This is a genomic window from Micromonospora sp. NPDC047756 (genome assembly GCF_055587245.1).
Genome location: NZ_JBVJGQ010000006.1, coordinates 599,415 through 682,535, shown reverse-complemented (window position 1 = coordinate 682,535; position 83,121 = coordinate 599,415). Strand labels below are relative to the sequence as shown.

Annotated in this window: 75 protein-coding genes and 1 pseudogene; 48 read left to right on the top strand and 28 right to left on the bottom strand. The window is 72.3% G+C overall.

Annotated features, from left to right (window positions below; genetic code table 11):
* Positions 1–342: 342 nt before the first annotated feature.
* From ACZ6NZ_RS23245 to ACZ6NZ_RS23190, 12 genes are all read left to right on the top strand, one after another.
* A complete protein-coding gene (locus tag ACZ6NZ_RS23245; RefSeq protein ID WP_465860101.1) occupies positions 343–1,326 on the top strand; it encodes a zinc-dependent alcohol dehydrogenase in 984 nt (327 codons plus the stop codon).
* A 2-nt stretch (positions 1,327–1,328) separates the two neighbouring features.
* Positions 1,329–1,727, top strand: coding sequence for a 6-pyruvoyl trahydropterin synthase family protein (locus tag ACZ6NZ_RS23240; RefSeq protein ID WP_357202916.1), 399 nt, complete (start codon positions 1,329–1,331; stop codon positions 1,725–1,727).
* Positions 1,724–2,770: a glycosyltransferase family 4 protein gene (locus ACZ6NZ_RS23235; RefSeq protein ID WP_465860100.1), complete on the top strand. Its 1,047-nt coding sequence runs from the start codon at positions 1,724–1,726 to the stop codon at positions 2,768–2,770. The genes ACZ6NZ_RS23240 and ACZ6NZ_RS23235 overlap by 4 nt, the downstream gene beginning before the upstream one ends.
* Positions 2,767–3,585, top strand: a complete 819-nt coding sequence (locus ACZ6NZ_RS23230) for a class I SAM-dependent methyltransferase (RefSeq protein ID WP_465860099.1) — start codon at positions 2,767–2,769, stop codon at positions 3,583–3,585. Before ACZ6NZ_RS23235 ends, ACZ6NZ_RS23230 begins: the two co-directional genes overlap by 4 nt.
* Before the next feature lie 67 nt (positions 3,586–3,652).
* Positions 3,653–4,591, top strand: a complete 939-nt coding sequence (locus tag ACZ6NZ_RS23225; protein WP_465860098.1) for a lysylphosphatidylglycerol synthase transmembrane domain-containing protein — start codon at positions 3,653–3,655, stop codon at positions 4,589–4,591.
* A 58-nt stretch (positions 4,592–4,649) separates the two neighbouring features.
* Complete coding sequence (locus tag ACZ6NZ_RS23220; protein WP_465860097.1) at positions 4,650–5,333, top strand: GTP cyclohydrolase II; 684 nt, start codon at positions 4,650–4,652, stop codon at positions 5,331–5,333.
* The gene (locus ACZ6NZ_RS23215; protein WP_366606576.1) at positions 5,330–6,070 is read left to right on the top strand and encodes a RibD family protein; all 741 of its coding nucleotides are present in this window, start codon (positions 5,330–5,332) and stop codon (positions 6,068–6,070) included. The genes ACZ6NZ_RS23220 and ACZ6NZ_RS23215 overlap by 4 nt, the downstream gene beginning before the upstream one ends.
* Positions 6,071–6,123: 53 nt before the next feature.
* A complete protein-coding gene (locus ACZ6NZ_RS23210) occupies positions 6,124–6,672 on the top strand; it encodes a DinB family protein (RefSeq protein WP_465860096.1) in 549 nt (182 codons plus the stop codon).
* Positions 6,673–6,739: 67 nt separating this feature from the next.
* The gene (locus tag ACZ6NZ_RS23205) at positions 6,740–7,585 is read left to right on the top strand and encodes a TetR/AcrR family transcriptional regulator (RefSeq protein ID WP_465860095.1); all 846 of its coding nucleotides are present in this window, start codon (positions 6,740–6,742) and stop codon (positions 7,583–7,585) included.
* Between the two features lie 10 nt (positions 7,586–7,595).
* Positions 7,596–8,054, top strand: coding sequence for a GNAT family N-acetyltransferase (locus ACZ6NZ_RS23200; protein WP_465860094.1), 459 nt, complete (start codon positions 7,596–7,598; stop codon positions 8,052–8,054).
* Positions 8,055–8,155: 101 nt separating this feature from the next.
* Positions 8,156–10,879, top strand: coding sequence for an Hsp70 family protein (locus ACZ6NZ_RS23195; RefSeq protein WP_465860093.1), 2,724 nt, complete (start codon positions 8,156–8,158; stop codon positions 10,877–10,879).
* Positions 10,880–10,917: 38 nt separating this feature from the next.
* A complete protein-coding gene (locus tag ACZ6NZ_RS23190; protein ID WP_366606586.1) occupies positions 10,918–11,490 on the top strand; it encodes a nucleosidase in 573 nt (190 codons plus the stop codon).
* Between the two features lie 10 nt (positions 11,491–11,500).
* On the opposite strand, the gene ACZ6NZ_RS23185 is transcribed toward ACZ6NZ_RS23190, so the two are convergent.
* Positions 11,501–12,679, bottom strand: a complete 1,179-nt coding sequence (locus ACZ6NZ_RS23185; protein WP_465860092.1) for a low temperature requirement protein A — start codon at positions 12,677–12,679, stop codon at positions 11,501–11,503.
* 171 nt (positions 12,680–12,850) lie between these two features.
* Here ACZ6NZ_RS23185 and ACZ6NZ_RS23180 point away from each other — a divergent pair, with 171 nt between their 5' ends.
* The 4 genes from ACZ6NZ_RS23180 (at position 12,851) to ACZ6NZ_RS23165 (ending at position 19,598) form a co-directional block, all read left to right on the top strand.
* Positions 12,851–13,714, top strand: coding sequence for a S1 family peptidase (locus tag ACZ6NZ_RS23180; RefSeq protein ID WP_465860091.1), 864 nt, complete (start codon positions 12,851–12,853; stop codon positions 13,712–13,714).
* 84 nt (positions 13,715–13,798) lie between these two features.
* Entirely contained in the window at positions 13,799–14,824 is a 1,026-nt protein-coding gene (locus ACZ6NZ_RS23175) for a sugar kinase (protein ID WP_465860090.1), read from the top strand.
* A 67-nt stretch (positions 14,825–14,891) separates the two neighbouring features.
* Positions 14,892–15,503: a bifunctional 4-hydroxy-2-oxoglutarate aldolase/2-dehydro-3-deoxy-phosphogluconate aldolase gene (locus ACZ6NZ_RS23170; protein ID WP_465860089.1), complete on the top strand. Its 612-nt coding sequence runs from the start codon at positions 14,892–14,894 to the stop codon at positions 15,501–15,503.
* A 378-nt stretch (positions 15,504–15,881) separates the two neighbouring features.
* Positions 15,882–19,598, top strand: coding sequence for a S8 family serine peptidase (locus tag ACZ6NZ_RS23165; protein WP_465860088.1), 3,717 nt, complete (start codon positions 15,882–15,884; stop codon positions 19,596–19,598).
* Positions 19,599–19,654: 56 nt separating this feature from the next.
* On the opposite strand, the gene ACZ6NZ_RS23160 is transcribed toward ACZ6NZ_RS23165, so the two are convergent.
* The 5 genes from ACZ6NZ_RS23160 to ACZ6NZ_RS23140 form a co-directional block, all read right to left on the bottom strand.
* A complete protein-coding gene (locus tag ACZ6NZ_RS23160; RefSeq protein ID WP_465860087.1) occupies positions 19,655–20,212 on the bottom strand; it encodes a GNAT family N-acetyltransferase in 558 nt (185 codons plus the stop codon).
* Positions 20,202–22,325, bottom strand: coding sequence for a penicillin acylase family protein (locus ACZ6NZ_RS23155; protein WP_465860086.1), 2,124 nt, complete (start codon positions 22,323–22,325; stop codon positions 20,202–20,204). The genes ACZ6NZ_RS23160 and ACZ6NZ_RS23155 overlap by 11 nt, the downstream gene beginning before the upstream one ends.
* Positions 22,322–23,146: an ABC transporter ATP-binding protein gene (locus ACZ6NZ_RS23150; protein WP_465860085.1), complete on the bottom strand. Its 825-nt coding sequence runs from the start codon at positions 23,144–23,146 to the stop codon at positions 22,322–22,324. The genes ACZ6NZ_RS23155 and ACZ6NZ_RS23150 overlap by 4 nt, the downstream gene beginning before the upstream one ends.
* Positions 23,147–23,175: 29 nt before the next feature.
* Positions 23,176–24,204: a FecCD family ABC transporter permease gene (locus tag ACZ6NZ_RS23145; protein ID WP_465860084.1), complete on the bottom strand. Its 1,029-nt coding sequence runs from the start codon at positions 24,202–24,204 to the stop codon at positions 23,176–23,178.
* 157 nt (positions 24,205–24,361) lie between these two features.
* Complete coding sequence (locus ACZ6NZ_RS23140) at positions 24,362–25,474, bottom strand: FecCD family ABC transporter permease (RefSeq protein WP_465860083.1); 1,113 nt, start codon at positions 25,472–25,474, stop codon at positions 24,362–24,364.
* Between the two features lie 73 nt (positions 25,475–25,547).
* Between ACZ6NZ_RS23140 and ACZ6NZ_RS23135 the strand changes: the two genes are divergently transcribed.
* From ACZ6NZ_RS23135 to ACZ6NZ_RS23110, 6 genes are all read left to right on the top strand, one after another.
* Positions 25,548–26,579, top strand: a complete 1,032-nt coding sequence (locus ACZ6NZ_RS23135; protein WP_366606605.1) for an ABC transporter substrate-binding protein — start codon at positions 25,548–25,550, stop codon at positions 26,577–26,579.
* Between the two features lie 80 nt (positions 26,580–26,659).
* On the top strand, positions 26,660–28,198 hold the full coding sequence (locus tag ACZ6NZ_RS23130; protein ID WP_465860082.1) for a pyridoxal phosphate-dependent decarboxylase family protein: 1,539 nt from the start codon (positions 26,660–26,662) through the stop codon (positions 28,196–28,198).
* Positions 28,199–28,233: 35 nt separating this feature from the next.
* Positions 28,234–29,511 (top strand): lysine N(6)-hydroxylase/L-ornithine N(5)-oxygenase family protein, encoded by a 1,278-nt coding sequence (locus ACZ6NZ_RS23125; RefSeq protein WP_465860133.1) that lies wholly within the window; start codon positions 28,234–28,236, stop codon positions 29,509–29,511.
* Entirely contained in the window at positions 29,508–30,101 is a 594-nt protein-coding gene (locus ACZ6NZ_RS23120) for a GNAT family N-acetyltransferase (RefSeq protein WP_465860081.1), read from the top strand. Before ACZ6NZ_RS23125 ends, ACZ6NZ_RS23120 begins: the two co-directional genes overlap by 4 nt.
* On the top strand, positions 30,098–31,945 hold the full coding sequence (locus ACZ6NZ_RS23115; RefSeq protein WP_465860080.1) for an IucA/IucC family protein: 1,848 nt from the start codon (positions 30,098–30,100) through the stop codon (positions 31,943–31,945). The genes ACZ6NZ_RS23120 and ACZ6NZ_RS23115 overlap by 4 nt, the downstream gene beginning before the upstream one ends.
* 48 nt (positions 31,946–31,993) lie before the next feature.
* Complete coding sequence (locus ACZ6NZ_RS23110) at positions 31,994–32,494, top strand: anthrone oxygenase family protein (RefSeq protein ID WP_366606612.1); 501 nt, start codon at positions 31,994–31,996, stop codon at positions 32,492–32,494.
* 34 nt (positions 32,495–32,528) lie between these two features.
* On the opposite strand, the gene ACZ6NZ_RS23105 is transcribed toward ACZ6NZ_RS23110, so the two are convergent.
* Positions 32,529–33,002 carry a MarR family winged helix-turn-helix transcriptional regulator gene (locus ACZ6NZ_RS23105; RefSeq protein WP_465860079.1) on the bottom strand — a complete coding sequence of 158 codons (474 nt, stop codon included), beginning with the start codon at positions 33,000–33,002 and terminating at the stop codon, positions 32,529–32,531.
* 137 nt (positions 33,003–33,139) lie between these two features.
* Between ACZ6NZ_RS23105 and ACZ6NZ_RS23100 the strand changes: the two genes are divergently transcribed.
* Complete coding sequence (locus tag ACZ6NZ_RS23100) at positions 33,140–33,700, top strand: NADPH-dependent FMN reductase (protein WP_366606616.1); 561 nt, start codon at positions 33,140–33,142, stop codon at positions 33,698–33,700.
* Positions 33,701–33,817: 117 nt separating this feature from the next.
* Positions 33,818–35,098, top strand: coding sequence for an MFS transporter (locus ACZ6NZ_RS23095; RefSeq protein WP_465860078.1), 1,281 nt, complete (start codon positions 33,818–33,820; stop codon positions 35,096–35,098).
* Between the two features lie 214 nt (positions 35,099–35,312).
* On the opposite strand, the gene ACZ6NZ_RS23090 is transcribed toward ACZ6NZ_RS23095, so the two are convergent.
* The 3 genes from ACZ6NZ_RS23090 to ACZ6NZ_RS23080 all read right to left on the bottom strand — a co-directional run bounded on the left by ACZ6NZ_RS23090 (position 35,313) and on the right by ACZ6NZ_RS23080 (position 38,297).
* Positions 35,313–35,798, bottom strand: a complete 486-nt coding sequence (locus tag ACZ6NZ_RS23090; protein ID WP_465860077.1) for a GNAT family N-acetyltransferase — start codon at positions 35,796–35,798, stop codon at positions 35,313–35,315.
* Positions 35,799–36,207: 409 nt separating this feature from the next.
* On the bottom strand, positions 36,208–37,227 hold the full coding sequence (locus ACZ6NZ_RS23085; RefSeq protein WP_465860076.1) for a phosphotransferase family protein: 1,020 nt from the start codon (positions 37,225–37,227) through the stop codon (positions 36,208–36,210).
* Positions 37,224–38,297 (bottom strand): LacI family DNA-binding transcriptional regulator, encoded by a 1,074-nt coding sequence (locus ACZ6NZ_RS23080; protein WP_465860075.1) that lies wholly within the window; start codon positions 38,295–38,297, stop codon positions 37,224–37,226. Before ACZ6NZ_RS23080 ends, ACZ6NZ_RS23085 begins: the two co-directional genes overlap by 4 nt.
* Positions 38,298–38,390: 93 nt before the next feature.
* On the opposite strand from ACZ6NZ_RS23080, the gene ACZ6NZ_RS23075 reads away from it, so the two are divergent.
* The 9 genes from ACZ6NZ_RS23075 to ACZ6NZ_RS23035 all read left to right on the top strand — a co-directional run bounded on the left by ACZ6NZ_RS23075 (position 38,391) and on the right by ACZ6NZ_RS23035 (position 46,782).
* Complete coding sequence (locus ACZ6NZ_RS23075) at positions 38,391–38,735, top strand: cupin domain-containing protein (protein ID WP_366606626.1); 345 nt, start codon at positions 38,391–38,393, stop codon at positions 38,733–38,735.
* Complete coding sequence (locus tag ACZ6NZ_RS23070) at positions 38,728–39,444, top strand: cupin domain-containing protein (protein WP_465860074.1); 717 nt, start codon at positions 38,728–38,730, stop codon at positions 39,442–39,444. The genes ACZ6NZ_RS23075 and ACZ6NZ_RS23070 overlap by 8 nt, the downstream gene beginning before the upstream one ends.
* Positions 39,445–39,611: 167 nt before the next feature.
* Positions 39,612–40,583 carry an ABC transporter permease gene (locus ACZ6NZ_RS23065; protein ID WP_465860073.1) on the top strand — a complete coding sequence of 324 codons (972 nt, stop codon included), beginning with the start codon at positions 39,612–39,614 and terminating at the stop codon, positions 40,581–40,583.
* A gap of 23 nt (positions 40,584–40,606) precedes the next feature.
* Positions 40,607–41,611 carry an ABC transporter substrate-binding protein gene (locus tag ACZ6NZ_RS23060; RefSeq protein ID WP_465860072.1) on the top strand — a complete coding sequence of 335 codons (1,005 nt, stop codon included), beginning with the start codon at positions 40,607–40,609 and terminating at the stop codon, positions 41,609–41,611.
* Between the two features lie 43 nt (positions 41,612–41,654).
* A complete protein-coding gene (locus ACZ6NZ_RS23055) occupies positions 41,655–42,410 on the top strand; it encodes an ABC transporter ATP-binding protein (protein ID WP_465860132.1) in 756 nt (251 codons plus the stop codon).
* Positions 42,411–42,448: 38 nt separating this feature from the next.
* Positions 42,449–43,600: a Gfo/Idh/MocA family protein gene (locus ACZ6NZ_RS23050; protein ID WP_465860071.1), complete on the top strand. Its 1,152-nt coding sequence runs from the start codon at positions 42,449–42,451 to the stop codon at positions 43,598–43,600.
* Positions 43,597–44,748, top strand: coding sequence for a dihydrodipicolinate synthase family protein (locus ACZ6NZ_RS23045; protein WP_465860070.1), 1,152 nt, complete (start codon positions 43,597–43,599; stop codon positions 44,746–44,748). Before ACZ6NZ_RS23050 ends, ACZ6NZ_RS23045 begins: the two co-directional genes overlap by 4 nt.
* Before the next feature lie 56 nt (positions 44,749–44,804).
* Positions 44,805–45,608, top strand: coding sequence for a sugar phosphate isomerase/epimerase family protein (locus ACZ6NZ_RS23040; protein WP_465860069.1), 804 nt, complete (start codon positions 44,805–44,807; stop codon positions 45,606–45,608).
* On the top strand, positions 45,601–46,782 hold the full coding sequence (locus ACZ6NZ_RS23035) for a purine-cytosine permease family protein (protein WP_465860068.1): 1,182 nt from the start codon (positions 45,601–45,603) through the stop codon (positions 46,780–46,782). Before ACZ6NZ_RS23040 ends, ACZ6NZ_RS23035 begins: the two co-directional genes overlap by 8 nt.
* On the opposite strand, the gene ACZ6NZ_RS23030 is transcribed toward ACZ6NZ_RS23035, so the two are convergent.
* Positions 46,779–47,303 (bottom strand): hypothetical protein, encoded by a 525-nt coding sequence (locus tag ACZ6NZ_RS23030; protein ID WP_465860067.1) that lies wholly within the window; start codon positions 47,301–47,303, stop codon positions 46,779–46,781. The genes ACZ6NZ_RS23035 and ACZ6NZ_RS23030 overlap by 4 nt on opposite strands.
* Complete coding sequence (locus ACZ6NZ_RS23025; protein WP_366606641.1) at positions 47,290–47,727, bottom strand: MarR family winged helix-turn-helix transcriptional regulator; 438 nt, start codon at positions 47,725–47,727, stop codon at positions 47,290–47,292. The genes ACZ6NZ_RS23030 and ACZ6NZ_RS23025 overlap by 14 nt, the downstream gene beginning before the upstream one ends.
* Before the next feature lie 81 nt (positions 47,728–47,808).
* Between ACZ6NZ_RS23025 and ACZ6NZ_RS23020 the strand changes: the two genes are divergently transcribed.
* Positions 47,809–49,131 (top strand): GNAT family N-acetyltransferase, encoded by a 1,323-nt coding sequence (locus ACZ6NZ_RS23020; RefSeq protein ID WP_465860066.1) that lies wholly within the window; start codon positions 47,809–47,811, stop codon positions 49,129–49,131.
* Positions 49,132–49,162: 31 nt separating this feature from the next.
* Here the strand turns inward: ACZ6NZ_RS23020 and ACZ6NZ_RS23015 are convergent, their stop codons facing one another.
* Positions 49,163–49,453, bottom strand: a complete 291-nt coding sequence (locus ACZ6NZ_RS23015; RefSeq protein ID WP_465860065.1) for a thiamine pyrophosphate-dependent enzyme — start codon at positions 49,451–49,453, stop codon at positions 49,163–49,165.
* Positions 49,454–49,674: 221 nt separating this feature from the next.
* On the opposite strand from ACZ6NZ_RS23015, the gene ACZ6NZ_RS23010 reads away from it, so the two are divergent.
* Together ACZ6NZ_RS23010 and ACZ6NZ_RS23005 are read left to right on the top strand one after the other, a co-directional pair.
* Entirely contained in the window at positions 49,675–52,746 is a 3,072-nt protein-coding gene (locus ACZ6NZ_RS23010; RefSeq protein WP_465860064.1) for a S8 family serine peptidase, read from the top strand.
* 330 nt (positions 52,747–53,076) lie between these two features.
* Complete coding sequence (locus ACZ6NZ_RS23005; RefSeq protein ID WP_465860063.1) at positions 53,077–53,703, top strand: hypothetical protein; 627 nt, start codon at positions 53,077–53,079, stop codon at positions 53,701–53,703.
* A gap of 53 nt (positions 53,704–53,756) precedes the next feature.
* Here ACZ6NZ_RS23005 and ACZ6NZ_RS23000 read toward each other — a convergent pair whose 3' ends face one another.
* Complete coding sequence (locus ACZ6NZ_RS23000; protein WP_465860062.1) at positions 53,757–54,401, bottom strand: alpha/beta fold hydrolase; 645 nt, start codon at positions 54,399–54,401, stop codon at positions 53,757–53,759.
* A gap of 196 nt (positions 54,402–54,597) precedes the next feature.
* Between ACZ6NZ_RS23000 and ACZ6NZ_RS22995 the strand changes: the two genes are divergently transcribed.
* Positions 54,598–55,053, top strand: a complete 456-nt coding sequence (locus ACZ6NZ_RS22995; protein ID WP_465860061.1) for a nuclear transport factor 2 family protein — start codon at positions 54,598–54,600, stop codon at positions 55,051–55,053.
* 63 nt (positions 55,054–55,116) lie between these two features.
* Here ACZ6NZ_RS22995 and ACZ6NZ_RS22990 read toward each other — a convergent pair whose 3' ends face one another.
* The gene (locus ACZ6NZ_RS22990; RefSeq protein WP_465860060.1) at positions 55,117–58,581 is read right to left on the bottom strand and encodes a ThuA domain-containing protein; all 3,465 of its coding nucleotides are present in this window, start codon (positions 58,579–58,581) and stop codon (positions 55,117–55,119) included.
* 234 nt (positions 58,582–58,815) lie between these two features.
* Here ACZ6NZ_RS22990 and ACZ6NZ_RS22985 point away from each other — a divergent pair, with 234 nt between their 5' ends.
* Positions 58,816–59,661 (top strand): SAM-dependent methyltransferase, encoded by an 846-nt coding sequence (locus ACZ6NZ_RS22985; RefSeq protein WP_465860059.1) that lies wholly within the window; start codon positions 58,816–58,818, stop codon positions 59,659–59,661.
* 80 nt (positions 59,662–59,741) lie between these two features.
* Here ACZ6NZ_RS22985 and ACZ6NZ_RS22980 read toward each other — a convergent pair whose 3' ends face one another.
* Together ACZ6NZ_RS22980 and ACZ6NZ_RS22975 are read right to left on the bottom strand one after the other, a co-directional pair.
* The gene (locus tag ACZ6NZ_RS22980; protein WP_465860058.1) at positions 59,742–60,278 is read right to left on the bottom strand and encodes a hypothetical protein; all 537 of its coding nucleotides are present in this window, start codon (positions 60,276–60,278) and stop codon (positions 59,742–59,744) included.
* Between the two features lie 38 nt (positions 60,279–60,316).
* Entirely contained in the window at positions 60,317–61,444 is a 1,128-nt protein-coding gene (locus tag ACZ6NZ_RS22975; protein ID WP_465860057.1) for an FAD-dependent oxidoreductase, read from the bottom strand.
* A gap of 22 nt (positions 61,445–61,466) precedes the next feature.
* Between ACZ6NZ_RS22975 and ACZ6NZ_RS22970 the strand changes: the two genes are divergently transcribed.
* Positions 61,467–62,192: a TetR/AcrR family transcriptional regulator gene (locus ACZ6NZ_RS22970; RefSeq protein WP_465860056.1), complete on the top strand. Its 726-nt coding sequence runs from the start codon at positions 61,467–61,469 to the stop codon at positions 62,190–62,192.
* A 112-nt stretch (positions 62,193–62,304) separates the two neighbouring features.
* Positions 62,305–62,619, top strand: a complete 315-nt coding sequence (locus ACZ6NZ_RS22965) for a hypothetical protein (protein ID WP_465860055.1) — start codon at positions 62,305–62,307, stop codon at positions 62,617–62,619.
* Positions 62,620–62,646: 27 nt separating this feature from the next.
* Here ACZ6NZ_RS22965 and ACZ6NZ_RS22960 read toward each other — a convergent pair whose 3' ends face one another.
* A complete protein-coding gene (locus tag ACZ6NZ_RS22960; RefSeq protein WP_465860054.1) occupies positions 62,647–64,206 on the bottom strand; it encodes an NAD(P)/FAD-dependent oxidoreductase in 1,560 nt (519 codons plus the stop codon).
* Between the two features lie 175 nt (positions 64,207–64,381).
* Between ACZ6NZ_RS22960 and ACZ6NZ_RS22955 the strand changes: the two genes are divergently transcribed.
* The 4 genes from ACZ6NZ_RS22955 (at position 64,382) to ACZ6NZ_RS22940 (ending at position 67,334) form a co-directional block, all read left to right on the top strand.
* Entirely contained in the window at positions 64,382–65,608 is a 1,227-nt protein-coding gene (locus ACZ6NZ_RS22955; protein ID WP_465860053.1) for a hypothetical protein, read from the top strand.
* Between the two features lie 33 nt (positions 65,609–65,641).
* Complete coding sequence (locus ACZ6NZ_RS22950; protein ID WP_465860052.1) at positions 65,642–66,082, top strand: hypothetical protein; 441 nt, start codon at positions 65,642–65,644, stop codon at positions 66,080–66,082.
* Positions 66,083–66,318: 236 nt separating this feature from the next.
* Positions 66,319–66,891, top strand: coding sequence for a GNAT family N-acetyltransferase (locus ACZ6NZ_RS22945; protein WP_465860131.1), 573 nt, complete (start codon positions 66,319–66,321; stop codon positions 66,889–66,891).
* Positions 66,892–66,920: 29 nt separating this feature from the next.
* On the top strand, positions 66,921–67,334 hold the full coding sequence (locus tag ACZ6NZ_RS22940) for a type II toxin-antitoxin system prevent-host-death family antitoxin (protein WP_366606668.1): 414 nt from the start codon (positions 66,921–66,923) through the stop codon (positions 67,332–67,334).
* Positions 67,335–67,622: 288 nt separating this feature from the next.
* On the opposite strand, the pseudogene ACZ6NZ_RS22935 reads toward ACZ6NZ_RS22940, so the two are convergent.
* From ACZ6NZ_RS22935 to ACZ6NZ_RS22920, 4 genes and pseudogenes are all read right to left on the bottom strand, one after another.
* Positions 67,623–67,745: pseudogene (locus ACZ6NZ_RS22935) on the bottom strand (TOBE domain-containing protein); the annotation flags it as partial.
* A 520-nt stretch (positions 67,746–68,265) separates the two neighbouring features.
* A complete protein-coding gene (locus ACZ6NZ_RS22930) occupies positions 68,266–68,658 on the bottom strand; it encodes an SCO5389 family protein (RefSeq protein WP_465860051.1) in 393 nt (130 codons plus the stop codon).
* A 243-nt stretch (positions 68,659–68,901) separates the two neighbouring features.
* Positions 68,902–69,393 (bottom strand): SsrA-binding protein SmpB, encoded by a 492-nt coding sequence (gene smpB, locus ACZ6NZ_RS22925; protein WP_355007334.1) that lies wholly within the window; start codon positions 69,391–69,393, stop codon positions 68,902–68,904.
* 22 nt (positions 69,394–69,415) lie between these two features.
* The gene (locus tag ACZ6NZ_RS22920) at positions 69,416–71,653 is read right to left on the bottom strand and encodes a hypothetical protein (protein WP_465860050.1); all 2,238 of its coding nucleotides are present in this window, start codon (positions 71,651–71,653) and stop codon (positions 69,416–69,418) included.
* A 151-nt stretch (positions 71,654–71,804) separates the two neighbouring features.
* On the opposite strand from ACZ6NZ_RS22920, the gene ACZ6NZ_RS22915 reads away from it, so the two are divergent.
* The 3 genes from ACZ6NZ_RS22915 to ACZ6NZ_RS22905 all read left to right on the top strand — a co-directional run bounded on the left by ACZ6NZ_RS22915 (position 71,805) and on the right by ACZ6NZ_RS22905 (position 77,018).
* Positions 71,805–73,463 (top strand): NAD(P)/FAD-dependent oxidoreductase, encoded by a 1,659-nt coding sequence (locus tag ACZ6NZ_RS22915; protein WP_465860049.1) that lies wholly within the window; start codon positions 71,805–71,807, stop codon positions 73,461–73,463.
* Positions 73,464–73,550: 87 nt separating this feature from the next.
* Positions 73,551–74,996 (top strand): ATP-binding protein, encoded by a 1,446-nt coding sequence (locus ACZ6NZ_RS22910; RefSeq protein WP_465860048.1) that lies wholly within the window; start codon positions 73,551–73,553, stop codon positions 74,994–74,996.
* Positions 74,997–75,071: 75 nt separating this feature from the next.
* Positions 75,072–77,018 (top strand): ABC transporter ATP-binding protein, encoded by a 1,947-nt coding sequence (locus ACZ6NZ_RS22905; protein WP_465860130.1) that lies wholly within the window; start codon positions 75,072–75,074, stop codon positions 77,016–77,018.
* 33 nt (positions 77,019–77,051) lie between these two features.
* Here the strand turns inward: ACZ6NZ_RS22905 and ACZ6NZ_RS22900 are convergent, their stop codons facing one another.
* From ACZ6NZ_RS22900 to ACZ6NZ_RS22875, 6 genes are all read right to left on the bottom strand, one after another.
* The gene (locus tag ACZ6NZ_RS22900) at positions 77,052–77,579 is read right to left on the bottom strand and encodes an NUDIX domain-containing protein (RefSeq protein WP_465860047.1); all 528 of its coding nucleotides are present in this window, start codon (positions 77,577–77,579) and stop codon (positions 77,052–77,054) included.
* Positions 77,580–77,694: 115 nt separating this feature from the next.
* Entirely contained in the window at positions 77,695–78,336 is a 642-nt protein-coding gene (locus ACZ6NZ_RS22895; RefSeq protein WP_465860046.1) for an SRPBCC family protein, read from the bottom strand.
* A complete protein-coding gene (locus ACZ6NZ_RS22890) occupies positions 78,336–78,701 on the bottom strand; it encodes an ArsR/SmtB family transcription factor (protein ID WP_357205230.1) in 366 nt (121 codons plus the stop codon). Before ACZ6NZ_RS22890 ends, ACZ6NZ_RS22895 begins: the two co-directional genes overlap by 1 nt.
* 28 nt (positions 78,702–78,729) lie before the next feature.
* A complete protein-coding gene (locus tag ACZ6NZ_RS22885) occupies positions 78,730–80,820 on the bottom strand; it encodes a xanthine dehydrogenase family protein molybdopterin-binding subunit (protein WP_465860045.1) in 2,091 nt (696 codons plus the stop codon).
* Positions 80,817–81,800, bottom strand: coding sequence for an FAD binding domain-containing protein (locus ACZ6NZ_RS22880; protein ID WP_465860044.1), 984 nt, complete (start codon positions 81,798–81,800; stop codon positions 80,817–80,819). The genes ACZ6NZ_RS22885 and ACZ6NZ_RS22880 overlap by 4 nt, the downstream gene beginning before the upstream one ends.
* Complete coding sequence (locus ACZ6NZ_RS22875; protein WP_366607099.1) at positions 81,797–82,294, bottom strand: 2Fe-2S iron-sulfur cluster-binding protein; 498 nt, start codon at positions 82,292–82,294, stop codon at positions 81,797–81,799. The genes ACZ6NZ_RS22880 and ACZ6NZ_RS22875 overlap by 4 nt, the downstream gene beginning before the upstream one ends.
* Positions 82,295–82,420: 126 nt before the next feature.
* Here ACZ6NZ_RS22875 and ACZ6NZ_RS22870 point away from each other — a divergent pair, with 126 nt between their 5' ends.
* Positions 82,421–82,984: a nucleotidyltransferase family protein gene (locus ACZ6NZ_RS22870; RefSeq protein WP_366606688.1), complete on the top strand. Its 564-nt coding sequence runs from the start codon at positions 82,421–82,423 to the stop codon at positions 82,982–82,984.
* The last annotated feature ends 137 nt before the right edge of the window (positions 82,985–83,121 follow it).

Below are 83,121 nucleotides of genomic sequence, written 5' to 3'. Positions count from 1 at the left end.
ACCCGCTGCCTCAAGCGCTACATCGCCCGACAGCTCTACCGCACCATCACCACCCACCACCGCACCTCTTGACAACCCCCACTCACAGATCGGCGTGACCCTCCTGCTCGATACAGTTTCGGTCCGACCCCCGCGATCAGGTCCGCGTCAGGCGCGGAGTCTGCGCTGCCGGACGACCAGCAGCAGCGCAGCGCCGAGGAGCACCTTGTCTGAACGTCGGTCCTGCCGGACGAGCTTCGAACTGTGCGTACCGAACTTCCGTGTTTATGATCGACAACCCCCGACCGGGGACCCGACACGGCCGATCGGTTCGGCCCCGGAGCAGAGCTGAGGTGCGCGACGGTGAACCGCGAGGCGTACGCCTGCTGGGTGCGCGAACCCGGCGTGGCCGAGATCCGGCCGGTGTCGCTGACCGCCCCGGGCCCTGACGAGGTGCTGGTCCGGACCCGCTACTCCGGGGTCAGCCGGGGCACCGAGACGCTGGTCTTCGCCGGTCGGGTGCCCGCCGACCAGTACGCCGCCATGCGCGCGCCGTTTCAGGAGGGCGAGTTCCCCGGCCCGGTGAAGTACGGCTACCTCAGCGTCGGCGTCGTCGAGCAGGGCCCGCCGGAGCTGCTCGGGCGAACGGTGTTCTGCCTGCACCCGCACCAGAGCGCGTACGTCGTGCCGGTGAGTGCCGTGGTCCCGGTGCCGGAGGGGGTGCCGGCCGCCCGAGCGGTGCTCGCCGGCACTGTGGAGACCGCCGTCAACGCGCTGTGGGACGCCGCGCCGCTGGTCGGCGACCGGGTGACCGTCATCGGCGCGGGCATGGTCGGCTGCTGCGTCGCGACGCTGCTGGCCCGGTTCCCCGGCGTGCACGTCGAGTTGGTCGACACCGACGCGCGCAGGGCCGGCGTGGCCGGAGCCCTCGGTGTCGACTTCGCCAGCCCGGCCGACGCCCGCGGTGAACGGGACCTGGTCGTGCACGCCAGCGCCACCGCCGCCGGCCTGCAACAGTCACTGGACCTGCTCGCCCCGGAGGGCACGGTCATCGAGCTGAGCTGGTACGGCGACCGCCCGGTGCAGGTGTCACTGGGCGGTGCGTTCCACTCCCGTCGACTCAGCGTGCGCAGCAGCCAGGTCGGCATGGTGGCACCCGCCCGACGGGGGCGGCGCAGTTACGCCGACCGGCTGGCGCTCGCCCTGGACCTGCTCGACGACCCGGCCTTCGACGCGTTGATCACCGGCGCGTCGCGCTTCGCGGAGCTGCCCGACGTGCTCGCCGGACTGACCTCGGGCGACCTGCCCGCGCTCTGCCACCTCATCACCTACGAAGACGGAGAGTGACAGTGTTCAGCGTGACCGTTCGGGACCACATGATGATCGCCCACAGTTTCCGAGGCGAGGTGTTCGGGCCCGCGCAACGGCTGCACGGCGCGACGTTCGTCGTGGACGCGACGTTCCGCCGACCCGACCTGGACGCCGACGGGATCGTGGTGGACATCGGCCTGGCCACCGAGCAGCTGCGGGCCGTGCTGAGCGAGCTGACCTACCGCAACCTCGACGACGAGGCGGCCTTCGCGGGGGTGAACACCACCACGGAGGTGCTGGCCCGCACGGTCGCGGACCGGCTGGTCGAGCGGGTGCACGCCGGTGAGCTGGGGGCCGGGGCGCGTGACCTGAGCGGCATCACTGTCACCCTGCACGAGTCGCACATCGCCTGGGCGAGCTACGAGCGGTCGTTGTGACCGATGCGGGCCGGGCGGTGCACGTCGTCCTGCCCGGTGACATCGACGACCCGGCCACGCCCAGCGGCGGCAACTCCTACGACCGGCGGATCTGCGCGGGGCTGGGCGAGCGCGGCTGGTCGGTGCGCGAGCATCCGGTGCCCGGCGCATGGCCGCACCCCGACCCGACCGACCAGGCGACGCTGGGCGCGGTGCTCGCCGCCGCGCCCGACGACGCCGTGGTGCTGATCGACGGCCTGATCGCCTCGGCCGTGCCGGACCTGCTCGCCCCGCACGCCCGTCGGCTGCGCCTGGTGCTGCTGGTGCACCTGCCGCTGGACGACGAGCCGGAGGCCCGCGCCCTGGCCGCCGCCCGGGCCGTCGTCACCACCAGCGAGTGGACCCGCCGCGCCCTGTTGGCCCGCCACCCGGCCCTCGCCGGCCGGGTCCGGGCCGCGCCACCGGGGGTGCGGCCCGCGCCGCCCGCGGCCGGCTCGGCGGCCGGCGACCGGTTGCTCTGCGTCGCGGCGGTCACCCACCACAAGGGGTACGACGTGCTGGTCGACGCGTTGGCCACGCTGGTCGGCAGGTCCTGGACGATGGTCTGCGCGGGCACTCTGGCCCGGGAACCGGATCTCGTGCGCCGGCTGCGCGACCGGTTGACCGGGGCGGGCCTCACCGAGCGGGTGCGACTGGTCGGCCCGGTGACCGGCGCGGCGTTGGACGACGCGTACGCCGCCGCCGACCTGCTGGTGCTGCCGTCGAGGGGCGAGACGTACGGCATGGTCGTCACCGAGGCGTTGGCCCGCGGCCTGCCGGTGTTGACCACCGAGGTGGGCGGGCTGCCGGAGGCGCTCGGTCAGGCGCCCGACGGTGAGCGGCCGGGACTGCTGGTCCCACCCGGTGACCCGGCGGCGCTGGCCGCCGCCCTGATCCGCTGGCTCGACGACGACGGGCTGCGCGCCCGGCTGCGTCGTGCCGCTCTCGCCCGGCGCGACACCCTGACCGACTGGCCGGTGACCACCGCGTTGCTGGCCGGAGTGCTGAAGGAGGTGGCGGAATGACCGCCGAGGAGACCCTGCCGTTCGCCGACTGGCTGCGGTTGCGTGAGCCGGCCGACGCGGCGGCGCGCGCCGAGGACCTGGTGGATGCCGTCCGGGGCCGGCTGGCCGGGGACACCCCGACGGTGATCCACGACCTGGGCAGCGGCACCGGGTCGATGAGCCGTTGGCTGGCCGCCCGGCTGCCCGGACCCCAGCACTGGGTGCTGCACGACCGCGACGCCGACCTGCTGGCCCGCGCCGCCGAGGGCATGCGGGGGGTGACCGCCGCCGACGGCGCCCCGGTCACCGTCCACACCCGCTGTGGCGACCTCACCCGGCTGACCGCCGCCGACCTCGCCGACGGTTGCCTGGTCACCGCGTCCGCGCTGCTGGACATGCTCACCGCCCACGAGGTCGACCGGGTGGTGGCGGCGTGCGTCGGCCGGCCGGCCCTGTTCGCCATCTCGGTCACCGGGCGGGTCCGGTTCACCCCGGCCGACCCGCTCGACGAGGCGGTCGAGGCCGCGTTCAACGACCACCAGCGGCGTACCGTCGAGGGCCGGCGGCTGCTCGGCCCGGATGCCGTCGCCGCCACCGCCACCGCGTTCGCCCGGCACGGCGTCGACGTGCGGGAACGGCCCAGCCCGTGGCGTCTCGGCCCGGAGCACGCCGACCTGGTTGCCGAATGGTTCCGAGGGTGGCTCGGGGCCGCCTGCGAGCAGCGCCCCGACCTGGCCGAACCCACCCAGGCGTACGCCCGCCGTCGGCTGGCCGACGCGGCGGCCGGCCGGCTCACGGTGATTGTCGAACACACTGACCTCCTCGCCGGTGGATGAACCGTTCACGCCCTGGGTACGTGGACTAGGGCAAGTGGACGATCTTCAAAGGGGAGGGCCAGCGCCGATGTTCTGGGCCTGGGCACGAGTGGTCGGCGGGGTGGGTCTGCTCGCCGTCCTGCTGTGGCAGGTGGGCAGCGGCCCGTTCCTCGCCGGAGTGCGACTGATCGACGCGCCGGCGTTGGCGGCGGCGCTGGTCATCGGTGTGCTCACCACGGTCTGCGCGGCGTGGCGGTGGAGCCTGGTCGCCGGTGGCCTCGGCGTACGCCTGCCGCTGGCGACCGCCGTGGCGCACTGCTACCGGGCCGTCTTCCTCAACGCCACACTGCCCGGCGGGGTGCTCGGCGACGTGCACCGCGCGGTACGCCACGGCCGCGACGCCGGTGACGTCAGCCGGGGCATCCGCGCGGTGGTCTGGGAACGCGCCGCCGGGCAGGTGGTCCTGGTCGGGGTCGCGCTGGTGGTGCTCGCCGCCTTCCCGTCCCCGGTCCGCGCGTACCTGCCGGTCGCCGCCGCGTTGCTCGTCGCCGGTGGGCTGGCCGTGGTGCTGGTGGCCCGGGTCCTCCCGAACGGTGGCGGGTCGCGCTGGGCGACGGCACTGCGCACCGCCGTGGCGGACGTACGGTCGGGGCTGCTGGCGCGGCGTACCTGGTTCGGAGTGCTGGTCGCCTCGGCCGTGATGGTCGCCGGTCACCTCGCGACCTTCCTGGTGGCGGCGCGCACCGCCGGATCGGACGCCCCGCTGTCCCGCCTGCTGCCGTTGACGTTGCTGGCACTGCTCGCGATGGGCCTACCGTTGAACGTGGCCGGCTTCGGGCCACGCGAGGGGGTGGCGGCATGGGTGTTCGGCGCGGCCGGCCTCAGCGCGGCCGAGGGCGTCGCCACCGCCACCGTCTACGGCGCACTGGTCCTGGTGGCCAGCCTGCCCGGGGCTGCCGTGCTGCTGGCCCGTCGACGTCGAGTTCCCCTCGCCGCCCGGGAAGCCGCCTCCGGCGGCGGATGTTGAGTCGGTTGTGAGACGGTACGCGTCGCCGGACGACGGTGGCGCCGGACAGAGGAGTCCCATGCCCGAAGCATTGCCCGTTGCCTCGATCCGCACGCAGGTCACGGTGCCGTTGGCGTTTCCGGACGGCTACACCACGACGGCCCGGGTGTTCACCTTCAAGGGCCTGGTGGACGGTCGGGAGCACCTGGCCCTCGGCCTCGGCGACTGGGCGGGTGCCCTGGACCGGCTCAGCGCCGGGGGAGCGGCCCCGCTGGTCCGCCCGCACAGCGAGTGCCTGACCGGCGACGTGTTCGGCAGCCAACGCTGCGACTGCGGTCCGCAACTGCGCGAGGCGGTGCAGCGCATCGCCGAGACCGGCGGTTTCCTGCTCTACCTGCGACAGGAGGGCCGGGGCATCGGCCTGTACGCCAAACTCGACGCGTACGCGTTGCAGGACGCCGGGTTGGACACCTACCAGGCCAACGTCGCGCTGGGCCGGGGCGAGGACGAGCGGGACTACACCGTCGCCGCGCAGATGCTGGCCACGTTGGGTGTGCCGCGGGTCCGACTGCTCAGCAGCAACCCGGACAAGGCCGAGCAGTTGACCCGGTTGGGCGTGGACGTCGCCGAACGGGTGCTCACCAGCGTCTTCCTCTCGCCGGCCAACGCCGGCTACCTGGCGGCCAAGGCCGCCAAGGCGGCGGAGGTCGAGGCGGCGGATGTGCTCGCGGGTCGTACTCCTGAGCGGCCCGTCTCCCGATGAGTTGGCGGCCGGGGCCCACGCGGCCGTACGTGCTGCTGAGTTGTGCCGCCTCCATCGACGGGTACATCGACGATGCTTCCGAGCAGCGGTTGCTGCTGTCCAACGAGGAGGATCTGGACCGCGTCGACGCGGTTCGGGCCAGCTGCGACGCCATCCTGGTCGGCGCCGGCACCGTCCGGCGGGACGACCCCCGGCTGCTGGTGCGCTCGCCGAGCCGTCGCGCCGAGCGGGTGGCGGCCGGTCGGCCCGCCTCACCGACCAAGGTCACCCTGACGGCGCAGGGTGACCTCGACCCGACCGCCCGCTTCTTCACGGCCGGGGATTCGGCCCGGCTGGTCTACTGCGCCACGGGCGCGCTGGAGAAGACCGAGGAGCGGGTCGGGCGGCTGGCCACCGTGGTCGACGCCGGTGAGCCTGTCGACCCGGGGTGGCTGCTGACCGACCTGGCCGCGCGGGGCGTACAGCGGTTGATGGTGGAGGGCGGCGGAACGGTGCACGCCCAGTTCCTCGCCGCCGGCCTCGCCGACGAGCTGCACCTGGTGGTCGCCCCGTTCTTCGTCGGTGACGGTCGGGCGCCCCGGTTCGTGGGGGAGGGCCGCTTCCCCTGGCACCCGGGCCGCCGCGCCCGCCTGGCCGAGGCCCGCCAGATCGGCGACGTGGTCCTGCTCCGCTACGCCCTCTCCGACCGCTGCCCCACCGCCGCCGACGGCGAGCCCGCCACCCGCCCTATGGGGTGAGAGGGCGGAGTTATCCGCTGGACGGTCAACCGGCGGCACGCGAGAATCCCGGAATGTCCGTGCCGCCCCTGTCCCTCCTGCGCTGGCAGTTCGACCTGACGTGGTCGCTGTTCGAGTACCATCTCGAGCGACTCGACTCGGCGGACTTCCTCTGGGAGCCGGCCGCCCACTGCTGGTCGATGCGGCAGAGCACCGACGGCACCTGGACCCCGGACTGGGCCGACACCGAACCCGACCCGGTCCCGGTGCCGACCATCGCCTGGCTCACCTGGCACCTGGGCTGGTGGTGGACTGTGACGATGGACCATCTGCGGGGGGTGCCAGCCCGGCAGCGTACGGCCGTCCTCTGGCCGGGCGCGGGCGAGCCGAGCGTCGCCTGGCTGCGTGGCCTGCGTACCGAATGGCTGGGTCTGCTCGACCAGATCGGCGACAGTGACCTCGACCGCGTCGCGACCTTTCCCTGGCCGGACGCGGCCGACCACACCGTCACGCACACCATCGGTTGGGTCAACTCCGAGCTGATGAAGAACGCCGCGGAGATCGGGCAGCTCCGGCTGCTCCGCGCCGCACTTGCCGATCCGGACGCTCCGATCCGACCGTGAGCCACCCGGGGGGCTCCATCGTGCGCCGCGCCGGCCGCCCGCTCGACGACACATCCGCCCGACGACGGTGACCGACGCGTTCCGCGAGATGGGAGGCGGGGTGCTCGAAGCCCGGTGTGTCGAGTGCGACGCGGAGCTGCCCGTCAGCGCCGGTCGGGGGCGCCCGCGCCGCTACTGCTCCCGGAGCTGTCAGGCCCGCGCCTACCGGAGACGTCGCGAGCACGGCCCCACCAGCGGCCCGCGTCGAATTCCGGCCCTGCCCGCCCCGACCGGCGGCGACCCGCGCCACCGGTTGGTCGCCCTCGCGGTCGAGCTGGCGGACGCCGGCGGCCTGGACGCCGTCTCGCTGCGGGTCCTCGCCCAACGCGCCGGTCTGCCCGCCCACGGCGTGTACCGGCATGTCCGGAACCGGGCCGACCTCCTCGCCGCGATGGCCGAGCAGATCACCGCCACCCGCGCGCCCGGCACCGCGCCACTACCGCGCGACCCGCGCCAACGGCTCGAACGGTTGGCCGGGGACGAGTGGGCGATGTACCGCCGCCATCCCTGGCTGCTGGCGATCCTCGCCACCGACCGGCCGCCGACCGGACCGGCGGTACTCGCCATGGTCGACCGGGTGGTGGCGGCGTTCACCACCGCCGGATACGCACCGGCCGAGGCGTTCCGCGCCTACCTGGCGCTCAGCGGTTACGTTCAGGGGATGGCCCTGCTGATCAGCCGTGACCCCGGGGACGCCACCTACCACGCCTGGTGGTCGGCGACCCGCACCCGGCTGGAGCGGACCGGCCGTACCCGGGACCGACAGTGGCTGACCGCGGCCGGACAGACCAGACCCGACACCGACCTGGACACCTGGTTCCAGTTCGGTCTGCGCGGTCTGCTCGACGGTCTGCTGGGCAGCCCCGCTCGGTAGGCTGACCGGCGTGCCGAGACTGGAGACGATCACTCAGGACAATGTGGAGGCCGCCTGCCAGGTGAGCGTGCGGCCCGACCAGGAGAAGTTCTCGTCTCCGGTCGCCTGGTCCCTCGCCGAGGCGTACGTGCAGCCCGAGGTCGCGTGGCCGCGTCTGATCGTCGAGGATGACGAGATCGTTGGCTTCCTGATGGGCTTCTTCGACATATTGTGGGATCCGGCCCAGTCGGACGAGAGGCGCTCGGGGCTGTGGCGGCTGAACATCGCCGCCGAGCACCAGGGCCGCGGGTACGGCCGCTTCGCGGTCCAGGCCGTCCGCGACGAGGCCCGCCGACGTGGGCACGACCGCGTCCACACGACGTGGAAGCCGGGGCCGGACGGCCCGGAGCAGTTCTACCTGAAACTCGGGTTCCAGCTCACCGGGGAGACCAGCGAGGACGAGGTGGTGGGCGTCCACTCCACCCACTGACCGACCCCGTCGGCCACCCCGGACCGAGTGATCAGCGGTGCGGCGTGGCCTGCGTACGATGCGGGGTCGAGTTCCCCTCGTCGCGGCGGAGGTATCGGGCAATGGCAGGCCAGCACGAGGGTTTCGCCCTCGGCATCGACCTCGGCACCTCCAACACTGTCGCGGTGCTGCGCTGGCCGGACGGGCGGACCCGTCCGCTGCTGATGGACGGTCAACCGCTCAGTCCGTCCGCCGTGTACGCCGACCCGGACGGCACCCTGCACACCGGCTGGGACGCCCGCCGGTTGGCGCAGGCCGACCCGGCCCGGTTCGAGGCGAACCCGAAGCGTCGGGTGGACGAGCCGACAGTGCAGCTCGGCGACCGCGCGTACCCGCCGGCCGACCTGCTGGCGGCGGTGTTGGCGGCGGTCGGCCGGGCGGCGGTGGGCGCGGTGGGTTTCCTGCCACCGGCAGTGGTCACCTGCCCGGCAGCCTGGGACGCGACGCGGCGGCAGGTCCTCGCCGACGCGCTGCTGCGGGCGGGCTGGCCGCAGGCGGCGGAGCACACCCTCGCCGGGCCGACGCCGCCGGGCACCCGGCTGCTGCGGGAGCCGGTGGCCGCCGCCCGGTACTACACGCAGGTGCTGCACCGCCCGGTGCCGGTCGGCGGGGCGATCGCGGTGTTCGACTTCGGTGGCGGGACGCTCGACGTCGCCGTGCTGCGCAACGAGGGCGCGGACCCCTGGGGTGACTCGGGCTTCAGCGTGGTCGCCGACGGTGGCCTGCCCGACCTGGGCGGTCTGGACCTCGACGCCGCGCTGGTGCGGCGGGTCGGCGAGTTGGTCGGTGAGCGGCACGCCGGGCAGTGGGACCGACTGACCCGACCGGCGGATCCGGCGCAGCGCCGCGACCAGGTCCGGCTCTGGGACGAGGTACGTGGTGCGAAGGAGACCCTGTCCCGGTCTTCTGTCGCCCCGGTAGCGGTGCCCGGAGTGGCCGAGACGATCCAGCTGACCCGGGCGGACGTCGAGCGGGTGGCCACGCCGCTGCTGCGCCGGGCGGTGCAGCGGGCCCGGGAGGTCATCGCCGCCGCCGGGCTGCGCCCCGACCAGCTCGACGGGCTGTTCCTCGTGGGCGGGTCGTCACGGATCCCGCTGGTGGCCCGCATGCTCCACGCCGAGCTGGGGATCGCGCCGACGGTCCTGGACCAGCCCGAGCTGCCGGTGGCCGAGGGCGCCCTGACCGACCTGCCGCTGCGCAAGCCGCTCCCGGCGTACGCGGGACCGCCGCTCGCGCCACCTCCGGTGAGCCCGCCCGCGTCACGTCCCGTGAGCCCGCCGATGCCGAGCCCCGTCAGCGCGCCCGCGCCCGCCGGAGCCCCCGCGCCGGTCGTACCGTCGCAACCCTGGCCGGGATCCACCCCGCCGGCGGGCCCGCCGCCCGGGCCGGGCCTGGCCGGTGCCACCCCGACCCCGCCGGCCGGCGCGACCCGCTGGCCCCGGGCGCGCTGGGTGGTGCTCGGCGCGGCGCTGGCCCTGGCCGGGGTGGCCACCGCGGCGACGCTCTACCTGACCCGGGACCGCTACCCGGATCTGGAGTTCGCCTCGCTGCGCGAGCTGTCCCGCCTGTCGGCCGGCCCCGAACGGCCGCTCGACATGTGGACGGCGGTGCTCGAAGACCGGGCCTACCTGGCGTTCGCGCTGCCGGACGACCGGCTGGAGGTGGTCGCCGTCGACGCGGGCAACGGCCGCGAGTTGTGGCGCCAGCAGACCGACGTGCGGGCCGACGACTGGGAGGCGATCGTCGCCGTCCCCGGGGCGGTCGCGGTCCTCGCCGACGCGCCGGGCGACAGCACCCCCCGACCGCTGGCCGTCCTCGACGGCCGCACCGGCGAGCAGCGCTGGCAACGCCTTCTGCGTGGTGACGACGACGTCTACTTCGCCGACGACACGGCGGTGCTGGTGGACCGGACCGCCGAGGAACTGGTCGGTCTGCGCCTGACCGACGGTTCGGCGAAGTGGACCGAGCCCAACCCCCGCGGCCAGTACGCCGGTGGCCGTACCGTGGTCCGCCCGGTCGGCACCGACGCGGCAGCGGGCGGACCGGCCTTCCTCGACGGCACGCCCCGCGACCCGTGGACGGGCAAGGGGCGGCGACTCGTCCAGGTGGGCGCGGACCGGTCGGTGCGGCTGCTCGACATGGCTTCGGGCGCGGTGCTGCGGCAGTGGGGCAGCGTCGCCGACCTCGACGACCTGGTGGTCGCCCACGAGGACCGCCTGTACGTCGCCGCCAACGAGGGTGGTTACCAACTGCTCGCGTACGACCTGAACTCCGACGCCGAGCCGGTGGTGCTGCACCGTTCCGGCAACGACGAGTACCGCCCGAAGGAACTGGTGGCCTGCGGTGAGCGGCGGGCCTGCCTGTTGCAGGTGCCGAACAACGACGTCGCCCGTACCGAGGTGGTGGCGGTCACCGAGGGTGAGCGCATGATCAGCTGGTCGGCGCCGGGCGTGACCGCTCTGGTTCCGTCGGGTGAGCAGGTGCTCGCCCAACGGGAGCTGCCGGAGCCGACCGTCACCGTCTTCGACGCCGCCGGCAAGCCGGTGCTGCGGGACCGGGGCGGGGTGGCGGTCCGCCTGGACGCGGGCAATCTGCTGGTCTTCGCGAAGGCGCCCAGCGTGGTCGCGGACAACCGGGTGCTGGCCGGGGTGTGGGCCGAGTCCGGGGAGGTCGACGAGTTGGGTGAGCTGAAGGATGTGCGCAGCTCCTCCTGCTCGTGGAACACCCGCGTGATCGCCTGCGGCGCGGAGAAGGACTTCGTGCTGTACCGCTTCACCGACGACTGACAGTCGACGGCCCACCGGTCGGCTCGTACGATGCTCCGGTGAATCTTCGAGGTACGGTCCGCGCCGATCGTCCGCTGGTGGTCCTCGCCGTCGGGGAGGAGGCCCGCTACCTACCGCCCGAGCTGCCGGTCCTGCTCACCGGCATGGGCAAGGTGAACGCCGCCAGCGCGGTGGCCGCGGTGCTGGCCGCCGGGCCGCGCCCCGCCCTGCTGCTCAACCTGGGTACGGCGGGCGCGTTGCGCCCCGGGTTGGCCGGCATCCACGAGGTGGCCACAGTGCTTCAGCACGACCTGGACACCGACCTGCTGCGCACGCTCACCGGCGAGACCTACGGGGCGCCGCTGTCGCTGGCCGCCGAGGGCGTGGTGCTCGCGACCGGTGACACCTTCGTGGCCGACGACGCGGAGCGGGACCGGTTGGCGCGGCGCGCCGACCTGGTCGACATGGAGGGGTACGCGGTGGCCTGGGCCGCGGCGCAGGCCGGCGTGCCGTGCCGGCTGGTCAAGCAGGTCAGCGACGAGGCCGGCGACGGCGCCGCCCGGAGCTGGCAGGAGTCGGTGGACGCGTGCGCCCGGGACCTCGCCGAGTGGGCCGCCCGACACGTCGCCTGAGTGGGCCGGGTCAGTCGCCGGGTTGCCGGAACCGCAGGCCCGGCGTGGTCTCCCGGGCCGCTCCGGGGAGCAGGACGTGAGCCGCCAGCCCCAGCGCCACGGCCAGGGTGACCAGCACCGGCGGCCAGTGACCGGCCCAGGGCAGCACCAGCAGCGGCAGAGCCAGGCAGCCCATCCGCCACCACGGCAGGTTCGTCGACACCAGCAGGGTGAACAGCGCGCGGCCGATCACGAAGAGGATCGGACCGCCGATGATCAGCAGGAGCCACCGCGCCGGTGTCGTCCCGGTCGGCTGCGAGACGACCAGGTCGAACGCGGCCGCCGTGCCGACCACGCCGGCCAGCATCACCAGATGGGTGTACGGGGCCACCCGCGCCGGCCGGCCCGCCCTCGCCCCGGCTTCCAGCAACTCGCCGGCCCGGAAGACGTAGACCTGCCACATCAGCAGCATGACGGCGAACGCGCAGAACAACGAGGTGACCCGGACGCCGTCGAGGTCGGTACGGCTGACCCGCATGGTGGGCACCAGGATGATGTCGCCGAGCGCCAGGATGACGAACTGCTGGTAGCGCTCGCCCAGGTGCCCGGTGGTCCGCTCGTACTGGTCGATCGGCACCCGGCCCAGTCGGGGTGTCGGGTAGCGGGCCGCCGCGGAGAGCAGGTCGATCGCGATGGCGATGACCCAGAGCGGCCAGTTCACCTCGCCGGTCACCGCGCCGGCGATCCAGAAGACACCGGACACCAGGAACCAGAACAGGAACCGGGCGGCCCGGATCGTGGCCACCCGGTGGCGCTGCCGTTGCAGCGACGTGATCAGGATGATGCCGCGCAGCACGTGCGTACCGACGTACGCGACCGCGAAGATCAACGCGTGTCCGTCGGTGACCATCGGCAGGGATGCCGCCATCCCCACCGAGCCGACCATGGCGATCATCAGGATGAACTGGATGGGGCGCTGCTGCGGGTCGTAGAACTCGGTCGTGGTGGCGGTGACCGACCAGGTCCACCAGATGGCGGTCAAGATCAGCAGCACCTTCGCGCCGCCGGACCAGGAGAGGTGCTCGGTCAACAGCGTCGACGTCAGTGCGAGGGCCGCCACGAAGACCACGTCGAAGAGCAACTCCAGCAGGGTGGCCCGGGTCGACCCGTCCGGCCGGCGTACCAGTGCCGCGGTGCCTCCGGTGCTCATGCCGGGCCTCCCGCCCTGTCTTAAGAGGATTATCGGCGGTGCCGACACGGCCCGTCCCCGGATCGGCGATTCCCGCCGGCCGGGGAAGCGGGCGGCCGGAGGTTGCCAGGGCGTCGGAGGCCGGGCGATGCTTGACGGCATCCAATAATCTCGATCTCTTCGGAGGTTCGGATGCGCCGCTCCCCGCTGGTCGCCCTCGTCCTGACCGCCCTGCTGCTCGTCGCGCCCGGCGCGGCACAGGCCGCCGTCCCCGACCGGGCCGCCGCGCCCGCCGCCGACCCGACGGCCACGCTGACCGGGGTACGCACCGCGGGCACCGCCTGGGGTCTCGACCCCGCCACCGGCCGGATGACCCTCACCGTCGACGACACAGTGGCCCCCAGCGAGGTGGCCGCGCTGCGGGTGGTGACCGACCGGGCCGGCGTGCTGCTGCGCCGCGAACCCGGAACGCTGCGCCCCCTGATCGCCGGCGGGCAGGGCATCTACGGCGGCGGTGGCGCGCGCTGCTCGCTCGGCGCGAACGCGCGCAGCGGCAGCACCTACTACGTGATCACCGCCGGGCACTGCACCGCCGCCGCCGCCACCTGGTACGCCGACAGCGCCCAGACCACGGTGCTCGGCACCCGCACCGCGACCAGCTACCCCACCAACGACTACGGGCTGATCCGCTACACCGGCCGGATCGCCCACCCGAGCGCGGTCTACACCTACCCCGGCCTGCTGACCATCAACGGCCCCGCCAGCGCGTACATCGGTCAGGCGGTGTGCCGCAGCGGCAGCACCACCGGCGTGCGCTGCGGCACCGTCACCGGTCTCAACCAGACCGTCAACTACGCCACCGGTGTGATCTACGGCCTGATCCGCACCAACATCTGCGCCGAGCCGGGGGACAGCGGCGGACCGCTCTACGTGGCCTCCACCGGCAGGATCATCGGCATCCTCTCCGGCGGCACCGGCAACTGCACGGCCGGCGGCACCACCTACTACCAGCCGATCGCGGAAGTGTTGGCCGCGTACGGGCTGACCGTGCCCTGACCGGCGGGACACCGCTTGCCCGCCCCGCGCGGGCCACCTAGGCTCGGCGACGCCCAGCACCCCCGCCGCGAGGACGTGTGCCCGATGCCGACCACCCCCCGACCTGACCAGCCGAGCGACCCGGCCGGCCTTCCGTCGATCGAGGTGGCAGCGGTGGGGGAGACGATGGTGGTGCTCTGCCCCGCGCCGGGGGAGCCGCTGGAGCACGCCGAGCGGGTCGCCGTCTCCGTCGGTGGGGCCGAGTCCAACGTGGCCGGTTACCTGGCCCGCCTGGGGCACGTGACGACCTGGGTGAGCCGGGTCGGCGACGACCCCTTCGGTCGGGCCGTCGTCCGGCACGTCGCCGCCGCCGGCGTCCGCGTCGACCAGGTCTGCGTGGACCCGGCCGCCCCCACCGGCCTGTACGTCAAGGACCCCGGCCCGGAGGGGACCGCCGTGCACTACTACCGGGCCGGGTCGGCGGCCGCCCGGATGGACCCCGCCACGCTGGCCGACCCGGCGCTGGCCGGTGCCCGGGTGCTGCACCTGTCCGGAATCACCCCGGCGCTCTCGGCGTCCTGCCGGGCGCTTGTCGAGCACGCGGTGACCGACCGGCCGCTGGCACCGGCGTTGGTCAGCTTCGACGTCAACCACCGGGCCCGGCTGTGGTCCGCCGAGCAGGCCGCACCGGTGCTGCGCGACCTCGCCAACCGCTGCGACCTCGTCTTCGTCGGGCAGGACGAGGCGGAGACCCTCTGGGGCACCACCGACCCGACGGCCGTCCGAGAGTTGTTGCCCGATCCGCGGACGGTGGTGGTCAAGGACGGCGCGGTGGGCGCCACCGCACTGGTCCGCGACGCCGAGCCGGTCTTCGTGCCCGCGCCCCGGGTGAGCGTGGTGGAGCCGGTCGGCGCCGGCGACGCGTTCGCCGCCGGTTACCTGGCCGGGCTGCTCCGCGACCTCGACCCGGTGCGGCGGCTGCGCCTCGGCCACCTCGTCGCGGCCCAGGCGTTGACGAGCAGCGGCGACAACGCCCCCGTCCCGCCGTGGGCCTGGTTCGAGAAACTCGTCGACGCCCCCGCCGACGCCTGGTCGCCGCTCGACCTGACCGACCCGGGGGCGACGACCTGAGCCGGGCCGCCGGGTTGCGACCCGACCAGCAGCAACAGTCCCACCGCGACATCGGATGGAGTGCACCATGACCACACCGGACTTCGACCACATCTTCGGCGGCGCCCGGGTGATGGCGATCCTGCGCGGCCTGCCGGTCGCCGAGACCGTTCGGCTCGCCGAGCGTGCCTGGGACCTCGGCATCGACGTGGTGGAGGTTCCGGTGGCCACCGCCGACGCGGTGCCGGCGCTGCAGGCCGCCGTCGAGGCGGGCGCCGAGCGCGACCGGATCGTCGGCGCCGGCACCGTGCTCGACGTCGAACAGGTCGCCGCGGCGGCCGACGCGGGCGCCCAGTTCACCGTCGCGCCCGGCCTGGACCTCGCGGTCGCCGACGCCGCCGCCAAGCGTGGCCTGCCGCACCTTCCCGGGGTGGCCACCCCGACCGAGGCCCAGCAGGCACTGCGGCACGGCCTCACCTGGCTCAAGGCGTTCCCCGCGATCTCCCTCGGGCCGGCCTGGTTCAAAGCCGTCGCCGGTCCGCTGCCGCAGTTGCGCTTCGTCGCCACCGGCGGCCTCGATGCCGGCAACGCCGGCGCGTTCCTGCAAGCAGGCGTACGCGTCGTAGCCGTCGGCTCCGCCCTCTCCGACCCCACCCAGCTAGACGCCCTAGCCACCCTGACCCGCCCCTCCTCCTCCTAACCCCTCCCGCCCCCGCCCTCCCTCGCCCCCGCGCCTCCCTCCCCGCGCCTCCCTCCCGTCCCTCCCTCCCAGCGTCGATCTTGCAGTTGCTGTCGTCGATCCGTCCCGATTCGCGACTTTGGTCCCGACAGAAAGTGCAAGATCGACGGGGCAAGGGGGGTGCGGCAGGGCGGGGTCGGGGCGCGTGTGCGGCAGGGCGGGGTCGGGGCGCGTGCGGGGACAGGGTGCGGGGGGCGGGGGAGCGGGGGGCTCGGGGGTGGCGGGCTGGGGTGGCGGGGTTGCGCCATGGCGTAGGTGCGTCGGGGGGCGGGGCGTGGTTGGGGTGGGATTTGCGTCGATGCTGTGGTGCGTACCACTTCTCGACACAAAGAGGTCATCGTGGCTCTGTCTCATCGGCGCCGCCGATCCGGGCTGATCGCCCTCGGCGCCGCCCTCAGCCTGGCGGCCGGGTTCACCCCACCCGGCGCGGGAGCGTCCGCCGCCCCGCCCCACAAACCCGAGCGCGCGGCGGGCCTTCCTCCGGCTGCGGCCGGGCGCGCGGCCACCGTCACTCTGATCACCGGTGACACGGTCACCGTCACCACCGCGGCGGACGGCAGCACGGTGTCGACGGTGCGGCGGCCGGACGGCAGCACCCCGAGTTTCCACCGCACCGTGCGCGACGGCGACACCTACGTCTACCCGGACGCCGCGCTGTCCTATGTGACGAGCGGCGTGCTGGATCGGCAGCTGTTCAACGTCACCGACCTCATCGCCGACGGTTACGACGACGCGCACACCGACGCGCTTCCGTTGATCGTCACGATGACCGACGCGGCGGCCCGCAACCGCACCCGCCCCACGGTCGAGGGCGCCACGCTGGTCCGCCGGCTGGACAGCGTGCAGGGCGCGGCGTTGACCCGCCAGCGCGCCACCGCCGACCGGTTCTGGTCCGCGCTGACCGCCGGTTCGACGGCCCGTCGTGCGGGTGCCGCCCCGACCCTGGCGAACGGCATCGCCAAGGTCTGGTTGGACGGTCGGGTGCACGCGGACCTGGCCGAGTCCACTGCGCAGGTCGGCGCGCCGAAGCTGTGGGCCGAGGGCAACACCGCTGCCGGTGTCGACGTCGCGGTGCTCGACTCGGGTGCGGACGCCGAACACCCGGATCTCGTCGGTCAGATCGCCGAGTCCAGTAGTTTCGTGCCGAGCGAGCCCGACATCCTCGACTACAAGGGCCACGGCACGCACGTCGCCTCGACCATCGCCGGCACCGGCGCCGCTTCCGGTGGCACCGAGCGGGGCGTCGCACCGGGTGCCCGGCTGCACATCGGAAAGGTGCTCAACAGCGAGGGCAGCGGACAGGACTCGTGGATCATCGCCGGCATGGAGTGGGCGGCCCGTGAGCAGAAGGCCCGCGTTGTCAGCATGAGCCTGGGCGGTGAGGCCACCGACGGCAGCGACCCGATGAGCCAGGCGGTCGACCGACTCAGTGCCGAGACCGGCGCTCTCTTCGTGATCGCGGGCGGCAACAGCGGCCCGGCCAGCATCGGCAGCCCGGGTGCCGCCAACTCCGCGCTCACGGTGGGCGCTGTGGACAACACCGATCACCTCGCCGACTTCTCCAGCCAGGGGCCACGCGCCGGCGACGGCGGGCTCAAGCCCGAGATCACCGCCCCGGGCGTGGACATCCTGGCGGCCCGCTCGCACCTCGTGCGGGGCGGCTCCGGCGACTACACGCTGATGAGCGGCACGTCGATGGCCACCCCGCACGTGGCCGGAACGGCCGCGCTGGTCGCCGCCGCGCACCCGGACTGGACCGGTCAGCGGATCAAGGAAGCGCTGGTCAGCACGGTCAAGGCCACTCCTGAGTACACCCCGTACCAGGCGGGTGCCGGCCGGGTCGACGCGGTCGCCGCCGCGCACGCCACCGTCTTCGCCACCCCGAGCGCCTACTCCGGCTTCCAGGCGTGGCCGCAGCAGCCGGGCACGAGTGTCGACCGTACGGTCACCTACACCAACCTCGGCAGCGCGTCGGTCGACCTGCGGCTGGCCCTCGACGCGGCCACCACGCCGGCCGGACTGTTCGCGCTCACCGCCGACCGGGTGACCGTGCCCGCGGGCGGCACCACCACCGTGACGGTGACCGCGGCGTACGACAAGCTGCCGGTGGAGAAGCAGGTCAGCGGCATGATCGTCGCCACCGACGACACCGGTGCGGTGCGCGGGCGCACCCTGATCGGCGCCGGCAAGGAGGGGCAGCGGCAGAACCTGACGCTGGTCGCCAAGGACCGCGACGGCAAGCCGCTCGTCGGCAAGGTCATCCTCACCGCCGACACCCTCTTCACCGCCGTCGACCTGCCCGAGAGCGGCACCGCCACGCTGCGACTGCCGGTGGGAAGCTGGAACGGTTGGATCTCCGCGGACGTGCGCGGCGTGCACGGACCGCACTCCAAGGGCATGGCGATGCTCAGCTTCACCGACGTGAACCTGGACCGGGACCGCACCGTCACCCTGGACGCGCGCGCTGCCCGACAGGTGCAGGCCCGGGTGCCGCAGGAGGCCACCGCCAGCGCCCTGCGAATGGACATCCACCGGTCCACGAAGAATGGTCTCACCGAGAGTCAGGTGCTGCCCGACGACTCGTACGACAGCATGTGGGCGTTGCCGACCAGCCGTCCGGTGACCGACGGCGAGTTCGAGTTCGGTGCCCGGTGGCGGCTGGAGCAGCCGGCCCTGACCGTCTCGGCGGGCGGTCGCTCGTACGACGATCTGCTGGTGAAGCGGGCGACTCCGGCGCTGCCGGCCGGCCGCCGTCAGCTCGACGCGGTGTACGTCGCCGACGCGTCGGCGGCGGGGCTGGCCAAGCGGCCGGTCCGGGACCGGGCCGTGGTGGTGCGCCGCAGTGACAGTGTGGACATCGCCACCCAGGCGCAGGCCGCTGCGGCGGCCGGGGCGAAGCTGCTGCTCGTCGTGAACGACGGCATCGGTCGGCTCCAGCCGTGGGACGAGTTCGCGTGGGGCCCGGAGAGCCCCGCCCCGGTGACCGTGGCCACGCTCGGTGCCGACGAGGGCAACCAGCTCATCGCCTCCCTGGAGCGCGGTGCGTTGCGCCTCACCGTCGAGTCGCACCCGGAAACCACCTACCTGTACGACGTGGCGCACCACTGGACCGGTACCGTGCCGACCGACCTCACCTACCGGCCCTCGAAGCGGGACCTGGCCCGGGTCGACGTGGAGTTCCGCAACTACCGGCCGGGCAAGGCGTTGGAGTTCCGCACCGACATCTGGCGCGGCTGGGCGTCGAGCAACCAGGAGCCGGCACCGGCGCAGGGCCGCCGCACCGACTGGGTGAGCGCCGACCAGCGGTGGGTCGACGACGCGTTCATCGCCGGCGAGACCGGTCAGCACCTGATGGCGGCGACGACGTACCCGGCCGGCAAGCCGAGCGCCGTCACCTGGTTCGGGCCGATCCAGCGCCCCCGGATGGGCGGGAGCTACACGCCGGTCCGCTACCTGGACACGGTCTACCTGCCCGCGCCCGGTTGGGGGGATGGTGGCGGCCACATCGGTGAGGCGTACGCCAACTACGACATGGTCAACCGGACCACCCTGTACCAGGGCGACAAGGAGCTGAACTGGGGGAACGCCGAGTACCTCCAGGTCTCCGGGCTGGCCGCGCAGCGACTGCCGTACCGGCTCGTGGTGGAGAACGACAGGGCCGCGTGGACCAATCCGTACTCCCGGCAGACCCGCACCGAGTGGGGCTTCCACTCGGCGGCCACGGGGGAGGAGTCGGCCGCGGTGCTGCCGATGATCCAGCTGGACTACCAGGTGGCCATCGACCGGGACGGGAAGGCGTCGCGGCGGGCACCGCTGACCGTTGTCGCCTCGCACCTGCCCGACGTCCCCGGCACCATCGGCGCGGTCACCGTCGAGGTGTCCTACGACGACGGGGCGACCTGGCAGAAGCAGCGGCTGACCCGGCACGGCGACGGCTGGCGCACCTCGCTGGCCGCACCGGCGAAGGCCGGCTTCGTGAGCTTGCGTACCACCGCGCGGGACACCGCCGGCAACACCGTGAGCCAGAACATCACCCGGGCGTTCGGCCTGCGCTGACGCCACAGCCGCCGGTCGGGGTGCCCCGCGCACCCCGACCGGCGGCCGTGCCCGCTTCAGCGCGTGGTCGCCCCACGGTCCAGGAAAAGCAGGCGGGCGCGCTTCTCCGGCAGGTCGATGAGCGGTCCGGGTTGGAACCCGGTGCGCAGGAACCTGTCGATGGCACGATCGTTGCGAGCGTCCGGCTCCATCACCACCCGCCGTCGGGTCGGGTCGGCGAGGACGAAGTCGAGGATCGCGCCGAACAGCGCGCCGGTGAAACCCCGCTCGACCGTGACCGGCGGCCCGATGAGCAGGTGGACACCGACGTCACCGGGGCGTACGTCGTAGCACTCGCCGACCGGGTCGGCCTCGGGCTGGTAGGTCTGCGCCAGCGCGGACGGCACGCCGTCGCGGTGCACCAGGTACGCGTGGTGGGTGCTCAGCGAGTCCAGGTACGCGTAGATCTCGTGCACCCGCTCGCGGCTCGCCTCCCGCATGCCCCAGAAGCGGGCCCGCTCCTGAGTCACCCACCCGTGCAGCAGGTCGACGTCATGGTCCGGTCGCACGGCGCGGATGGTGACCACCCCGAACCCGGTGACCTCACTGCGGTAGTGCTGCTCATCAGTGCTCATCTGGCTCCTCGACGAGCTGGTCCCAGTCCGTGCCGACCGGCAGCAGGTCGCCGGCCAGCCAGGCGTCGCTCTGGTCGTCGTGGTGCGGATCGCCGGGCACCCCGCAGGCGCCCAGGGGGACCACCCAGCGGCTGTCCGAGCGGCGGGCCAGGTCCCAGACGAAGCGCGCCGCCGGCCCTCGGAAGCACCAGTGGGTGACCCCGGGCACGCTGGAGGTGGCCAGCACGCAGTCGTGGTCCCCGTCGAGCCGGGGGCCGGGCCCGGTGTCCGGGCCGGGCAGGGCCCGCCACGCCGCCAGCCGGTGCAGGTCACCCCAGGGCGGCGTCGAGGCCGCCGCGCCGGCGACCTCCTCGGCCGCCGCGCGTACCAGCGCGGCGATGTCCACACCGGGCAGCGGGCTCGCGCCGAGCAGGTGCTCCAGCGCGTGACCGACCCGCGGCGTCAACGCCAGCCAGGGCGCGAACACCTCGGGGTACGCGGGCAGTTCGGCCAACGCGGCCAGCGCCGGGTGGGCGGCGATCCGGCGTACGACAGCCGCCCGCAGCATGGCGTAGGCCGCCGCGTCGGTGCTGTCGGCGGCCATCCGGCGATCCCAGCGCAGCAGTCGTTCCCGCAGCGCGGCGGCGGCCGGACCGAGCCCCGTCGACTCCGCGAGGACCGCCAGCAACGGCCCGGCCGCGCCGAGGTACGTGTCGGTGTGCACCGCTGCCATCTCGTCGGCCGTCCAGACCGGACGGGCGTCGAGCAGCTCGGCGATGCGACGCGCCCGGTGCGGTGGGGCGAACTCCACCCCGAGCGGCGCCGCCAACCCACGCTCGTTGGCCATCACCGCCCGACCGTGCACCTCGGCACGGGGCATCGGCGCGTGCCAGCCCCGCCAGGCGTACGCGGCGTCCCAGCCGGGGACCACCCGCCGGCCGTTCTCCGGGTGCCGGACCGGCACCGCCCCGGCGACCCGGTGCAGCAGCCCTCCGGCGGTGTCGGCGGCCTGCACCACGTTGACCGGTTCCACCCAGTGCCGCAGCGCGTGGTCCACGTCGGCCACGGTGCGGGCGCGCAGCAGCTCCGGCAGCGTCGCGAAGCCGAGGTCACCCCGCACCCGCGGCGGATAGCGCAGGCTGACGGCACTCCCGTCGTCCGGCCCACCGGCGATCACCGGACCACGGTCGGTCTCCACCACCTCGACCTCGACCGGGTCGGCCCCGGCCACCTCGATCATCTCGACGTGGCGGTGCGCCGTGCGCCAGCCGTCCGGGCCGAACGCCTGGACCCGGGGGCCGTCGCGGCGCAGCCGTTCCGCGTACACGTCCTGGTAGTCGGCCATGGCGTTGGTGATCGCCCAGGCCACACCGCCGGTGTGCCCGAAGTGCGCGATGCCCGGCACGCCCGGCACCGCCAACCCGACCACGTCGTACTCCGGGCAGGCCAGCCGGATCTGCTGGTAGACGCCGGGATCCTCGATGAACCGGTGCGGATCGCCGGCCAGCAGCGCGGCCCCGGTGCCGGTGCGCTCGGCGGCCAGCAGCCACCCGTTGCTGCCGGCCACGGCCGGCCCGTCGGTGGCGAAGCTGTCGACCGCGTCCGGTCCGAGCCGCCGCGCCACGTGCTCGCGCCAGAGCTTGCCGGGGAACCCGGCGAACAGGATGTGGTGGCCCAGCCAGACCGCGAGCGGCGTCCACGGCTCCCACCGACCCGGGCTCAGCCCGGTGGCGGCGAACTCCGGTGACCGGGCCGCCCCGGTGTCGAGAGCGGCGTTGACCCCGTCGACGTAGGCGCCCACCCACTCGGCGGTCGCCGGGTCCAGCGAGGCGTGGCAGCGGCGTGCGGTGTCGTCGAGCCGGACCTGCCGGACGAACCGGTCCCAGCCGAGTGCGTCGGGCCCGAGGAACGCCGCGCTCGTGCCCTGTGCGCGGTGCCGCTCCACCTCGATCTGCCAGGCCCGGTCGTACGCCGTCACCCGGCCCTGCGCCACCGCCAGCGCGAGCGGGTCGGCGGCCCGCAGGTGCGGCACTCCCCACGGGTCCCGGAAGCGTTCCGCGTTCGCGCCACCGCTTCGCGGCGGCGCGAACGCTCTGTTGCTGTGCTTGCTGGTTCGCTCGCTCTGCTCGCTCATGCCGGCTCCGGGGCCAGGGTGGTGGCGCGGCGTCGGGCGGCGGGGACGACCAGCGGGGTGCCGGTCTCCGGGTCGTCGATCACCCGGCAGGGGAGCCCGAACACCTCCTCGACCAGCGCGGCGGTGACCACCGACGCCGGCTCCCCGGCGGCCACCACGCGTCCGTCGCGCATGGCGATCAGGTGGGTGGCGTAGCGGGCCGCGTGGTTCAGGTCGTGCAGCACCGCGACAAGGGTGCGGCCCTGTTCCTCGTGCAAGCGGGCGCAGAGGTCCAGGATCTCGATCTGGTGGGCGATGTCGAGATACGTGGTCGGCTCGTCGAGCAGCAGCAGAGGTGTCTGCTGGGCCAGCGCCATGGCTATCCAGACCCTCTGCCGCTGCCCGCCGGACAACTCGTCCACGGCCCGGTCGGCGAGGTCGTCGACCCCGGTCGCGGCCATCGACTCCTCGACCACCCGCTCGTCCTCGCGGGACCACTGCCGCAGCAGCCCCTGATGGGGGTAGCGACCCCGGGCGACCAGTTCGGCGACGCTGATGCCGTCCGGCGCGATCGACGACTGCGGCAGCAGGCCGAGCGTACGGGCCACCGTGCGGGACGGCAGGTCGTGAATGTCCCGTCCGTCCAGCAGCACCGCGCCGGCGCTGGGGCGCAGCATCCGGGACAGGGCGCGCAGCAGCGTCGACTTGCCGCACGCGTTCGGGCCGATGATGACGGTGAAGGACCGGTCGGGCACCGCCACGGTCAGGTTCTCGGCAACGGTGCGCTGGTCGTAGGCGAGGGTCAGCGCGCTGCCGCCGAGTCGGGAATCGCCGGGTCGCATGGGTGCTCCTTCGAGGGCGTCACTGGTGTTCACAGCCGGCCCGCCCGACGTTCCATCGCCAGCAGCCAGACCAGGTAGCCGCCGCCGATCACGCCGGTCACCACGCCGACCGGGAGTTGGTGCCCGGCGAACGCGCGTTGCGCCACCAGGTCGGCCCCGACCAGCAGCGCCGCGCCGACGGCCATCGACGGCAGCAGGTTCGGACCCGGGGCCCGGGTCAGTCGTCTCGCCACGTGCGGGGCGACGAGCGCCACGAAGGACACCGGCCCGGCGGCGGCCGCCGCGAACGAGACCAGCAGCACGGCGGCGGCGAGCAACACCAGGCGCAGCCGGCGTACCGGCACGCCCAGGGCGCTGGCGGCGTCGTCGCCCAACTCCATCATCCGCAGCGCCGGGGCGCAGCCGACGAGCACCAGCGGCGCCACCACGACCAGGACGGCCAGCAGCGGCCCGGCGTTGGCCCAGCCTCGCCCGTCCAGGCTGCCGGTGAGCCAGAGGACCGCGCGGGCGGCCTCCATCAGCGGCGCCCGGGTCAGCAGGTAGCCGTTGACGCCGGTCAGGATCGCGGACACCCCGATGCCCACCAGGATGAGTCGGAAGCCGTGCACCCCGCGCCGCCAGGCGAGCGCGTAGATCACCAGGCCGGTGCCGAGACCACCGACGACCGCCGCGCCGGCCAACGCCAGGCTGCCGCCACCGAGGACGACCACCACCAGCGCCCCGGTCGACGCGCCCTGGGTGAAACCCAGAATGTCCGGGCTGCCCAACGGGTTGCGGACCAGCGACTGGAACACCGTGCCGGCGAGCGCCAACGCCGCCCCGACCAACAGGGCGGTGACCAGCCGGGGCAGGCGCAGCTCGAGCACGATGAACTGCTCCGCCACAGTGCCGCCGCCGGTCAGCGTGCTCAGCACGTCCGCCGGCCCCATCGGGTAGTCACCACTGCCCAGGGCCACCAGACCGAACCCGGCCGCGAGCACCGCCGCGCCGGCCCCGACACCCAACGCGCGGGGCCGAAACCGCAGCGACAACCCCCATGAAGTACGTACGACAGTCACGCCATCGCTCCGCTTCGCTGCGCGCTGGCGCGACGCGCGACAATCCTGCGCCTGCTGGTTCGCTCGCTCCGCTCGCGTCGCACCAACGCTTCGCTTCGCTGCGCGCTGGCGCGACGCGCGACAATCCTGCGCCTGCTGGTTCGCTCGCTCCGCTCGCTCATGGTTTCGCCACCGGTCGGCGGGTGACCAGCCACAGGAAGAGCGGGCCGCCCAGTACGGCGGTCACCATGCCGACCTGGAGTTCTCCGGGGCGGCCCAGCACTCGGCCGAGCACGTCGGCGCCGAGCAGCAACGCCGGTGCGAGCACCGCGCAGTACGGCAGCAGCCAGCGCAGGTCCGGGCCGGTCAGGGCGCGGACCAGGTGTGGCACCAGCAGCCCGACGAAGACGATCGGTCCGCACGCGGCGGTCGCCGCGCCGCAGAGCAGGGTGACGGCGACGATCACGGCGGCGCGGATCAGCGCGGGTCGGGCGCCGAGGGCTCGCGCCGCGTCGTCGCCGAGCGCCAGCGCGTTCAGCGGACGGGCGGCACCGAGCGCGACCAGCAGCCCGACGACGATGAACGGCAGCACCCGGGTCACTGTCGCGGAGTCCGCGCTGGCCAGTGAGCCGACCGTCCAGAAACGCAGCCGCTCCAGCGACGCGGTGTCCAGCAGCATCACCGCGCTCACGTAGGAGTAGAGGGTGGCGTTGAGCGCCGCCCCGGCCAGCGCGAGCCGGGCCGGGGTCGCGCCGCGTCCGCCGCCGACGGTGTAGACGAGCGCGGTCACCGCCGCCGCGCCGAGCAGCGCGAACCAGACGTACCCGCCGACGGCGGTGACGCCCAGGAACGCGGCGGCGGTGGCGACGGCCGCGGACGCGCCGGCGTTGATGCCGAGCAGCCCGGGGTCGGCGAGTGGGTTGCGGGTGAGGGCCTGCATGACAGCGCCCGCCACACCGAGTGCGGTGCCGGCGAGCAGCCCGAGCAGGGTGCGGGGCAGGCGCATCCGGTGCACCACCGCGTACTCGGTGGCGTCGCGGTGCAGCAACCCGGACCAGACGTCGGCGAGCGGCATGGCCTTCGCGCCGACCGCGATGCTGAGCAGCACGATCACCGCGAGCAGTGCCACGGCGGTGACCAGGCCGGCGGCGCGGGCTGCCCGACGGCCACGCCGGCTCGGGGGTGCGGCCGTCGCCCTGGCCGGCACGGTCGGTGCCGGTCGGGTGACGGTGGGTGTGGCGTCCAGTGTGGGCTCCGGGGTGGTGATGACACGGCGTACCGCTGTTGACAATGACCGAGGTTAGGCTAACCTAACCCCGCTGCCCTGGTCGACCCCGGCCAACCCTTGATCGAAAGACAACACCATGCCCGATGCCCTGTCCGCCCGCCGCATCTCCCGTCGTGGCCTGCTGGCCGCTGGTGGCGCCGCCACCCTGGCCACCCTGCTCGCCGCCTGTGGCAAGGACGACGCCGCGAAACCCGCCGCCGGCAACGGAAGTGGCCCCTGGTCGTTCACCGACGACCGCGGCACGAAGGTGGAAGCCGCGGCCCGTCCGACCCGCGTGGTGGCCTTCACCGGAGTGGCGGCGGCCCTGATCGATTTCGGTCTCGACAAGCAGCTCGTGGGCGTCTTCGGTGAGACCAGGCGCGCCGACGGCACGGCCGAGGCGCAGGCCGGCGACCTCGACGTCGAGAGCGTCGAGATCCTCGGCAACGTGTGGGGCGAGTTCAGCCTGGAGAAGTACGCCGCGCTGCGCCCCGAACTGCTGGTCACCCACATGTACGACCCGGACGCGCTCTGGTACGTGCCGGACGAGAGCAAGGCCAAGATCCTCCCGCTGGCGCCCAGCGTGGCGATCACCACCGCCCGGGTGCCGATGACCAAGCCCATCGAGCGGTACGCGGCGCTGGCGGAGTCGCTCGGCGCGGACCTGTCCGCGAAGAAGGTCACCGACGGGAAGGCCCGCTTCGAGGCCGCCGCCGAGGCGGTCCGACAGGCGGTGAAGGCCAACCCCGGGATCACGGTGATGGCCTGCTCCGGCAGCCCCGACCTCTTCTACGTCTCCAACCCGAAGGTCAGCACCGACCTGATGTACTTCGCCGAGTTGGGCGTCGACATCGTGGTCCCCACGAAGCTCGAAGCCGGCGACTACTTCGAGGCGCTGAGCTGGGAGAGCGCTGGGAAGTTCCCGGCCGACCTGATCCTGTTGGACAACCGCGGCACCGCGCTTCAGGCCAAGGACCTCACGGCCAAGCCGACCTGGCAGCAACTGCCGGCGGTAAAGGCCAACCAGGTGAGCCCGTGGGACGCGGTGCCCCGCTTCTCGTACGCCGGCTCCGCACCGCTGCTGGAGAACCTCGCCACCGCCATTCGGAACGCGAAGAAGGTCAGCTGACGAACACCACATCCCCGGGCGCACCGCCGCGCCCGGGGTGGGTTCCGGCTGCCCTCGTCCAGAACGTGGAAGGACTACCAGTGACCGTGCCGACGTACCCCGTCGAGACCATCACGCCGCCACCGGCGTCAACCGCCGCGCGGGCCCAGCTGCTGCACGGCGGCTCGGTCGAACAGTACCGCCGGACGATCGCCGACGGCGTCGACCGGGTCGCCCGTCGGGTTGCCACAGTGGACCGCCCCGGCACCGGAATCACCCCGGCCGAGCTGGCCCCTCTGGTCGACCGGGTGGACCTGGACCGGCCGCTGGGCGACGCCGCCGCCGCCCTCGACGAGCTGGAGAACGTCTACCTGCGCGACGCCGTCTGGTTCCACCACCCCCGCTACCTGGCCCACCTCAACTGCCCGGTGGCCATCCCGGCACTGCTCGGTGAGGCGGTGCTCACCGCCGTGAACTCCTCGCTGGACACCTGGGACCAGAGCGCCGGGGCGACCCTCATCGAGCGCCGGCTGATCGACTGGACGGCCGAGCGGATCGGCCTCGGTCCCCTCGCCGACGGCATCTTCACCAGCGGCGGCAGCCAGTCCAACCTTCAGGCGCTGCTGCTGGCCCGGGAGGAGGCGTGCGCCGACGCCATCGGCCCGGCGGCGCGCGCCGACCTGCTGCCCCGACTGCGCGTACTCACCTCCGCCGCCGGTCACTTCAGCGTGCAGAAGTCGGCAAAGCTGCTCGGCCTCGCCCCGGACGCGGTGATCGCGGTACCCACCGACGCCCGGCGACGGATCCGGCCGGCCGCCGTCCGGGACGAGATCGCCCGGTGCCGGCAGGCCGGGCTGGTGGTGATGGCCGTCGTCGGCACCGCCGGCACCACCGACTTCGGCTCGATCGACCCGCTCACCGACCTGGCCGGGATCTGCGCGGCGGCCGGCGTGTGGCTGCACGTGGATGCCGCGTACGGCTGCGGTCTGCTCGTCTCGCCGACGCGCCGGCACCTGCTCGACGGCATCGAGCGGGCCGACTCGGTGACCGTGGACTTCCACAAGTCGTTCTTCCAGCCGGTCAGCTCCAGCGCGCTGCTGGTCCGCGACCGGCGGACGCTGCGGCACGTCACCTACCACGCCGACTACCTCAACCCGGCGCGGATGGTGGAGCAGCGCATCCCCAACCAGGTCGACAAGAGCTTGCAGACCACCCGCCGTTTCGACGCGCTGAAGCTCTGGCTCACCCTGCGGGTGATGGGCCCGGACGCGCTCGGCGGGCTCTTCGACGAGGTCGTCGACCGGGCCGCCGACGCCTGGCGACTGGTCAGCGAGGACCCGCGCTTCGAGGTGGTGACCCGCTCGGAGTTGAGCACCGTGGTGTTCCGCTACCTGCCCACCGGCCCCGGCCGCGAGTTGGCCGACGCCGCCAACCTGCACGCCCGGGAGGCCCTCGCGGCGTCCGGTCTCGCCGTGGTCGCCGGGACCCGGGTGGACGGCCGGCACTTCCTGAAGTTCACCCTGCTCAACCCGGAAACCACGGTCGACGACGTCGGGTACGTGCTCGACCTGATCGCCACCCACGCCGGTCAGTACGTGCACGACCACGTCGACGCCGGCCTGACCTGCCACGTCGGCTGACGCCGGTGACCTCGAACCCGCGCCTGGAGACCCCGATGTCCACCCACGACTTCATCGCCATCGGGCTGGGCCCGTACAACCTGGGCCTGGCCTGCCTCACCGCGCCGATCGACGAGCTCGACGGGGTGTTTCTGGAGGCCCGGCCGAGCCTCGCCTGGCACCCCGGGATGCTGCTGGAGTCGGCCCGGTTGCAGACCCCGTTCATCGCCGACCTGGTCAGCCTCGCGGACCCGACGTCGCCGTACTCCTTCCTCAACTACCTCAAGGAGATCGGCCGCCTCTACCCGTTCTACATCCGGGAGAGCTTCTACCCGCTGCGCAGCGAGTACGACGCGTACTGCCGGTGGGCGGCGGCGAAACTGCCGAACCTGCGCTTCGGTCAGAGCGTGACAACCGTGGAGTACGACCCCGCCGACGAGCGGTACGTGGTGCGGGCCAGCACGGGCACGGGCGAGACCGTGCAGTACCGGGCCCGGCACCTGGTGCTCGGCACCGGCACCCCGCCGCACCTACCTCCGGCCGTGGCCGACCTGCCGGGCGATGCCGTGCACAACTCCCGCTACCTGGAGCACCGCTCGCTGCTGCGCACGAAGCGCAGCATCACGGTGGTGGGCAGCGGGCAGAGCGCCGCCGAGATCTACCACGACCTGCTCGGTGACATCGACCGGTACGGCTACCAGCTCAACTGGGTGACCCGGTCGCCGCGGTTCTTCCCGCTCGAGTACACGAAGCTGACGTTGGAGATGACCTCACCGGACTACGTGGACTACTTCCACGCGCTGCCCGAGGCGACCCGCTACCGGCTGGAGTCCGAGCAGAAGGGCCTGTTCAAGGGGATCAACGCCGACCTGATCAACGACATCTTCGACCTGCTCTACGCGCAGAGCGTCAACGGGCCGGTGAACACCCGCCTGCTGACCAACACCGAGCTGATCGGCGCCGACCACCAGGACGGGCAGTACACGCTCAGGTTGCGTCAGGTCGAGCAGGAACGCGACTATGCCCTGCGGACCGAGGGTCTGGTGCTGGCCACCGGCTACCACTACCGGGTGCCCGAATTCCTCGCTCCGGTACGGGACCGGATCCGCTGGGACGCGCACGGCCGCTTCGACGTGGCCCGCAACTACAGCATCGACCACACCGGGCGGGGCATCTTCCTGCAGAACGCGGGCACCCACACGCACAGCATCACCTCACCGGACCTGGGCATGGGCGCCTACCGCAATTCCTGGATCATCAGCGAGCTGCTCGGCCGGGAGCACTACCCGATCGAGAAGAGCATCACCTTCCAGGAGTTCGGGGTGTCGTCGTGACCGCCGTCTTCCGCCGGGTCGACGCCCGGCTCGGTGAGTTCGCGCTGCGGCCGCTCGATCCGGACGCCGACGCGGCGCTGCTGCACACCTGGGTGACCCACCCGAAGGCGGCGTTCTGGATGATGCAGGACGCCGACCTGGCCCAGGTCACCGAGGAGTACCAGCGGATCGCCGCGCACCCGCATCACGACGCGTACCTCGGGCTGTGGCGGGGGAGTCCCGCCTTCCTCGCCGAGCGCTACGACCCGGCCCACGTCGAGCTGGTCGGCCTCTACGACCACCGGCCCGGTGACGTGGGCATGCACTTCCTCTGCGCGCCGGTCGACGCGCCCGTGCACGGCTTCACCCGGGCGGTGATCGGCACCGTGATGGCGTGGCTCTTCGACGACCCGACGACCCGACGGGTGGTGGTCGAGCCGGACGTGCGCAACACCGCCGTGCACGCGCTGAACGCCGCCGTCGGCTTCACTGTCGTCGGCCCGATCGCCAAACCCGAGAAGGACGCGCTGCTCAGCGTCTGCACCCGAGCCCAGTTTGAGGCCGCCACCGACCGGGCCGCCGCCGACCGAACCGAAGGAGCCCCGGCGTGACCACCACCGCCGTCCCCACCCACCCGCCCGTCGCCACCGCGTACCCCGCCTCCGGCGACCCGGTCGGGCACCTCACCCCGCAGCGCTGGGCCCGGGCCAACCGGCTTTTGGTTCGCAAGGCGCTCGCCGAGTTCACCCACGAGCGGCTGCTCACCCCGCGGGCCGTAGCCGGCCCCGACGACCGGCGGTGGTACGAGATCGCCAGCGACGACGGCACCGTCACCTACCGGTTCGCGGCGCGGGTGCTCGCCCTGGCGCACTGGCAGATCGACGCGGACAGCATCACCCGACACCGCGACGGCACCTCGCTGACCCCGGACGCGGTGGATTTCATCGTCGAACTGCGCGACACTCTCGGGCTCTCCGCGCGGGTGCTCCCGGTCTACCTGGAGGAGATCACCTCGACATTGGCGGGTACCGCGTACAAGCTGGCCCAGGCCGCGCCGAGCGCCGCCGAGCTGGCCGAGGCGGACTTCCAGACCATCGAGACCTCGATGACCGAGGGCCACCCCTGCTTCGTGGCGAACAACGGCCGGCTCGGCTTCGGCGTCGACGAGTACCACCGGTACGCACCGGAGGCCGCCGCGCCGGTGCGGCTGGAGTGGCTGGCCGCGCACCGGGACCACGCCACGTTCAGCAGCGCCGCCGACCTCGACTACGACACGCTCATCGAGAGCGAGTTGGACGCCGAGACCCGGGCCCGGTTCGCGGCCTCGATGGCCGATCTCGGGCTGGACCTCGCCGACTACCACCTGATCCCGGCGCACCCGTGGCAGTGGTGGAACAAGTTGGCGGTCACCTTCGCCGGTGAGCTGGCCGAGCGACGGCTGGTGCACCTCGGCCCCGGGCCGGACGTGTACCTCGCCCAGCAGTCCATCCGCACCTTCTTCAACGTCAGCGAGCCGGGTCGGCACTACGTCAAGACCGCGCTGTCGGTGCTGAACATGGGCTTCATGCGTGGGTTGTCAGCCGCGTACATGGAGGCCACCCCGGCGATCAACGACTGGCTGGCCGAGCTGATCGCCGCCGACGAGGTGCTGACCGGCACCGGCCTGACCGTCATCCGCGAGCGGGCCGCCGTGGGTTACCGGCACCGGCGGTACGAGGCGGCGACCGAGCGCACCTCCCCGTACCGCAAGATGCTGGCCGCCCTGTGGCGGGAGAGCCCGGTGCCCGAGCTGGCACCGGGGCAGCGACTGTCCACGATGGCCGCGCTGCTGCACGTCGACGACGAGGGCGGCTCACTGGCGGCGGCGCTGATCGCCCGGTCCGGCCTGGCGCCCGAGGTGTGGCTACGCCGCTACCTGGACGCCTACCTGACCCCGCTGCTGCACAGCTTCTACGCCCACGACCTGGCCTTCATGCCGCACGGCGAGAACGTCATCCTGGTCCTCGACGAGCAGGACACCGTCCAGCGGGTGATCTTCAAGGACATCGCCGAGGAGATCGCGGTGATGAGCGACAGGGTGGAGCTGCCGGCGGCGGTGGAGCGGATCCGCGTCGAGGTGCCCGACGACACCAAGCTGCTGAGCATCTTCACCGACGTGGTGGACTGCTTCCTGCGGCACCTCAACGCGGTCCTGGTCGAGGCCGGTGTTCTCGCCGAGGACGACTTCTGGCGCACGGTCGCCGCCTGCGCCACCGACTACTTCGACCGGGTGCCGCACCTGGCCGAGCGGGTCCGCCACTACGACCTGTTCGCCCCGGAGTTCACGCTGTCCTGCCTCAACCGGCTGCAACTGCGCAACAACCAGCAGATGATCGACCTGGCCGACCCGTCGGCGGCGCTCCAGTTCGTCGGCACCCTGATCAACCCGCTGGCCGCCCACGCTCCGGCCCGGTGACCGCGAACGCGTTTGATCAACGCGCACGGCAACGGGTGCAATAGTCGGATGGGAGTTCTGAGTACCGCGAGCCTGTTCGCCGCCACCCTCACCACCGGTCTGACCGCCGGGCTGTTCGCCGCCTTCGCGTACGCGGTCATGCCGGGTCTGGCCCGCACCGACGACCGGACGTTGGTGCTCGCCATGCGGCGGATCAACGAGTCGATCCTCAACGGGTGGTTCGCCGTGTGCTTCGGCGGCGCGCTGCTGTTCACGCTGGTGGCGGCGGCGCTGCACCTGGGGGCCGAGCGTCGGGCGGTGCTGCCGTGGATCGTCGCCGGGTTGCTGCTGTACCTGGTGGTGCTCGGCGTCACCGCCGCTGTCAACGTGCCACTCAACAACGTGCTGGCCCGCGCCGGCGACGTCGACGACGCCACCGACCTCGCGGCGCTGCGGGCGCGCTTCGAGGTCACCTGGGTACGCGGCAACGTGGTTCGTGCCGTCGCGTCGACCGGCGCTTTCGGCGTGCTGGCGTGGGCGCTGGTGGCCGAGGGCCGGCTGCTCGGCTGAGGCCGGATGGGCGACCGGCCGGGTCGCGGTTGCCTCAGTCGGTCGGCTCTGCCGTGCCGGCCTGCTGGAACGCGCGGGCCAACCGGGCGAGGTCGAAGCCCTCGAAGTGCTGGAGGAACCGGCGCCGCACGGCGGCCAGGTGACTGGGCCAGGATTCCTCCAGGCGGGCGTAGCCCGCGTCGGTGAGGACGGCGTTCCAGCCGCGCGCGTCCTCCTCGCACCGTTCCCGACGGACCAGGCCCTGCGTCTCCAGCCGCATGATCGTGCGGGTCATCCCGCTGAGCGAGAGGTAGCAGAGCGCGGCGAGTTCGTTCATGCGCATCCGCCGTTCCGGTGTCTCGGAGAGGTTCATCAGCGCGGTGTACTCGGTGAGCGGCAGCTGACGGTCACCGACCATGTCCGCGTCGATCGCGCGGGGCAGCACGTGCATCACCTGGCCCAGGGCGCGGACCAGGGATTCCTCATCCGGGGTGAGGGGTTGCGGAGTCGCTGCGGTGGGGTTGGACATCCTCCTAGCATACTTGCTTGACTCAGCAAGTGCTTACCCTCCGTGTGACCACGGCCATACGACAAGTATTTGCTTGACCAATCAAGCAGAGATAGCGTTTCCCGTCGTCAGGCAAGGACCTCTGAAAGGCGCCACACATGACCAGGATCGGGATCATCCTCGGAAGCACCCGCCCGGGGCGTAACGGCGAGGCCGTCGCCCGCTGGGTGCTCGAGATCGCCAAGCAGCGCTCCGACGCGGAGTACGAGCTGATCGACCTGCTGGACTACCAGCTGCCGCACCTCGACGAGGCGTACCCGCCCTCGATGGGCCAGTACTCCCAGCCGCACACCAAGCGGTGGGCCGAGACGATCGCGTCGTTCGACGGGTTCATCATCGTCACCCCCGAGTACAACCACTCGACCTCGGGTGCCCTGAAGAACGCGATCGACTTCCTCTACGCCGAGTGGAACAACAAGGCCGTCGGCTTCGTCAGCTACGGCTCGGTCGGCGGAACGCGCGCCGTGGAGCACCTGCGTCTGATCTCCGGTGAGCTCCAGATGGCCGATGTGCGCTCGCAGGTCGCCCTCTCGCTCTTCACCGACTTCGAGAACTTCAGCGTCTTCAAGCCCAACCAGTTCCACCAGGACTCGCTGACCACCACGCTCGACCAGGTGGTGGCCTGGAGCACGGCGCTCGCGCCGCTGCGCAAGGGCTGAGCACGTAGCGCCTTCCGGAAACGGCCGTGGGGGATCCCACGGCCGTTTCCGGACGTGGCGTGGTGTGACGCCGGCCACGGCCGACGCCGGGCGGGCGCGTTCACTACCCTTGGCGCGATGAGTCGATCCGCCGTCGCTGGTCGGGCTCCGCTGTGGCGGGACCGGACCTTCAGCACGTACTGGGTCGCTCAGTCGCTCTCGGCGGCCGGCGACTCGTTCGCCTACCTGGCGGTGCCGCTGCTGGTGCTCCAGGCGACCGGGTCGGTGGCACGGATGGGCCTGCTCACCGCCGTCGCGGGCGCGGCGTCCGTCGTCGCCGGGATCTTCGGCGGGGTGCTGGTCGACCGGTACGACCGCCGCACCCTCATGATCGTGGCGGATCTGACCCGACTGGTGCTCTACGCGCTGGTGCCGCTGGCGTGGCTTGCCGGTCCGCAGGTCTGGCTGCTCTTCGTCGTGCTGCCGATCTGCGAGGCGGTCGGCATGCTGTTCCAGGTCACCGCGGTGACCGCGGTCCGCAACCTCGTCGACTCCGACCGGATCACCGAGGCCAACGGCCGGCTGCAGGCGACGTACGCGGTGGCGGCCGTCCTCGGGCCGCTGCTGGCCGGTGTGGTGGCTGCCCGCTTCGGCCCGGCCACCGCCATCGCCGTCAACGCGGCGAGCTTCGCGCTCTCGGCAGCCGGCCTGTGGCTGATCCGACTGCGTCCCGTCCAGGTGGACGAGGGGGTGGCCCGGCAACGCCCGCTGGCCGAGTTCCTGGCCGGGGCACGGTTCCTGTGGCGTCAGCCCGTGCTGCGCGCGCTGACCGTCCTGTTGTCGGTCTTCATCTTCCTCACCTACGGTTTCGTGGACGTGTTGATCTACCACGTCACGCACGACCTCGGCGGCTCCGAGAAGACCGTCGGCACGGTGCTCGGCCTGGCGGCGCTGGGCACGGTCGCCGGCGCGCTGCTGGTGGCGCCGCTGCGCCGACGTCGCGGCTTCGGCGCCACCTGGATCGGCGCGCACGCGGTCTGCGGTTTCGCGGTGGCGGGGGTCGGCATCGCCACCACAGTGCCCGCGGTCACCACGTTGACCGCGGTGTACCTGTGCTGCCTCAGCGTCGGCGGGATCTGTTCGATGTCCCTGCGGCAGGAGATCACCCCCGATCACCTGCTGGGTCGGGTGACGTCGGCGTTCTGGAGCACGCACTACGCCCTCGGTCCGGCCGGTGCTGTCGTGCTGACCTGGGCCGCCGGCCGCTTCGGTGCGCCGGCGGTCACGCTCGTCGCCGGCGCGGGGTGCCTGCTGGTCGCGGTCGGCGGCCTCTTCACCCCGATCCGCCATGCCGGCGCGGAGCCGGCCGCCGGGCAGCCCGGACTGCGCCCGGCCCCGGCCGGAGGCACCGGTGGTTGAGACGCTATGGAGCTGATGTCGTAAACGATTCAAGCGGTGAGGGCGCTTCGGGCGGTGAGGGCGCTTCGGGCGGTGAGGGCGCTTCGGGCGGTGAGGGCGCTTCGGGCGGTGGGGGAGATCCGGGCGGCCCGGCCAGTGGCCGATTCGTTTGTGACATCAACTCCAAAGGCGCCGACCACCACTGTGGCCTCCTGAGGGAGCGGGGCGGGCGCGGTCAGAACTCCTGGTACATCACGTGCAGGCCGACCCGGCCCAGGGTGGGGTGACGAAACGCGCCCGGCACGGTGCCGACCACCTCGAAGCCCTCCCGCCGATACAACCGCACCGCCGAACCGTTGCTCTCCGCCACCGCGTTGAACTGCATGCCTTCGTACCCCTGCTGGCGGGCCCAGGCCAGGGCGTCGCGGCACAGCGCGGTCCCCACACCCCGGCCCCGCGCGGCGGCGGCGACCATGAAGCTGGCGGTGGACACGTGGGCGCCCGGCCCGGGCCGGTTGGCGCCCATCTTCGCGGTGCCGAGCACCCGCTCGCCGTCGACCGCCACGACGGTCCGCGCCGGCGCTGCCTCGACCCACATGGAGTACGACTGCTCGGCGGTCATCGCCGGGTCGTAGGTAAAGGTCTCCTGTGCCCGGATCACCTCCTCGATGATCGGCAACACCTGCGACCAGTCCCCGTCGACGAACTCCCGAATCAGCACCCGGGGAGGTTAGGCCCCGACAGCAGCCCCGGACAATCCGTTATCCGCTGGTGCATCCGATCGGCGTACCCGACGCGAAGCATGGGTCGTGACGAGACGTCACGGATCCGGTCGCTTCGACGAAAGGCCCGCTGATGAAGATCGCACGAATCGCCGCCCGGATGGCGGTGGGCGCCGTGGCCACCGCGCTGGCCACCACCGCGGTCGCCGTACCGGCCGCCCAGGCCACCAGCAAGCCCAAACCGCTCGGCACGACGTCACTCGCCCAGGTGCTCACCGACGGCACCGTGGCGCTGACCGCGTTCATCCCCACCGACGCGGCCTTCCAGCAGTTGGTCCGCGAGATCACGCAGGCGGACGCCACCCGCGACGGCCGATCGAGGGCCGGTCGCCCACCCGCGCCCCCACGTCAGCCCGAGGCGAGCGCGGCCAGCTCCTCGTCGAGCAGGGCCGCCAGCCGGGCGGACCGCCCGGGATGGCTCTGTGCGGTCATCCCACGGCTGGGCATCTCCACTGTCATCAGCAGGTACAGGTGCAACCGGTAGAGACCCAGCCGGCGGCGTGCCGAGGCGTCCAGCACCACCGGTTCGGGCGCGCCGGCCTGGTAACCGTGCATCAGGGGGTGCTCCGGCTCGTCCTCCACGCGTCGGAAGAGCAGCGGCGAGACCAGGTCCAGCAGTGGGTCGCCGTAGAGGAACCGCTCACCGTCTACCAGGCCGCGCAGCCGCAACCGGCCGTCCGCGTCGGGAGCCGCCAGCACGTTGCCGTCCCAGCAGTCGAAGTGCAGAAGCGCCGGTCGGCGTACCTCGTCGAGCACGTCGGCGTGCCGCCCCACCAGCGCGTGCAGTCGCTCGGGGGTCACCGGCAGTCGGACGTTCCAGTCGGCCGCGTCGGCCAGGAGCGCGTCGAGCATCGCCGTGAACGCCGCCCGCCAGGTCGGCCCGCCGGCCCGGTCGTCGTCGTACCCGAACCGCTCACCGGTCACCGCGTGCAACGCGGCGAGGGCCACCCCGAGGTCGTGGCGCACCGGGCCGTCGTCGAGGGCGACACCCGCCTCGGCCAGGCCGGACAGCGACCGGCCGGGAAGCATCGTGGTGACCAACCACTCGCCGTACGCCGGGTCGGCGTCGCGCCGGAGCACCCGGGGGACGGGCACCTGCGGCGCCCGCTGCGCGACGAGTCGGAAGTATCGCTCCTCGGCAGCGCAGAGCCCTCGCTCGTAGCGCAGCAGCGGCGTTCCGGCTGGCGGGGCCAGCTTCACCACCACCCGGCTGCCGTCGTCGAGCAGTGCCCACCAGACCGTCGCAAATCCGCCACCGGCCAGCGGGCCAGCGTCGCGGACCCGGGTGTGTGGGCCGAACGACGCGGCGATCAGGTGTGCCACGTCGGCGCGCGTGAGGCGCCGCTGGGTCGGGCTGACACCCGTCACGACGTGCTGTCACCCCGACGGGCGCGTGGCGCGGAACCCGCTGTGGCGCGGGTGGACCGGGGGACGGGACCGGCGGTGTCGCGGCGGACCAACTCGGCGGGGAGCACCTCGACCCGGGGCGTCGGGGCTTCGACGCCGAGCACCAGGGACATTGCCCGCACACCCATGTCGACAAGGGGCAGACGCACCGTGGTCAGCGCCGGGGTCACGTCCCGGGCGATCGGCATGTCGTCGAAGCCCAGCACCGAGATCTGCTGTGGCACCGCCATCCCACGCGCGCGCAGGGTGGCGAGCGCACCGATGGCCATCGAGTCGTTGAGCGCGACGATGGCGGTCAGCTCCGGATCGGCGTCGAGCAGTCGGGCGGTGGCCTCCGCACCACCGTCGCGGTCGAACTCCGCGTACCGGATGCGCCGTTCGGGCAGCTCGCGGCCCTGCTCGGTGAGGGCCTGCCGGAGGCCGGCGAGCCGGTCGGTGGTGGTGGTCAGGATGCGCGGGCCGGCGACCACGCCGATCGCCCGGTGCCCCAGCCCGCACAGCTCCCGCCCGGCGAGGTAGCCGCCGGTCCGGTTGTCCGGCATCACCGCGTCACCGGAGTGCTCGTGCCGGCCGATCACCGCCACCCGCCCGCCGGTGGCCTCGTACGCGGCGAGCTTCTCGTTGAGCTGCCGGGTGAACGCCTCGTCGTGGTAGCCCGAGCCGGCCAGGATCAGCGCCGCCACCTGGTGGCCGCGCAGCAGCTCCACGTACTCCAACTCGCGGTCCGGGTCCCGGTAGCTGTTGCAGATCATCAGCAGCCGGCCCTGGTCGGTGGCGACTCGTTGCAGCCCTCGGGTGATCTCGGCGAAGTACGGGTCGGAGACGTCGTGCACGATCACGCCGACAGCGCTGCGGTGCGAGCGGGCCAGCAGTTGGGCGTGCGCGTTCGGCACGTACTGCAACTCGGCGACGGCGGCGAGCACCCGTTCGCGCAGCTCGTCGGTGACCGGCTTGCTGCTGCCGTTGATGACGCGGGAGGCGGTGGCGGGTGAGACGCCCGCTCGGCGGGCCACATCGGACAGGGTCGCCATGGCCCGCCCCCTCGATCTGTTGACGACGTTTCGTCGTGCCGGCTAGCGTCACCGTACCGCAGAGAAAGCCCTTTCCCGCAGGGAGGCCCGGCCGTGTCCGATCGCTTCGCGGTACTTCAACTTGACGAACTTCCCGCCCGTCGCTGCTCGTGCGGGACCACCCGCCGGGGCTTCATAGCCGAGAGCGAGGGCCAGGCCAGCGTGCATCTGCTCCAGGTGCAGGACGCGGTGACCCATCACCACCGGGTCGCCACCGAGTACTACGTCGTGCTGGCCGGAGAGGGCGAGATCGAGCTGGACGGCGTCCGTCACCCCGCTCGGCCGATGTCCGCTTTCCTGATCAAGCCGGGCTGCCGGCACCGGGCCATCGGCGACCTCACCGTGCTGCTGGTGTCCCTGCCGGCCGCGGACGACACGGACGAGTACTTCGATGCGTGATCGGCCGGCGCCGCTACCCGGCGGGGTCGGGGTGTCCCGGCTGCGCGTCTACGACACGGTGGCCCCGGACGGCCTGGTCGGCGGCACCCCGCACGTGCACCTGTGCTGCACCGAGGGGTACGTGGTGACCGACGGCGAGGGCGTGGTGCAGACCCTGACCATGGCCGGCTATCGGGAGACGCCGCTGCGGCCGGGGGTGGTGGTCTGGTTCGAGCCGGGCACCGTGCACCGCCTGGTCAACGCCGGCGGGCTGAGCATCGTGGTCCTGATGCAGAACAGTGGCCTGCCCGAGGCGGGCGACGCGGTGCTGACCTTCCCACCCGAGGTGCTGGCCGATCCGGCCGCGTACGCTGCGGCGGCGGCGTTGCCCGACGGGGGAGCGCCGGGCGCGGACGTGCGCGTCGCGTACCGCCGTCGGGATCTGGCGGTGACCGGCTTCCAGGCGCTGCGGTCCGGTGGTCCGACGGCGTTGGCCGCGTTCCACGCCGCCGCGACAGCCCTGCGCCAGCCGTTGCTGACGCGGTGGCGGCAGCGGTGGGCGGCCGGCGCGGGCCGCGCCGCCGCCGACACCGCCGCTCAGCTCGACGCCCTGGAGCGAGGGGATGCGGGACACCTCGGCGACGCCGGGGTGTACGCGGTGGACGCACCGGTCGAGCGGGGCCGGTTGGGCATGTGCGGCCTCCTGGACACCTACCCGGCGGCCGGCTGACCGTCCCACCGGGACGGCTGTCGGAGGCGGCGAGGCATCGGTGGAAACTGATCGAGGAAAGGCCTTGCCCGGTGTGAGGGGGCCGCCTACGCTCCAGGAAAGCGTTTGCCTGATCCGCCGACCGGCCCGATCCATGGGCGTCGTGCCGGGCCCCGAGGAGGTTCCGCGTGACCGAGAACTCTCTGGACACGGCGGGTCGGCAGGCCGCCGCCGACCTGGCCGGCGGTGCGCGAGCCGCCACCGCCGGGCCCGGCGGCACCGATGCGCCGCAGGACCGTGACGGCGCGCCGCCGTCCACTGTGGGGAAACCGCCACCCGGCGGCGGTCGACCGCCCCGTCCCACGCCCGCTCGCCGGGCGGTGACCTTCGCCGACTCGCTGTGGCGTCCGGCGCTGGTGCTCGCGGCCTTCTTCGCCGCCTGGTGGTTCGTGGCGGCCCGCGAGTACGTCCCCAACTATCTGGTGCCCACCCCCGGCCAGGTCTGGGAGACGATGACCACCCAGTGGTCCGAGCTGGCCCGGCACACCCTGGTCACCCTCTACGAGACAGTGCTCGGCTTCGTGCTCGCCGCCGCGTTGGGTCTGGTCACCGCTGTCGCCATCGCCTACTCCCGCACCCTGGACAAGGCGCTCTACCCGATCGTCCTGTTCGCACAGGTCATCCCGAAGATCGCCATCGCGCCGTTGCTGGTGGTCTGGTTCGGCCTCGGCCTCACCCCGAAGATCATTCTGGCGGTGCTCATCGCGTTCTTCCCGGTGGTCATCTCCGGCGTGGCCGGGCTGCGCTCCACCGACCCGGAGCTGCTCGACCTCGCCGCCACGATGGGCGCCGGACCGTGGCGCACCTTCCGCAAGATTCGCTTCCCGAACGCGCTGCCGCACCTGATGGCCGGCCTGAAGGTGGCCGTCACCCTCGCCGTGGTCGGTGCCGTGGTCGGTGAGTTCGTCGGCGCCAGCGAAGGGCTCGGCTACGTCCTGCTGCTGGCCAACGGCAACCTCGACGCCCCACTGCTGTTCGCCGACCTGATCCTGATGTCCGCCATCGGCATCGTCCTGTTCGTCCTGGTCGAGATCGCCGAGGCACTGCTCATTCCGTGGCACGCCAGCCGCCGGGCCGGCGTGTCCCTCACCACCTCCTGACCGACCCCATCACGGAGGCACCGATGAAACGCACCGCCACCACCATCCTGGCCACCGCCGCCCTGCTGCTCGCCGCCACCGGCTGCGGTGGGGACGACCCCGCCGGCAAGACCGGCGCGGACGGCAAGAAGCAGGTCACCCTCACCCTCAACTGGGTGCCCTACGGCGAGCACGCGCCCTTCTACTACGGCCTGCAGAAGGGCTACTACTCCGCCGAGGGCATCGAGCTGAAGATCCTGCCCGGCAACGGCTCGGGCAACACGGTCAAGCAGGTCGCCCAGAAGCAGACCGACTTCGGCTGGGCCGACAGCCCGGTGCTGCTCAAGTCGGTGGCAAGCGGGATGCCGGTGCGCAGCCTCGGCGCGTACCTGGAGAAGGGACCCTCCTCGGTGGAGTTCTTCACCGAGGAGAACATCAAGACCCCGGCCGACCTCAAGGGCAAGACCGTCGGCGGCACGCCCGGCGACGCCCTCTACGCGACCTTCCCGGCCTGGCTGGAGAAGAACGGCCTCCAGAAGGACGACGTCAAGGTGGTCAACGTCGACGCCGCCGGCAAGATCGCCGCCCTGGCCGAGGGCAAGGTCGACGCCATCATGGGCTTCTTCCACGACCAGGCCCCGACCATCGAGAGCAAGACCGGCAAGAAGGTCGACGTGCTGCTCTTCGCCGACTACGGGATGAACCTGCTCGGCACCGGCCTGATCGCCAACACCCAGACCCTGCAGAAGGACCCGGAGCTGGTCCGCAAGTTCGTCAAGGCCACCCAGAAGTCCTGGGCCGACGCCGCCCGGGACCCGGCCGGCGCGGTGAGCGCGATGACGGCCCTGGCCGAGAACGAACCGGCGCCCGAGGTGCTCACCAAGCAGCTCACCCTCAACCTGCCGCTGATCGGCGCGGACGGCCCGCCCGGGGTCAACACCGAGGCCCAGTGGAGCGAGACCATCGACCTGATGTCCCGCTACGCCGAGCTGAAGGACCCGGGAGCGCCCAACGCGTACTGGGACTCCTCGTACGCGGCGCAGGGGTGACCCGGTGACCGCCGCGCCGGCAGCCACCGGCACCGCCATCGGAATGTCCGGCCTGACCGTCCGGTTCACCACCCGACGGACACAGACCACCGCGTTGGACGACGTGTCGCTGAACATCGAGCCGGGCGAGTTCGTCACGATCGTCGGCCCGTCCGGCTGCGGCAAGTCCACCCTCCTGAAGATCGTCGCGGGGTTGGTCAAGCCGACCAGCGGTGAGGTGTCGCTGCTGGAGCGCCCGGTGCGCGGTCCGCAGAAGGAGATCGGCTTCGTCTTCCAGAAGGCCGCGTTGCTGGAATGGCGCGGCGCCCGAGCCAACATCCTGCTCCAGGCCGAGATGCGCGGCATGGACCGGGCGCAGGCGGCCCGCCGGGCCGACGAACTGATCGAGATGACCGGCCTCACCGGCTTCGAGAAGGCTTTACCACACGAGCTGTCCGGCGGCATGCAGCAGCGGGTGGCGCTCTGCCGCGCGCTGCTGCACTCCCCGCCGGTGCTGCTCATGGACGAACCGTTCGGCGCCCTGGACGCGCTGACCCGGGAGCAGATGAACGCCGAACTGCACCGGATCTGGCGCGAGACCGGGACCACGGTGGTGCTGGTCACCCACTCCATCGCCGAGGCGGTCTTCCTCGGCACCCGGGTCGTGGTGATGAGTCCGCGGCCCGGCCGGATCATCCGCACCTTTTCGGTCGAGCTGCCGGCGCACCGCGACTACGCGCAGGTGATGTCGGACCCCCGCTTCGACCGGCTCGCCACCGACCTGCGTGGGTTGCTCGGCAGCGCAGCCGCCAACCACTGAGCGCGGATCGGCACGACCAGCACGACGGAAGGAACACCATGACCCGCAGGTCGATCGGCATCATCGTCAACGGCGTGACCGGACGGATGGGCTACCGGCAGCACCTCGTCCGGTCGCTGCTGGCCATCCGCGAATCCGGTGGTGTGGCGTTGGCCGACGGCACCACCATCTGGCCGGAACCGGTCCTGGTCGGGCGCAACGAGACGAAGCTGCGGGAGATCGCCGAGCGGCACGGGCTGACCGAGTGGACCACCGACCTGACCTCGGCGCTGGCCCGCGACGACGTCGAGATCTACTTCGACGCGCAGGTCACCCAGCAGCGGGAGAAGGCGATCCGGCAGGCCATCGAGGCCGGCAAGCACATCTACACGGAGAAGCCCCTCGCCGAGGACACCGCGGCGGCCCTCGACCTGGCCCGGGCGGCGGACGCGGCCGGCGTCCGCACCGGTGTCGTGCAGGACAAACTCTTCCTGCCCGGTCTGCGCAAGCTCAAGCGCCTCATCGACGGCGGCTTCTTCGGCCGGATCCTCTCGGTGCGCGGCGAGTTCGGGTACTGGGTCTTCGAGGGCGACTGGCAGCCCGCCCAGCGGCCGTCGTGGAACTACCGGACCGAGGACGGCGGCGGCATCGTGGTCGACATGTTCCCGCACTGGCACTACGTGCTGGAGGAGCTGTTCGGCCGGGTCACCGCCGTCTCCTGCGTGACCGCCACCCACGTGCCCGAACGGGTCGACGAGGCCGGTCACCCGTACGCGGCCACCGCCGACGACGCCGCGTACGGCATCTTCGAACTCGACGGCGGTGTGATCGCGCAGATCAACTCCTCCTGGGCCGTGCGGGTCTACCGCGACGAGCTGGTGGAGTTCCAGGTCGACGGCGTCGAGGGCAGCGCCATCGCCGGCCTGCGTAACTGCCGGGTGCAGCACCGGGCCCTCACCCCGAAGCCGGTGTGGAACCCGGACCTGCCGGCCACCGAGGACTTCCGCGCCCAGTGGGCCGAGGTGCCCGACAACGAGGAGTTCGACAACGGCTTCAAGGTGCAGTGGGAGGCGTACCTGCGGCACGTGGTGGCCGGTGAGCCGTTCCGGTGGGACTTCCTGGCCGGCGCGCGCGGCGTGCAGCTCGCCGAGCTGGGGCTGCGCTCGGCCCGCGAGGGCGCGCGTGTCGAGGTGCCGGAGCTGCGCTCATGAGCGCCGAGGTGGTGTTGCCCGGTGGACGGCGACACCGGCTGGCCGGGGGTGGCGGCTTCGCCGCGCCGGACGCGCCGGCGACCAGCCGGATCGCGTACGCCGCCGCGCACGTGGTCGCCGACCCGGGCGCGGAGAACGTGCCGGGTGCCCCGGCGGCGGTGGACTGGGACACCACCCTCGCCTTCCGACGGCATCTCTGGTCGTACGGGCTCGGGGTCGCCGAGGCGATGGACACCGCCCAGCGGGGGATGGGGCTGGACTATCCGGCCACCCGGGAGCTGATCCGCCGCAGCGCCGCCGAGGCCCGCGCGGTCGGCGGTCGGATCGTCGCCGGGGTCAACACCGACCAGCTGCCCGCCGGCCCGGCCACCCTGGCGGCGGTCACCGCCGCGTACGCCGAGCAGCTCGACGACGTTCGCGCCGCCGGCGCCCGACCGGTGCTGATGTGCAGCCGGCACCTGGCCGCCGCCGCACGCGGCCCGGAGGACTACCTGCGGGTGTACGACGAACTGCTCAGCGCCGCCGACGAACCGGTGGTGCTGCACTGGCTGGGTCCGATGTTCGACCCGGCGTTGACCGGCTACTGGGGTGCGGTCGACCTGGACCTGGCCGCCGACACGGTGATCGAGCTGATCAAAGCGCGCCAGTCCATGGTGGACGGCATCAAGGTGTCGCTCCTGGACGCCGACCGGGAGGTCGCGTTGCGCCGCCGCCTGCCGGCCGGGGTACGCCTCTACACCGGTGACGACTTCCACTATCCGGAGCTGATCCGGGGTGACGAGGTGGGTCACTCCGACGCGCTGCTCGGGGTGTTCGCGGCCATCGCGCCGGCCGCCGCCGCCGCGCTGGCCGCCCTGGACCGGGGGGACCTGCCGGCGTACGACGAGATCTTCGGGCCCACAGTGCCCCTGGCCCGGCACCTGTTCGCGGCGCCGACCTGGCACTACAAGACGGGGATCGTGTTCCTGGCCTGGCTGGCCGGGCACCAGGACCATTTCACGATGGTCGGTGGCGCGCAGTCCGGCCGCTCTCCGGCGCACCTGGCCACCCTGCTCACCCTGGCCGACGCGGCCGGGCTGCTGCCCGACGCCGACCTGGCCGCCGCCCGCGCCCGAGCGCTGTTCACCGTGGCGGGGGTGGAGCAGTGAGCGCGAGGAGCGAGCCGGTTGTGCGAGCCCCGCAGTCGCGAGCGGAGAGCAGCCCAGTGAGCCTCGCCCGGTTCTCGTTCAACCAGGCGACCGCCCAGCGCTGGCCGTTGCCCGACGTGGTGGCCGGGTGCGTGGCGGCCGGCGTGTCGGGCATCGGCCTGTGGCGGGAGCCGGTGGCCGAGTACGGGTTGGCCCGATCGGCGAAACTGGTCCGCGACGCCGGCCTCGCCGTCACGTCGCTGTGTCGGGGCGGGTTCTTCTCCGCCGACGACTGGCGCGCGGAGAACCTGCGGGCCATCGAGGAGGCCGCCGCCCTGGGCGCCCCGGAGCTGGTGCTGGTCTCCGGTGGGCTGCCGGTCGGCAGCCGGGACGTCGACGGCGCCCGGCGTCGGGTCGCCGACGCGATCGGCGAGCTGGCACCGCACGCCGAGGCCGCCGGGGTGCGACTGGCCATCGAGCCGCTGCACCCGATGTTCGCCGCCGACCGGTGCGTGATCGCCACCCTCGGCCAGGCGTTGGACATCGCCGAGCGGTTCGACCCGACGGTGGTCGGCGTGGTCGTCGACGCGTACCACGTCTGGTGGGACGACACGGTGTACGCGCAGATCGCGCGGGCGGGCGAGTGGATCGCCGCGTTCCAGGTGTGCGACTGGGTGACCCCGCTGCCGGAGGGGGTGCTGCTCGGCCGGGCGTTGCCCGGCGACGGCTGCATCGAGCTGCGTCGGCTGCGCGAGGCGGTGGACGCGGCCGGCTACGTCGGCCCGATCGAGGTGGAGGTCTTCTCCGCCGAGGTGTGGGCACGTCCGGGCGCGGAGGTGCTCGACGCCGCGATCGCCGGCTACCTGCGCCACGTTGCCTGACAGCCCGAAACGGCGGTGGCCGGCGGCTGTCGGCGCGTGGCTGGGCATCGGCACCGCACCCGCCACGCTGGTCCTCGGCGCGGCGATGGCCGCCCGACACGGCGGGGCGGTGCCGGTGGCGGGGCTGCTGGTCGGCGGGGCGCTGATGGCGGCCCTGCTCTGGGGGCAGGGCCGGATCGGGCTGCGTCGGCCGCTCGGCGACGGCGGGACGTTGACAGCGGTGCTGCCCGCGTACCTGGGGGACACCTCGCGGCTGCTGCTGGCGGTGGTGCTGGCCGTGTCGATGGTCGGGTGGAACGGGTTCAACGTCGGGCTCGGCGGGGCCTCGCTGGCCGCGCTGACCCATCTGCCCGGCTGGGCCGGGCCGGTGCTGCTGGAGGTGGCGGTCCTCGCCGTCTCCTGGGCGCCGGCCCAGTTCGGTAACCGGGTCGCGGTGGTCACCACGCTCAGCGCGGTGGTGCTGGTCGGCTGGTGCCTGACGGTGCTTCCCCCACCCGGTGCGCCGGTCCGCCTCGCCAACGGCGGGCTCGCCGACGCCGCCGCGCTGATCGGGTACGCGGCCGTGTTCGCGCTGCGCGCACCGGACTTCAGCGTGGGCCTCTCCCGAAGGCGGGACCTGGCCTGGTGCGTGGGGCTGCTGGTCGGGCCGGCGCTGCTCGGGGTGCTCGCCGGGGCCGGCCTGTGGCTGCGGACCGGCTCGGCCGACGTGGTCGCGCTGCTCGCCGCCGGCTCGGGGCTGGCCGCGTACGCGAATCTGTTCGTCGCGGTGGCGGTCTTCGCGGCGGCGCTGACCACCATGTACTCCGGTTCCCTGGCGTTGCGTGGCCTGGCTCCCCGAGTGCCGGCGCGGGCGGCGATGCTGCTCGTCGCGGTGCTCGGCGGGATGCTGGCGGTGGCGCGGTTCGACCGTCTGGTGCTGCCCTGGCTGACCCTGCTGGCCGCCGCGTTGCCGGTGCTGGTGGTGCCGATGGCAGTGGAAGCGGCGGCCCGCCGTCGCGGTCATGCCCCGCGTACCGTGCCCGCCTGGTGCTGGATACCACCGGCGCTGCTCGCGGTGGTCTGCACGCTCGCCGGGGTGGGTGTCGCGCCGCTGCTCGGGCTGGCCCTGGCCGCGGCGTGCACGGTGCTCTGGCGCCGCCGAGGTGGCGCGGGCCAGTCGGTTGGTGGCGCTTAGCGGGTGGCGTGCGAGCCGTGGTCGCTGACCTGGGCGTCGAACCAGTGGTGCAGGGCATCGCGAAGCGCCGCGTCGTCCGTGGAGTAGGTGGCGCGTGCGCCGTCGGGAACGGCTTCGTACGTGATGGCGATCCGTCCGCCGTGCGCCCGAAGGGTTGCCAGGCCCGGCATGTCGGTGCCGTGGATGCGGGCGGGGTCGCCGAAGTCACCGCGCCGGAACCGATCGACCTCGGCGCTCAGGTGCTGTTGGACCAGGGTGACCTGGGTGATGTCCCGGGGGTCGTCCGCGACCACGGTCTGCACGCCGCCGGTGTCGGTCGTCGTGAAGCGGTGCGTGGTGCGTTCCAGGTCGAACGGCATGACCGAAGCGCCGCGTTCGGCGACGTCGGCCTGTCGTTCGGAGGTGGTCGTTGTCGGTGTCGACGGCGCGGCGTCGTCGGCGCAACCACCGATCAGCGCGGCGGCGGCGACGGCTGCCAGGAGGAGAGCCCGATGGGGGCGAGGGCGGTCAGAACGTTTCACCGGTGGCCTCCGCGAGGGTCTGGAGCGCACGCACCACTGCCGCGCGCTGGTCGTCGGGCACGCGATCGAGCAGGGCGGTGAGCCGGGCCCGACGGGCATCGGCCTGTCGGGCGGCGGCCGTGGTGCCCGCGGGAGTCAGCAGGAGCAGGACGCCACGGCCGTCACCCTCGGCCGTCTCTCGGTGCACCCACCCCCGGTTGACCAGGTTGGTGACCAGGCGGCTGACGCTGCTCTTCTCCAGACGCAGCCGGCGAGCCAACTCCACCTGCCGGAGCTGCCCTTCCCGGGCGATCTCCACCATGGCGTGAGCTTCCGACACCGGTAGGGGCTGCCCGCAGGGTGTCCGGTCGGGCTGATGGAGACCGAAGTTGCGGACGAAACGCATCAGCGCCTCCTGCGCCGCGTCGAGCTCACCAGCCTGCATGGTTCGACGGTACAACCAGATGGTTCGGCCGTGCAACCATTGTGGAGAGAGTCCGCATCGGAACCCCTGGGGAGACACGGCATGACACCGGAGAGCGACCGATACGTGGTTCGGTCCGGCCGAGCCAGCGACGCCGTCGAACTGGCCCGCCTGCACGCCTCGGTTCAGCTCCAGGCGGTGACCGACGGCCGGCCGCACCCAGGCATCGCTGCCTGGGTGGAAGACCTGCTGGACGGTCACCCATCCGTCGTGCCCGACGACTTCCTGGTCGCCGAGGATTCGGCCACCGGCCGCCCGGTGGCAAGTCTGGTGGGGCTGCGGCAGCACTGGAGCCTTGCCGGGGTTCGGCTGCCCGTGGCCCAGGTCGAGCTGGTCGGAACGGCACCCGAGCACCGGGGCAACCAGCTCACCGAACGGATGTTCACCGCACTGCACCAGCGGTACGCGGCCGATGGGGTGCCCGTGCAGGTGATCGAGGGGATCCCGTACTTCTACCGGCGGCTCGGCTACGACTACGCCCTGGCGAACGACGGCGCTCCGACGGTGCCCGCCACAGTGCTGCCGGCCATTGCGCCGGACCGATCCAACGGCCTCGCGGTCCGCCCGGCCACCGTCGCCGACGCGGACGCGCTCGCCCGCATCGACCGACGGCTCGCTGGCGGGGACGTCCTGCTCTGCCCGAGAGACGCCGCGGTGTGGCGGTATGAGATCGCCGGTCGCCGTCCGGCGGATCTCGCCCGGCGGGAGGTCACGGTGCTGGTCCAGGGCATCGATGTGAGCGGCTACCTGGTGCACGGTTCCCGGCTCTCCGCAGCCGGCGAGCTGAACGTGTTCGCGGCCGCGACCAGTCGATCGGCCGACTGGCCGCAGGCTGCCGCCGCCATGCACACACACCTCGCTCAGGTAGGGCGGCGGTACGAGGCGTCGGCACCGGGGCCGTTCACGGCGGTCCGCCCCATCCTCGGCCCCGAGCACCCACTGGTCCGGCTCAGCCCGGCTGGCGTGCCGAGGCGGCCCAGAGGCTGGTACGTCCGCAGCAGTGACCCGGCCGACCTGCTTGCCCGGCTGCGGCCGCTCTTACAGGCCCGCTGGCAGGCAGCCGACCTGCGGTGGCGTGAGCCGACGATGACCATCGACATGTACGGCCGCGCCGCCCGGCTCGAATTCACCGACGGCAGGCTGAGTGGGGTGAGCGTCCTGCGCGGCGCCATCAGCCCGTCCACCGAACCCGGAACCCACGCCGCCATCCCGCCGGGCGCCCTCCTTCAGTTGGCCCTCGGACACCGCACCCTGCCGGAGGTGCTCGATGCCTGGCCGGACTGCCTCCTGCCGGATCGCCGTACCGAGGACTTCCTGACCGCGGCCTTTCCCCGGGTGCCGGTCCAGGTCTGGCCTCGCAACTGACCAGTGCTCGGCAGTGGTTGGACGGCGGGATCTAGGCGGCGGGCGGGAGGGTGGCGTCGATGAGGTGTGGGCCCGGCTGGTTCAGTGCCGCGGAGAACTGCTCCGCGAGTTCCTCGGCGGTGGTGGCGCGGGTGGCGGGCATCCCGAACGCGGTCGCCAGTCCCACGAAGTGTCGGGGCGCGCCGGCGGTGGCGGCGGCGAGGGTCGTGCCGGAACTCACCGACTCGTCGATGATGATGACCCGCTCGGGCAGCAGCGCCGCGATGACGTCGGCCAGGACGTCAAGGTGCCCGCGCCGGCGGGCCTGTCCCGACTGAGGCACCGACGGCGTCGCTGCTCGGACCGGGGCGTACGCCCTGCTCCCGCGGCATCCAGAAAACATGATCTAGGCGCGGCCGGCAGAACGTGATCTTATACGCACCGGCGATCCGTAACACCGCGCAAACCATCGATTAACCATCGGCGGCTTAGGTGGGGGAGCGCTCCCATGAGCGGGTCGCGATCGATGAGCAGCTCCACAAGGGAGCAACCGAAAGGAGCCTCGTGGCTACAGGCACGAGCGGAAACAGGCTGCGAAGACTGGCGATACCGACGCTGGTCGTCGCCCTGATCACCGGTACCACCGGTGTCGCGGGAACGGCGTTGGCGGCACCCTCGGGGTCGCCGGGTAACGGCAGTGGCGGCGGCTACTTCACCGCCGGGTCCGACACGTCGGTCACCCTGACCGACGGGGCCGACCGCCGACCCGGCGGCAACCGTGCGACCACGCCGAAGGCAGCCGTCGACAAGACCGGCCCCGGCATGTACGTCGTCGAGTTGGCCGAGGACCCGTTGACCACGTACACCGGTGGGGTGTCCGGTCTGGCCCGGACCCGCCCGGCGGCGGGCAACCGGCTGGACGTGACGTCCACGCCGTCGCAGGCGTACCGCCGGCACCTCGACACGCAGCGGGGCGCCGTCGCCGCCGCGGCCGGGGTCACGGTCAACGCCGTCTACACCACCGCCTTCAACGGGTTCTCGGCGAAGCTGACCACCCAGCAGGTGAGCACGTTGCGGGCGGACAAGCGCGTCCGCGCCGTCACCGCCTCGCGGGCCCTCGGCACCCCCTCCGCGCCGCCCACCGCCAGCACGCCGACCGCCGACAACCCGACGCCCGCCACCTCGGGTGACGCGGACCAGTCGGCGGCGACGGACCGTTCCGGCCGGCCGGTCAAGCCCGGCCCCGGCACCGGCGCGGGCATGGTGATCGGCGTCCTGGACACCGGCATCTGGCCAGAAAGCGCGTCGTTCGCCAAGAAGATGCCCGCTCCCGCGAACTGGCACGGCACCTGCCAGACCGGTGTGGCCTTCGTGGCCGCGCACTGCAACGGCAAGATCGTCGGTGCCCGGTACTTCGCCGACTCGTGGTTGGCCGGCGGCGGCTCGGTGCCCGAGGGTGAGTTCCTGTCCCCCCGCGACGCGTCCGGGCACGGCACCCACACCGCCTCCACCGCGGCCGGCCTGCCCATCGCGAACGTCACGATCGACGGTCGCCGCTACGGCCCGGTCACCGGGGTGGCCCCGGATGCCCAGATCGCCGTCTACAAGGTGCTCTGGGGCGGCATGGGCTACGACGCCGACATCATCGCCGGAATCGACGCCGCCGTCGCCGACGGTGTGCAGGTGCTGAACTTCTCGATCGGCTCCGACCTCGGCGACTGGGAGGCCAACACCCCGATCGGTGTGGCGTTCCTCAACGCCTCGCTGGCCGGGGTCTTCGTCGCGGCGTCGGCCGGCAACACCGGCATCGTGAGTGGAGCCATCAGCAACGCGGCACCCTGGGTGACCACCGTCGGCGCGGCGGTGACCAAGCTCGACGAGGCCACCGCCAAGCTGGGCGACGGCACCAAGCTGGTCGGCGGCTCGCTGGACGCCCTGCCCGGCGGAGGCGCACTGCCGCTGGTCTTCGGTGACCAGGCCGGCTCGCCGGATCTGGGCGCGGTCTACTGCGAGCCCGGAAGTTTGGACCCCGCCAAGATCAAGGGCAAGGTCGTCGCCTGCGCGCTGTCCGACATGTTCGGCTCCGCCGCCGAGATCAAGGCCAAGGGCGGTGCGGCCATGATGGTCTTCGACCCGCCGGGCAACTACCGGATCAACTCCATCTTCAACTTCCCGGTGGTCTACCTGCCGACCGAGAAGCAGGCCGGCACGCTGTTCAACTACCTGATGCGCCACCCCACCGACGCGACAGTGTCACTGCGCACCGGCGGCGACGGTTCCAGCGTCCCCGGCATCCCGAGCGTGGCCGACTTCTCCTCCACCGGCCCGGACAAGACGACCCTCGGCGTCTTCAAGCCGGACCTGGTCGCGCCCGGATCGAACATCATCGCCGCGGTCTCACCGGCCGGCAACTTCGGGCGACAGTACGACGCGTACTCCGGCACCTCGATGGCCTCGCCGTACGTGGCCGGGGCCGCGGCGATCCTGCGCGCCACGCACCCGGACTGGTCACCCGGCGCGGTCGCCTCCGCGCTGCGCACCACCGCCACCGACACCGTCGGCACCAGCAGCCCCCTGGAACAGGGCAGTGGCTTCATCAACCTGCCCCGGGCCACCGACCCGGGACTGGTCATCGAGCCCACGGCGGCCGAGCTGATCGAGTTCAGCGAGACGACCGAGCCCGATGGAAAGGCCCTCAACCTGCCGGCCATCTCGTTGCGCGAGTACGACGGGACCCGCCCGATGAGCCTCACCCGGACCCTGACCAACGTGGGCAAGGCGCGGGAGACCTACCGTTCGTCGGTGTCCGGCCTGCCCGGCATGAAGGTCACCGTGTCGCCGGCATCGGTGACCCTGGCCCCCGGCAAGTCCGCGACGGTCACCATCACGCTGCGTCGAGGCAGCGCACCGTGGGACCGGTACGTGACCGGGTCGATCACCTGGCAGGGTAAGGCCCACAGCGCCCGGATCCCGGTCGCTGCCCGTCCGTGGGGCATCTCGGCCCGGCCGTACGCCGACGACGGCGAGGAGTTCGCCCGGATGACCAACGGCGCCTTCGGCATGGTCCAGCCGGGCTTCACCGGCCCGCTCGTCGGTCGCAGCACCGGTTACACGCCGATGCGGCGCACGTCGTACTCGATGCCGGCCGGCGTCTACGGGGGCGTGTTCGACCCGAGCGCCACCGGAGTGAAGAAGGTCGACTTCACGGTGCCGGCGAACACCGCCGGCATCGTCGTCGAGGTCAACACCGCCGACCCGAACACGAACCTGGATCTCTACCTGTACAAGGGCGACACCCTCGTCTACAGCAGTGACAGGTACTGGACCAGCGCGGAGCAGGCGTACGAGTTCCTGCCCGAGCCGGGGCGCTACAGCGCGTACGTGTTCGCACAGTACCCCGGTGCTCCCGTCGTCGACTTCGACCTCGGTCACGCCATCATCGGGCGAAACGCCGCGTATTCGGGTGCCACCCTCACGCTGCCCACCACGTCGGAGCGCGGCCAGGGCTTCAACTTCACGCTGAAGCCGAACAAGCCGCTGGCCGAGGGTGACTTCTGGGCGTACACCGAGTACAGCACCAACGGCACCGTGATCCCCGGCAACCTCGTCTACACCCAGCAGAGTTCCTGGCAGTAACCGTTCAACCAGAGGTGGGGCGGTGCCGTCGTGCACCGCCCCACCGTCGCTTCCGAAACGGCCGGACCGGTGCTCGGCCCCGCCGCTCACTCGGCGCCGCAACGTAGATCTTGGACAGTTTCCGTTACGCGATAACGGAAACTGTCCAAGATCTAGGTTGCCGGCTCCCGGGTCAGCGTCACCGTCACCGTGGGGGCCGTCTCACCCGCTGGCGGCTGGGCTCGTACGCCCGTTGAGTCGATCGTCAGGGGCGCAGCGCACAATTCACCTGTGCCGAATTCTCTGAGCCTGCGCATCGTGGTCCCCGACCCCACGGAGGTCGGCTCGTCCGTGCAGGTCCGCCCGATCGTCGACGGTCGGGACATCCTCGACGAGGTGTTTTCCGAGGGGCCAGGAGCGCAGCCGGAGGAGCTGCTCGCGCCCCAGGGTCCGCTTAGCGCCGACGTCGAGCCGCACGAAGCGAGGCTCGCCACCGCGATATGCGCCGAGAGTTGCTGCGGCGCGATCTACGTGACCGTTTACCGGGACGGCGATCAGGTTGTCTGGGGGAGCTGGCGAAACCCCGACGACGCGTCGGTCGATCTGCCGGAGTTCCGGTTCGAGGCCGACGAGTACCGCCGCCAACTGGATCAGGCCCGGTTGAACACCACCTGGGAGTGGCCCGCGCGAACGGTCGCCAGACTTCTGGAGGAGAAATTGCGTGACGCGCCCGAGTTGCTGGCGCACTGGAACTGTGAACTGCACGCCGTAGCCGCGTGGCCGTGGCGGCGTGACGAGGTCGTGGTGCTCCTGTTTCACCCCGGACGCCCGACCACCTACCCGGACCGTCCATGGCAGCAGTTGCAGCTCGTGTTCCCGGTGCTGCAGGACGATCTGGCCGACCAGGTCGACCGGCTGTTCGCGCAACTCACGGTCGTGGACCCACGCCCGAAGGCCAGCGTCTGCGGCGGCGGATGACGAGCCTGCCCAGTCGCCCGAAGGGTCGGACGGTGACGGCCGCGGTCACGCTTTCAGGCCAACGGGTACGCGGTCAGGCGATCGGCGAGTTGCTTCGGGTGGCTGAGTGACACACAGTGCCCGCCGTCAATCTCGTTTGGAACGACGCCGAGTCGGTCGGCGGCAACCCGACGCTGGAAGTCCGCCGGGAAGAACCGGTCCTCGCGGGCGAGAAGCACCGTCGTCGGCACGTCTGGCCAGGCGTCCAGGGGCCACGGCTCGTCGCCCTCCGCGCTGACCTGGTCCCGGCTGTGCGATGCCGCCTCGGCGATGATCTCGGCCGGGACACCGTTGAAGAACTGTTGCTCCTCACTGAGCCCTTCGACGCTGCGGTAACCGGTGTTGGCCCACCAGTCACCCGGCTTCTCGCCAGGTCTCGGGACCATCGGTGTGAGCAGGACGAGCAGCCGTACCGGCAGCTTGTCGGCGACGAGCGGCGCGGTGAACGCACCGTACGAGTGCCCGACGACCACGAGGTCGCCCCGGTCGCCGATCGCGTCGACGACCGTCTGGCAGAACTCGGCGAACCCCGCGGATCTGTCCTCGATCGGCAGTTCCGGCACCACCACGTCGTGGCCCCGGCTGGTCAGCTCGGGGACGAGGAGATGCCAGTCCCAGGCGCTGCCCCCACCGCCGTGGATCAGAACGAAAGTCGCCATGCCTCGTAGCCTCACACACACCTACGACACGCGCCTCGGTCGGTGACGATGCGGTAGGTACCGGCAAGGAGAGCGCTTCGGGGCAGTCAGATCGAGGCTGAGGTCAGTAGGGTGCCGTCGTTGGGGTACCAGCCACCCCTGAGGTAGTCCTCGGCGTGGCTCCGGTGACATCTACCGATCGCGAAGGAAGCCCGGCATGCGCAGCCCACGTGAGACATTCCTTCGACTGGTGAACGGTGTCTGCGACGGTCCGTACGAGGACCTGGCCGACCTGTACGCCGAACAGACCCACGTGACGCATCCGTTCCACCCGCTCGACCCGCCGCCGCTGCGGAGCCGCAACGAACTGCACGAGCACTTCACCTCGCCGCCTCCGGTCGCCCGGACGCTGGTCCGTAAGCCGGTCGACGTGACAGTTCATGAGACTGCGGACCCGGAGGTGATTGTCGCCGAGTTCGCCTACCAGGGGCGGGTAGCCGAGACAGGTGAGGCGTTCACGGTGCCCTGCGTCTTCGTGATGCGTATCCGCGACGGGCTCATCATCGAGTCCAGGGATTACATCGACCCCATCGCCAGCGCGCGGGCCTGGGGTCAACTCGAGAGCCTTCTGACCGCACTGCGTCCGCAGGAGGCACCCCCATCGAGGGCGTAGCCGTACCGTGATCCGCGCCCGACGCCGGCGGGCGGGGCGCTCCCGCCCGCCGGCGACCCGGGGTCAGCTGACCGTGATGGTCAGGTTCTGCGAGCGGGTCTCCCCGCTGGTGTAGGTGACCGTCACCCGGGCGGTGAAGGTCCCCTTGCGGGAGTAGCTGTGCGGCGTCGACCGGAGTGTCGCTCCGTGCGCGATGGCGCTGTTGTCGCCGAAGTCCCACGCGTAGTCGGTGATGCTCTGCCCGGACGGCGCCGTCGCCGTGGCGGTGAGCGTGGTGGTCAGCGGCGCGGTGCCGCCGGTCGGGCTGGCGGCCAGCGACAACGTCCCGCCCGGCTCCTGTTTGACCCCGGCGCCGTTGAGCCGTAGCCAGTCCAGTGCCATCAGGTCCGGGGTGCCACCGACCTGGGCGGCGTTGACGAACCTCGCGTACAGGGTGGTCGTGCCGGTGGGCTTGTTGGTCAGCGTGACGGTGGGGGAGACCAGGTTGTCCCACCCGCCGGTGGAGCCGATGGTGGCTGTGCCGATCAGCGTGCCGGTGGGCGAGCCGGTGCGCAGTTCGATGGTGCCGCCGAGCCCGCCGTTGGTCACCCCGAGCGTCACCGAGCCGACGTTGCGCAGGTCCGCCGGCCCGAACGCCACCCAGTCGTTGTGGTCGACCTCGCCGAGCCGCTTGCCGGCGCGGGCGGTGGCCCGGTCGTTGACCGTGACGCCGGACTGGGCGCTGAAGTGCTCGGCCTCCTTGCTCTTGGGCTGCAACTGCACGCGGGTCGAGCCGGTCAGCGCCGGTACGCCGCCGGCCGCGCCACCGTCGGTGTACTGCGCGGTGATCAGCGTGTAGAGGTTCTGCCCCGGCCCGTGGCCGTCGCCGGCGTCCGCCTCGGTGGCGAGCAGCCCGGAGCAGCCGGTGTAGACGTCCAGCGGGTGGGCGTGCGAGTCGTGGCCGAGCTGCGTCTGCACCGTGACCTTGGCGCAGTCGATCGTGGTGTCCTCCGGGTCGGTGACCGTCACCGTGTACGGGATCTTGTCGCCGAAGTCGAAGAACCCGCCGTCGGGCACGGTGATGGTCACCGTCGGCCGGGTGTTGCCGACCACCACGTCGGTGACCGCGGTGGCGGTCAACCCGTTGCCGCTGTTGCGCACGGTCAGCCGGGCGGTGTGCTTTCCGGCCGTCGAGTAGGTGTGGCTCGGGTTGGCCGCGGTGGAGTCGGTGCTGCCGTCGTTGGTGAAGTCCCAGGCGTAGCTGAGCGCCGATCCGTCGCCCGCGGACGACCCGGCGGAGGAGAACGTCACGGCGAGCGGCGTACGTCCGCTGTCTGGGCTGGCGGCGATCTTCGCGGTCGGTGGCCGTCCGTTGGCGACGTAGTCGATCCGGTAGATTCCCGCGCCGGCGTTGCTGCCGCCGCGACCGCTGCCGGTGCCCTCACCGAAGTCGATGACGTAGAGCGAACCGTCCGGGCCGAACTCCGCCTCGAAGGGCTGGATCCAGCTCATGTTGCCGAAGATCCCGTTGATCGACTGGAGGTCACCGACGGCGGTCGGGCCGAAGCGCGCGTTGCTGAAGGTCTGCGCCGTCTTGTGGATCGACAGCGTCTTGAACCACCTGCGGGTCAGCTCGTAGGTGATCCACTTGCCCTCGAAGTACTCGGGGAACTTCGTGGTGCGGGTGTTGGTCGGGTCGTAGTCGTAGACCGGGCCGCTCATCGGCCCGCCACCACCGGTGCCCAGCTCCGGGAACTGGGTCGAGGCGGAGTACGCGTACCAGACCAGCGCGGACTTCGCCGCCGGCAGGGTGGTCAGGCCGGTGTTGTTGGGCGAGTTGTTCACCGGTGCGGCGCAGTTGAACTTCGCCCCCGAGGTGTTGGTGGCGAAGTTGTAGTCGTTGAACGGGATGTTGTTGCCCACGCAGTACGGCCATCCGAAGTTGCCGGCGCTGGTGATCCGGTTGAACTCGACTGTCCCCTCAGGACCGCGGTTGGGGTCGGCGGCGCGGGCGTCCGGACCGTAGTCGGCCACCAGTACCGCGTTGGTCTGCGGCTCGACGGTGATCCGGAACGGGTTGCGCATGCCCATCGCGTAGATCTCCGGCCGGGTCCGCGCGGTGCCGGCCGGGAAGAGGTTGCCGCTGGGCACTGTGTACGTACCGTCGGATTGTGGGGTGATCCGCAGGATCTTGCCGCGTAGGTCGTTGGTGTTGCCGGCCGTGCCCTGGGCGTCCCAGGCGGCGCGGCCGGCGCGTTCGTCGACCGGGGTGTAGCCGCTGGAGGCGAAGGGGTCGGTGTTGTCACCGATCGCCGCGTAGAGGCGTCCGGCCGTGTCCATGGCCAGCGACCCGCCCATGTGCGAGTTGGCCCGGCCCTCTCCCCGATAGGTGGGGACGGTCAGCAGGCGCTTCTCCGAGGAGAGCGCGACGCTGTTGTTGGCGACCGTGAACCGGGACAGGTTGAGCTGTTTGAGGGTCTTGTCCGACCAGAGCAGGTAGATCCAGCCGTTGCTGGCGAAGTTGCGGTCCAGGGTCATCCCGAGTAGCCCGTCGGACTGGTCGGTCATCGCCGAGGTGTACGCGAAGTCCAGCAGCGTGGTGACCTGCAGGGTGTCGGAGTTGACCACCTTCAGCGCGCCGGTGCGTTGGATGTAGTAGACCTTCCGGTCCGGGCCGACGGCCAGCTCGAACGGGTCGGCCAGGTTCTCGGTGACCAGCCCCACCCGTTCGAAGTTGCTGGTCTTGGTGGCCGAGCAGTCACCGGCGACCGCGCCGGCCGCCCACTCGATGCCGTAGCGCAGGTGCTCCAGGAAGGTCGGGCTGCTGAACTGCGAGCTGGCGTGCCCACCGGCGGTGAACCAGGACCGGCCGCCGTCGTAGGGCTGACACCAGGAGTATGCGTGGTCGACGCCTTCGTCCAGGCCGTTGATCCCGTCGCGCACCTTGATCTGGGCGAGGGTGTGCACATTGCCGGTCGGGTTGGTCCGCCAGTTGTACCACTCCTCGCTCTGCTCCCATAGCTCCGGCAGGTTGCGCGTGGAGGGGTGCGCGCGGTCGAGCACCTTGACCCGCCCGGGGAAGGTGCCGCCGGTGGACGAGAAGTCGGGGTGGTAGTCGAAGATCGTGCCGACCAGGCCCTCGTACCACTGCCAGTCGCGCTCGCTGGCAGAGGCGGCGTGCAGGCCGGCCCAACCACCGCCGTTGCGGATGAACGTCTGCAACGCGGCCCGCTGGCTGGCGTTGAGCAGGTCGCCCGAGGTCGGGAGGCTGTTGGTGTTGTTGAACACGAGAGCGTCGAAGGTGGCGAGGTTGGCGTCGGTGAAGGCCGCCGCGTCGGTGGTGGCGACGACCTCGAAGTTGTGGGCGGCGCCGAGCTGTTGGATCGCGGCGATGCCGGCCGGGATCGAGTCGTGGTAGAAGTTGGTGATCTTGGAGAAGACCAGCACCCGGAAGCGCGGGGCGGCCTCGGCCGGCAGGGCGGTGGTGGTGCTGACCACTGTGGCGATGGCGAGCAGGAGCAGGCAGAACGCACGGAGGTGTCGGGGCATGGGGGCGCTCCCTGTCGGGCGGTGGAGGGGTCGGAAAGCGCTTTCTCGCTGCCCGCATCACGGTACTGACAGCCAGTGACGACCGTCAATAGCCCTCTGGTAGGCGGTTTCCCGCCCCTGCGGCGTCCGCGCGTCAGTGGGCCCCGCAGTCCGATGGGTACGGCTTAGGATGTCCCCTGGACACGCCCGGTGACTTCACGGATGCGGCGTGTCCCGTCGACCTGGGGAGGTCTCGTGACCCTGTCGTCCACGTCGGAAGCGCCCGAGGGCCGGGGCGCTGACCGGATCGACACCACGACTGTGCATCCGGCTCGCCGCTACAACTACTGGCTCGGCGGCAAGGACCACTTCGCCGTCGACCGGGAGTCCGGCGACCAGATCGCCGCCGTCTACCCGGGGGTCCGCACACTCGCCCGGGAGAACCGGGCCTTCCTCGGCCGGGCGGTCCGGTTCCTCGCCGAGGAGGTCGGCGTCCGGCAGTTCCTCGACATCGGCACCGGCATCCCGAGCGCCGACAACACCCACGAGGTGGCCCAGTCCGTCGCCCCCGACTCCCGGGTGGTCTACGTCGACAACGACCCGATGGTGCTGGTCCACGCCCGAGCGCTGCTGACCAGCGGCCCGGCCGGTGCCACCGCCTACCTGGACGCCGACCTGCGCGACCCGGCGAAGATTCTCGGCGACCCGCAGCTGCACGCCACACTGGACCTGTCCCAGCCGGTGGGTCTGGTGCTGATCGCCGTGACGCACTTCCTGACCGACGACGACCGCCCACACGAGCACGTCGCCCGGCTGCTCGACGCGCTGCCGTCCGGCAGTTGGCTCGCGCTGACCCACTTCACCACCGACCACATCCCTGCCGAGATCGTCGAGCGGATGTACGCCGAGTTCGCCTCCGGCCGGATGAAGCAGGACGCCGTACCCCGCGACCGCGCCGAGTTCGCCCGCTTCTTCACCGGCCTGGAGCTGGCCGAGCCCGGCATCGTGCCGGTCACGCAGTGGCGGCCGCAGGTGCCACCGGAGCGGCGTCCGCCCCTGGCCGACGCCTCCATCTACGGCGCGGTGGCCCGCAAGCCCTGACCGAGCATCCATGGGCGTAGTCGGCGCGACGCTCGTAATGACTCAGGTTCCTCGCAGTCGCGGCCGGCGGCCTTCCCCGGTCAGGCGAATGGCTTCACGTCGAAGCTGATGCCGCCCCGGTCGGCCATCCGGAGCACTCGACTGCCGTAGCGCGGGGGTTGGCGCAGGTGAAGGGTGTACCTCGATGCCTGGAACCTCAGGTCCAGGTCGCGTCCCTCCAGGTGCCAGCAGCGCTCCCCTGACTGTGAGGGAGCCTCCGGGCGCAGGTCTTTCAACTCGAACGGCAGACAGACGGAGTGCAGGCTGCCGACGATGTCCCACACGTTGTGGAAGATCAAGGTGGCCGGCGCGACCCAGAAGTGAATCTGCCGCATCGGCCCCGGATCGACCCGGCGTACGACGTAGTCCAGGTCGAGATGCAGCTTCAGAGCCGACGGTGCGGTGGGGTCGAGGTCGTCGTCCTCCCGATAGTCCAGGGTCGGGTCGTCGGGCGGCCCCTCGTCGTCGGTGACGGCAAGCGCGTGGACTCGGCAGTAGTCCCACGATGTCTCCGCCAGGTCCTGATCCGTCAAGGTGGCCTTGCGGAGTCCCGACTCAGGGTGCACATCCGTCGTCATAGAACGATTATTGCCAGCCGCGTCGACAGCGCCAGATGTCAATTCTTGCGTGCGGGCTCCGCCGGCCGGGTGAAGAAACGAACGATGTCGTCCGCCGCGGTGGGGGACAGCATCATCGCCTGGACTCGCGTCGACATCTCGGCGATCGGGCGAATCCGGCTGAACATCGACTCTTCGTACGTTCGAATCGCCACACGAGGGTCGGCGGGGTCGGCGGCGAGCTGACCGGCGAGTTCTGCGGCGTCGAGCATGGCCTGGTTTGCGCCCTCGCCGACCGGTGGCATGAGGTGCGCGGCGTCACCGATGAGGGTGACGTCCGGCCGGCTGGCCCAGCGCGTACCGATGGGCATCGCCTCGATCAGGCGTGGCGTCGGTGCGCCGTCGGCCGCCGCGATGAGTGCGGTGAGGCGGGGGTTCCAGCCAACGAACAGGTCCAGCAGGGCCTGCTTGCTGCGGTACGTGTCGAGGGGCTGGCCCTGCGCGCGCAGCGAGATCCCGACCTGGAGGCTGCCGTCGCCGAGACGTTGCGCTGCGAGGATCTGGTTCACGCCGATACACCACAGGTTCCCGGGGCCGACCAGCTCGGCGAGATCGGGATGCCGCGAGTCGACGTCGGCGACGCTCAGCTGCACCAGAGTCGCCACGTAGGACAGTTCGACGTCGGTCAGCAGTGACCGGACGACTGAGCGTGCGCCGTCCGCGCCGATAAGGATGTCGCAGCTGGTTCGTCGACCGTCGTGGAACGTCAGGTCCCAGCCCTCGGTGGGTCGTGGGGTCGCCGCGACGAGCCGGTGCCGCCAGGCAACCGTGCCGTCGGGGAGGGAGTCGAGCAGGAGATCACGCAGTGCGCCCCGGTCGATCTCGGGACGTCCGGAGAATGAGCCAGGTTGCGGCACGTGGTGCACCAGGGTGCGTCCGGTCGGGTCGAGGATGCGATGTTCCTCGCCCTCGGGTCGCGCCTCCGACCGGAACCGGCCGGCGAGACCCGCCTCGGTCAGGGCCAGTTGCCCAGACTCCGGGTGGAGATCGAGGGCGCCGCCCTGGGGTCGCGCGGATCGGCTTGCCTCCCGGTCGTACACCACCGCGTCGATGCCGTGTCGGTGCAGGATCCGTGCCAGCGTCAACCCACCGAGTCCGCCACCGGCGATCGCAATTCGCGTTCTCACGGCGTTACCGTACACTGTATTGGTGGATACACCGTACGGTAGCGGGCCGCTGCCCGTCTGGGAGCGGCCCGAACCTCAGCCACGGGCGGTGCCGGTGCCGTTGAGTCGCGAGAAGATCGCCGCTACGGCGATCGGGCTCGCTGACGCCCACGGCCTCGACGGGCTGTCCCTACGCAAGATCGCCAGAGAGCTCGGTGTCGGCCCGATGCGGCTCTACGACTACGTGGTCAACAAGTCGGAGCTCCTCGATCTCATGGTCGACGTCGTCTACGCCCGGATCGCCGAGGTGGGCCGGCGATCCGGGTGGCGCGACACGGTGCTGGCCATCGCCCACGCGACCCGCGCCGCCGCCCTTGACCACGAGTGGTTCTCCGACGTGCTCGGCGGACGGCCACACCTGGGGCCACACGCACTCGCCGTGGGCGAGGCGACAGCCGCGGCGCTCAGTGCGGCCCCCGCCGTGCGCGACATCGACGATCTCCAGCGGGCCGTGGGCGCCCTCAACGCCTTCATCGTCGGATCGGTCCGCCGAGAGGTCACCGAACGACGCAACGCGCGGTCCACCGGCACCGATGAAGCTGCCTTCCAGGCGAGCCTCGGCCCCTATCTCACCCGCATGTTGAAAACCGGCAGGTACCCCACAGTGGCCCGGCTCGTCATCGACGGCACCCACCTCAACGCCGAGGAGACCTTCAACCACAACCTCACCACCATCCTGGACGGCATCACCCAACAACGCTCGACGTGATCCGTCGCGCTGCGGCCAGCGGCTCGCCGCCGCGACGTGTCTCCACCAACCCCACCCGCCCGACTGGCCGTACCCTCACGCAGGCGACGCCGGCCCAGACAGGAGCCCCACGTTGCGTGCCCGCCGCAACCAGCCGGGCGGCTACTGGATCGCGAAGGATGACCCGCGCGCGGCGCGGGAAGCGGTGACCGGCAGCCGGTCCCTCATCGACCTGAACGGTGTCGCGCTGCTCAGCAACGGTGCCAGCCGCATCGTCAACCCGTACGGTCGGACCGACTGGCCGGGCCTGCTGGACCTGCTCCGGGCCGGCGGACCGGCCGGCGTCATCGCCTCCGTCCGGCGAGCCGAGGCGCAGAGCGCCGGTGGCGCGGATGCGCACAGGCCGGACGACGCCACAGTGGCACACTGCACCCACCTGCCGCGTTGAGCACCTGCCCGTGCCGCGAGAGCGTGCTCAGCTTCCCGCGTGAGACGGGGGAGCGGCGACAGCGGCTCGGTCGTCCGACCCCGTCGGCACCGTGACCGGCGCGGCGATGATCCGGCTGGGCACCACCGGCGCGTCTCGGCCGGTGCCCCGCCGGCCGTCGCCGCCGCAGGACTCCTCGTGGTAGTCCTGCTCCACGTTCACCGACCAGACGTCGTGCGTACTGCCGGTGGCGATGTTCTCGGCGGTGAGCATCGCGGTCAGCATCGAGTGGTCCTGGTTGTTGTAGCGGTGCATGCCGTTGCGGCCCACCGGGTGCACGTTCGGCACCGCCTCGGTGAGCCAGGCCCGGATCACGTCCACGTTGTGCTGGTATCGCTCGTCGTACACCGGGTAGGCCTTGGGCATGCGCACGACGTAGCCGGCCTCCACCACGCCGGGTCGGACCAACCCCAACCGCTCCAGCTCCGCGGTGGCGAGGGCCACCAGGTCGGCATCCGGGGTACGCCACATCTCGTCGTCCTCGAACACGAAGTACTCCAGGCCGAGGCAGGTGCGGCCGTCCTTGACGAGGTACGGCGACCAGGAGCCGAAGTTCTGGATCCGACCGACCCGCACCCCCGGGTCGTGCACGTAGATCCAGTTGTCCGGGAACGAGAACTCCGCCGGCACGACGAGGGCGACCGTCAGGAAGTCGCGGTAGCGCAGGTCGGCCGCGCAGGCCAGCACCTCCGGCGGCGCCGGCGGGTGGAGCACGGTCACCAGTTCCGAGATCGGCATGGAGGAGATCACGTGGTCGGCGGCCTCGGTACGCTGCCCGCCCGCGCCGTTGACCGTCACGCTGATCGCCCGTCGACGGGCCGGGTCGCGGTGCACGGCGGTGACCCAACTGCCCGTCGACAGGTGCCCGCCCCGCTGGCGGACCTGCTCGGCGCAGCGCTCCCACATCATTCCGGGCCCGTACTTCGGGTACTGGAACTCCTCGATCAGGCTGGTGACGTCCGTGCGCCGACGCCGGGGCAGCAGCGCGTTGCGGATCGCGGTGGCCAGCGACAGGTTCTTGATCCGCTGCGCCGCCCAGTCGGCCTGCAACCGGTCCGCCGGCATACCCCAGACCTTCTCGGTGTACGTCTTGAAGAAGATCGAGTACAGCCGCCAGCCGAACCGGGCCGATACCCAGCCCTCGAAGTGCGACTGGTCCGGTGGTGGCCGCAGCCGGGCGCGGGCGTACGAGCCGAGGCAGCGGACGGCCTCGGGCAGACCCAGGTTGCGTAGCGCGTTCATGGCGCTGAGCGGGTAGTTGAACAGGGCGCCCCGGTAGAAGATGCGGCTCATCCGGGGCCGGGTCAGGAAGTCCTCGTCCGGCAGGATCTCGTGCCAGAACGCCTCCACCCGCGCCACCTTGGTGAAGAACCGGTGCCCGCCGATGTCGAACCGCCACCCGTCGCGCTCCACGGTCCGACTGATTCCGCCGACCACCTCGTCGGCCTCGAACACCTGAACCGACCGGCCGTGCCGGAGCAACTCGTACGCCGCGGTGAGCCCGGCCGGCCCCGCACCGATGACCACCGTGCCGTTCTGCTCGCTCATGCTGACGCGCTCCCCGCTCACCGCCATGATTGAGGCGCGGTGTCCACCCGTTACGCGCAGAATGTCACACTTAGTGCTAGCTGATCCTCGCTTCGGCGGGGCGCGCGGTGGCGTACCACGAGAAGAGCGACCTCCCCGCGCGCCGGCGGACCGGGGAAGCGGGGAAGCGGGGCGGATGGACCGGTGGCGCAGCGGCGCGGCGACGCTGGCCGCGCGGGCGGTCGCGACCGGTCGCGGCGGAGCGCGCCTGGCCTGCCGGGTGCCGGCGCCCTGGCGGTACGTCATCGGCCTGTTCCTCGGCGCGAAGTTGCTGCTCACAGTGCTTGGGCTCCTGGTCCTGCACGCCTGGGACGGCGTCCCCGGGGCCCCGCCGCCGGACGAGGCGTTGATGTGGGCGCAGCAGCGGGACATCTCCGGGCACCGGTGGATCTCTTTCTGGTTTGCCTGGGACTCGATGCTGTACCTGCGGCTGAGCACCCTGCCCCTGACCGGGCCGTGGGTGGACTTCGGCTTTCCCCTGCTGTACCCGTTCCTGGCCCGGCCGGTCGGCGTGCTGCTCGGCGGCGACACCGCACTGGCCCTGTTGCTGATCAGCAACGTCGCGTTCCTGCTGGCGCTCTGGTATGGCCACCGGCTGGCGGAGCTGCTGCTCGGCGACGCGTACGCCGCCCGCCGGTTCATCCGGTACCTGGTGCTGCTGCCGACCGCGTTCCTGTTCCAGGCCGCGCTGACCGAGTCGCTCTTCGTCTGCCTCGTACTGGCCACCTTCTACTACGCCGAGCGACGCCGGTGGCTGCTGGTCGGCGTGATCGGCTACTTCCTGGCGATGAGCCGTTCCGTCGGCCTGCTCGTGGCGCTGCCACTGGCCCTGGTGCTGCTCCGGCAGCACGACTGGCGGCTCGGGCCGCGCGCCCTGCTCGGCTACCTCCGGATCGGCTGGCCCTTGCTGCTGTTACCCGCCGGCTGGTTCACCTTCATGGCGTACTGCCGGTGGCGGGGCGGGGACTGGTTCGCCTACCAGCACGCCCAGGAGATCGGATGGGGAATCGAGGTGCAGAACCCCATCTCGGTGCTGCTCGACGGGTTGACCGGGGAGCCGCGCGACGCCGCCCGGGTGTGGTTCGCCGTGGCCGTCCTCGCCGTGCTGGTCGTCGGTTTCCGACGCCGGGAACTGGCCTACCTGGTGTACGGCGTCCTCATGGTGCTGGTGCCGCTGTCGATGGGCCCGCCGGTGTACAAGAGCCTGCTGCGCTATCTGCTCGCCGCCTTCCCGGTGGCGCTGGTGCTGGCCCGCTGGGCCCGCCGTACCAGCGTGGACGTGTGGCTGACCGCGACGCTCGCGGTGGTGCAGGGCGTGCTGTTCGTGCTGTGGCTCAGCTATTGGACCCACATGATCATTTGATTGGGGCGGCCGGCGGCCGGGCAGGATAGGCGGATGACCGAGCCACGGGTACGCCTCGACGACCTGGGCGCCTGGCTGCTCAAGGGCAACGCGGACCTGGTCGACCTCACCGCCCGCTTCGCCCGGAAGCCACTGGTGACGAGCTGGTGCGTGCGTCCCGGCTACCGGGCGCGGTTGATGTGTGCCGGGCAGCCGGTGGTCTTCTGGGCCAGCGGCAGCCGGAGCCGACTGCCGTACGGGGTATGGGGCATCGGGCGGGTCACCGGGGCCGCCGAACCAGGCGCACCGGGGCAGCCGTGGTCGGTACCGCTGGATCTGCCCATCCTCGCCGAACAGGACCGCATCTCCCGGCTGCTGTTGCGCGCCGACGACCGGCTCGCCGCCCTGGAGGTGTTCCGTCAGCCGCAGGCCGCCAATCCCTCGTACCTGACCGTGGCCCAGTTCGCCGCGCTGCGGACCCATCTGCCCGGGTGAGCGCTGCGGCCTATCTGCCGGGGTGAGCGCGGCGGGCCTATCGGCACGCCGGGGCCCACCTGCCGGGTGAGCGCGCCGGGGTCCACCTGTCGGGGTGAGCGCGCCGGGGTCCACCTGCCCGGGGTGAGCGCTCCGGGGTCCACCTGCCCGGGTGAGCGCGGAGGGCGGCCGTGCCTCGGTCGGGGTGGCTGTGCGAGCCTGCTACCGGCGTGAGAAGCGTACTGAGTGGAGGCCCGGTGTTCGCCCTGCCGTTGACCGAGGACGTCGAGCTGCGCCCGCTGAACCCGTGGCGGGCCGAGGAGTTCCTCGCCCACCTCGATCGGGCCCGCGAGCACATCCGACCCTGGGTGTCGCCGTCCTTCGTCGCCACCGACCTGCCGTCGGCCCGTGCGGTGTTGCAGCGCTACGCCGACCGCTGGGCCAGCGACAGCGGTGGCATCTGGGGGCTGTGGTGGCGGGGCACCCTCGTCGGTGGGGTCATGTTCGTGTCGTTCGACGTGAGCCAAGGCGTCTGCGAGGTCGGTTGCTGGGTGGAGCCGGCGGCGCAGGGCAGGGGCTTGGTCGCCCCGGCGGTGCGCCGGATCGTCGACTGGGCGGTGCACGAGCGCGGCATCCAACGGGTGGAGTGGCGTACCAACGCCGCCAACATCCGCAGCAAGGCCCTCGCCGACCGGCTCGGCCTGCGCCTCGATGGCACGTTGCGCCAGGTCATCCCGGGTCGGCACGGTCGGATCGACATCGAAATCTGGTCGGTGCTGGCGGACGAGTGGTCTGCCCGCCACGTACCGTCCACTGACGAGCGCGAATAGTTGTCATACCCGCGCGGCACCATGCATCCATGGCCGTCCCCGCGCTCACCCCTCATTCCGACCCGCCGCGTTCCGTGCCGCTGCGTGAGGCGCGCACCCGGTTCAGCCAGCTCGTCGCGCTGGCTGAGCTGACCGACGCGGTCACCGTCGTGACCCGCGACGGCGATCCCCGCCCGGTCGCCGCGATCGTCCCCGCCGCAGCCGCCCGCAGTGCCGCCCAGGCCCGCGCCGACGCCGACCGGCTCTCGACGGTCACCGCCGGCTGGGCCCGCCGCCTCGAGGAGCAGCACCGACGCAGCACACAGCGGCACGCCGCCGAGCTGGGCGCGGTCCGCGCGGCGCTGGCCGAGGTGTGGGCCGAGCTGGACAGCCGCGTCGTCCCGGGCAGCGACCCGAGGTTGGCCCGGCTGCGCGCCGCGCATGCCGATCTGCTCGCCGACTGAGTCGTGTTCGTGTGCGGGCGGCGTCGGCCGTGCCCGCTTCAGTGGGTGCTGCGCCTCCTGCTGACCGACTGACTCACGTTCGTGCCGGTGCGGTGTTGGCGGCACCCGCTGAGGCGGGTGCGGCGCCGGGTGTGCGGTGGTGTCGTGTCGGCTGACGGGTTCCGCGTTGGCGGGGCACGCCAGTCGGCGTCCAGGCGATCCGGCGGTCGGCGTGGCACGGTCGGCGTGGCACGGGCGGCGACGGGCGCGCCGGCCGGGTCCACCCGGAGAGCTGTGGCCGACGCCGGTTCAGCCGGTGGCCGGGTACGCGTGGGTCTCGGTCGCCTTGACCGCCGCGCGGACCCGTTGGCCGGAGATCAGCCGTAACTGGGCGGCGGCCGGCGTGACGTCGGCGGCCACCCCTGTGCTGCCCCACGACGCCTGCGGCTTCCCTAAGGGAGCCCGCAAGATCGTGCTCGAACCAGGAAGTAGTGGTGTCGGCGAGCTATGAGGCCACTACATCCTGGTTCGAGCACGATCTTGGTGTGGAACGCAGCGTGAGTCGCGGGTACCCCACAACCCCGTTCCCCCTGCCGATCGGGCAGGTGTCCGGGGTCAAGATCCGCGCAATGTCAGGGATGTTGCTGCCTCGCGCGTGTCGGAGGCAGCAACATCCGCGAAGTTGCGCGGATCTTGGCTGCGGGCTGCGGGCTGCGGGCTGCGGGCTGCGGGCTGTGGGCTGTGGTGCGTGTGGAGTTCGGGGTGCGGTGCGGGGTTGGGGTGCGGCGCGGTGTGGGGTTCGGATTGCGGTGCGGTGCGGCGTGGGTTCGGGGTGCGGCGCGGCTATGGAGTTTGGGGCGCGGGTGTGGGGTGCGGGGTGCGGAGGAGTGCAGGGGTGCAGGGGTGCGGGTGTGCGGCGGGCGGGCTTGGGTGAGCCCGCCCGCCGCGACGGTCAGCAGTTGCGGAGTTCGGGGGACTGGTTGAGCAGTTGGCCACGGGTCGACACGAAGCGGCGGTAGCGCTCGCCGTCAACGGCCGTTGGGCGGAACGCGGCGACGCGGTGGCAGTTCTGGAAGGCCAGGCGTACGCCGAAGTGTCGTTCCAGGCCAACGCGGATGGCGTCGCTGGCCAGCGCGCGGAGCAGTTGACCCCGGTCGGCGTCGGTGGGCGGCGCAATGACGTTGTCGGCCAGGTCGTCGTTGCCGGCCTCCAGTTCGGCGACGACCCGGCTGACGGTGGCCCAGGCGTACGGCAGCGAGTCACGGACGCAGGCGATGAACGCCTCATCGTCGACCGGGCCGCGTTCGGCGGCGTCGAGCAGTGCGGGCGGGACAGTGAGAGACATGGTTCTCCTCCGCTACAGTTAATGATTACCGTTTCCAATAACGGCGTCGACTGAGCAGACCACGTCTCTTGGACGACGTCAACGATGTCCCCGCGCGCCACGCCGCAACCCACCCGCAGAACGGGCCGACGGCACCCACGGCGACGCCGACACCACACCCACGCCGACACCACACCCACGCCGACACCACACCCACACCGACGCCGACGCCGACACCCACGCGGAGCGGGACGAGCGGCGGCGTCAGGGCCGGCGGGGGTGGCCCTTGAGGTGCCGGCCCAGTTCGCGGGCGATCTCCCGGTTGGCGTCGCGCTCGGCCAGTGTCTGCCGCTTGTCGTAGGAGCGCTTGCCCTTGGCGAGGGCCAGTTCGACCTTGGCGAAGCCGTTCTCGAAGTACATCGACAGCGGTACGAGGGTCACCCCGCCCTCGCGGACCTTGTCCAGGATCCGGTCGATCTCGGCGCGGTGCAGCAGCAGCTTGCGGTTGCGGCGCGGGGCGTGGTTGGTCCACGTGCCGTAGGCGTACTCGGCGATGTGCAGGCCGTACAGCACGATCTCGCCGTCGCGCTCGTGCGCGAACGCGTCCACCAGCGAGGCCCGCCCCTCGCGCAGGGACTTGACCTCGGTGCCGACCAGCACGATGCCCGCCTCGTACGTGCGCAGCACGGTGTACTCGTGCCGGGCCTTCTTGTTGGAGGCGATCAACCGGCGGGTGGGTGGCTTGGACGGGGTCACCAGGCGACGATATCCGGCCGGCTCAGTCACGTGCCGGGCGCGCGGGGCGTAGTCGCGAGGTGAGGTCCCGTACCGCGTCCCCGAACGCCTCCTGCGACTCGCACGGCCAGTGCCCGAGGATCGGCGGGGGAACGCTGTCGCTCGGGGCCGGCACCACGTCCTGCGGGTCGGTCAACCGCCGGTCCACCGTCGCCGGCGGGCCGGTCAGCGTCTCGGCCTCCCCGGGACGGTGGGAGGCGAAGATCCAACCGCCGATCGGGTCGGTGTCGCGCCACAGGTTGATCCAGCGCCAGCCGACCCGTTCGCCGATCTCCCGCAGCGCCGGGTCGTCGGCGTACGCGGGGAAGAGCCGGGAGTAGAGCCGGCCCAGCGGTGAGCCGTAGGTCAGCAGGGCGACCCGGTCGGTGATCCGGGTCGGCAGTTGCAGAACCGCGGCGGCGAGCAGCACCGAGCCGTGGCTGTGCCCGGCCAGCAGCACACCCTGCCCCTGTTCCACCAGGTAGGTGATCCGCTTGGCCAACTCCGGCACGGCCCGCTCGGCGTAGCAGGGCGGCGCGAACGGGTGTGCCGCCCGGGGCCAGAAGGTGCCCAGATCCCAGAGCACCCCCACGTACCGACGGAACTGCGGCGTCCGGTAGGCGAAGATGCCGCCTACCACCAGGCCGAGCAGGATCGCGGCGATCACGTAGCTACCCGATCCGATCAGGAAGTTGACCATGCCTTCCGGCACTCCGACGTAGCGCTGCGCCACGTCCCCGGGTAGGAGTTGGAGCAGGCCGAGCAGGCTGGTGGCCAGGCCGAGCGCCGCCAGGCCGGCGTACACCACCGAGAGCGGTTCCAGTCGTTCGGTGAAGCGGGCGCGGGCCACCGCCTGCTCGACCCGCCGCAGCCGGTCCGCCGCGTGCGGCGGCGCGTCCGGGAAGTCGGCGGCCACGATGGCCCGCGCGGCCCGCCGCCGCCCGCGCCGGGTCATCCTGGTGACCAGGCCGGCCACCAGCAGTGCGGTCACCACGGCCAGGAAAAACCCGAAGATCGCCCATTTGTACGCCAGCGGAGGGCTGGTCTCCAGGCCGTCCGCGGTCGTCCCGTTGCGGTCGAGCAGGTCCGCCACCCGGTAGACCAGCTCGGCCGAGAACGCCACGGCGAGCCCGGCCGAGATCGTCATGAAGACCGGCGCTCCCAACGCGCGGATGGGTGACCTGCGCTGCCCGCCACCCCGCCGCCAGATCACCAGCACGGCGAGCGCGACCACCAGCACGGTCTGGCTGACGAACAGCCAGGCCACGATCGCGCTGTAGCCGGGCAGCACGCCGCCCTGCGGCCACGGTGCCGGGCTGATGACGATGTGCACGATCACCAGCATCGTCAGTCCGCAGGCGATGGTGCGCAGCCCGCGGAAGACCCCGTCCACCCGGGGCGACGGGTCGGTGCGGTCGATGCTCCGCACCACCGTGACCAGGACCAGGCAGCTCAGCAGTACCGCCCCGGTGGCGGTCAGCAGGATCACCATCACCCAGGAGGAGTGCTGGCTGGCTCGCGCGGTCAGCAGGCTGCCGCTGAGCGTGCCGAACGCCGCCGCGACGTGGACCGAGCGCAACCGACCCACGAGCGGCTCACCGTCCCACTGGCCGACGGCGCTCAACCGGTGTTTCGAGGTCGTCGTCGACGGCGTCCGGAACGCGTCGAAGGAATGGCCCGGGCGGGCGCCCAACCACCAGACGAGCCCGATGGCGGCGACCGGCACGAGCGCCAGGACACCCAGGCGCAGCCCGGTCGGGCGCCCGCCCAGCCAGGACAGCCAGGTCCGACCGGCCATGCACGACGGGGTGCCCATGCAGCGCCACGCGATCAGGTCCAGCGCCGCCCCGACGATGGAGAGCACGTAGAGCATGGTGAGGGTGAGGGCGAGCACCCGGCACAGCCCCATGAAGCCGCGCGTCGAGACGGTGTTCGCGGGCCGCATCCACAGGGCCACGTTGCAGAGCATGAACGGCAGCAGGAAGACCAGCGACAGGGTCCGCACGGCGGTGCCGGAGGGCAGGTCACCCCAGCGGTACGCCTCCAGCGTCACCCCGTCCGTACCGGTCGAGTCCGGATATCCGGGGCGCGGTCGGTAGAAACCTCCGCTGCGGTCGCCGGCTACCTGGTACACGTGCGGCCGGTCCAACACCTGGTCCGCGCCCGCGCCGGAGACACCGTGCACCCGCAGCTCCACGATCCCGCCCGACGTCGGCGGTCCGGTCGGTGTCGCGTCGGCCATGGGCCCCCCGAGGTGTGCGCGGCAACCGGGCGGGTCGTCGATGTCCGGCCACCCGCGCGGCGTCGCGGCTTACCCGCCTGCGGGGCGGTCAACCGTGGGCCGGGCCTCGGCGATGGTGCGGTCGACCGTCGACAGGTGGTTTCATGGCGCCATGGCGAACCCGGTGATCCTGACCGTCGACGACGACCCCGTGGTGTCCCGGGCGGTGGCCCGGGACATCCGGCGCCGCTACGGCGACCGCTACCGGGTGTTGCGGGCGTCCTCCGGGCCGGAGGCGCTCGACGCGCTCCGCGAGGTCAAACTGCGCGGCGAGCAGGTGGCGCTGCTGCTGGCCGACCACCGGATGCCGGAGATGACCGGCGTCGAGTTCCTGGAAGCGGCCATGGACATCTTCCCGGCGGCCCGCCGGGTGCTGCTCACCGCGTACGCGGACACCGACGCCGCGATCGAGGCCATCAACGTGGTCGACCTGGACCACTACCTGCTCAAACCCTGGCATCCGCCGGAGGAGAAGCTGTACCCGGTGGTCGATGGGCTGCTGGAGGCGTGGGCGGTCACCCCGGACGCGGCCAGCGCGGAGATCCGGGTCGTCGGGCACCGCTGGTCGGCGCCGTCGTTCAAGGTCCGCGACTTCCTGGCCCGCAACCTGGTGCCGTACCGGTGGCTGTTGTCCGACGACCCGGAGGGGGTCCGGTTGCTCGACGCGGCCGGGGCCACCGAGGAGGACGTGCCGCTGGTGGTGACGCCGGAGGGCAAGGCGCTTGTCGCTCCGAGCGAGGCCGAGTTGGCCGCGCTGGCCGGGCTGACGGTGGTGCCGGCGTGTGACTTCTACGACCTGGTGGTGATCGGCGGCGGCCCCGCCGGTCTCGGTTCGGCGGTGTACGGCGCGTCGGAGGGGCTGCGCACCGTGCTCGTGGAGCGACGGGCGACCGGCGGTCAGGCCGGGCAGAGCAGCCGCATCGAGAACTACCTGGGCTTCCCGGACGGTGTCTCCGGCGCGCAGTTGACCGATCGGGCCCGACGGCAGGCGGTCAAGTTCGGCGCGGAGCTGCTCAGCGCGCGGGAGGTCGTCGGGCTCAGCGAGGCCGGCGGTGCCCGGCTGCTGCGCTTCGGTGACGGCACCGAGATCGCGGCGCACACCGTGGTGCTGGCCACCGGCGTGTCGTACCGGGTGCTCGACGCCCCTGGGTTGGCCGACTTCACCGGGCGGGGAGTGTTCTACGGCGCCGCCGCCACCGAGGCGCCGAGCTGCGTCGAGCAGGACGTCTACATCGTCGGCGGGGCCAACTCCGCCGGCCAGGCGGCGGTCCACTTCTCCCGGTACGCGTCGAGGGTGCACCTGCTCATCCGTGGCGCGGACCTGACCGCGTCGATGTCGCGTTACCTGATCGACCAGCTGGAACGGATCGACCGGATCACCGTGCACCCGCACACCGCGGTGGTCGGCGGGGCGGGGGAGGACCACCTGGAACGGCTCACCCTGTGCGACACCCGCACCGGGGAGGCCCGCTCGGTCGACACCTCCTGGCTGTTCATCTTCATCGGCGCGGAGCCCCGCACCGACTGGCTGGACGGGGTGCTGGTCCGCGACGACCGTGGTTTCATCGTGACCGGTCCGGATCTGCTGGCCGGGGGGCGGCGGCCGGCCGGTTGGTCGTTGTCGCGCGACCCGTACCACCTGGAGACCAGTGTGCCGGGCGTGTTCGCCGCCGGGGACGTGCGGGCCGAGTCGGTCAAGCGGGTCGCCTCGGCCGTCGGCGAGGGCGCGATGGCGGTGTCGCTGGTGCACCGCTACCTGGAAGCCCAATGAGCGCGAGGAGTGAGCCGGGTTTGCGAGCCCCGCAGTCGCGAACGAAGGTGGCCCAGTGAGTGGGCTTCCGCGAGCGAAGGAGTTCCAGTGACGACCGAGTCGGACCGGCTGACACCGGCGCAGTTGCGCACCCTGTTCCTGTTCGAGGCGCTCGACGACGGGCAACTCGACTGGCTGGCCGAGCACGGCCGGGTCGAGCAGCGTGCCGGTGGCACCCTCGTGTACGGCGAAGGTGAGCCGGCGACCTGCTTCTTCGTGCTGGTGCGCGGCGCGGTGGCGTTGAGTCGCCTGGTGCGCGGCGACGATGTCGAGGTCAGCCGGACCGAGCAGCGTGGGGTGTACGGCGGGGCCACTCAGGCGTACCTGGGTGACCAGGTCGAGCAGATCTACCGCAACAGCCTGCGGGCGGTGACCGACGCGGAGTTCTTCGTGCTGCCGGCGGAGGACTTCGCGTACGCCCTGCGGTCCTGGTTTCCGATGCCCATGCACCTGTTGGAGGGGCTGTTCTTCGGGATGCGGGACAGCCAGGCGATCGTCGGTGAGCGGGAGCGGTTGCTGGCTCTCGGTTCGCTCTCGGCGGGGCTGACCCACGAGCTGAACAACCCGGCTGCGGCGGCGGTGCGGGCCACGTCGGTGCTGCGGGACCGGGTGGCCGGGATGCGGCACAAGCTCGCCATGATCGCCGACGGGCGGCTCGACGGAAGTGCCCTGCACGGCCTGGTCGCGTTGCAGGAGGAGGCGGTCGCCCGGGTGGCCACCGCGCCGAAGTTGACCCCGATGGCCACGGCCGACGCCGAGGACACCCTCACCGACTGGTTGGAGGATCATGGCGTCGGCGGGGCCTGGGACCTGGCGCCGATCCTGGTCGGCGGTGGGCTCGACGCGGCCTGGTTGGCGCGGGTGAAGGCCGCGGTCGGTGCCGCGGACCTGGAGGCGGCGGTGCGCTGGCTCACCTACACCGTCGACACCGAGTTGCTGATGCGCGAGATCGGCGACGCTGTCACCCGGATCTCCGGGCTGGTGGACGCCGCCAAGCAGTATTCGCAGCTGGACCGCGCGCCGCACCGGGTGGTGGACGTGCACGACCTGCTCGACGCGACGCTGGTGATGTTCAAGGGCAAGATTCCCGTCGAGGTCAAACTGGTCCGCGAGTACGACCGGAGTCTCCCACCGGTCCCGGCGTACGCGGCCGAGCTGAATCAGGTGTGGACCAACCTGATCGACAACGCGTTGGGCGCGATGGGGGAGAAGGGTGTGCTGACCGTCCGCACCGGACGGATCGGTGAGCTGTTGGCGGTGGAGATCACCGACACCGGGCCGGGCATCCCGCCGGAGGTGCGTCCGCGCATCTTCGAGCCGTTCTTCACCACCAAGCCGGTCGGCGCGGGCACCGGTCTGGGGCTGGACATCTCGTACCGGATCGTGGTGCACAAACACCACGGCGACATCCGGGTGGAGACCGAGCCGGGCCGTACCACCTTCCGGGTCCTGCTGCCGATCACGGACGAGCCCCGCGACGCGCCGACTACCTAGAGACAGTAGGCGGTCGCGGGCAGTAGTCTCGGGCGGCGTTCGTGATCCCCGCCCCGAGGAGGGTCCGTGGAGTCGATGGCCCGCCAGCGCACCGCTGCTGAGGACGACGACCAGCCGACCGAGCCGCCCGGCGACAGCTCGGTGCTGCCGGAGCTGGAGGATCGGGACTGGCTGCACCACGCGCAGGAGTTCGCACACACCAGCTTCTGGGCGGTGGCCCGCCGACTGCCTCGACTGGTCCGGGAAGCCGTCGGCCTGGCCTGGTCCACGAACCAGCGCGACACCGTCGCCTCCATCGGCCTGAACATCGCCGCCGGGGTGATGACCACGTTCGGCCTGCTGGCCACGACGAGCGTGCTGCGGGAGTTGTTCGCCGCCGGCCCCACCCCGGACCGGGTGCGTTCGGCCCTGCCGGCGCTGATCGTGGCCGCGGCGGCGGTGTCGGCGCGCGGCGGCCTGACCATCGCCGCCGGTTGGGCCCAGGCCCGGCTGACCCCCCAGATCAACTACCAGGTGGAGTTACGCCTGTTCGAGGCCACCACGGCGGTGGACCTGGCCGCGTTCGACGACGCCGGCTTCGCCGAGGAGATGGACCGCGCCCGCGACCGGGGGATGGGCGAGGCGGCGTGGATCGTCGACCACACGGTCAACCTGGTCACCGGCGTGGTCGGCATGCTCGCCACCGCCGTGGCGGTGACCGTCATCCAGCCACTGCTGCTGCCCTGCCTGTTGCTGGCGGCGGTGCCCCAGGCGATCACGGCGGTGCGGATGGCCCGCCGGGAGTATCTGGCGATGCTGGCGCGGATCACCCGCCGGCGGCGGATGTGGATGCTCGCCCACCTGATGGCCAACCGGCACACCGCCGCCGAGGTGCGCGCCTACCAGATGCGCGACTTCCTGCTGGCCGAGTACCGCGGCGTGATGGCCGTCGAGACCCGTGCCCAGTTGCGGCTGGTCCGCTCGCAGACCGGCACCCGGGTGGCCGGTGCCACGGTGGCGGGGCTGGCCACGTTCGGCGTGTACGCGGTGCTCGGCGGCCTGCTGCTGACCGGGATGGTCGCCCTCGCCGCCGCGGCGACCGCCCTGCTCGCCCTGCAGTCGGCGCGGACCAGCCTGGGCGTCGCGGTCGTCGCCACGAACTCCCTGTACGAGGACGCCCTCTACTACCAGGACTATCGCGATTTCCTGGCCCGCGCGCGGGGCCGGGTGCCCGTCGGCGGTGACCGGGTGGCCGACGGTGTCGACGTGATCGAGGTGGACGAGGTGAGCCTGCGCTACCCCGACACCGACGCGCCGGCGGTGGACCGGGTCAGCCTCACCATCCGGCGCGGTGAGGTGGTCGCGCTGGTCGGCGAGAACGGCTCCGGCAAGACGACCCTGGCCAAGCTGATCGCGGGGCTCTACCAGCCGACCGGCGGCACGATCCGTTGGGACGATGTCGACACCGCCGAGTTGGACCCGCGCGCTCTCGGCGCCCAGGTGGCGGTGATGACGCAGGAGTGGTGGAAGTTCCCGTTCACCGCTGGGCAGAACATCCGCGTCGGGCGGCACGACCGCGCCCCGGACCGGCCCGGACCCACCGTGCGGGAGGCGGCCAGCGCGGCCGCCGCGCACGACATGATCGTCGGCCTGCCGCACGGCTACGACACCCTGCTGGACAGGGAGTTCAAGGACGGCCACGAGTTGTCCGGCGGGCAGTGGCAGCGGCTGGTCGCCGCCCGGGGCCTCTACCGGGACGCGGCCCTGCTGATCTGCGACGAACCGTCGGCGGCCCTGGACGCCCGCGCCGAACACGCGCTGTTCCAACACCTGCGCCGCCACCCCGACCGGGCCGTCGTGCTGATCACCCACCGACTGGCCAATGTCCGCCACGCCGACCGGATCTTCGTGCTGGAGCGGGGCCGCCTTGTCCAGCAGGGCAGTCACGACGAGCTCATGGTGGCCGGCGGGCTCTACCGGGAGCTGTTCGAGCTCCAGGCCAGCGGTTACCTGACCGGCACCGACGAGGCCCACGCTCGCTGACTGCCGAGCGCGATCTTGCCGAGCCGGGGCGGGTCAGGCGCTGGGGTCAGGTGGGATAGCGGCGGCAAGGAACTCCGCCAGCACCCGCGTGTGGGTGGAGAACGCCAGCTCGACCGGGTCGGTGAGCACCAGCCACTCGGTCGCCTCCTCGGTCGGCGCCGACGGCGGCAGGTCCTCGGCCGCCCGCTCGGGCAGCACTCCGAAGACCATCATCGTGCCGCCCGTCGGTGAGCCGTGCACCGCGAACAGGCGGGCGTCCCCGGCCGCCGCGATCAGGCCGGTCTCCTCTCGCAGCTCTCGCACGAGCGCGTCGGACCACTCCTCGCCGTACTCGATGAAGCCGCCGGGCAGCGCGAGCAGGCCGCGGGCGGGTTCGATGTCCCGGCGGACCACCACCACTCCCCGGCCCTCGGCGGTGCGGACCGGCAGCACCGCGACCGCCACCGGCAGGGGGTTGCGCCAGACGGTCTCGCCGCAGACCGCGCAGACTCGGGGCCATCCGACGGCCGGCGGGTAGGCGGCGCCGCAGTAGGAGCAGTGCGAGTACGGCGTGCCGGTCATGCCGCAGCACGTTACTCCGATCCCCGCTCCGGCTGCCCGCGCCGCCGCCTCGTCGCAGGCTCAGTTCGCCCGCGCCGCCGCCTCCCCGCGCTCGGCCCGCCGCCTCGTCACACGCTCAGGCGGCCGGGTCGCCCGTGTAGAAGGCGGTGGTGCGTTCGGCGGCGGCCTTCGCCTCGTCGGCGTCGGTGCCGGCGGCGATGCTCGCTTCGCACCACAGGTGACTGCTCAGCTCCATGGCCCGTCGTCCTTCGGCGGAGGCGGTCCATTCGGCGCCCTGTTCCGGGGTGATCCCGCTGCCGTCGCCGGCCAGGTGCGAGGCGAGGCCGAGCAGCCCGAGGTCCCAGCCGACGCCGACCGCGCCCGGCCCGAACTGGGCCCACCGGTCCTGGTCGACGTGCGCGATGTGGTCCAGGTCGAGGCGGGCCCGCTCGTCGCCGACCGGGGTGACCCGCACCTCGATCCAGCTCACCTCGTCGCCCATCTCCCAGGTGGCGGTGAAGCGGTGCGGCGGCTCGCAGCTCTCGACGGTGCCGTGGGCGTTGCCCTGGAGCTGGTACGTGCCGCCCAGCCGCAGGTCGCCGGAGATCGGCAGGAACCAGCGCGGGATGCGCTCGGCGCTGGTGCAGGCGTCCCACAGATCCTCGGCCGTCGCCTGGTAGGTCTGGCTGATCGTGGTGACCCGCGCCTCACCGGCTTCCAGGGTGCGGCTGCCGACCTTGCGCTGGACGGCGTTGATCTGCTCGGTGGCGTCGAACATCAGGTGTTCCTCTCGTCGGGTGGGTCGGCGGGGCCGCGCAGCCGACGCTCGCGTCGGCCCCGGGCCAGCTCGGTGGCGAGTGCCGCCAAAGGTGGGGTCCAGAACCGGCGGAAGTGCTCCAGCCAGCCGTCGACCTCGCGCAGTGGGCGGGGGTCGACCGCGTAGAGCCGCCGGGTGCCTTCCGGCCGCACGGTGGCGAAGCCGTTGTCGCGCAACACCTTGAGGTGCTGGGACACGGCGGGCTGGGAGATGCCGAACTCCTCGCGGATGACCGTGCTGACCGCGCCGGCGGTCTGCTCGCCGGCGGCGAGCAGTTCCAGGATGCGGCGCCGGACCGGATCGCCCAGCACGTCGAAGGCGTGCACGACGACAGTTGTATCACTGACGGCTTATTTAAGCCAGTTGTGATGCTCCGATGAGCTTGTCCAGCCGGATCGGCAGCTCCCGGATCCGTACGCCGGTCGCGTGGTGCACCGCGTTGGCGACCGCCGCGGCGGCGCCGACGATGCCGATCTCGCCGATGCCCTTCACCCCGGCCGGGTTCAGCTCGTCGTCGTGCTCGTCGAGCCAGTACGCCTCGATCGACTCGACGTCCGCGCAGCCGGTGATGTGGTAGGTGGCCAGGTCGTGGTTGACCCAGTCGCCGTAGCGCTCGTCGAGCAGGCCCTCCTCGTGCAGCGCCATCGACAGCCCCATCGTCATGCCGCCGATGAGCTGACTGCGGGCCGTCGTCGGGTTCACCACCCGCCCCGCCGCGAACACCCCGAGCATCCGGTTCAGCCGTACCTCGCCGGTGTCCGCGTCGACCCGCACCTCGACGAACTGCGCCCCGTAGGCGTACCGGGGCAGCGCGGGCTGCTCACCCACCTCCTCGGTGGTGTCCGCCTCGGCGGTCACCTCGTCGGTTGGCGGCCCGCCGTCGCGCAGCTTCTCGCGCAGCGCCTGCGCCGCGCGAATCACCGCCCAGCTCCAGCTGGCGGTCCCCATCGAGCCGCCGGCCAGCGGTGCCGTCGGCAGCGCGGTGTCACCGATGCGGATCTCCACCCGTTCCGGCGGCACTGCGAGGGCGTCGGCGGCCACCTGCCAGATCGCCGTCCGGGCGCCGGTGCCGATGTCGGTCGCGTTGATCTGGACCAGGAAGCTCCCGTCGGGCCGAGCGGTGATCGTCGCCGAGGAAGGTCGGGCCCGCGCCGGGTAGCTCGATCCGGCCACCCCCGTCCCGATCAGCCACCGTCCCTCGCGTCGCGACCGGGGCGACGGGTCACGGCCGGCCCAGCCGAACCGCTCCGCGCCCTCGCGCAGGCAGCCCACCAGGTTGCGGCTGGTGAACGGGCGTCCCTGGTCGGGGTCGACCGAGGTGTCGTTGCGGATACGCAGCTCCACCGGGTCGATGCCGACGGCGATGGCCAGCTCGTCCACGGCGGACTCCAGGGCGTACGCGCCGGGGCACTCGCCCGGGGCGCGCATCCAGAACGGAGTGGGCACGTCGAGGCGGGCCAGCCGGTGCGTGGTACGGCGGTGCGGCGCGGCGTACATGCTGCGGGTGTAGACGGCGGTCTGCTCGGCGAACTCCCTGATGGTGGAGGTCTGGCTGATCGCGTCGTGGCAGATGGCGGTGAGCCGGCCGTCGGTGTCGGCGGCGAGGCGGACCCGCTGGATGGTGGGGGTGCGGTAGCCGAGCGGCCCGAACAGCTGCTGGCGGGTCAGCGCCAGCTTGACCGGGCGGTCGACGTGCCGGGCGGCGAGGGCGGCCAGCACCACCGACGCCTTTGCGTACCCCTTGCTGCCGAAGCCGCCGCCGACGTGCTCGGCGACGACGCGGATCGACTCCGGCGGCAGCTCGAACAGCTCGGCGAGGGTGGCGCGTACCGGCGTGGCGCCCTGGGTGGAGTCGTGGACCAGGAGCCGCCCGTCGTGCCACTGCGCGATGGTGGCGTGCGGTTCCATCGGGTTGTTGTGGTACGCCGGCGTGCGGTAGGTGACGTCCACCCGCACCGGGGCGGCCGCGTACCCGGCGTCGAAGTCGCCCTCGGCGGTGTCGGTCGGATAGCTGGGGTTCACCTGGTCCGGCTTGTAGAGGCCGGGATGGTCGTCGGTGAGCACGGTGCTGTGCGGGCCGGTGTCGTAGTCGATGCGGACCAGTCGGGCGCCCTCGCGGGCCGCCTCCAGACTGGTGGCCACCACCACGGCGACGTACTGCCCCCGGTAGTGCACAGTCGGGTCCTGCAACAGCCGCAGCTCCGGCTGTGGACCGGGCGCGATCCGGGGCGCGTTGCCGTGATGAACCACTGCCAGCACGCCGGGCGAGGCCAACGCCTGCGTCGTGTCGATCCGGGTGATCCGGCCCCGCACCACTGTCGACGGCACCGCCCAGCCGTAGGTGACCCCGTCCACCGGGTACTCCACCGCGTAGCGGGCCGTGCCGGTGACCTTCGCCGGGCCCTCCAGCCGGGGGTACGCCCGGCCGACCGCCCCGGTGCTCACGACGACGCCAGTTCGGTGAGCGCCCGCACGGTGATGGCCCGGGTCAGTGGCAGCTTGAAGCCGTTGTGCCGGAGCGGGCGCGCCTCGGCCAGCTCCGCGTCGGCGGCCCGCGCCGCCAACTCGGGGCTGAACGGACGTCCGCGCAGCTCCTCCTCGGCCCGGTACGCCCGCCACGGCCGGTGCGCCACCGCCCCGTACGCCAGCCGCACGTCGCGGACCACGTCCCCGTCGAGGTCGAGCACCGCGGCCACCGAGCCGGCGGCGAAGGCGAACGAGGCCCGGTCGCGCACCTTGAGGTACGTCGAGCGGCGCGCGGCCGGCAGTGGTGGCAGCCGGACGGCGGTGATCAGCGTGCCCCGGGCCACCGTGGTCTCCCGTTCCGGGTGGGTGCCGGGGGAGCGGTAGAAGTCGGCGATCGGGATGTCACGGGGGCCGTCGGCCTCGTGCACCTCCACCACCGTGTCGAGGGCGGTCAACGCGACGGCCAGGTCGGACGGGTGGGTGGCCACGCACTGCTCCGACCAGTCCAGCACCGCCAGGTCGCGGTTCTGGCCGTGCAGAGCCGCGCACCCGCTGCCCGGGTCCCGTTTGTTGCACGCCTTGCCGGTGTCCTGGAAGTAGACGCAGCGGGTGCGCTGCAACAGGTTGCCGCCGGTGGTGGCCATGTTGCGCAGCTGTCCGGAGGCGGCGGCGAGCAGGGCGCGGGCCAGCACGGGGTAGTCGCGGCGTACCACCGGGTGGGCCGCGAGGTCGCTGTTGCGGACCGTCGCGCCGATCCGCAGGCCGCCGCCGGGCAGCTCATCGACGGTGTCGAGGGGAAGCCGGGTCACGTCCACCAGCACGTCGGGGCGCTGCACCCCGAGCTTCATGAGGTCCACCAGGTTGGTTCCGCCGCCCAGGTAGGCGGCCTGCGGCTCGGCCGCCAGCACGGCGACCGCCTCGGCCACGTCGGCGGGCCGGTGATAGCGGAACGCCTTCACGACGACGCCGCCGTCTCGCGTACGGCCGCCACGATGTGCGGGTACGCGGCGCACCGGCACAGGTTGCCGGCCATCCGCTCGCGGATCTCCGCGTCGGTCAGCTCGGGGGGCGTGTTCAGGTCGCCGGTGACCGCGCTGGGCCAACCCCGGGAGACCTCGTCGAGCATCCCCCGCGCGGAGCAGAGCTGCCCGGGAGTGCAGTAGCCGCACTGGAAGGCGTCGTGCGCGACGAAGGCGGCCTGCAACGGGGACAGCTCGTCCGGCCCGGCCAGCCCTTCGACGGTCACCACCGACCGGCCGTCCACGGTCACCGCGAAGACCAGGCAGCTCTTCACCCGCCGGCCGTCGAGCAGCACCGTGCACGAGCCGCACTGGCCGTGGTCGCAGCCCTTCTTCGCCCCGGTCAGGTCGAGGTGCTCGCGCAGCGTGTCGAGCAGTGTGGTGCGGTTGTCCACCGTCACCTCGCGGGACGCGCCGTTGACCTCGACCGTCACCCGGGACGAGTGGCGCTCGTCGATCGTCGTCGCGTTCTCCGGTCCGTCCTGCACCGGCCCAGACTAGCTTTGTCGGTATATGTCGGGGCGAATAACGCAAAGACCTTCGTACGGGAGGTGACGACGGTGACCGCTGGTCTGCTGCTGGCCGCCGGCGCCGGGCGGCGCTACGGCCGGCCGAAGGCGCTGGTCGAGCTGGACGGCGAGCCGCTGGTGCGGCGCGGGATCCGGCTGCTCGGCGAGGGCGGCTGCGCACCCGTGCACGTGGTGCTCGGCGCGGGCGCCGATCAGGTGCCCGACCTGCCCGGCGCGGTGCCGGTCCGGCACGATCGCTGGGCGGACGGGCTGGGCTCGTCGCTGTTGCGAGGTCTGGCCTCGCTGCCCGTCGACGTGCCGGCCGCCGTCGTGATCCTCGTCGACCAGCCGCTGCTCAGCCCGGTCGCGGTGCGCCGGGTGCGCGCGGCGCACGACGGCGGCGCTCTCGTCGCTGTCGCCACCTACGCCGGCCGACCCGGGCACCCGATCCTGCTGGGCCGGGAGACGTGGCCGCTGCTGAGCGGGTACGCCGTCGGCGACCGGGGGGCGCGCGACCTGCTGCGCGACCGGCCGGACCTGGTGGCCGAGGTGCCCTGTGACGACGCCGGCTCCCCGGCGGACGTGGACACCCCGGCCGACCTGCGGCGGATCTGAACCGGTGCGGTGCGGGGGGGGGGCCCGGGGGGGGGCCCCCCCCCGGGCCCGCACCACCACCCGAGGAGCGGCACGGCGGGCGGGGGGGGGGGGGGGGTGGGGGGGGGGGGGGGTGGGGGGGCAACGCGCCGGTGGGG

Coding starts and splice junctions, on each gene's coding strand:
- ACZ6NZ_RS23230 (WP_465860099.1), top strand. CDS start 2,767: ATGACCGCCGAGGAGACCCTGCCGTTCGCCGACTGGCTGCGGTTGCGT.
- ACZ6NZ_RS23225 (WP_465860098.1), top strand. CDS start 3,653: ATGTTCTGGGCCTGGGCACGAGTGGTCGGCGGGGTGGGTCTGCTCGCC.
- ACZ6NZ_RS23220 (WP_465860097.1), top strand. CDS start 4,650: ATGCCCGAAGCATTGCCCGTTGCCTCGATCCGCACGCAGGTCACGGTG.
- ACZ6NZ_RS23215 (WP_366606576.1), top strand. CDS start 5,330: ATGAGTTGGCGGCCGGGGCCCACGCGGCCGTACGTGCTGCTGAGTTGT.
- ACZ6NZ_RS23210 (WP_465860096.1), top strand. CDS start 6,124: ATGTCCGTGCCGCCCCTGTCCCTCCTGCGCTGGCAGTTCGACCTGACG.
- ACZ6NZ_RS23195 (WP_465860093.1), top strand. CDS start 8,156: ATGGCAGGCCAGCACGAGGGTTTCGCCCTCGGCATCGACCTCGGCACC.
- ACZ6NZ_RS23185 (WP_465860092.1), bottom strand. CDS start 12,679: ATGAGCACCGGAGGCACCGCGGCACTGGTACGCCGGCCGGACGGGTCG.
- ACZ6NZ_RS23180 (WP_465860091.1), top strand. CDS start 12,851: ATGCGCCGCTCCCCGCTGGTCGCCCTCGTCCTGACCGCCCTGCTGCTC.
- ACZ6NZ_RS23175 (WP_465860090.1), top strand. CDS start 13,799: ATGCCGACCACCCCCCGACCTGACCAGCCGAGCGACCCGGCCGGCCTT.
- ACZ6NZ_RS23170 (WP_465860089.1), top strand. CDS start 14,892: ATGACCACACCGGACTTCGACCACATCTTCGGCGGCGCCCGGGTGATG.
- ACZ6NZ_RS23160 (WP_465860087.1), bottom strand. CDS start 20,212: ATGAGCACTGATGAGCAGCACTACCGCAGTGAGGTCACCGGGTTCGGG.
- ACZ6NZ_RS23155 (WP_465860086.1), bottom strand. CDS start 22,325: ATGAGCGAGCAGAGCGAGCGAACCAGCAAGCACAGCAACAGAGCGTTC.
- ACZ6NZ_RS23150 (WP_465860085.1), bottom strand. CDS start 23,146: ATGCGACCCGGCGATTCCCGACTCGGCGGCAGCGCGCTGACCCTCGCC.
- ACZ6NZ_RS23135 (WP_366606605.1), top strand. CDS start 25,548: ATGCCCGATGCCCTGTCCGCCCGCCGCATCTCCCGTCGTGGCCTGCTG.
- ACZ6NZ_RS23125 (WP_465860133.1), top strand. CDS start 28,234: ATGTCCACCCACGACTTCATCGCCATCGGGCTGGGCCCGTACAACCTG.
- ACZ6NZ_RS23110 (WP_366606612.1), top strand. CDS start 31,994: ATGGGAGTTCTGAGTACCGCGAGCCTGTTCGCCGCCACCCTCACCACC.
- ACZ6NZ_RS23105 (WP_465860079.1), bottom strand. CDS start 33,002: ATGTCCAACCCCACCGCAGCGACTCCGCAACCCCTCACCCCGGATGAG.
- ACZ6NZ_RS23100 (WP_366606616.1), top strand. CDS start 33,140: ATGACCAGGATCGGGATCATCCTCGGAAGCACCCGCCCGGGGCGTAAC.
- ACZ6NZ_RS23095 (WP_465860078.1), top strand. CDS start 33,818: ATGAGTCGATCCGCCGTCGCTGGTCGGGCTCCGCTGTGGCGGGACCGG.
- ACZ6NZ_RS23080 (WP_465860075.1), bottom strand. CDS start 38,297: ATGGCGACCCTGTCCGATGTGGCCCGCCGAGCGGGCGTCTCACCCGCC.
- ACZ6NZ_RS23070 (WP_465860074.1), top strand. CDS start 38,728: ATGCGTGATCGGCCGGCGCCGCTACCCGGCGGGGTCGGGGTGTCCCGG.
- ACZ6NZ_RS23060 (WP_465860072.1), top strand. CDS start 40,607: ATGAAACGCACCGCCACCACCATCCTGGCCACCGCCGCCCTGCTGCTC.
- ACZ6NZ_RS23055 (WP_465860132.1), top strand. CDS start 41,655: ATGTCCGGCCTGACCGTCCGGTTCACCACCCGACGGACACAGACCACC.
- ACZ6NZ_RS23050 (WP_465860071.1), top strand. CDS start 42,449: ATGACCCGCAGGTCGATCGGCATCATCGTCAACGGCGTGACCGGACGG.
- ACZ6NZ_RS23045 (WP_465860070.1), top strand. CDS start 43,597: ATGAGCGCCGAGGTGGTGTTGCCCGGTGGACGGCGACACCGGCTGGCC.
- ACZ6NZ_RS23025 (WP_366606641.1), bottom strand. CDS start 47,727: ATGCAGGCTGGTGAGCTCGACGCGGCGCAGGAGGCGCTGATGCGTTTC.
- ACZ6NZ_RS23020 (WP_465860066.1), top strand. CDS start 47,809: ATGACACCGGAGAGCGACCGATACGTGGTTCGGTCCGGCCGAGCCAGC.
- ACZ6NZ_RS23000 (WP_465860062.1), bottom strand. CDS start 54,401: ATGGCGACTTTCGTTCTGATCCACGGCGGTGGGGGCAGCGCCTGGGAC.
- ACZ6NZ_RS22995 (WP_465860061.1), top strand. CDS start 54,598: ATGCGCAGCCCACGTGAGACATTCCTTCGACTGGTGAACGGTGTCTGC.
- ACZ6NZ_RS22990 (WP_465860060.1), bottom strand. CDS start 58,581: ATGCCCCGACACCTCCGTGCGTTCTGCCTGCTCCTGCTCGCCATCGCC.
- ACZ6NZ_RS22980 (WP_465860058.1), bottom strand. CDS start 60,278: ATGACGACGGATGTGCACCCTGAGTCGGGACTCCGCAAGGCCACCTTG.
- ACZ6NZ_RS22960 (WP_465860054.1), bottom strand. CDS start 64,206: ATGAGCGAGCAGAACGGCACGGTGGTCATCGGTGCGGGGCCGGCCGGG.
- ACZ6NZ_RS22955 (WP_465860053.1), top strand. CDS start 64,382: ATGGACCGGTGGCGCAGCGGCGCGGCGACGCTGGCCGCGCGGGCGGTC.
- ACZ6NZ_RS22950 (WP_465860052.1), top strand. CDS start 65,642: ATGACCGAGCCACGGGTACGCCTCGACGACCTGGGCGCCTGGCTGCTC.
- ACZ6NZ_RS22940 (WP_366606668.1), top strand. CDS start 66,921: ATGGCCGTCCCCGCGCTCACCCCTCATTCCGACCCGCCGCGTTCCGTG.
- ACZ6NZ_RS22930 (WP_465860051.1), bottom strand. CDS start 68,658: ATGTCTCTCACTGTCCCGCCCGCACTGCTCGACGCCGCCGAACGCGGC.
- ACZ6NZ_RS22920 (WP_465860050.1), bottom strand. CDS start 71,653: ATGGCCGACGCGACACCGACCGGACCGCCGACGTCGGGCGGGATCGTG.
- ACZ6NZ_RS22915 (WP_465860049.1), top strand. CDS start 71,805: ATGGCGAACCCGGTGATCCTGACCGTCGACGACGACCCCGTGGTGTCC.
- ACZ6NZ_RS22905 (WP_465860130.1), top strand. CDS start 75,072: ATGGCCCGCCAGCGCACCGCTGCTGAGGACGACGACCAGCCGACCGAG.
- ACZ6NZ_RS22900 (WP_465860047.1), bottom strand. CDS start 77,579: ATGACCGGCACGCCGTACTCGCACTGCTCCTACTGCGGCGCCGCCTAC.
- ACZ6NZ_RS22895 (WP_465860046.1), bottom strand. CDS start 78,336: ATGTTCGACGCCACCGAGCAGATCAACGCCGTCCAGCGCAAGGTCGGC.